Source organism: Demequina mangrovi (assembly GCF_000759715.1).
GTDB lineage: Bacteria > Actinomycetota > Actinomycetes > Actinomycetales > Demequinaceae > Demequina > Demequina mangrovi.
The window spans coordinates 113496-223048 of record NZ_BBLU01000002.1; the positions used below are offsets into that span (position 1 = coordinate 113496).

Here is a 109553-nt window from a genome sequence, read left to right on the forward strand (position 1 = left end):
CGACGGCGCCGATCCAGATGAGCAGCAGCACCGCGATGACGACCGCCTGCGTCGACTTCACCACGCCCTTGCGGCTCGCGAGCATCGTGCCGGAGGTGAAGACGGACAGCACCTTGAGCGGACGCGCCGCCGGGATGATCACGGCGATGACGTCGAGCGGATGCGAGATCAGCCAGCGGAACCGCTGCTTGTGCAGCGCGACGCGGATGATGAGATCGACCAGGAAGACGAGCCAGATCAGGCCCTGCACGGTGAGGAGCGTCGCGCGGACGCTTCCCGGGAGGTACTCGCGGAAGGCGATCCTCGCGGACCACACCACGAGGAACACGAAGGCGAGCACCGCCATCGTCCCGTCGGCGCGCTTGGCGAAGGCCTCGTACCGCGAGCCCTTGCGGAGCCCGCCCTCGCTCTCCTCGAGCTCGAACGCCACGATGTTCTCCCCTCGTCCGCCTGCCGGGTGCGGTTCCGAGGCTAGCGCGCCGCACCGGAGAACCTGGGCGGAGGCACGTCGAGGGGCTAGTCTGCGAGGGACAACAGCGCATCTCCGGGGGGATCATGAGCGTCGAGCCGCAGACAGTCGAGTCCACCGCCGGCGCACCAGCGCACGGCCGCGCCGGGGTGCTCGTCACCGCGGGCCTCGCCGCCGCCGGGATCGCGGGCGTGGTGGTGATGATGGTCACGCAGCCGTCCGACGGCGCGGACGCGACCATCACCGCGCTGTTCGATCCCGCCGGGGTCGACCGGCAGGGGACGCTGCTCGACAGCGTCGGATCGACGGTGGATCGCGTCAACGACGACGGCTGGATCGTGACGCTCGACGAGGGCGACCTCGCCACGATCACCGCCGAGATGCTCGATCCCGCGGACTACACGAGCGTCGCCGAGGTGTGGGCCAGCGCGCTTGTCGCCGATGCGACCGATGCCTCGGCGGAGACGCGGGACGGGATGGGCCTGAGCGAGGACATGCCGGCCGTCGCCACCATCGAGTGCGTGGCCCCGGAGACCTCGCCGCTCGAGGCGGACGCGGAGGCGAGCGTGCTCGCCGCGGACTGCGCTCGCGTCGCGGTCGCGGCCTTCGAGCCGTACGCCGATCTCTACGGCCCGACGCTTCCCGTGAGCATCGACGCCTGGACCACCCTGCGCACGGACTCCAGCCAGGCGCTCGACTTCGAGCTGGGCGTGCCGACCGTCGATCGCGACGCGGCGCCTCTCCGAGTCATCGACCCGGTCCGGACCAGCGACCTGTACCTCTACGCGGACCTCGCGGACCTCGCCGCGCGGTAGTGGGCCCTGCCGGACTCGAACCGACGACACCTGCGGTGTAAACGCAGTGCTCTAACCAGCTGAGCTAAGGGCCCGCCGGACCATTGTGGCAGGTGCGACGCGCCCGCTCGGACGCATCAGGGCCGCAGCACAGCGATCATCAGCGCGGCGGCACCGGCGAGCGCCCAGCTCACGAGAGACCCGACCAGGAACTCCTCCGCGGTGGAGCCCCTGCCCCGGTCGCCCGAGATCTCCGGGAAGCGGCCGATGCCCTTCGCCGCCATGAGGCCGACGATCACGCCCTCCGCACCCACGAGCGCGAGTCCGACGATGAGCCAGCGTTCGAGCGGCCCGATGATGCGTCCGCCGCGCAGATGCGAGCCGGCAGGCTCGGGCATGGGCTCGTCGTCCTCAGGCAGGGCCTTGGCGCGCTCGAGCACGTCGCGCACCACCTCGTTCGCGGTGCGCGACAGCAGCACCGCGGCGCCGAGGCCCGCGATCACGGCCGCCGCGCCGTCGGGGCCGCCGTCGGCGAGGAGCAGCAGCCCGGCCGCGATGACGAGCGCGCCCATCGCGACGCCGGCGTCGGTGCGCCACCTCAGCACCAGCCAGCCCGCGGAGCCGACGCCGAGCGCGACCGCGCCCCACGCCCCCACGGCATCCGAGACGCCCGCGGCCACGAGCACGATGACGAGCCACGTCGCCGTCGCGACGAGCCGGGTCCTGGCGTACGACCACCAGCCGAGCACCTCGACGCCCGCGACCATCGCCACCAGGATCGCCGCGGTCATCGTGCGCCCTCGGGCAGCGCCTCGAGCGCCTCACGCAGCGCGACCGCACCGGACCGGTGCGCGGCCTGCGACACCGCCGCCTGGCTGATCGACTCGCGCGCGGCGATGTCGGACTGCCGCTCACCCTCGAGGAGGCTCGCGGCGATGCGCCTCTCGCGCGCCTTCATGCGGCTGAGGACGTGATCGCGGAGCAGGAGCACGGAAGCGGCCATGCCCGCATCGTCCCCCGGACCACCGACACACCAGGCGCGAACCGCCGACTCCCCCGCATCCTCGCGGCGATGCGCCTCGTCGATCGCGTCGCGCGCGCGCCACCAGGCGCTGCCGTCGGAGATGTCGCCCTCGACCTCGACCACCTCGCCGAGGCCGATACCGGCCCGCACCTCGACCTCCTCGGGCAGGGTGAGGGCGGCGAGCGTGGTGACGCGGATGGCGTCGGCGAGGCTCGCGTAGACGCCCTGGAACTCGTCGCCGACGGTCGCGCGGAGCGATCCGATCACCCCGGCGCCCTGCTCGGCGCGCGCGAAGCAGTCGACCACCGCTGACTGCGCCGCCGCGCGGTCGGCGAGCGCGCGTGAGCGCACGATGTCCACGATCACGGCGGCAACATGATCCATGCGTTCCACGCTATCACTTATATCGATCACGTATAAGGTTTTTCGCGGCGCTGCCGCCGCATTCCGGGGGCGCATGCCCGCGGGTACGCCTATGCGAACGAGATATGAGCCGAATCGCGCCTTCGCCGCTGTCGCTGCCGCTGCCACTGCCTGCGCAGCGTCTACTGGGCGTACCCACAGAGGAGAACACCCCGATCGCGCTGCTCAACCGCCCAGTTGAGGTAGCGAGGCGAGCGCGACTGCGACGCGGGTCAGTCCAGCAGGTCCGCGACCGCGCCGCGGTACTCGGCGACGTCGCGCGCCTCCCCCTCGGGGTTGACGATGGCCCAGCGGACCGCTCCCGAGGCGTCCACGAGGAACGAGCCGCGGCCGGCCAGCCCCTTGTGCGGGTTGAAGACGCCGTACTGACGCGACACCTCGCCGTGGGGCCAGAAGTCGGACAGCAGGTCCGCCTTGTACGAGTGCGTGTCGGCCCAGGCCTTGAGCGTGTAGACCGAGTCGCAGCTGACGACGATGACGCGCAGGCCGTCGCGCGTGAGCAGGTCCTCGGCCGCACGCAGCTCGATGAGCTCGTTGGTGCAGGTGTCGGAGAACGCGAACGGCACGAAGACGAGCAGGTATGCCGAGCCGAGGAGATCCTCGGAGGTGACGGCGCGACCGTGCGTATCGGTCATGCGGAACGCCGGGGCCTGATGGCCGACCAGCGGGTGGGTCACTTGGAGCGCCCCTTCTCGACGAGGTAGGTCGCCGTCCAACGGGTGCCGATGACGAAGGTGGACGTCGCGTGCAGGCCCGCGACCGAGGCCGCCTCCTGCACCTCGCGCGGCTGCACGTGACCGGACTGGCCCGCCTTCGGGGTGCACAGGCACACCGCGCAGCCGTCGTCGAGCAGGGTCTGCGCGTCCATGAGGAGATCCGCGAGGTCGTCCTCGCCCTCACGGAACCAGACGACCACGCCGTCGGTGACGTCGCCGTAGTCCTCGTCGACGAGGTCCTCTCCTGTCGCCGCCTCGACCGCGGTGCGGAACTCCGCGTCCGTGTCGGAGTCGTAGCCGTATTCCTGGATGATCTGGCCGGGCTTGAGCCCGAGCCGCGCGACAACGGCGTCGACCGCCCTCGCGTCCTCCTGAGTCGCCACGGTGGCGGGACCCCCTTCGTCGGTCTCACGTGCGCCGGATGGCACGCCTGGCGTCCACAGTAGAGGCACCGCGCGTCGGGGTGCAATCGTCCGCGCCGAGGGTGGTGCAGGGGCCGTGCGCACCACTGTGCGGGTGACAGTAACCTGGTGGGTGGTAACAATGTGGAGCGCGCCGGCGTACACGCCTGTCGCGAGCTCCATTCATCCGGCGCGCCACCGCGCGCCTGACAGGAAGGTCACCTGTGGCACATCACGGCGAGGTTGACAAGGACCCGGGCGAGACCCAGGAGTGGCTCGAGTCCCTGGACGGCCTGATCGAGGACGGCGGCGAGAGCCGCGCCGAGTACATCGTGGACCAGCTGGTCGAGCACGCGGCCAAGAAGCAGCTGAGCGTCCCGCTGAGCCTCAACACGCCCTACGTCAACACGATCCACGCGGACGACGAGCCGGAGTTCCCCGGCGACGAGGAGCTCGAGCGCCGCTACCGCGGCTGGATCCGCTGGAACGCCGCGGTCATGGTGACGCGCGCGCAGGCCGGCGGCAAGGGCATCGGCGGCCACATCTCCTCGTACGCGTCGGTCGCGACCCTGTACGAGGTGGGCCTCAACCACTTCTTCAAGGGCAAGGACCACCCCAGCGGCGGCGACCAGGTGTACTACCAGGGCCACGCGGCCCCCGGCGTGTACGCCCGCGGCTTCGTCGAGGGGCGCTTCGGCGAGGAGGACCTCGACTCGTTCCGCCAGGAGAAGTCCGGCGAGGGCCGCGGCCTGTCGTCGTACCCGCACCCGCGCCTCATGGAGGACGTGTGGGAGTTCCCCACCGTCTCGATGGGCCTGGGCCCGGCCTCCGCGATCTACCAGGCGTGGACCAACCGCTACCTGCACCTGCGCGGCATGAAGGACACGTCCGAGCAGCACGTGTGGGCGTTCCTCGGCGACGGCGAGATGGACGAGCCGGAGAGCCGCGGCATGCTGCAGCTCGCGGCGAACCAGAAGCTCGACAACCTCACCTTCGTGGTCAACTGCAACCTGCAGCGCCTCGACGGCCCGGTGCGAGGCAACGGCAAGATCATCCAGGAGCTCGAGGCCTTCTTCCGCGGCGCGGGCTGGAACGTCATCAAGGTCGTCTGGGGCCGCGGGTGGGACCCGCTGCTCCAGCGCGACGACGACGGCGCCCTCGTCAACCTCATGAACACCGTCCCCGACGGCGACTTCCAGACCTTCCGTGCCGAGTCCGGCGCGTTCATCCGCGACCAGTTCTTCGGCGGCGACCCGCGCGCCAAGGAGCTCGTCAAGGACATGACCGACGACGAGATCTGGGCTCTCAAGCGCGGTGGCCACGACTACCGCAAGCTCTACGCGGCGTACGCGAAGGCGACCACCGAGAAGAACGGCAAGCCCACGGTCATCCTCGCGAAGACCGTCAAGGGCTACGGCCTCGGCTCGAACTTCGCGGCGCGCAACTCGACGCACCAGATGAAGAAGCTCGCTGCCGCGGACCTCAAGGTCCTGCGCGACACCTTCGACATCCCGTTCACGGACGAGCAGCTCGAGGCGGACCCGTACCACCCGCCGTACTACCACCCCGGCTTCGACGACCCGGCGATCCAGTACATGCTCGACCGTCGCAAGCAGCTCGGCGGCTTCGTGCCCGAGCGTCGCGGCGACCGCAAGGAGATCGCGCTGCCCGACCCCGAGGCGTACGACCTTCTCGCCAAGGGCTCCGGCAAGCAGGAGGTCGCGACGACCATGGCGCTCGTGCGCCTGTTCAAGGACCTCGTCCGTGACAAGGAGTTCGGTCACCGCCTGGTGCCGATCATCCCCGACGAGGCGCGCACGTTCGGCCTCGACTCGATCTTCCCCAGCGCGAAGATCTTCAACACGGGCGGCCAGAACTACCTGCCGGTGGACCGCGAGCTCATGCTCTCCTACAAGGAGTCCGAGTCCGGCCAGATCATGCACACGGGCATCAACGAGGCCGGCTCCGCCGCCGCGTTCCAGGCCGTGGGCACGTCCTACGCCACGCACGGCGAGCCGCTGATCCCGTTCTACATCTTCTACTCGATGTTCGGATTCCAGCGCACGGGCGACCAGTTCTGGGCGGCGGGCGACCAGCTCACGCGCGGCTTCATCGTCGGCGCCACGGCCGGCCGCACCACGCTCGCGGGCGAGGGCCTGCAGCACGGCGACGGCCACTCCCCGATCCTCGCCGGCACCAACACGGCGATCGTCCAGTACGACGCGGCGTACGGCTACGAGCTGCGCCACATCGTCAAGGACGCCATCGACCGCTGGTACGGCCCCGACACGGGTCGCGACCGCGACGTCATGTACTACCTCACCGTGTACAACGAGCCGTACGTGCAGCCGGCCGAGCCGGAGGGCGTCGACGTCGAGGGCATCCTCAAGGGCATCCACCGCGTGTCGACCGCACCCGAGGGCCCCGGCCCCGAGGCGCAGATCCTCGCGTCGGGCGTCGCGGTGCCGTGGGCGTACGAGGCGCAGCAGCTGCTGCTCCAGGACTACGGCGTGCGCGCGGCCATCTGGTCGGTGACCTCGTGGAACGAGCTGCGTCGCGACGCGCTCGACGCGGAGCGCCAGGCCTTCCTGTTCCCCGAGCAGGGCATCCGCACCCCGTACCTCACGCAGAAGCTCCAGGGCGCGGCGGGTCCGTTCGTCGCGACCTCGGACTACGACCACCTGGTCCCCGACCAGGTCCGCGCGTGGGTCCCGGGCGAGTTCGCGACCCTCGGTGCGGACGGCTTCGGCTTCTCCGACACCCGTGCGGCCGCGCGTCGCTTCTTCAACATCGACGGCGCGTCCACCGCGGTGCGCGTGCTCCAGATGCTCGAGCGTCGTGGCGAGGTGCCCGCGGGCACCTACGCGGCGGCGATCCAGCGCTACGAGCTGCACGACCCCCGCAAGGGCACCACGGGCGGTGGCGGCGGCGACGCCTAAACGGAGCTGACCGGCTTGGGGCCGGAGCCCTCGTCCTCGGACGCGGGCTCCGGCCCTTCGTCGTCTGCGGGCGCGTCCCCGGACTCGTCGGCGGCGGCGTCCGGCTCATCCTCGGCGGCCGGCTCCGCCTCGGCGTCCTCGGGGACGATGCGCTCCTCGTCCTCGGCGGCGGGCTCGCCCTCCGCATCGGTGAGATCGGCATCGGGCTGCTCCTCGGCCGCCGCCTCCCCCGTCTCGTCCTCGGGCTCCTCGTCGAGCGCGGCCTCGTCCTCACCGAGCGCCGCCTCCTCGTCGCCCGGCATCTCGTCCTCGCCGGGCTGCTCCTCGTCGGCAGGCGGCTCCTCGTCGTTCGCGAGCTCGTCCTCAGACGGCGGCTCCTCGTCGCTCGCGAGATCCTCCTCGGGCACAGGCTCCGGCGCGGACTCGGGCACCTGCTCAGCGTCGCCCGGCGCGTCGAGCACCATCGTCTCCGCGGCCGCATCGTCGGAGGCGGTGCTCATGGCGGCGGGCGCGGCAGCGGCTGCTCCCCCGCCGCGCGAACCGCGGGCCGTGTCGTCGCCAGCGGTCTCCGCAACATCGTCCACGGGGATCTCCCGCGTGGGCGGGGTGGTCGTGGGCGGCGCGCTGATCTCCTCGGCGGCGACAACGGGCTGACCGCTGCCGGGCGTCCACGCGGGCGCCGGCGCCACGTGCTCGACCGGGGCGCCCTCGGGCTCGTCGAGCGCGGCGAGCTCGGCCGCGGTGAGCGGTACGGCGCCCGCCTCGCTCCCGTCGGTCGCAGGCGCGTTCCGAGCGCGCCTGAACGACCGCCACACCGCGATGGCGCCCCAGCCGATGAGCACCGCGAGCAAGCCGAGCGCGGCCCACAGGATGACGAGCGTGTTGGTCGCGAAGGCGCCGGCGGGCGCGACCGCGACGTAGCCCTCGACCAGGCAGGTCACCGAACCGCCGGACATGCGTCCGTACGCGTGATAGACGCCGGTGGGCTCGAGCCAGGTGCGGTCGGCGATCCAGTCGGCGCCCGCGGCGACGTCCACGTCACCGGAGATCGCGGTGCCCTCGGGTGCGCCCGGGCTCGACACCGTGCGGACGGGGATCGCGAAGCCGCCCACCATGACGCCGGCGACGCGCTCCGCCACCGCGACGGGCGTCTCCGAGGTCGCGCTCCACGTCACGACCGCATCGGACGGCACGTCGAGCGGCGTGAGCGCCGCGGTGCTGCTCGGCGTGTACGTCGTCCCGTCGACCGTCGCCTCGAGCGTGCAGCCGTCCGAGATCGAGCCGTGCCGGACCAGCTCCGGGATCCCCGCGAGCGCGACGCCCCCCAGCAGGGCGGACACCACGACCACCGCCGTGTAGCGGGCGCGGGCCGCCGCGGGCACCCGCGTGAGCAGGAGCGTCACGAGGTAGGTGGTGATGGCCAGCGTCCCGAAGAGCACGGTGCGGCCGGGGTCGATCGCGGCGAGCTGCCACAGCAGCCCCACCACGACCAGCCCGAGCAGCAGCCCGAGCACCATCCCCAGCAACGGTCGCGGACGTGGCTTCATCTCTCCTCCTGACGGCTCGCCTGAGGCAGACGCTACCGGGCACATGTCGGACAAGCGCGACGACTCTCGGAAGCCTCCCATTTCCGACACTCCGAACGGAGCGGGTCCCGGTTCGTCGGCGTGCCGCGCCCAGCGCCGCGTCGCGCGCGGCGTGTCGCGGCGAACTCCGTTGGCAGTGTCGGAAGGGGGCGGTTGTGCGGGCCCCACAAGCGCATTGTGGGGTTCCCACAACGGCGCACTACGCTGGCCCCCATGGTCAGCCCCGACATGCGCGCCGAGACGCTGCGCCGCCTCCGCGCCGGCACCGGTCGGCTCGCCACCATCGCGCTCAAGAAGCTCGACGCGGACTACCCGTGGTTCCGCGAGCTGCCCGCGCAGGAGCGGTCCTGGGTCGGCTCCGTGGCGCAGGCGGGCATCGCGTCCTTCGTCGCGTACTTCGCGGACCCGCAGGCGGGCCACCGCGGCACCCTCGAGATGTTCGCCTCCGCGCCGCCGGAGCTCACCCGCTCGATCTCGCTGCAGCACACGCTCACCATCGTGCGCACGTTCGTGTCGATCGTCGAGAGCCACTCGGACGAGTTCGCGGCCCCCGGCTCGGAGGCCAACCTGCGCGAGTCGATCCTGAGGTACTCGCGCGAGATCGCCTTCTCCGCCGCGGAGGTCTACGCGCGCGCCGCCGAGTCGCGCGGCGCGTGGGACGCGCGCCTCGAGGCGCTCGTGGTCGACGCCCTGGTGCGCGGCGAGGTCGACGACGACCTCCCCTCGCGCGCCGCCGCGCTCGGCTGGAAGCCGGGCCCCACGCTCATCATGGTCGGACGCACGGACGGACCGCTGGGCGAGGTCCAGTCCGCGGAGCTCCGCCGCACCATCCGCCGCGCGGCGCACGGCGCCCTCGTCGGAATCCACGGCGAGGACCTCGTGGTCATCGCCCGGACCGACGGCGCGCTCGAGGAGCTCTCCGACGTCCTCTTGCCCAGCTTCGGGCCCGGACCCGTGGTGGTCGGCCCGCCCGCCATCACGCTGATCGAGGTGGCCCGGGGCACCCGCGCCGCGATCCACGGCGCCGCGGCCGCGCCAGCATGGGCGCTCGCGCCCCGTCCCGTCAGCGCGGACGACCTCCTCCCCGAGCGGGTCCTCGTCGGGGACGCCGCGGCGAGCGAGCGGCTCATCGCGGTGGCCTACGACCCGATCGCCGCCGCCGGGGGCTCGCTCCAGGAGACCGTGGCGACCTTCCTCGAGTGCGGCCGCTCGCTCGAGCTCGCGAGCCGGACGATGTTCGTGCACGCCAACACCGTCCGGTACCGGTTGCGCAAGGTGGCCGAGCTCACCGGCTGGGACGTGCTCTCGACCCGCGACGCGCACGTGCTCCAGATGGCGTTCGCGCTCGGACGGCTCCGCGACGCCGCCGCGGCACCTTTGTAGGCTTCCTACAAGAAGATGGGCCCGAATCGGTACCTCGATGCCTCTGAGGGCCCTGCGATCTGCGGCAGGCTATAACCCGTGATCGCCATTCTCTGCCCCGGCCAGGGTGCCCAGGCCCCGGGGATGCTCGCCCCGTGGCTCGAGCTTCCCGAGGTCGCCGCATCGCTCTCCGCCCTCTCGGACGCCGCCGGCGTGGACGTGGTCCGCCACGGCACGCAGTCCGACGCCGACACGATCCGCGACACCGCGGTCGCGCAGCCGCTGCTGGTCGCGACCGCGATCGCCACCGGTCGGGCGCTCCTGGGCGACTCCGCCCCCGCGGTCGCCGCCGGCCACTCCGTCGGCGAGCTCGGCGCGGCCGCCCTCGCGGGCGTGCTCTCCGACGCCGACGCGATGCGCCTCGTCGCGGTGCGCGGCGCGGCGATGGCGGCGGCTGCGGCCGCCAGCGAGGCGACCTCGATGGCCGCGATCCTCGGCGGCGACGCCGGCGACGTGGCCGCCGCGCTCGAGTCGCACGGCCTGACGCCCGCGAACGTCAACGGCGCCGGCCAGGTGGTCGCCGCCGGCACCAAGGCCGCGATCGACGCGCTGGTCGCCGAGCCCCCGGCCCGCGCCCGCGTGATCGAGCTCCAGGTCGCCGGTGCGTTCCACACCACGTTCATGGTCCCCGCCGTGGCCGACCTCCACGCCGCCGCCGCGACCGTCGCCCCGGCGAACCCGCGCGGCGTGCTGCTCTCGAACGCCGACGGCGCCCCGGTGGCCGACGGCGAGGACGCCCTCGCGCGCATCGTCCGCCAGGTCGCCAACCCCGTCCGCTGGGACCTCTGCATGGAGGCGATGCTGCAGCTCGGCGTCACCGGCCTCATCGAGGTCGCGCCCGGCGGCGTCCTCACCGGCCTCGCCAAGCGCGCGATGAAGGGCGTCCCCGCGGTCGCCCTCAAGACGCCCGACGATCTCGCCGCCGCCCGCGACCTTCTGGAGAACGCCGCATGACCGCCCTCACCGTCCGCCGCGGCCCCGAGTTCACGCGCATCCTCGGCCTCGGCGTCGCCCGCGGCGAGAACGCCGTGCCCAACGAGGACCTCATCGCACCCATCGACTCGTCCGACGAGTGGATCCGGAAGATGACGGGCATCGTCACCCGCGTGCGCGCCGACAAGGACACGAGCGTCATCGACCTCTCGGAGCGGGCCGCGCGCGACGCGATCGCGCAGGCGGGCATCGAGCCGTCCGAGATCGACGCGGTGATCCTCTCCACGATCTCCTTCCCGCACATCACCCCCGGCGGCGCGCCCGTGCTCGCCGACCGTCTCGGTGCCACGCCAGCCGCGGCCTACGACATCTCCGCCGCGTGCGCCGGCTACTGCTACGGCGTGGGCCAGGCCGATGCGCTGGTGCGCTCGGGCGCCGCCCGTAACGTGCTCGTCGTCGGCGCGGAGAAGCTCTCCGACTTCGTCGACCCGGCCGACCGCTCGATCTCGTACCTGCTCGGCGACGCCGCGGGCGCGGTGGTCATCGGCGGCTCGGACACCGCGGGCATCGGCCCCACCGTGTGGGGCTCGGACGGCGGCGGCGCGGAGCTGATCCGCCAGACCGACTCGTGGCTCGACATCCGCGACAACCGCGACCTGCCCTTCCCGACGCTGCGCCAGGAGGGCCCGAGCGTCTTCAAGTGGGCGTCCTTCAAGATGGCGCCCGTCGCGCTCCAGGCGATCGAGGCCGCGGGGGTCACGCCGGACGACATCGACGTGTTCATCCCGCACCAGGCGAACATCCGCATCATCGACCAGATGGTCAAGCAGATCGGGCTGCCGGAGCACGTCACCGTCGCGAAGGACATCGTCGACTCGGGCAACACCTCCGCCGCCTCCATCCCGCTCGCCACCGAGCGCGTGCTGCGGGACGGCGACGCGAAGAGCGGCGACCTCGCCCTCCAGATCGGATTCGGCGCGGGCCTCGTCTACGCCGCCCAGGTGGTGGTCCTCCCGTAGCCGAGGGGGCCCCGCGTAAAGTTCACAATCGTTCACCACGAACACGGCGCCCAGGCGCCGCACATCCCCAACGAAGGAGCAGCAATGGCACTGTCCAAGGATGAGGTCCTCACCGGTCTGGCCGAGATCGTCAACGAGGAGACGGACATCGACGTCGCCGAGGTGACCCTCGAGAAGTCGTTCACCGACGACCTCGACATCGACTCGCTGTCGATGATGACCATCGTCACGCTCGCGGAGGAGAAGTTCGACGTCCGCATCCCCGACGAGAAGGTCAAGGACCTCGTCACCGTCGGCGACGCCGTCGACTACATCGCGAGCGCGTAAGCCTCCTCGCCTCCGTCCACACCCCATCTCACCCTCGGGAGATCAGCCCATGAACGTCGTCGTCACCGGACTCGGCACCACCTCGCCCCTCGGCGGGGATGTCGCGAGCACCTGGGAGGCCGCGCTCGCCGGCCGTTCCGGCGTGCGCACCCTGGAGAACGACTGGGCCGAGCAGTACGGCGTGCCCGTGACCTTCGCGGGTCAGCTCGCCGTGCGCCCCGACGAGGTCCTCTCACGCCCCGAGACCAAGCGCATGGACCCGTCCGCCCAGATGGCGATCGTGGCCGCGCGCGAGGCCTGGGCCGATGCGGGCACCCCCGACGTCGACTCTGAGCGCCTGGGCAGCGTCGTGTCGTCGGGCATCGGCGGCGTGTGGACCCTGCTGACGGCATGGGACACGGTGAAGGAGCGGGGCGCCTCGCGCGTCCTGCCCCTCACCGTGCCCATGCTCATGCCCAACTCCCCCACGGCCTACGTCTCGCTCGAGTTCAAGGCCCGCGCGGGCGCCCACGCCCCCGTCTCCGCATGCGCCTCCGGCGCCGAGGCGATCGGCATGGGCTTCGAGATGATCCAGTCCGGCCGCGCCGACGTGGTGATCTGCGGCGGCACCGAGGCCGCGATCCACCCGCTGCCCATCTCCGCCTTCGCCTCGATGCAGGCGCTGTCCAAGCGCAACGACGACCCTGCGGGCGCCTCGCGCCCCTACGACGTCAGCCGCGACGGCTTCGTGCTCGGCGAGGGCGCCGGCGTGGTGGTCCTCGAGTCCGAGGAGCACGCCAAGGCGCGCGGCGCGCGCATCTACGCGAGCGTGCTGGGCCTCGGCATGACGGCCGATGCGCACCACATCGCCGCGCCCGAGCCCAACGGCGCGGGTCAGACCAGGGCCATGGAGCTCGCGCTCGAGCGCGCGGGCCTCACCACTGCGGACGTCGCGCACGTCAACGCGCACGCCACCTCCACCCCGGTGGGCGACATGATCGAGGCGCGCGGCATCCGCTCGCTGCTCGGCTCGCACGCGGACCAGGTGCTGCTGTCCGCCACGAAGTCGATGACCGGCCACCTGCTGGGCGGCGCGGGCGCGCTCGAGTCCGTCTTCACCATCAAGGCGCTCGAGACCCGCACCGCTCCCCCGACCATCAACGTCACCGAGCCCGACCCGGAGCTCGAGGTCGACCTGGTCCGCGACACGCCGCGCGCGCTGCCCGAGGGGCAGATCGCCGCGATCAACAACTCGTTCGGCTTCGGCGGCCATAACGTCGCGCTGGTCTTCGGCGCCTGATCGGGGTTACGTTCGGGGCGTGAGACGCCCCTTGCTCGCGGGCCTGTCCGCCCTTCTGGTCCTCGCCGTCGGCTCGTGCGCCGACGGCGAGGCGTCCGCACCCTCCTCCCCCGCATCGTCGACGGCGGCCGAGGCGCAGGCGGACGCGCTCGATCCGGCGACCGCGCTCGAGCCCTACGCGCTCCTCTACGAGGAGATCGACGCGGATCTCGCGGCGCAGGCCGCGGCGGTCGACGCGTCCGTGTACCTCGCCGCTCCCCTGCTCACCGCGGGACCTCAGGCGGTGATCGAGCTCGGCGGCGACCTCCGCCCGCGCGCGGTGGTCGACGCCTCCGGGGCGAGCCTCGCGGCGCTCTCCGCGTCCGACGATGCGCTCGTCGGCATGAGCAGGGCGTGCCTGGCCGAGAGCGGCGGCTACGGCTTCTGCAGCCGGATCGCGACCCTCGACGCCGCCGGGGCGGACGTCGACGTGTCGACCGAGGATCTCGACCTCGACTTCCACACCGTCACGCTCGACGCGGACGGAGGCGGCTTCTGGGCGGACCGCTACGTCCCTGTCACTTGCGAGGACGGCATCGGTCCGTGCGAGGTCCCCACCGAGGACGGACCGCTCGAGCGCATCCTCGACTGCGACGTGGTGCACGTCCGCGACGGAGAGCCGGTCTGGGAGTGGTCGGCGCTCGATCACCTCGGCGAGGCGATGCTCGAGGACGCCACCACCACGCTCGTGTACAACCCCGACGACCCGTTCCACTGCAACTCGATCCAGCCGGACGATGCGGGGACCACGGTCTACGTCTCGATGCGGCACCTCAGCTCGGTCATGGCGATCGACGTCGCGAGCGGCGAGGTCCTGTGGACCTTCGGCGAGAACAGCACCGATGAGGCGCTCGAGGTCGCCGACCCGGACGGGCTGCTGGGCGACCGACCGGTGCTGAGCGGCCAGCACGACTTCCGGTGGCTCGGCGGCGACCGCTTCTCGGTGTTCGACAACAGCTCCGAGGGCGCCGGCGTCGCCCGTGCGGTGATCTTCACGGTCGCGGGCGGCACGGCGACCGTCGACGCCGTGATCGAGGACCCGCAGGGGCGCGGGTCACGATGCACGGGCTCCGCGCGTCCCCTGGACGCCGCCGAGACGTTCTGGGCCGTGTCCTGGGGCTGCAGCGAGTCCGGCGTGTCCGTGATGACAGCGGACGGCCGGGAGGTCGCGCGCGTCACCGTCGACTTCGACGCGGCGGTCGAGCGCGACCTCCTCACCGACGTCGCCGCGGAGCAGCCCGATCTCGGGCACACCGTGAGCTACCAGGCCGTGGTCGGTCCGCGCGGGCTGCTCGGCTGACCTGCGGCGGACTCAGGTCAGGCGATGCCCTGCTCGAGGCGCGCGAGCGCGGCGTCGATCACGTCGACCAGCTCGTCGTCCGAGTGCTGCGCCCACCACACCGAGGCCGCGAGGATGCAGCCCGTGACGGCCTGGCCGGCGGCGCGCGCCTCGACCCCGTTCTCATCGAGCATCCCGTCCCGCGACAGCTGATGCGCGAGGCCCGCCGTCATCACGCCGAGACCCCTCACGCCCGCGGCGAAGACCTCGTCGGACTCGCCGATGATCCGGAAGCGCACGCGGTCGAGGTCGGACCCCGACGGGCGCTCGGTGAGGACCTGCCGCAGCGCGCTGCGCAGCCCCGCCATGCCGGGCCCCGTGGCCTCGTGCGCGAGCAGGTCCTCGAGCCGGCCGTACGCGACGAAGAAGTCGTGCCAGACCAGGTCCGCCTTGTTGGCGAAATGGCGGAACAGCGTGCGTCGGGAGACGCCGCTGCGCGCCGCGACGTCGTCCATCGACACCCCGGCGTAGCCGCGCTCGGCGAACAGTGCTGCGGCCTCGAGGCCGATCTTCTCCGGGTCGGCGATCTGCGGGCGTCCCGGTCGACGATGCTCACTCACATCGCCCACCCTAGCGTGCAGCGTTATCTCTGCTCAGGTGGCGGTGGGCGTGGCCTGATGGAACTGCAGCCGCCACCGGTCCGTCCGCACCCAGATCGAGGAGCGCAGCGCGGCGCCGCGGGAGCCGTGCTCGGGCGTCGACGTGTAACGCACCTGAGCGACGTCCGGTGCGAGCTCGACGACCTCGAGGCGGCCCAGCGGCAGGTGGACGTCGATCGCCACCGGCGCCAGCCCGACCGAGTCCTCGCGGCTCCAGACACGGCCCGACTGTCCGATCTCGAGGAAGCCCGGCGCGAGGATCGCCTCCATGTAGGCACGGTCGAACCGCGTCTCCGGACGCCACATCGACTCCTCCAGCGCCTGGAGGGTCAGCTCGTCCATGTGATCGAGCGGCACGGCTCAGCCCACGCGGTGCAGCCAGCGCACGGGCGCGCCGTGACCGGCGTACCGGAACGGCTCGAGCTCCTCGTCCCACGCGGTCCCGAGCGCGAGGTCCATCGTGCGCCGCACGTCCGCGAGGTTGTCGGCGTTGTCGAGCGCCGCGCGGATCCGGTCCTCGGGCACCACGGTGTTGCCGTGCGAGTCGATCACGGCGTGGAAGATGCCGAGGGACGGGGTGTGCGACCATCGCGCGCCGTCGGATCCGAAGGACGGCTCCTCGGTCACCTCGTAGCGGACGTGCTCCCAGCCGCGCAGCGCGGAGGCGAGACGTGCACCGGTGCCCTGCTGGCCCTGCCACGACACCTCGGAGCGGAGCAGACCCGAGCCCGCGGGCTGATCGGTCCAGTCGAAGGAGGCGCGCGAACCCAGCACTCCCTGCGCCGCCCATTCGATGTGCGGAGTCATCGCTCGGGTCGCGGAGTGCACAAAAAGGACACCACGGGTGATTGCAGCCATGTCCCTTTCCTTCCTGTGAGGTGCGTCTTCCCCTACGACCTCGCTGGAAACCGGTCCATGACACCGGGTGTGCCTTGATTCTGCCTCAGGTCCGCGCCGAGCGCCAGCGACTCGCCACCGAATGTCGGACCCGTGTGCGAAGGTGGCCGCATGACCGCCAGCGATCACGTCGTCACGGTCGCCGCGCTGCGCGAGGCCGAGCGGCGCACCATGCTCACCGTCCCCGAGGACGCGCTCATGGACCGCGCCGCCGCCGCGGTGGCCGATGCCGCCGCGGAGCTCGCGGCCGCGCGCGGACTCCCGCTCGACGGCCTCCGCGTGTGCGTGGTCGCCGGCTCGGGGAGCAACGGCGGGGATGCGCTGCTCGCGGGCGCGCTGCTGTCGCGCCGCGGCGCCCGGGTGGTGGCCGTGGTGACGGCCGACCGCGCCCACGAGCGCGGCGTCCGGCTGCTCGAGGAGGCCGCGGGCGAGGGCGCCGTCTCGGGCGTCGCGTTCCCCCTCGGACGCGAGCGGGTGCTCGACTCCCAGCTGGTGATCGACGGCTTCGCGGGGATCGGCGGGCGCCTCGGACTGCCAGACGACGCGTGGTCGATCCTCGGCCGCGCCGTCGACGCCGGCCTCCCGATCGTCGCGGTCGACGTGCCGTCGGGCCTCGCCGCCGACTCGGGCGAGCTCCCACCCGCGCAGGACGATGCGCCGGGCCGTCACGTGGTGGCCGACGTCACCGTCACCTTCACCGCGCTCAAGCGCTGCCTGGTGGAGCAGCCCGCCGCACGCGCCGCTGGGCGCGTGGTGCTGGCCGACGTCGGGGTCGAGCTCGACTCCTGATCAGCGGGCGGACTCGAGCGACTCGCGGAGCTCGCGCATCGCCTGGCGGCGCACGTCCTTGCGCAGGCGGTCGAGGTAGAGCTTGCCGTCGAGGTGGTCGACCTCGTGGTTGATGAGGCGGGCCCAGATCTCCTCGCCGTCGATCTCCACCTTGTCGCCGTTGAGGTCGGTGCCCACGGCGCGCGCGTACGCCGGACGCTCGCAGGCGTACCAGAGGCCCGGCACCGAGAGGCAGCCCTCCTCGCCGAGCTCCTGGAAGTCCTCGCTCACCTCGATGATCTCGGGGTTGATGATGTAGCCGATGTCGCCGTCGATGTTCCACGAGAACGCGCGGAGCCCCACGCCGATCTGGTTGGCGGCGAGCCCGGCCCGGCCGTCGTGGTCGACGGTCTCGAGCAGGTCCTCGATGAGCTGTCGCACCCGGTCGTCGATCTCGGTGATCGGGTCGCAGGGCGTACGGAGGACGGGGTCGCCGATGACTCGGATGTCGCGCATTGCCATGGCGCTATCCTCCCACGGCCCGGGCGCCGGCGTATCGTCGGAATATGACCCTCGAGACCGCGAGACTCCTGCTACGCCCGTTCACCACGGACGATGCCGCGGATGTCCACGTCTACGCCTCGGACCCGGCGGTCTGCCGGTTCACCGACTGGGGGCCCAACAGCACCGAGGACACGGACGCCTGGATCGAGGTGGCCGCGGACGCCGGGTCGCCCGCGCATTGGGCCATCACGCTCAAGGAGGACACCGTGGGATCGGCGGGCCGGATCCCGGCGGGGACCGTGGTCGGCGGCGTGGGCGTCTACGGCGAGGACCGCGGTCCGCTCGACGCGACGCCGGACATCCGTGAGCTCGGCTGGGTGGTGCGGCGGGACCTCTGGGGTCGCGGGATCGCGACCGAGGCCGTGCACGCGGTCATCGAGGCGTTGCGCGAGGACGATGCGCTGGAGCAGGTCCACGCGCGCTGCCGACCCGAGCACAAGGCCTCGGCGAAGGTCATGGCGCACCTGGGGCTGGCCCTGGACCGGCGGGTCGAGAACGACATCGAGCGCGACGGCCGCTGGATGCACTCCGACCTCTACGTGCTCACCCTGACGCGGTGACGCCGATGCGCGTATGGGAGCGCGACGACGTCGCCTCCGCGTGGCCCGTCCCCGGCGCGGCCGACGACAAGTACTCGCGCGGCGTGGTCGGCGCGATCGCCGGGTCCGAGGCGTACCCCGGCGCGGCGGCGCTCGTGGTGTCGGGAGCGATCCGCGCGGGCGCGGGCATGGTCCGGTACGTCGGCCCCGAGCGCGCGCAGGACCTGGTGCTCGCGCATCGTCCCGAGGCCGTGGTCCACCACCCCGTCGACGTGGCCGAGCGGGTGCCGCGGGCGCAGGCGTGGATCGTGGGCTCGGGCGTCGCGGACTACCCCGAGCAGGACGCGGCGATCGGCGCCGTGATCGCGGAGTCCGCGCCGATGGTGGTGGACGCGGGGGCGCTCGCCACCGTCGCGCGCGCGAGGGCCGCCGGGGCGCGCGCGATCGGCGCCGAGCGCGTGCTGCTCACCCCGCATGTCGGCGAGCTGGTGCGCACGCTCGACGCGCTCCGCCACGACGCGACCGCGGCGGACGTCGAGCACGATCGCGTGGGCCACGCGCGGCTGCTCGCGGAGACCGCGCGGGCGACGGTGCTGCTCAAGGGCGCGGTCACGCTCGTCGTCTCCCCCGGCGGCGGCGCGATCGAGCTTCCCCTCGCGCCGCCGTGGCTCGCGACCGCCGGAGCCGGGGACGTGCTCGCGGGGATCGCGGGAGCGCTGCTGGCCTCCGGGCTGCCGGCGGACGTGGCGGGCGCGTGCGCGGCCTGGGTCCACGCGCGCGCGGCCGAGCGCGCGTCGGGCGGAGGCCCGGTCGCCGCGCTCGACGTCGCCGCGGCCGTGCCTGCCGTGGTCGCGGACCTCTTCGCGCACTGAGCCCGTCAAGGGCGGTCAGTCCAGGGCGCCCCCGCCCGGCATCGTCACCATGAGCACCGCGAGCACGGTGAAGGCCGCGAGCACGAGGATCACGGCGACGATCGCGAAGCCGGTGACGGCCTTCTCCGACGCGGCGACCCGTGGCAGCACCAGCCGCGTGAGCCCCGCGACCAGGGCGCACGGCGCGACGATCGCGATGGCGACGAAGAGGGCCGCATCGGGCTCCCCTGTCGCAACGAGGACCGCGCCGGCGGGGACCAGGCCGAGCAGCCCTCCCATCGTGGCGAAGGACGCCACCGCACGCCGCCGCGAGAGCTCGCGGGTGCGCACGTGGACCCAACGGCCGATCGTGTGCGCCACCAGCCCGATCCCCGCGGCGATGATGAGCATGTGCGCGACGAGCACGGCCGCCTCGATGTCGTCGATCGCGCGCGGCAGCCCCGCGGCGCCGCCGGCGCCCGCCTCCCAGACCTGAGCGCCCGCGTAGGCGAGCACCGTCGCGATCACCGAGTAGAGCGGGATGTCGACCGCGGTCGCGATCCACGCGGCGACGAACGGATCGCGCGGTGCCGCCGCGGCGGGCGTCCGCGTCATGCGACCGTCCGGAGGCTGAACGAGGCGACCGTGTCCGGCGCGAGCGACTCCGCCTTGAGCACCGCCTTCTTCACGGGCAGCACGAAGGTCCGCCGCTCCTTCGACGGGAAGATGCTGGTGCGCCACGTGGTCGCACCGACGGTGACCTCGACCTTGACCGCGCCGAACCCGCGCCTCGGGCCGTGCTGCGCATCCTCGATCTCGTCGGCGATGTCGAAGGGGAGGTCGACGAAGATCCAGGTCTCGGTGCGCGCGTCCCACGGGTAGAGGGTCGCGTCGAACTCGTAGGCGGTCACCCGAGCGACGCTACTGCCGCCGCGACGATCTCCGCTACGGGCGCCGTCGCCTCGATGCGCAGCCCCGCCTCACCGCCTTCGAGCGGCTCGAGCGTCGCGAACTGCGACGCGACCAGCGCCGCCGGCATGAAGTGGCCTTCGCGGGCGGCGCACCTACGGAGCGCCTCCTCCTCGCTGAGCGACAGCTCGAGGAACGATGCACCGGGGGCGGCTGCCCGGATGCGGTCGCGGTACGCGCGTCGCAGCGCGCTGCACGCCACCACCGCTCCCCCGGACGCGGCCGCCTCGGCGAGCGCCTCGCCCACCCTGTCGAGCCATGGCCAACGGTCCTCGTCGGCGAGCGGGGTCCCGGTGGCCATCTTCGCGACGTTCGCCGGCGGGTGAAGATCGTCGCCGTCGACGAAGGGGATACCGAGCGCGGCGGCGAGCGCCGCACCGACGGTCGACTTGCCCGTCGAGGTCGGGCCCATGACGACGATCTCGACCATCCGTACCCCCTCGATGAGCGCTGCCGGAGGACCTGCGTTTCCAGCGCGTTAAATCTTCGCATTTCGGACACGCGGCGTCGCATGCCGGAACTACCATGCCCTCCAGGGGATCCCGGAACGCCCCGCGCCGCGCCGCGATCCCGGGATCAGGGGGAAAGGATCCGCGCATGGGGAGACCCGCGTGGGTGACGATGCCGCGCACCGGCGCGCGGCGCATGGGGGCGCTCGCCCTCGCGACGATCATCGTGGCGCTCGCGCTCAGCACGCTCGTCCTGCCCGGCGCCGCGGCGGCGCCGCCCGCGGGAACGGCGGAAGCCGCCGAGGAGTACCCGGCTCCCCCGCCCGCGGCGGTCCGTCTCCTCTGGGCCTTCTCCCTGTCGGGTGCGGACGGCGCCGACCTGGCGGGCGGCACGCTGCACCGAGGCGACAGCCTCACTGTGGCGGCGACAGGGCTGCCTCCGGGCGCACGGGTCGAGGTCGAGCTCCACTCGACGCCGCTGCCCATGGGCGCGACCACCGTGGCCGCCGACGGCGGGCTCACCCTCGTCGCGGTGGTGCCCGAGGCCGCGGAGGCGGGGGCCCATGAGGTGGTGGCGACGCTGACGGGGGACGGAATCGAGCCGTCGACCGCGACTGCGGCCGTCACCATCGCGGAGGCGCTCCCCGCGATCGCGCCGGCGCCCATCCTCGTCGAGGTGCTGGACGCGGCCCCGCTGCCGACGCCCGAGCCGAGCGCGTCCCCGGCGGCCGAGGCGCCACCGGCCCCGGCCGCCGCACCCGACCCGGTGGCGGCACCCGAGCCTGAGGCCGTGGCCGTGGCCGAACCGGAGCCCGCGGACGGCTACCCGTGGCTCGCGCCGACCATCCCCACGCTCGGCGATCTCGAGCTCTCCCCGCTGCGCATCGCAGCCGCCTTCACCCTCGCCTCGGCCTTCCTGCTGCTCGCGGGCATCCCCGCGGAGCTGCTCCAGTCGACGCTGACCGAGAACTACTCGCGCGCGTTCGGATGGCTCACCCCGAGGCGCCGCGGCGCGCGCCGCCGGTCCCGCCTCGCCCGCGCGCTGGGCCGCCCATGGATCGCGTGCGGCATCACGGTCGCGCTCGCGACGCTGATCCTGGGCCTGGGGCAGACCGGCTTCCGGTTCGGGCCCGAGGAGGCGATCACCTACGTGAGCCTGTGGCTCTCGCTCACGGTGCTCAACCTCGGCCTCAACGGCGGCCGGCTGCTCGCGGCCCGGCGCGGTGCGCGCGCGCCAGGAAGGCTCACGCCGCTGCCGGGCGCGCTCATCGTGGTCACCATCTCGGTGGTGGTCTCCGAGACCCTGCACATCGAGCCCGCGCTGCTGTTCGGCGTCGTCGTGAGCGTCCAGTACGGCCGCTCCATCTCGTCCCGGTACGAGGGACGGCTCGCGCTGCTGGGCGTGGGCACCGCCTTCGCGGTCGGCGTCCTCTCGTGGCTCGCCCTCAGCGCCCTCGAGTCGGTGTTCGCCGGATCGGACGGCGTCGCGGTGACGCTCGTCGAGGAGACCCTTGCCGGGATCGTGCTCGAGACGCTCGCGGCGCTCGTGGTGGGCCTCCTGCCGTTCACGTACCTCGACGGCAAGGCGATCCACGACTGGAGCCGGCGCGCGTGGGGCGCCGCGTACTTCGTGGCGGCCGTCGCGTTCGTGCTCATCGCGGTGCCGACCGGCAACGACTGGCAGTCGTCGCAGACCCCGCTGCTCACCTGGCTCCTCATCGTCGCGGGCTTCGGCGCGATCGCTCTCAGCGCGTGGGCCGCGTTCCGGTTCATCCCGGAGCGGAGGCCCGAGCCTTCCTCGCCGGAGGCCGACCCGACGCCGCCGGTGCCCGCCGCATCGTCCCCCGACGCGTAGGACCTCCGTCCCGGGCGGACCACCCCTCCGGGCATAGCGTGAAGGGGTGGAGGTCGCCGGCGACGTCCCCTTCCGGATCGCGCGATCGCGCCGCCGCCGGGCCTCGCGAAGGACATGCGCATGCGGCAGGTCAGGATCCACGGCCGCGGCGGCCAGGGTGTGGTCACCGCCGCGGAGATGCTCGCACGCGCCGGCTTCCTCGCCGGCCATGAGGTGCAGGCGATCCCGTCGTTCGGCTCCGAACGCACCGGCGCGCCGGTCGTGTCGTACTGCCGCTTCGACGACGCCCCCCTGAGGACACGCGAGCCCGTGCTCGCCCCCGACGTGGTGCTCGTGCAGGACCCGACGCTGCTCGCGACCGGCGGCGTGTTCGCAGGCCTGGCCCCGGGCGGACTCGTCATCGTCGACACCACCACGTCGGCGCACGAGGTCCGTGCCGCCGCGGGCGCCGAGGATGTCGAGGCGACAGTGGTGACCGTCCCCGCGACGTCGATCACGCTGCGCCATCTCGGCAGGCCCAAGCCCGCCGCCGCGATGCTCGCCGCCTACGCCGCGAGCGCGGACGACGTCACGCTCGAAGCCGTCGAACAGGTGTTCCGCGCGCGCTTCCCGGGAGCGGTGGGCGAGGCCAACGCCGCCGCCGCGCAGGAGTCGTTCGCGTTCGTGCGCGACGAGCTCACCGGCATGTCCGAGGCGGAGACCGCCGCCGCGTCCACGAGGGAGGACTGAGATGCGCGAGGTGCTCGAGGGCTCGCAGGCCGTGGCGCGGACGGTCGCACGGTGCCGGCCCGGCGTGGTCTGCGCGTACCCGATCTCCCCGCAGACGCACATCGTCGAGGCGCTGTCCGCGATGGCGCGCACGGGAGAGCTCGAGGGCTGCGAGTACGTCAACGTCGAGTCCGAGTTCTCCGCGATGTCGGTGTCCATCGGCGCCTCGGCCGCCGGCTCGCGGGCGTACACCGCGACGGCGTCGCAGGGGCTGCTCTACATGGCGGAGGCCGTCTTCAACGCCGCGGGCATGGGGCTTCCGATCGTGATGACGGTCGCGAACCGCGCGATCGGGGCGCCCATCAACATCTGGAACGACCATTCCGACGCGATGGCGTTGCGCGACGCGGGCTGGCTGCAGCTCTACGCGGCGGACAACCAGGAGGCGGCGGACCTCCACGTCATCGCGTTCGCCGCGGCGGAGGAGCTCGGCATCCCCGCGATGGTCTGCATGGACGGCTTCGTGCTCACCCACGCGACCGACGTGCTCGAGCTCGCGACCGCCGCGGAGATCGACGCCTTCCTGCCCCCGTACGCACCCGCACAGGTGCTCGACATCGACCACCCCACCACCATCGGCACCATGGCCGGACCGGAGTCCTTCACCGAGACCAAGTACCTCCAGCACCTGCGCTTCCTCGACGCCGCCGGCGTGATCGAGGCCTGGTCGGAGCGCTTCCGCGAGGCCTTCGGACGCGAGGCGGGCGGGCTGGCGGTCCGTTACGCCCCCGACACCCTCGACCGGGACCGCGAGGCGCCGCCGGCAGATGCGGGCGACGTCGTCGTCGTGGCGATGGGCTCGGTGCTGGGCACCCTCCAGGCCGCGCTCCCGGCGCTGCGCCGCGAGGGCGTGCCTGTGCGGCTCGTGGGGCTGAGCTCCTTCCGACCGTTCCCGGCGACCGCGCTGCGCGAGGCGCTGGGCGGCGCGCGGGACGTGGTGGTGATCGACCGCGCGCTCGAGCTCGGGTCGGGCGGCGTGCTCACCGGCGACGTGGGCCGGGCGCTCGCCGGCACCCGCTCGCGCGTCCGCTCGGTGGTCGCCGGGCTGGGCGGCAGGCCCATCCTCGAGGCCTCGCTCCAGGACGTGGTGCGCCGCGCGCACGCGGGCGAGCTCGAGCCGCTCGAGTTCCTCGACCTCAAGGAGGGCGGCGTCCCCGTGCCGCACCACGGCGCGACGGAGGTGCACCGATGACCACCGTCCACATCCCGTTCCTCCAGACCGGCTCGCTCGCGGTCGGCGGGCGCCTGCTCTCGGAGGACGAGCGGTCCGTGCAGTCGCACACGGACCGGCCCTCGTCGCTCACCAAGGGCCACCGCGCATGCCAGGGCTGCGCGGAGGCGCTGGCGGCCCGGTGGGTCATGGACACCGCGGTCGAGGCGTCCGGAGGCAGGCTCATCGTCGCGAACGCGACCGGCTGCCTCGAGGTGTTCTCCACCCTGTACCCCGAGAGCGCGTGGAAGCCGCCGTGGATCCACTCGGTGTTCGCCAACGCCGCCGCGGTGGCCACGGGCATCGCATCGTCCCTGCATGCGCAGGGCAAGGACGATATCCGCGTCCTCGCGCAGGGCGGCGACGGCGGCACGGTGGACATCGGCCTCGCGGCCGTCTCCGGGATGTTCGAGCGCAACGACGACGTGCTCTACGTCTGCTACGACAACCAGGGCTACATGAACACGGGGGTCCAGCGCTCGTCCGCGACTCCGGCCGCCGCCCGCACCGCGACCACCCCCGCGGTCGGGCGCGCGCCCGGTCAGGCGTGGGGGCAGGGCAAGTCGATGGTGAAGATCGCGATGGCGCATGAGATCCCCTACGTCGCGAGCGCGACCCCGGCGGACCTGCGAGATCTCGAGGCGAAGGTCCGGACGGCGATGTCGATCCACGGCGCCCGCTACCTGCACGTGCTCGTGCCGTGCCCCGTCGGGTGGGGATCAGAGTCGCGACTGTCCATCGCGCTCGCCAGGGCCGCGGTGCAGTCCGGGATCTTCCCGGTGGTCGAGGCGCGCGCGGGCGAGCTCACCGACGTGCAGCGCATCCGCGAGCGCGTCGACGTGACGGAGTACCTCGAGCCGCAGGCGCGCTTCGCCCACCTCTTCAAGCCGGGCGGCGAGGACGCCCTCGCGCGGTGGCGCGCCGTCGCGGAGGCCAACATCCGCCGCTACCACCTGCTCGGAGGCGAGTCATGAACGGTCACGATGCCCCGCCGACAGTCGGCCTGTCGACCGGCCCCGCCACCTCGCTCGCGTATCACACGGGCACCTGGCGCACCGAGCGGCCCGTCTACGTGGACCTCGCTCCCCCGTGCTCGCTCGGGTGCCCGTCGGGCGAGGACATCCGCGGCTGGCTGGGTTCCGTGCAGGAGGGCGAGCCGGGCCTGGAGAAGGCGTGGCGGCGCCTCGTCGCGGCGAACCCGCTGCCTGCGGTGATGGGGCGGATCTGCTATCACCCCTGCCAGACCGCCTGCAACCGCGCCGAGGTCGACGAGGAGGTCGGGATCAACGCGGTCGAGCGATTCCTCGGCGACACTGCGATCGAGCGCGGCTGGGCGCTGCCGGTCCCCGCCGCATCGTCCGGCAGGCGCGTGCTCGTGGTGGGCTCCGGCCCCGCCGGGCTGTCCGCCGCGTACCACCTCCACCAGCGAGGCCACGAGGTGGTGATCCGCGAGGCCGCCGCCGAGCCCGGCGGCATGCTGCGCTACGGCATCCCCGCGTACCGGCTGCCGCGCGACGTGCTCGCGGCGGAGATCCGGCGGATCGAGGACACCGGCGTGCGTATCGAGTGCGGGGCTCCGGTGACAGACCTCCGTGCCGCCGAGGCGGAGTTCCACGCGGTGGTGCTGACGATGGGCGCGGGGGTCGCGCACCACGTCGACATCCCGGCGGGCGCGGCCTCGCACATGGTCGACGCGATCGACGTGCTGCGGGACGTCGCGGAGGGCAACGCGCCCCTGGTGGGGCGCCGCGTCGCGGTGTACGGCGGCGGCAACACCGCCATGGACGCCGCGCGGACGGCGCGCAGGCTCGGGGCATCCGATGCGGTGGTCGTCTACCGGCGCACGCGCGAGCAGATGCCGGCGCACCCGACGGAGCTCGAGGAGGCCGTCGGCGAGGGGGTGCGCGTGCAGTGGCTGTCGACCATCGCGGCGGTCGAGGGGCCGCACCTCACCATCGAGCGGATGGAGCTCGACGAGGAGGGACGGCCGCACGGCACGGGCGAGTTCGAGGAGCTGGACGCGGACACCGTGATGCTCGCGGTGGGCCAGGACGCGGACCTCACGCTGCTCGAGGGGGCGGCGGACATCTCCGTCGAGGGCGGCGTGGTGCAGGTGGATCCCGCGACGCTCATGACCGGGCGCGAGGGCGTGTTCGCGGCGGGTGACGTCTCCCCCGGCTCGCGCACCGCGACGTACGCGATCGGGCGCGGTGCGAGGGCCGCCGCAGCGGTGGACGCCTACCTCGCCTCACGCGTGCTGCCGGCCGAGCCGGTCGAGCGCGAGGCCACCGCGTCCCGGCTCAACTCCTGGTACTACTCCGATGCGCCCAAGCAGCACCGGTCCGCGCTGGAGGCCGCGCGTCGCGTGACGGGCTTCGAGGAGGTGCTGTCCGGGCTCGACACCGAGCATGCGGTCTTCGAGGCGCGGCGATGCATGTCGTGCGGCTCGTGCTTCGAGTGCGACAACTGCTTCGGGATGTGCCCCGACGACGCGATCACCAAGCTGGGGCCGGGCATGCGCTACGAGATCGACTACGACTACTGCAAGGGCTGCGGCATCTGCGCCGCCGAGTGCCCGTGCGGCGCGATCGACATGATCCCCGAGGTCAGGTAGTTGCGCGCGCGAGCTCCCCTGCCGCCCATGCGCCCCGATGCTGCATAGGTGTCGGATTCCGGCCGATCCGTGCGCTCATGCAGCAGCGCGACGCATCGTCCCCGGGTACGACGAAGGCCCGCCCGGCGCGGCCCGAAGGCGCGCCCGGACGGGCCCTGCAGTCGCGAGCGACGGGTTACAGCGGGCGGATGTTGGCCGCCTGCATGCCCTTCTGGCCCTGCTCGGGGTCGAACTCGACGCGCTGGTTCTCCTCGAGGGTGCGGTAGCCCGAGGTGTTGATCGCGCTGAAGTGCGCGAAGACGTCGGCCGAGCCGTCGTCGGGAGCGATGAAGCCGAAGCCCTTCTCGGCGTTGAACCACTTGACGGTGCCAGTAGCCATGATGTGTTTCCTTACTTTCTTTGGCCGCTCAGCGGCCGGTGATGCGGCGCCGGCGATGCCGACGTGCGGGAGTACCCGGCGCCTCGACCTTACGGCCGGGCGCGGGAGTCTGGAAGAGGCGCTTCGTGCGGGGCTCGGGGCCCGCGCCAACGGACGATGCCCTCCGGGCGATCGTCCGAGCGCCAGGATGGATGCTCGGAGTCTGAACTTGCCAGTCTCGACAAGCACGAGCGTGTGCTCGCGGCGTCCAGTGTACGGCATCGGGCCCGGACATCCGACGTGGCACCGGCGCTCCCCCTCAGTCCAGGCTCGGCTGGGCCCTGCCGGGCAGGCGCGGCACCCACGTCGAGGCTCTGATCGCTCGTTCCGCCGGCGTCTCGACGTAGGTGAACAGCAGCCACGAGAGCAGCAGGCTCCCACCGAAGGCGACGACCACCCCGATGAGGACCGCCGCGAGCGTCGCACTCTCCCCCGCGAAGACCAGCTCCCCCACCACGGTCACGACGACCGCGTGGACCAGATAGAACGCGAAAGACCACTGTCCGAGGCGCACCGTCATGCCACGGCGGAACGGATGGTCGACCCCGGCGATGTCCGCCTGCGCCGTCGCGACGATCATGAGCGCGATCGGCAACGACCAGAACCGCACCGAGCCATAGCCGTCGCTCGCGGGCAACACATGAACGACCAGGTAGGAACCGAGCAGGAGGGCACCGGCGAGGGCCATCGGCACGCGCGGGAGGCCGTGACGTACCAGGAGCGCCGCGCAGATGCCGAGGACGAACTCCGGGAGGCGCGCGGGCGGGAAGACGTAGAGCGACAGGCCGCCGAAGGCGTCGGAGCCTGCGACCGCGCGCGCCGCCTCGCCGCACGCGAGCGCCGCCACGCAGGCCGCGCCAGCGATCCACCACACCTGCGCCTTCGAGCGACGGCCGATCCACACGATCAGCAGCGGGAACAGGAGGTAGAACAGCATCTCGACCGAGACGCTCCATTCGACCGCGTTGCCTCCGAAGTAGAAGCGTCGCGATGGCACCCACGCCTGGAGAAAGGTGAAGTTGCCGAGCGCCCCGGGGAGCAGCCCCAGCGCGTTGCCGGGTTGAAGGCGGCCTCCACGGTGTACGCGAGCACGGTGGTGAGCCAGCAGAGGGGGACGATGCGCGCGATGCGGCGCCGGTAGAACGTCGAGGCGGAGGTGGTCGGCTGGTGCGCCCAGGTGAGCACGAAGCCGCTGAGGACGAAGAAGAACGACACGCCCAGCGCACCCATGCCGTCGAACACCGTGCGCACACCCTCGGCGCCGGGAACGCTGAGGAACCAGTACGAGACGTGATAGGCGAACACGCCGAAGGCCGCATACCACCGCAGGCCCGTGAGCCCGTCCAACCGCTTCATGGGTCCGGAGGCTACCGAAACTCCGTTAACCAGGCATTACGCCGATATGAACACCGAGTGCGAGAACCCACCCCCGCGCGTCAGCCCGCGTCGAGCACCAGTGACCGCTCGGTCTCGCGCACGCGGCGCAGCACAGTCCACCGACGCCGCCGGGCCCATGTCGGCCCTGCAGGCGTCTACCCGTGTTCAGGCAGCCGCGGCGCCGACCAACCAGGGTCTCGGCCGATGAGCGCGGCGCGCGTGACGGCGGCGGAGCCGAATCGATCGCGAACCGCATCGAGGGCGGTGTCGATGCGCGCCCCGTCGTGCCAGTCGATCGGAAGCTCGGGCTGAACCGTGGCGGCGCTGGTCAGCTGCGCGAGCGAGACACCGATGAGGGTGACGCCTCTGTCGGAGATGTCGGGACCCGCCGCAGCGAGCAAGCGCTGGGCGACGCCGAGCACCACCTCGGTGCGATCCGTGGGCGTGGCGAGCGTGCGCGATCGGGTCGCCTTCGTGAAGTCGCCGTAGCGAAGCCTCAGCACCACGGTGGCGCACGACGATCCGCGATCGCGCAGGCGCTTCGCGAGGCCATCGACGATCTGGGTGAGGATCAGCCCGAGCTCACCCTCGGTGTACGACCGATTGCCAAGCGCGCGCTGCGAGCCGATGGACCCGTGGCGCTTGGTCGTCTCGACCGGCCGCGGGTCCCGGAGCCGGGCCAGCGCATGCAGATGCGCACCGGCCGCCTTGCCGAGCCACCGCTCGGCGGTCGCCGCCTCGAGCTCGGCCAGCTGCCCGACCGTGTAGACGCCGTTGCCGTGCAGCTTCTCCGCGGTCACCGCGCCGACGCCCCAGAGCCGTTCGACGGGGAGCGGATGAAGGAACGCCTCCTCGCGGTCCGGCCCCACCACGAGGAGCCCGTCGGGCTTGCTGACCGCGCTCGCCACCTTCGCGAGGAACTTGGTTCTCGCGACGCCCACCGAGATCGGGAGCCCGACTTCGGCACGCACGCGCTCCCGCAGGCGCATGGCGATCTCCTCGGGAGTCCCGGCAAGGCGGCGAAGCCCGCCCACCTCGAGGAACGCCTCGTCGATCGAAACTCCCTCCACGTACGGCGTGGTGTCGTGGAAGATCGCGAACACCGCTCGGCTCGCTGCGGAGTAGGCCTCCATCCGGGGAGGGACGACGATGGCGTCGGGACAGATCGCACGCGCCCGCTGCACGCCCATCGCTGTGCGCACGCCCCGGGCCTTCGCCTCGTAACTGGCGGCCACCACGACGCCGCCGCCCACGATCACGGGCCGTCCGCGGAGTGCAGGCTCGTCGCGCTGCTCGACCGACGCGTAGAACGCGTCGAGGTCGGCGTGGAGCACCGTCGCCTCGCCGCGCATCCCACACCTCCTGCCACCGCACACTCGTCAAGGAATGGTCTCACCGCCGCCTGACACCGCAGGGCTCTGCCCCAGGGTTGATCGACGTCGATCGCCACCGAGGGTGACGTCGACCAGGCGCTCCGATCGAGCACCGAGCGCTCCACGGCGGGCTTCATGGCGGTTCGGCGGCCTGGTGTCGATGAACGCGGGGCAGGCACCCACCGAGTCGACGGCCACGTGATTCACGAGTGATCCCCCGCGGTGGGCCAGGCGGGGCTCGAACCCGCGACCGATGGATTATGAGTCCACTGCTCTAACCGGCTGAGCTACTGGCCCGTGACCCCGTGAGGCCGCCGGTCAGTCTAGCGGCACCGTTCCACGCCGTTCCGTACCCAAGTTATGCCCGGATTGGTCATCGGAGCCCTCCGGCATCCGGTAGAGTATTCGAGCGCGATCCCCCGTAGCTCAATTGGCAGAGCATTCGACTGTTAATCGAAGGGTTACTGGTTCGAGTCCAGTCGGGGGAGCGATCAGGGCCGGTCCTCATCGAGGGCCGGCCCTTCTGCTTCCCGCACGCGATCCCGCGACCCGCTCAGGTGCTGAGCCCGTAGGCCCCCGGCCCCTCGCTCCCCCACGCCTTGCGGTCCGCACGCGCGTCGAGCGCATCGGCCGCCGCGTTGCGGTACGCGGTCATGACGCGCGTGTACTCGACCCGCTCCGCCCTGCTGAGGCGCGGCTCCGACGTCAGCCCCCACGCGAGCACCACCACCGCGAGGAAGAACGCCGGGATGCTCGTGAAGAGCACTCCCCAGGCGAGCGCGAGCGGCAGCGCGACCATGAGCACCGGCGAGCGCGCGTACCAGGGACGGAGCGTCCCCTCCGCGCGCATCGTGCGACGGGCGAGGCGGCGCGCGTGGCGCGACAGCGTCGCGAGTCTGAGGTCGCGGAGCTCCCGCACGGACGGCACGTCGCAGAGACGGAGCGCGTCGACATCGCGACGCGCCCGCTCCTGCATCGCGAGGGCCGCGTCCACCCTTCGGACGCTAGCAAAACGCGCCACGGACGGCTACAGCGCGCGGGGCGGCCCCTCCCGAGGAGGGACCGCCCCGCGACGATGCCTGCGGCCGTCAGAGGCTCGCGGTCTCCTCCTCGGTCGCCTTCGCGCCGGACCCCGAACCCGCGATGATGCGGTGCCGGATGCCCCCGGAGATCGCGTCCACCATGAGCGTCACCGCGATGATGACCGCGAGCGTGATGCCGATCTGCTCCCACTCACGCTGCCCGAACAGCTGCCCGAGCAGCTGCCCCACGCCGCCGGCCCCGATGATGCCGAGCACGGCGGACGCACGGATGTTGATCTCGAAGCGGTAGAGCCAGAACGCGACCACCTCGGGCAGCACCTGCGACCAGTACGCCCAACGCAGCACGGAGAGTCTGCGCGCGCCCGAGGCCCGGGCCGCCTCGACGGGGCCGGGGTCGATGCCCTCGAGCGCCTCCGCGGTGAGCTTGCCCAGCGTGCCGACCGCGCCCACGCCGAGCGCGACCGTTCCGGCCACGGGCCCGAAGCCGAAGATCGGCAGCATGATGATGATCGCGAAGACCAGCTCGGGCACGGCGCGGATGAGGTTGAGCACCGCGCGGGTGAGCTGCACCGTGACGGGACCGGCGACATTGCGCGCCGCGAGGAAGCCGAACGGGATGGAGATGAGCGCGCCGATGAGCGTGCCCACCCAGGCCATGTAGACGGACTCGAGCATCTTCTCGATGGCGAGGGTCCAGTAGCCGGACCACGGCTCCGCGAACGGGTTCTGCACCAGCCCCTCGAGCATGAGCTCGAGGTAGCGCCACCCGTCGGTGAACACCCCGGTGATCTGGCTCCACCGTGCGTTCGACAGAAAGGCCGCGCCCCCGAAGATCACCAGCAGTGCGATCCAGACGAGCGTCGCCTTCGCCTTGGACGGCTCCGCGGGCCGCGCGGTGCGGGTGGACGATGCGGTCACGGGCGGGGCGCTCACACGAACCTCCGGCGCAGGTACTGGCTCAGCTGGTCGATCAGGAGCACCACCACGAACAGCGCGACCGTGATCGCGGCGACGTTCTCATACTCGAACCGCGAGAACTGGACGTTGATGACCTGGCCGATGCCGCCACCGCCCGCGATGCCGATGACCACGGACGAGCGGATGTTGAGCTCGAAGATGTAGAGGCAGTACGAGAGGTAGTTGGGCGTGATCTGCGGCATCACGGCCCACCGGGCACGTGCCCACGTGCCGGCACCCGAGGCGTCGGCCGCCTCGAGCGGCCCACTGTCGACCGCGTCGATGGTCTCGGAGGTGAGCTTCGCCGCGATGCCGATGTTGAAGAGGATCAGCGCGAGGATGCCCGCAAGCGAGCCGATGCCCACGAGTGCCACGAAGATGAGCACGTACGCGATGTCGGGCAACGAGCGCAGCACCGAGAGGAACCAGCGCGTCGCCCGGAACAGCCCGGTGGAGCGATCCGTCACGCGCGAGGCCATGAAGGCGAAGACCAGGCCCAGGATCACGCCGACCCCGCTGGCCACGATCGCGATCGCGATGGTCTCGACCCACGCCTCCCGCACGCGCCAGACGAACGACCACTGCGGATGGAGGAACTGCTCGATCACCACCCAGCCGTTCGACCAGTTCTCGATCAGCGGTCGCAGCGAGAAGCCGAGCGAGTGCCCGGCCCACCAGGTGAAGGCCGCGGCGACGACGAGGCCGCCGATGAGCAGCCGCGACGGCCGGGGCTTGCGGGGCCGGACGACGCGCGAGGCCGGAGCGGTGGGAGCCGCAGCGCTCATGCGGTCTCGGCCAGAGTGTCGTCCGCGGTGAGCGAGCGTCCGTAGATGCGCTCGAACACCGCATCGTCCGCCTCGGCGCCGGTGCCGTCGAACACGACCTTGCCGCCGCGCATGCCGATGACCCGGTCGCCGTACTGCCGTGCGAGGTCGAGGAAGTGCAGGTTGACGAGCGTGGTGATGCCCAGCTCGCGATTGATCCGCTGCAGGTCCTTCATCACCATCTGCGCCGTGGGCGGGTCGAGCGACGCGACGGGCTCGTCCGCGAGCATCACCGACGGGTCCTGCGCGAGGGCCCGAGCGATGGCGACGCGCTGCTGCTGGCCGCCGGAGAGCTCCGAGGCGCGCGTCCACGTCTTCTCGACGATCCCGACGCGCTCGAGGGCCTGATAGCCCTTCTCCTTCTCCGCCTTGCTCCACAGACCCACGAGCGCGCGCCATGACGGGATGTCGTGGAGCTGGCCCATGATGACGTTGTTCATCACGGACGTGCGCTTCACCAGGTTGAACGACTGGAAGATCATGCCGACGCGCGAGCGGATCGCGCGCAGCTCGCGCTTGGAGGCGCCGGCGACGTCCTCGCCGTCGACGAGGAGCGCGCCCGAGGTCACGGGCACGAGGCCGTTGATGGTCCGGATGAGGGTCGACTTGCCGGCCCCGGACAGGCCGACGACCACCACGAACTCTCCGTCCGGGATGGTCAGGTTCACGCCGTCGAGGCCCACCACGCCGTTGGGGTAGCGGACCGTGACGTCCTTCAGCTCGATCATGAGGTCACTGTTCCGTGAGAGGGCTGCGCGGTGGCCGCGCCCCGCGAGGGGGCGCGACCACCGCATGGTTCAGGCTGGTGCGCCTCAGCTCTCGCCGAAGTTCGCCGCGACCTGGCGCGCCTCGTCGAGCGCGGCGGTGTCCGCCGCCTCGAGGCCCTCGATGTTGTAGACCGCGTCCAGGGCGGCGAGGCCCTCCTCGGTCTCCGCGAGCGCCATCAGCGCCGCGGTGATCTCGTCCTGCAGCGACGAGTCGAGGTCACCCGCGAGCACCACGCCGTCGTTCGGGATGTTCGACGAGTACGCGAACACGACGACCTTCTCGCCGACGTCGGGGAACTCCTCCGCGAGGTTGCCGCGCGCGTCGTTGTACGACGTGCCGACCACCGCGTCACCGTCGTAGACCGCCTGTACCGACTGCGGGTGCCCGCCCGCGAAGAACGAGCCCGTGAGGTCGACGAGCGGGTCGATGCCGAGGATGCTCTGGAGCTGGGTCGCCGGGTAGTAGTAGCCGGAGGCCGAGGACTCGTCGACGAACGCGATCTGCGACGACGGGTCGATGAGCGCGAGCGCGTCCTCGCCCTGCGGGCCGTCGTAGCCGGTGGCGCCGTTGCAGTACGAGTAGTTGATGCCCTCGTCGTCCGCCTCGGTGACGACGTCGTCGAGGCAGAAGGTGTCGGGGTCGTTGGTGAAGTACTGGGTGACGTAGCTCGAGGAGCCGTAGCGCACCGACTGGAGGACCGGCACGGCGCCGGCCTCGTCGACCGCCTGGGTCATCGCGATCGGGCCGAGGAAGCCGATGTCGGCCTGGTCGGTCTGGAGCGCGACGACGACCGCGCTGTAGCTGTCGGGCACGAAGACCTCGACCTCGACGCCGAGCTCGGCGCTCAGCAGCTCGGCGAGGACCTCGCCGTCGGTCACGAGCTGGTCGACCTCGTCCGAGGGGACGAGCGCGAGCGTGAGCTTGTCGACCGCCTCGGTGGTCTCCTCGGCCATCGCGGTCTCCTCCGGGGTGACCGACTCCTCCGCCTCAGCACCGTCGGAGCTGGAGCAGCCTGCGACGGCGAGGACGAGCCCCGCCGCGAGCGCGGTCGAGGCGAACGCACGATTCATCACAATGACACCTTTCGTGGGATGACGCCGCCCGTCCGGCGGCAGAGAACCGCGCCGACGCGGCCTTGTCCGGCACGCTAGCGACCGTGCGAACGCCCTGGTAAGCAAGTTGCCAAGAGTTTGCATCCCTGTAACACGGCGTTCACCGCGCCGTCGCAAGCGACGGCTTCGCGCCGGTTTCGCGGGCGCGTGTCAGAGCTCGCGGAGCTCGCGACGGCGGGCCTCGAGGCGGAGCATCTCCGCGAAGGCCTCCTGCGCCGCATCGGTGCCCGCCCCGGCGCGCTGCATGCGCCCGCGCAGGTCCGCGATCCGCCGGGTGAGCCAGTTGTCGAGCAGGCGCGCGAGCACCGAGCGCCCGTAGACACCCGCCTCCGCCGGCTTGTCGTGCGGCAGCGGCGTGACGGCGAGCTGCGAGACCAGCGACGCGAGGTCGGGGCCCACCTGCTCGACGACGGCCCCCACCCAGTCCGCGGTGGCATCGGCCGGACCGCCTGCCGCGGCGATCGCGTCGAACACCTGCGCGTACTGCGCCGTGACGAACGCCTCTCGCGAGAGCTCGCCGTAGATCGCGAAGGCCTGCGCCTCCTCGACGATCGCCCGAGGCGCCTGCAGCAGCACGCCGAGCGACAGCGCCTCGGCGCGCACCACGGGATCGCGCGGGTTGGGCCGCGCGGCGCTCACCGTGACGATCTGCCCGGTCTCAGGATCCATCGGCGGAGGACCGTCATCGTACGGCGGCGGCGCCTGCTGCGGCGCGGGCGCACCGCCGCCGTGCGCGCGACCGGGGGACGATGCCCCGCTCCCCCGCGACCCGGCCTGGGACACCGCACGCAGCACGTCGGCCGGCTCCATGCCCAGCCAGCCCGCGAGCCGCCTGCCGTACTCGGGGCGGATCGCGCGGTCGCGGATCTGCGCGACGATCGGCGCCGCCGTGCGCAGCGCGGCCACACGCCCCTCGGGGGTCTCGAGGTCGTGCGCCGCGAGCGAGGCCTTGATGACGAACTCGAACAGCGGGACGCGACGCTCCATGAGGCGCTTCACCGCATCGTCCCCGTCGCGCTGACGGATGTCGCACGGGTCCATGCCCTCGGGGTCGACCGCGACGAAGGTCTGCGCGAGGAACTGCTGATCGAGCGCGAAGGACTTGAGCGCGGCGTTCTGCCCGGCCTCGTCGCCGTCGAACGTGAAGACCACCTTGGCGCCGTGCGAGCCGACCTTGAGCTGGGTCTGACCCGTGTCGCCCATGAGCCGGCGCACCACCTTGACGTGGTCCTCGCCGAAGGCCGTGCCGCAGGTCGCGACGGCGTTGGTGACGCCCGCGAGGTGGCAGGCCATGACATCGGTGTAGCCCTCGACCACCACGGTGGTGCGCTCGCTGCGGATCGCGCCCTTGGCGAGGTCCAGGCCGTAGAGCACGTGGCTCTTCTTGTAGATCTGGGTCTCGGGGGTGTTGAGGTACTTGGGGCCCTGGTCGTCCTCGTGCAGGCGGCGCGCGCCGAAGCCGATGACGTCTCCGGTCACCTCCCGGATGGGCCACACGAGCCGTCCGCGGAAGCGGTCGTAGACGCCGCGCTGACCCTCGGAGACCAGGCCGGACGCCTTGAGCTCCGGCTCGGTGAAGCCGCTCTTGCGCAGGTGATCCGTGAGGTGCGACCAGCCCTGCGGGGCGTAGCCGCAGCCGAAGTGCTCGGCCGCCTCGCGATCGAAGCCGCGCTCGCGCAGGAAGTCGCGGGCGATGCGCGCCTCGGGCGTCGCGAGCTGCGCACGGAAGTACTCCGCGGCGACGCGGTGCGCCTCGAGCAGGCGCCTGCGCATGCTCGCGCCGGACTCGGACGAGCGGCGGCCTCCCGCCTCGTAGCGCAGCGTCACGCCCGCGCGCTCGGCCAGGTACTCGACCGCCTCGGCGAACGGCAGGCCGTCCATCCGCATGACGAACTCGATGACGTCGCCGCCCTCGCCGCAGCCGAAGCAGTGCCAGCGGCCGGCCGCCGGACGGACGTGGAACGAGGGGGAACGCTCGTCGTGGAAGGGGCACAGTCCCTTGAGCGATCCGACGCCGGCGGACTTGAGGGAGACGTGCTGCCCGATGATGTCCTCGATCGGGGCCCGCTCGCGGACCGCCGCGATGTCGTCCCTGTTGATCGTCCCAGCCACGCGCACAGACTACTCGGGGGCGGGGACGATGCCGCGCATCGTCCCCGCTTGTCGCGAGCCTGTCACCGGGTGGCGCTAGGCTTGACGCGCACCCTGAGAAAGGACCCTGTTGTGAGAGTGGACGCATTCCTCGCCGATTCGGCCGAGGTCGTGCAGAACAAGATCTACGCGCTGGGCGCGGGGTGGAACATCATCTTCGTGAACGGCTTCCCGGCCGTGCACCGCCGCCTCGCGGTGGGTGCCATCGTCCACGTGCCGTTCACCGCGACGAACCAGACGCACCAGTTCGAGCTCAAGCTCCTCACCGAGGACGGCGTGGAGTACCCGATCGGCATCCGTCCCGACGCCGAGGGCAAGCCCGCCCCCGTCCGCGCGATGGGTGGCGAGTTCACGGTGGGCCGACCGGCGCACCTGGTCGACGGCGACGAGCAGGTCGCCAGCTTCGCGTTCACCATCGACGGACTGCGCTTCGACAAGCCCCGCCTCTTCTCGTGGGTCATCAGCGTGGACGGCGAGGAGATGACCCGCCTGCCGATGCGCGTGCAGCAGGCGGCTCCGCGCGCCTAGTGGCCGTCTACACCGGGGTCGTCTTCCCCCTGGTGCTCGTGGTGTGCGCCGCGCTCGCTCTGGCGGGCGCGGCCACGCTCGCGTTCCCCAGACTTCACCGCGCCGTGCAGTGGGCCGTCCCGGTCACCATCGGCGCGGTCGCGCTCCAGGCCGTGACCGTCATCGTGCTCCTGTTCTCCGGCGCGGACGTCGACCTCATCCTCACGCTCGGGTACCTCATCGCCTCCGTGGCGCTGCTCGCGCTGCTCGGGATCGGCCGGTTGGGCACCCCTGAGGCCGCCGCCGCGGATCCCGATCCGAACCGACCCGTCCTGTCCCCCGTGCAGATCGCGCGCGTAGACGCCGCGTCCGCGCTCATCGTCGCCGTCGCGATCGCGGTCGTGTCGTGGCGCATCCTCGTCATCTTGGAGTCCGGAGCATGAACTACGTCGCGCGCATCGCGCTGATCGTCGCGTACGCGGTGCTCGCGCTCGCCGCTCTCGGCCGGTCGAGCTACCAGATCTCGACCAAGTTGGCCGAGGCGCCCGTGCCGTACCTCGTGTCCGGGGTCTCCGCGGCGCTGTACCTGGTGATCGCGATCGCGCTGTGGAAGCGGTGGGCGGGCGTCGCGCTCGTCGGCACCGCGATCGAGCTCGCGGGCGTGCTCGTGGTCGGGACCCTCGGCTACGTCGAGCCGACCTGGTGGGCCGACGAGACCGTGTGGACCGGCTACGGCTCGGCCTACGGGTGGGTGCCGCTGGTGCTCCCGATCGTCGCTCTGGTCATGCTTGTGCGGGAGCGTCGCGCCGTGCTCTCATCGAGCGAACCCGCCCCGAGCTCAGGAGACGCCCGATGACCGCAGCACCCGAGTCCCCGGAGCAGACCCGCCGCGGGCCGCTCGCGCTCGTGCTCAACCTGGTGCGCGGCATCATGATCGGCACGGCCGAGACGGTGCCGGGCGTCAGCGGCGGCACCGTCGCGCTCATGACCGGCGTCTACGAGCCGCTCCTCACCTCGGCCGGCCACCTCATCGGCGGCATCCGCCTCGGTCTGACCGACGGGCTGCGCGGTCGCGGGCTCGAGCGGGCCAAGGGCGAGCTCGCGCACGTGCGCTGGGCCATCGTGGTGCCGATCCTCGTCGGCATGGGCGTCGCGCTCGTCACCATGGCGCACGTGATGGAGGGCCTGCTCGAGGACCACCCGGAGACGATGCGCGGGCTGTTCCTCGGCCTCGTGCTCGCCTCGCTCGCGGTGCCGTTCCGCCACTCGCGCGCCTCCGCCACCCGCGACGGCCGCACGGGCTCGTGGGGTCCCCGCGAATGGGCGCTCGCCGCGGTCGCCGCGATCGTGGTCGCCGTCGTCGTGTCGCTGCCCGGCGGCAACCTCTCCCCCGAGCCGTACGTGCTGGTCCCCGCCGGCGCCCTCGCGGTGTCGGCGCTGGTGCTGCCCGGGCTTTCGGGCTCGTTCCTGCTGCTCACCATGGGCCTGTACGAGCCCACCATCGCGGCGCTCAACGACCGCGACCTCGGCTACCTCGCGCTGTTCGCGACCGGCTGCGCGATCGGCCTCGTCACCATCGTCAAGCTGCTGCAGTGGCTGCTCGAGCACCACCGCCGCATCACCCTCGTCGCGCTCACGGGCGTGATGGCGGGATCGCTGGTCGCGCTGTGGCCGTGGCAGGACGCCGACGGGGCGCGGGTCGCACCGTACGGCTCGCTCGCCGGTCCGCTCATCGCGATGGTGCTCGGTGCGGCGCTCGTCGTCGCGGTGCTCGTGGTCGAGCACCGGATGGTCGCGCGGGCCGCGGAGGCGCCCGCGGACGCGCAGGCCTGATCCGTTCGTCCCTGCTGAACGGCGTCTAGCGTCGGCGCACCACGTACCGGTGGTGCCAGTCGTACGCCGACTTGTCGGTGAGCGACGCCACCTGGTCGATGATCACGCGCTTGCGCGCCGCATCGTCCGCCGCCTCGCGGTGCATCACCGCGAAGTGAGGCTCGAGCGCGCTGTCCCCCAGCTCGATCAGCGCCCCGACCAGGTCCACGAGCCGCTCGCGCTGCTGGCGGTAGGCCGCCTTCTTCTCACGCGGCGCCATGAGGAAGTGCACGGCGATGCCCTTGAGCATGAGGATCTCGTCCGCGAGCTCCTCGGGGATGACGAGGCTCGCGTGATGGCGGGTGTGCGGACCGTCGCCGTAGGCCTCGCGGGTCGCCTCGGCGACCGTGCCCACCACGCGTCCGATGAGCTGGCTGCTCATGTCCTTGAGGGTCGCGAGGGCGCGGTGGGAGCCGTCGTACTCGTCCATCCACCACGGCTGCGCGTGGAGGCGCTCGAGCGCGGCGAGCAGCGCGTCGGGCTCTCCCCTGCCGTACCACTCGCGGGCGTGGTCGGCGATCTCGCGGGCCCTGCCCGGGTCGCGGAGCACCCCGAGCGAGACGGTGTGGTGGACCACGGAGTCCTCGACGTCGTGCACCGAGTACGCGATGTCGTCCGCGAGGTCCATCACCTGCGCCTCGAAGCTCTGACCGCGGTCGGGCGCACCTTCACGCAGCCAGTGGAAGACCGGGAGATCGTCCTCGTAGACGCCGAACTTGCGGGTCGGGCGGCCGTCGGGACGGGTCGGGGTGGCGTCCTCGGTCCAGGGGTACTTCACGCTCGCGTCGAGCACCGCGCGGGTGAGGTTGAGGCCCACGCTCTCCCCCGTCTCCGGGTGGAAGGACTTGGGCTCGAGCCGCACGAGGAGGCGCAGCGTCTGGGCGTTGCCCTCGAAGCCGCCGATGTCGGTCGACACCTCGTCGAGGGCGCGCTCGCCGTTGTGCCCGAAGGGCGGGTGGCCGAGATCGTGCGCGAGGCACGCCGCGTCGACCACGTCGGGGTCGCATCCGAGCACCTTGCCGAGGCTGCGGCCCACCTGGGCGACCTCGAGCGTGTGCGTGAGGCGGGTGCGCACGAAGTCGCCCGTGCCGGCGCCCAGCACCTGGGTCTTGGCGCCGAGCCTGCGCAGCGCGCTCGAGTGGACGATGCGCGCACGGTCGCGTTCGAACGGCGTGCGCTGCGCCTGCTTGGGGGGCTCCTGGACGTAGCGCTGCACGTCCGCTGCGGCGTAGCCGTCGGGAAAAGCGCTCACATGTCGACTCTAGCGGGCACGATGCGGTGCGTTGGGACCGTCGGGGCTCCTACCTGCGGCAGTCGAGGTGCATCTGGACCAGGCCGTCGCCGTAGCGCGTCACGCTCAGCACCGTGAGCTCCGCGGTGCGGGGAGTGCCCGCGAACAGCGGGACGCCGCCGCCGAGCACCGTCGGGACGAGCGTGACGATGAGGTCGTCGAGCAGTCCGGCCGCGAGCGTCTCGCGGACCATGGTGCCGCCGTCGATGTAGATGTCGCGCCCGGCGCCGACCTCCTTCGCCTGCGCGATGATCTCCGTGAGGGTGCCGTGGGTCGCGGCGACGGTCGGGAGCGGGTGCGCGAGCGGTCGGTGCGTGGCGATGAGCATGGGGATCTCGCCGTACGGCCAGTCGTCGAACCCCTCGACGATGTCGTACGTGCGCCGTCCCATGACGATCACGCCGATCTGATCGAGGAAGTCCGCGAACACGAGCGCGTCCTCCGGCGCCTCCGACCAGGGCGGGGCTGCAACCGGGGCGGCGCCGCGAGGTCGCGGCTCGAGCCAGTCGAGGCTGTCGTCCGGACCCGCGACGAAGCCGTCGAGGGACATCGCGAGAAACGCGCGCACCTTGGCCATGCGGTCACGGTAGCGCCGGGTGGGGCGGTTGGCGCGTCGACCGTCCGCACGGCCGCATGGGTGGCTGTCCCGGCGGCGTTCGCGGTGGCCCTGCCCACGCCCTTCGCGGGGCCTTCCCGTGGCCGTTCGCGAGGCTTCCCGCCACCCGTCGCGGGGCTTTCCGCCGCCCGCCACCGGACCTTCCCACCGCCCACCCCGTCGGCGATGTCCCCAGGTCGGAAACTGGTGTCGATTTCCACAGGTACCAGGGGCGATATCCGGGGTTGAGTGTCAGACCCGGGTGGTTGACTGGTGGTCATGGAGATCGGTGAGGCTGCAGCGGCGGTGGAGCGGGCATTGGACGTGCTCGTGCCCGCTGAGCCTGGCGTGCTGGCGGGGCTGAGCGAGGCCGATGTCGCCGCCCGGCAGGCCGCGTGGGCGCGGATCCGGCGGCTCGTGGACGTGCGGGGAGCGTTGTTGGCCGGTGCGGTCGCACAGCGCTCCGACGGCGCCGGCGGTGGGATGGCGCGCCGGCATGGGCATCGCAACGCGGTCGGGATGGTCGCGCAGACCACCGGCAGCTCGGCGAAGGACGCACGTGACCTCATCGCCGCCGGCGAGCTCCTCTCTGGGGGCGATGCACCGGCCGAGTCGGGTGCGATGGCGGGGGTCATACCTGCGCCGCGGTGGTCGCAGGTCGCGGCCGCCCTGCGTGCGGGCACCCTGTCGGCGGCGCAGGCGGCCTTGCTGAAGGACACCCTCGACCGCCTCGACGGCGCCGACGAGACCCTCGAAGCACGACTCGTGGCGAAAGCTCAGCGGCTAGCGCTTGCCGATCTGCGCAAGGCCTGCCTCGACGTGACCGCACGGTGGGACCTCGACCGATGGGAGGCGCGGGAGAAGCGTCAACGCGCCGACAGGTACGTGAGCGTGTCGGAGCGGGCGGACGGGATGGTCGCGCTCAACGGAGTCGTGGATCCTGCGTCGGGGGCGGTCATCAAGACCTGGCTCGACGCGCAAGTCAGGGACGCGTTCGCCCGGCGTCGCAACGAAGGCCTCGGGCCGGCCGAGCCCGGCGAGGCCGGACGGATCCGCGCCGACGCGCTCGTCGGACTGGCCCGCCACGGGATGCGCTGCGACGAGCCTGGCTCAGGAGTGTCGACCCAGGTGGTCGTGCGCGTCGATGAGCCTGGACTGCGGACCGGACTCGGACTGGGGTCGTGCGATGCGGTCTCGACTCCGATGAGCGCGGGCCAGCTGCGACGGATGGCCGTCGACGCGAAGATCCTCCCCGTCGTCCTTGGTGCGGGGTCGCAAGCCCTGGATGTGGGCTACGCGCGCAGGTACTTCACCCCGGCGCAGAGGATCGCGTTGGCCGAGAGGGACGGCGGCTGCGCCTTCTGCCACGCGCCCGTGTCCTGGTGCGACGCGCACCACATCCAAGAATGGAGCCGCGGCGGGCCTTCGAACCTCGCCAACGGGGTGCTGCTGTGCACCCGCTGTCATCACCGCATCCACGACGACGGCTGGACCGTCAAAGCCACCACCACCGAGGTGTGGTTCACCCCGCCCAGAACCATCGACCCGAAACAGACACCCCGACAAGGCGGACGAGCAGCCCTCCACGTCGACATCGGGCGGACGGGGCCGGAGCGAGCACGAACACACGAACGCGAACCGGCACACGAACCGGCGCCAGGACAACCCCGCGACCACCGCGAACCCATCCCCGTCTGACCACCCCGCACCGAAGGCGCCACCCACCCGGTGAGCGCCGCACGGGTGTGCGCGCCGGACGCGCGGAAAGCCGAGTCAGCCGCCGGAGACGCTCAACTCGGCCTCGCGCAGACGCATCTCCAGGTCCGGCGTGATGTCCTGCGTGTCGAGCCAGCCCTCCGGGCACGCCGGCACCCGCGCCGAGCCCTGACGACCGCGCGGCCCCTCCGCCTCGGAACCGGGGTACGGCGAGTCGAGGTCGAGCGTGTCGAGGATCCCCCGCAGCTCGGCGAGCGTGGTCACCAGGCCGAGCGACCGACGGACCTCGCCGCCCACCGGGTAGCCCTTGAGGTACCAGGACATGTGCTTGCGGATCTCGCGCATCGCCTTGTCCTCGTCGTCGCCGAAGTGCGCGACCATGAGCTGGCCGTGCCGGTAGATCGCGTCCGCGACCTCCCGCAGGCCGGGCTGCACCCGCTCGGGGCGCCCCTCGAAGGCCGCCTGGAGGTCGGCGAAGAGCCACGGCCGGCCCATGCAACCGCGTCCGACGACCACGCCGTCGCAACCGGTCTGCTCGACCATGCGGACCGCGTCCTCGGCCTCCCAGATGTCGCCGTTGCCCAGCACCGGGATCGACGTCACGGTCCCCTTGAGACGCGCGATCGACTCCCAGTCCGCGGTGCCGCTGTAGTACTCGGCGGCCGTGCGCGCATGCAGCGCGACTGCGGCCACCCCCTCCCGCTCCGCGGTCTTGCCCGCATCGAGATAGGTGAGGTGATCGTCGTCGACGCCCTTGCGCATCTTCACGGTCACGGGGATGTCGAACTTCGACGCCTCCCGCACGGCCGCGCGCACGATGTCGCGGAACAGGTCGCGCTTCCACGGCAGCACCGCTCCCCCGCCCTTGCGCGTCACCTTGGGCACCGGGCAGCCGAAGTTCATGTCGATGTGATCCGCGCGGTCCTCCTCGCAGATCATCTTCACCGCCGCGCCGATGGTCGCCGGATCCACGCCGTAGACCTGGACCGAGCGCGGCGTCTCGTCGGGATCGTGCGCGATGATGCGGAGCGACTCCGGAGTGCGCTCCACGAGCGCGCGCGACGTCACCATCTCCGCCACGTAGAGGCCACCGCCATGCTCGCGGCACAGGCGGCGGAAGGCGGCGTTGGTGATGCCGGCCATCGGCGCGAGGATCACGGGCGTGTCCACCTCGAGCGGACCGATGCGCAGCGGCGGGAGCAGGCGGGTGGTCGGGGTCATGGCGTCCATTGTCTCAGGACTCGGACGGGACCCAGCAGGTCGCGCGCCTCACCCCGCTACCGGGGCGAGCGGCCGCGGGCGCCTCAGCAGAGACGCCCCGCGCGTCGGCAGGCGCACTCGCGCCCGGGCCGCTGAGGGAAAGCCCGGGCGCGAGGCGCCGCGGCGCAGCGACCAGGCGCGCAGCCGCGACGGTCAATGAGGGACGGTGGCATTCGCCCGTGTCCCCCCAGAGGATGCGATCGCACCCCTGAATGCCCGCCAAGACAAGCGTGGGGCCAGCACATATGGCACGTCAAGAGGAACGGGGCAAATCAGTGGAAATCATCACGATTCGGTCACATCCCGGGACGAATCGGCCGAAGTGACCTCGACGGCCGCTCGGCCCGATACCGTGCCGGGTTCCGCATCGTCCGGCCCGGTACCCGGCGCATCGTCCGACTCCTCCCCGCCGAGCCCGACCACGAGCGCCGCGATGGCCGTCGTGAGGGGCACCGCGAGCACCAGGCCGATCGACCCCACGAGCGTCCGGACCACCTCGCCCGCGATCTCCGACGAGGTGATCGCGGTCGACGCCGGGTCGCTGTAGATCGAGATGAGCATGATGAGCGGCAGCGACGCACCGACGTACGCGAAGGCGATCGTGTAGACGGTCGAGGCGATGTGATCGCGGCCGATGCGCATGCCGCGGCGGAACAGCTGCCACGGCCCGAGGTCCGCGCGTGCCGCGCCGAGCTCCCACACGGCCGAGGCCTGCGTGATGGTGACGTCGTTGAGGACGCCGAGCCCCGCGAGCATGAGCCCGCACAACGCGAGGCCGCTGAGCGAGATGTCGCCGTCGAGGTACGCGAGGTTGATCTGCGCCTCGTCCGGCACTCCGGGGATCTGAGCCGCCCGGACCGCCCAGGTGCCGAGGATCGCCGTGACGAAGAGGCCGGCGATGGTGCCCAGATAGGCGGTCGTCGTGCGGGCGTTGGGGCCGTGCGCGACGTAGAGCAGCACGAACAGCGCGCCCGCCGACGTCACGAGGCCCACGAGCGCGGGGCTCGCCCCGTCGAACAGCGCGGGCACCGTGTACAACGCGACGATGCCGAAGGCCGCGACCAGGCCGAGCAGCGCGCCCAGCCCTCGCCACCACGCCACCGCGAGCACCAGCACCACGTAGACGATGAGCAGAGCGAGGATCGGCGAGCCGCGCTCGAAGTCCGAGAAGATCACCGGCTGCGCGGGATCGACCTCGACCACCCGCACCGCGTCGCCCGGACCGAGCTCGAGCGACGGGATGCCGGTCGGCGACATCGCTCGCTCGCCCTCGTCACCGGGCGTGGTGATCTCGACGGTGTAGCCGCCGGTCTCCTCGTCGACCGAGACCACCTCGGCGTCGAGCCGCCGGGCGTCCTCGTACAGCAGGCTCTCGGAGCCCAGGGTGTCCCACGTCGACGGCCAGGTGGCCACCGCGCCCACGAGCACGGCGCCCAGGACGCCGAGCACGAGCGCCCAGAGCAGGCGCGTCGTCGCCGCGGACGCCCGGGGCGGGCGCTCGGAGTGCGAGTGCCCCGCCCCCACCGTCAGGCCCCGATGAGGCGCTGCGCGAGGTAGCCGCTCACCTGCGAGAGCGCGACGCGCTCCTGCTGCATGGTGTCGCGGTCACGGATGGTGACGGCCTGGTCGTCCAGGGTGTCGAAGTCGATGGTGATGCAGTACGGCGTGCCCACCTCGTCCTGACGGCGGTAGCGCTTGCCGATCGACTGGGTGACGTCCACGTCGATGTTCCACGCGCCGCGGAGCTCCTTCGCGAGGCTCTCGGCGGTCGGGACCAGGTCCGCGGACTTCGACAGCGGCAGCACCGCGGCCTTGACGGGCGCGAGGCGGTGGTCGAGGCGCAGGACGGTGCGGGTCTCGGTGCCGCCCTTCGCGGTGGGCACCTCCTCCTCGGTGTAGGCCTCGACCAGGAAGGCCATGAGCGAGCGCGAGAGGCCCGCGGCAGGCTCGATCACGTACGGCACGAAGCGCTCGTTGGTCGCGGGGTCGAGGTACGAGAGGTCCTTACCGGAGTGCTTCGCGTGCGTCGACAGGTCGAAGTCGGTGCGGTTCGCGATGCCCTCGAGCTCGCCCCACTCCGAGCCCTGGAAGCCGAAGCGGTACTCGATGTCCGTGGTGCCCTTCGAGTAGTGCGAGAGCTTCTCCTGCGGGTGCTCGTAGAGGCGCAGGTTGTCCTCGGCGATGCCCAGGTCCGTGTACCAGTCCTTGCGGGTCTGGATCCAGTGCTGGTGCCACTCCTCGTCGGTGCCGGGCACCACGAAGAACTCCATCTCCATCTGCTCGAACTCGCGGGTGCGGAAGATGAAGTTGCCGGGCGTGATCTCGTTGCGGAACGACTTGCCCACCTGCGCGATGCCGAACGGGGGCTTCTGGCGCGCGGTGCGCATGACGTTCTCGAAGTTGATGAAGATGCCCTGCGCGGTCTCGGGACGCAGGTAGTGCAGGCCGGAGTCGTCCGACGCGGCGCCGAGGTAGGTGCGCAGCAGGCCGTTGAACATCTTGGGCTCGGTCCACTGGCCGCGCGAGCCGCATGCGGCGCAGGCGATCTCGGCGAGGCCGCCCTCGGGCGCGCGACCCTTCTTCTCCTCGAACTCCTCGAGCAGGTGGTCCTCGCGGTAGCGCTTGTGGCAGGACAGGCACTCGACCAGCGGGTCGACGAAGGCCGCGATGTGGCCCGAGGCCTCCCACACCTGCGGGGGCAGGATCACGGACGAGTCGAGACCGACGATGTCGTCGCGCGAGGTGACCATCGCGCGCCACCACTGGCGCTTGATGTTCTCCTTGAGCTCGACGCCCAGCGGCCCGTAGTCCCACGCGGAGCGCGTGCCTCCGTAGATCTCGCCGCAGGGGAACACGAAGCCGCGGCGCTTCGCGAGCGAGATGGCGTTGTCGAGACGGCTGGGTGCGGCCACGTGATGCTCCTTGTGGAAGGGGGTCGGAATCGCTCGCGACAGTCTAGCGGCGCGACGCCCCCGGGACGATGCGCGTGCCGGGCGCCGTTCGACCCTTGCGGAGGACGCGCCCGGCACCCGGGACTCGGGTCCTGATTTCGACAATCATTCTCATAAGGCCTACCATGGTGCGCATGAAGAAGACCTCCGCCGCGATCGCCGCCGCCGCGGCCTCGACCCTCCTGCTCTCGGCATGCTCGACCGCCGACTCCGAGGGCGGCACCTCCGCCGACGCCACCGACGGCGCCCTCACCGTCGCGACCGCCTTCTACCCGCTCCAGTTCGTCGCCGAGCAGGTGGGCGGCGACCACGTGGTGGTCGTGTCGATGACCCCTGCCGGCGTCGAGCCCCACGACGTCGAGCTCTCCCCCGCCACCGTGCGCAAGCTCGGCACCGCGGACCTCGCGCTGTACCTCTCGGAGTTCCAGCCCGCCGTGGACGATGCGATCTCGACCACCGGCGTCGAGGCCCTCGACGCCGCCGCCGTGGTCGAGCTCCACGCGGAGTCCGGGCACGCCGACGACGAGCACACGGACGACGAGCACGCGGACGAGGACCACGCCGACGAGGACGAGCACGACCACGGCTCGTCAGACCCCCACTTCTGGCTCGACCCCGAGCTGCTCGCGGCCTACGCGGACGCCGTCGGCCAGGCCTTCGCCGCCGCCGACCCCGACAACGCGGACACCTACACCGCCAACGCCGAGGCGCTCCACGACTCGCTCCACGAGATCGACGAGCAGTTCGCGACCGGTCTCGCGCAGTGCGAGCGCGACACCATCGTCACCGGCCACGAGGCCTTCGGGTACCTCGCGGACCGCTACGACCTCCACCAGGAGGGCATCGCCGGACTGGACCCTGAGAGCGAGCCCTCGCCCGCCCGCATCCTCGAGATCAAGGACATCATCGCCGAGACCGGCGCCACGACGATCTTCACCGAGGACGAGGTGAGCGCCTCCGTCGCCGAGGCGCTGGCCTCCGACGTCGGCGTCGAGACCAGCGTGCTGAGCCCGGTCGAGACCGTCGCCGACGGCGAGGACTACATTTCTGTCATGACCGCCAACCTTGCGACGCTGGAGGGTGCGCTCGGCTGTGAGTGATCCGTCCTTCACCACGGACGTCCCGCCCTCGCTGGTCGAGGCGCGGGACGTCCGCGTCTCCCTGCAGGGCACGGAGATCCTCCACGGCGTCTCGATGACCGCGAGCCCCGGCGAGGTGGTCGCCCTCATGGGCGGCAACGGCTCGGGCAAGTCCACCTTCGTGCGTTCGATCGTCGGCGCCGTGCCCACCACGTCCGGAGCGATCGACCTGTTCGGGACCCCCGCCTCGCCGCAGGCGCGCGCCCGGCTCGGCTACGTCCCGCAGCGCATCACGGCCGCCGGCGGCGTCTCCGCCACCGCGCTCGAGGTGGTGACCTCGGGGCTGCTCGGCAGCCGCGAGCGCGACGGCCGCGTGGGGTCGCGCCTGCGCGGTCTCGTCCCGCCGCGCGACGCCAAGGCACGGGCACGCGCCGCGCTCGCCTCGATGGGGGTCGAGGACCTCGCCAAGCGCGACGTGTCCCGCCTCTCGGGCGGCCAGCAGCAGCGCGTGCTCATCGCGCGGGCGCTGGTCCGCAAGCCTCGGCTGCTCATCCTCGACGAGCCCATGGCCGGCGTCGACCTCGAGTCCCAGGTCGCCTTCTCGCACACGCTCGGCCACCTCAAGGAGGACGGCGTCGGGATCGTCGTCGTGCTCCATGAGCTCGGTGCCCTCGGCCGTCACATCGACCGCGCGGTGGTGCTCGAGCACGGCTGCGTCACGTACGACGGCGTGCCGCCCAAGGACCTCGGCGTCCACGCCCTGCCCGGCCACGACCACGACCACCCCCACGCCGATCCGCCCGTCCGCGACGGCTCCTCGCTCGGACTGGAGGCGCCGTGACCCTGCTTCAGGAGCCGCTGATCCAGCGGATGCTCATCGTCGGCCTGCTCGTCGGCATGGCCGCCCCGGTCATGGGCACCTACCTCGTCCAGCGCCGCATGGCGCTGCTCGGCGACGGCATCGGCCACGTCGCCCTCGCGGGTGTCGCCGCCGGCTGGCTCGCCGGCGCGGCCTTCGACCTCGCGCGGCAGGACGCGTTGGCGATCCCGGGAGCCGTGCTCTTCGCGATCATCGGCGCCGTCGTGATCGAGCGGATGCGTTCGCGCGGCACCGCCGCCGACATCGTCATGGCGATCCTCTTCTACGGAGGCATCGCGAGCGGCGTGCTGCTCATCGGGCTCGCCGGCGGCTCGAACGCCAACCTGCTCGGCTACCTCTTCGGCTCGATCTCGACCGTGACCTGGGCCGATGTGTGGATGAGCGTCGGGCTCGCCGCGCTGATCCTCGTCGTCGGGCTCGGGCTCCGCGCCGCGCTGTTCTCCGTCACGCACGATCAGGAGTTCGCGCGCTCGACCGGACTGCCCGTGGATGCGCTCAACATGGTGGTCGCGGTGCTCGCCGCCGTCACCATCACCGTCGCGATGCGCGTGGTCGGCGTGCTGCTGGTGAGCGCGCTCATGATCGTGCCTGTCGCGATCGCGCAGCTGCTCACCCGGTCCTTCTCCCGCACCATGCACCTCGCGATGGGGCTGGGCGCCGCGCTCACGCTCACCGGCATCTGGATCACCGTGTTCCAGGACATCCAGCCCGGCTCGCTCATCGTGGTGCTCGGCGTGGTGCTGTACGTCGTCGTGGCCGCGGTCACGACCTTGCTGAAAGGGGTGCGCCGATGACGCCCACCACCCCCCTGCCCCGCATGACCCGCCAGCGCCGCGAGATCCTGGACGTGCTCGACACGCGTGACTTCCGCTCCGCCCAGCAATGGCACGAGCGCCTGCGCGCCGAGGGCTCGACCGTCGGCCTCGCCACGGTGTACCGCGGCCTCCAGGCCCTCGCCGACCAGGGCGAGGTCGACGCGGTCGTCTCGGAGTCCGGCGAGACCCTCTACCGCCGCTGCGAGGCCGGCGAGGAGCACCACCACCACCTCCGGTGCCGCGTGTGCGGCAAGGCCGTCGAGATCGACGTGCCGGAGTTCGAGGACTTCGCGCACCGGATCGCCGCGCAGCACAGCTACGTGGAGATCAGCCACACCATCGAGCTCACCGGGGTCTGCCCGGACTGCGCCGCGGCGGACAAGGGCTGATGCCCGGCATCCCCGACTTCGTCATGGACGGCCCGTGGTGGTGGCTGTTCGTCGCGCTCGTCTGCATCGTCTTCTTCCGGACCCAGGCGACCTACTGGATCGCCCGGTGGGCGCGCGCCGGGGCCGATGCCGTCGCCGACCGCGCCGAGGCGCAGCACAGCAAGCGCGCCCGCATCGCGCGGCGATTCAGCGGCCCCGCGATGGTCAAGGCTCAGGCCTTCACCGAGCGCTGGGGCTGGATCGCCATCCCGCTGTCCTTCCTCACGGTCGGCATCCAGTCCCTGGTCAACGGCGGCGCCGGCTACGCGCGCATGCACTGGGGGCGCTACACGCTCGCGATGATCCCCGGCTGCCTCATGTGGGCCACGGCCTACCTGGTGGTCGGCTACTCGGCCTTCAAGGCGTTCACGATGTCGCCGTGGGCGCTCGGAGTGTCCGCTCTCCTGGTCGCTGCCGTCATCGTGGTGCTCGTCGTGCGGCGACGTCGCGCGCGCGAGGACGTTGCTCCCGAGCGCCAGGCGCCCGCCGCATCGTCCCCCGTCGAGGGCGCCTGAAAGCCGGCGTCAGGCCGCGCCGAAGCGCCGGTTGCGCCGCGCGTACTCCTCGATCGCGGCCCACAGGTGCGTGCGGTCCACGTCGGGCCACAGCGTGTCGCTGAAGACGTACTCCGCGTAGGCGGCCTGCCAAGGGAGGAAGTTCGACGAGCGCTGCTCGCCGGAGGACCGCCAGAACAGGTCGACGTCGGGCATGTCGGGCTCGTCGAGGTGCGCCGCGAGGGTCTTCTCGGTCACCTTGGACGGGTCGAGCTCCCCCGCCGCGACCTTGAGCGCGATGGCCTTCGCCGCATCGGCGATCTCCGCGCGGCCGCCGTAGTTCACGCACATCGTGAGGGTGAGCGTGGTGTTGTCCTGCGTGAGCTCCTCGGCCTTCTCGAGCTCCGTGATGACGGACTTCCACAGCTTGGGGCGGCGGCCGGCCCAGCGCACGCGCACGCCCCACGAGTGCATCTCGTCGCGGCGGCGGCGGATCACGTCGCGGTTGAACCCCATGAGGAAGCGCACCTCCTCGGGGCTGCGCTTCCAGTTCTCGGTGCTGAAGGCGTACGCGCTGATGTGCGTGACGCCGATCTCGATCGCACCCGCCACCACGTCGAGCAGCGAGGCCTCGCCGCGCTCGTGCCCCGCGGTGCGCGGCAGCCCGCGCTCCTTCGCCCAGCGGCCATTGCCGTCCATCACCACGGCCACGTGCTTGGGCACCGCCTCGGGCGGCAGGGCGGGCGGGGTCGCGCCGGAGGCGTGCGGGAAGGGGCGGGAGACCATGCGCACAGGCTAGCGGGGGGACGATGCGCCGGGCGCCCCGGGCGCCGCTACTCCCCCAGGCTGTCGGAGACCACGGAGAGCGTCGCCTCGCGGGCGCCCCGGCCGCGCGGACCGCGACGCACCACGAGCGCCTCGACCAGCGCCTCGATCACCAGCGCGAAGGCGGCGCGCGAGGTCTGCAGCAGCTCGTCCTGGAACGAGTCCGTCACCGGCGGCACCACGAGCGCGGTGGTCGCACGCGAGACCAGGGGCGCGCGGGCGAAGGCCGTGAGCGCGAGCACCCTGGCGCCCGCGGCGCGCGCCGCATCGGCCGCGTGCAGCGAGGCCGCGTTCGCACCCGAGCCCGAGATGACGAACAGCACGTCCTCCGCACCCAGGTGACGGGCCGCGATGTGCTGCGCGAGCGAGTCCGAGAGGAACTCCGCGGGACGGCCCGCGCTCGTGAGGCGCATCGCGACATCGTGCCCGAGCGGCGCGGACAGGCCGCTCGCCGCGATGACCAGGCGCGGGGCCTCGTCGAGCGCGGCGACGAACGCCTCGACCACGTCCTCGGTCAGCGCCGCCGCGGTGTGCGGCAGCGCGCGGGCGAAGCGGTCGACCGCGGCCTGGACCACGCCCAGGCTGCCCTCGGCGACCTCGGGGACCGCCGCCGCGAACGCGCGCTCCCGTGCGAGGGCGACGCGCAGCTGGGGATAGCCCTCGTAGCCGAGGGTCTGGGCGGTGCGGACCACCGAGGCGCGCCCGACGCCCACGGCGTCCGCGAGCTCCTGCGCGGTGAGGTCCACCGCGCGCTCGCCATCGGCCGCGATCGCCTCCGCGACCTTGCGCTCGCCGCGGGCGAGGGACGGCACCAGGGCCGCGATCCTCACGGTCGGCGGTGCGTCAGGAGCTCCGTTCCACGCCACGTGCCTTGGCCCCCTCCATGATCCGCCGTCGGATCGCGCCCGAGATCGCGTCGATGGACATCGTCACCACGATCACCACGATGATGAGCACGCCGACGGTGTCCCACTGCCGATGCTGAGTGTAGGTCGTGAGCATGTCGCCGATGCCGCCCACGCCGATGAGTCCGAGGATGGCGGACGTGCGGACGTTGATCTCGAAGCGGTAGAGCGCGAGGGACGCGAGCTCGGGCGAGACCACGGGCCACAGCCCCCAGCGGACCGTCTCGGACAGCCCGCCGCCGCTCGCGCGCACCGCCTCGACCACGCCGCCCGGCGCGGACTCGATGGTCTCGTAGGTCCACTTCGCGTGCGTGCCGATGCCGCCGATCGCCAGCGCGAGCGCGCCGGTGAAGGGCGTGAGGCCGGTGACCGTGAGGATGATGATCGCGATCACCACCTCGGGCACCGCGCGGATCACCGCGAACAACCCCCGGAGCGGCAGGCGGAGCCACAGCGGGCCGACGCCCTCCGCGGCGGGGATCCCGAGCAGCGTCGACAGCACCACGCCGAGCAGCGCGCCCAGCCAGGCCATCGACACCGAGCGCCACGTCTGGAGCAGCGCCTCGGGCAGCATCGACCAGTCGGGGTCGGAGAACATGAGCGTGCCGTAGTGCACCAGGTCGCCCGGGAGCTCGCGGAGCTCCTCCCAGTCGATGTCGAGGCCGGCGAAGGCCCCGAGCACCACCGCCGCGACGGTCCACGAGGCGACCTTGACGGCGAGGCGACGAGGCTTGGGCGGCGCCGCGGGGGCACGGACGGCGAGCGCGGTCATCGCAGCCTCTTTCTCAGCACGTTCGACGCGAGCTCGATGAGCACCACGACGATGAGGATCTCGAGCACGATGGTCGACAGCGCGTCGTAGCGGTAGAAGCCGCGCATCTCGTCGATGAGGCGGCCGATGCCGCCCGCGCCCACGAGACCGAGGATCGCCGAGATACGGACGTTGAGCTCGAGCGAGTACATCACCTGCGAGACGTACGCCGGCCAGGTCTGCGGCAGCGCCGTGAGGCGGTTGATCTGGCTCTGCGTCCCGCCGGCCGCGCGGCCCGCCTCCATGTATGCCGCGTCGGCCGAGTCGATGGCCTCCGAGACCAGCTTGACCACGATGCCGATGTCGAACAGCACGAGCGTGATGACGCCCGGCAGCGCGCCCACGCCGACCATCGCCACGAGGATGGTCGCGTAGACGAGGTCGGGCACGGCGCGGATGACGTTGAGCACGAAGCGCACCGCCGCGCGGAACGGGGCGTTCGGGTTGGTGGGGCGCGCGGCCCACAGCGACAGCGGGATCGCGAGCGCGGCGGAGATCGCCGCGCCCACCACCGCCATCTGCAGCGTCTCGAGCAGCGGCTGCCACGTGCGCGGCAGCACCGAGAGGTCGGGCGTGAGCATCTTCCCGATGCGGTCCGCGCCGTTGGTCCAGTTCTTCGCGATCGCGCCGAGGTCGATCTCGACGCCGCCCAGCGCGGGCGTCGCGGTGAGCGCGGTCAGCACCGCGAGCACCGCGACGATGCCGAGCGTGCGCGGCCACGTCCGCGGCTTCGGCGGCACCTGGGGTGCCGCTTTCGCGACGGACGATGCGGGGGCCTGGGTCATGCCGTTCACTCCCCCAGGCGGTCGCGGGCCTGGACGGGACGGCCGTAGATCGCCTCGAAGTCCGCGTCCGTGGCGGAGGCCGCGGGGCCGTCGTAGACCACCTCGCCGGCGCGCAGGCCGATCATCCGGGTGGTGTACTGCCGCGCGAGGTCCATGAGGTGGAGGTTGACCAGCACCGTGAGGCCGCGGGATGCGTTGATCGCGGCGAGGTCCGCCATGACGGAATGCGCGGTGGGCGGGTCGAGGCTCGCCACGGGCTCGTCCGCGAGCATGACGGCGGGCTCCTGGCTCAGCGCCCGCGCGATCGCGACACGCTGCTTCTGTCCGCCGGACAGCGCGCCGGCCCGGTGCCAGACCTTCTCGAGCATGCCGACGGAGTCGAGCGACCGCATCACCATGGCGCGGTCGGCCTCCGTGGCGAGCCCGAGCGTCGTCCGCCACGTCGGCATGTGCGAGAAGCGGCCGACCAGCGCGTTGTGGAACACGCTCGCGCGGTCGGCGAGGTTGAAGCCCTGGAAGATCATCCCGATGTCGCCTCGCGCGTGGCGCAGCGCGCGGCCGCGCAGCTCGCTGACGGCGTGCGGCCCGACGCGGACGCTGCCGGAGGTGGGTGCGACCAGTCCGTTGATGGTGCGGATCATCGTGGACTTGCCCGAGCCGGACAGCCCCACCACCGCGACCATCTCGCCGGCGCCGACGGTCAGCGAGACGTTCTTCAGTGCGACGACGCCGTTCGGGTAGCGGACCGTGACGTCGTCGAGCTCGACGGGCCACGGCCCGGAGGCCGAGGGCATGTCGCCCTCGGCCTCCGGCCGCGTGGTGAGGTCGTTCATCACTCTCCGCTGAAGCGGGCGTTGACCTGGCGGGCGAGGTCGATGGCGGAGGCGTCCGCCGGCACCCAGTCGGTCTGGCCGAAGATGTTGCTCAGCGTGTCGGGGTCGACCTCCGAGTAGCCGTCGAGCAGCGCCGTGATCTCGTCGCGCAGGTCCGCGGAGAGCTCGTCCGAGAGGACCACGCCGCCGTTGGGGTACATCTCCGACAGGCCGACGACCACGATGGTCTCGGCGAGGTCAGGGACCTCCTCGGCGGAGATCGACGAGCGCGCGTCCCAGTAGGAGAAGCCGACCTCGGCGTCGCCGTTGTAGACGGCCATGATGAGCGTGTCGTTGCCGGTGACCGGGACCTGCTCGAGGTCGTCGATGCTCATGCCGAGCTCCTCGAGCATGAGCACGGGCAGCTGGTAGCCGGCGGGCGACGTGGTGTTGCCGAACGCGACCTTGGTGCCGGCCTCGATGTTGCTCAGCGCGTCGACCGCGACCGGGCCGACGCCGGTGTTCTCCTCGGCCGAGGCGACGCCGTTGCAGTAGAGGAACTCGGTGCCCGAGGCGGCGTAGGTCGCCATGACCGGCTCGTCCTCGCAGTACTTGTCCGCGTTCGCGATGTTGACGAAGAACTGCGAGGCGTACGAGGACGCGCCGTAGCGGACGTCCTGCAGCACCGCGTGCGCGCCGTAGAGGTCCTCGGCGGCCGCGAGCGAGCCCGCGTCCGCGATCGCGATCTGTGCCTGGCCGGAGCCGATGGCCTCGACAGCGGCCTGGTAGTCCTTGGTGACGACGCCCTCGACGGTGATGCCGAGCTCCTCGGACAGGTAGTCGGTGAGCGGCTCGACCGAGGTGATGAGGTCGTCGACCTGCTCGTTCGGGATCAGCGCGAGGGTGATCTCGGTGGGGCGGTCGGCGCCCTCGGCGGCATCCGCCGACGAGGACGAGGAGGTGTCGGCGTCGGCGCTGCAGCCGGCGAGCGCGACGAGGGCCGAGGCGGCGAGGCCTGCGGAGACGAGCGAGGTGCGCATGTCAGACGTGCCTTTCATTGGGGTGGGACGTGCTCTGGGATGGGACGTGCTCAGGGGTGGGCCGTGCCGGACGGCACGCTCCCGATGGACGCCGTGCCGGCCGCCCACGCTTCGATCGCCGGGTACAGGAGCTCGAGCCGCTCCTCGGCGAAGGTGACCTGGTGCGCGCCGGTCGAGGCCGCGGCGCCCACGAGCGCCGTCGCGGCCCCGCGCTCGCGCGCCGGTGCCAGGTCGAACTCATCGATGTCGCCGACGGACAGCACGGGACCGCGGGCCAGCGCCTCGTCGATCGCCGCGGCCAGGCCGACGGGCTTGCGCGCCGAGCAGACGATGCGCGAGAACACGCCGTCCGCCCCGAGCGCGACGAGCGCCTCGGGGATGCGGGTCTCGGGCGCGTTGGTGACGAGCACCAGGTCCGCGTGCTCGCGCAGGCGGCGCAGGAAGTCGCCGAGCCCAGGGGCGGGCTCGATGGGCGCGGCGTCCGTGGCGAGCAGCTCGCGGCTGGCGAGGTAGCCCGCGGACATCGCGTCGGAGCCGATGCCGAGGTAGTCGGCGGCGGTCGCGACCGCGTGGTACGCGTCGCGGTAGAGGCCGGGCTCGGCGACCATGCGCGCCCGCTCGACCGCGGCCGCTTCCACGAATCCCGCGACCCGGGCGACCTCGTCGACGCATCTCACGTAGGCGTCGAGCGGTCCCTCACCGAGCGCGAGGGTCCCGTCGAAGTCGAAGATCACGGTCCGTGGCACAGGGTTCCTCCGGTCGGCTCGTCCAGCGCATCGTCCGGCTGGACGATGCGTCCAAAGTAGCGGACGCAAATGGACGGAACGGCCACGAGCAGGTGAACATCCTGTTAAATATCGCCGTGATGCGCGGGCGCGCGCGGGCAGGGCCGCCGCGCGGCCGAGCGACGCAGGCCCCGATCAGGACCGGTCGACGTGCCCCAGGCTGCGCACCTTGCGCTCGAGGTGGAACTGCGCGTAGGCGGCGATGAGCCCGGCCGCGTCGCGACGATGCCGCACCTCGGAGGCGTCCGCGACGGACCAGTCGCCCGAGAGAAGCGCCTCGAGCAGCGAGAACGTCTCCGGCGCAGGAGCCGCCGCCCCCGGGGGCCGGCAGGTCTCGCACACCGCGCCTCCCCCGCCGACCACGAAGGCCCGGTGCGGTCCGGGGCGGCCGCAGCTCGCGCAGTCCGAGAAGCTCGGCTCGTAGCCGGCGAGCGCCATCGACCGCAGCAGGAAGCTGTCGAGCACCAGGCTCGCATCGTGCTCGCGACGGCTGAGCGCCCCCAGAGCGCCGTGCAGCAGACGGTACTGGCCCCAGGCAGGCTCGCGCTCGTGGTCGACCAGCTTGTCCGCGGTCTCCACCATGGCGGTCGCGGCCGTGAAGAGCGCATAGTCCTCGGCGATGCGCCGCGCATACGGCTCCTTGGTCTCGACCTGGCTCACCACGTCGAGGTTGCGGCCCTCGTACAGCTGCACGTCGACGAGCATGAACGGCTCCATGCGCGAGCCGATGCGGCTCGAGGTGCGGCGCACGCCCTTCGCGACGGCGCGCACCTTGCCGTGCCGCCGCGTGAGCATCGTGACGATGCGGTCGGCCTCGCCCAGCTTGTGGGTGCGGAGGACGATGGCGTCGTCACGGTAGAGGGGCACGGTCCATTGTCCCGCGCGTCAGGCGCCTTCCTCGCGCAGGGCGCGCGCGAGCCCGTCCAGCAGCAGGTCGAGCCCGTAGTCGAACGAGTCCCCGAAGTTGAAGTCGGGCCGCATCGCATGCTCCATCGCGAACCGGGTCATCATCGGATACGCGCCCGGATCGAAGGCCGCGGCGATCTCCTCCGCCAGCTCCGCGTCCGCCTCGCCGCTCTGGACGGCGAGGTTCGCCTCCTGCATCGCGAAGCCGTAGACGAAGCTGTCGAGCACCGCGTAGGCGTGCGCGACGAGCGGCAGCGGCATGCCGGCGCGGTCGAGAGTGGCCAGCACGGCCTCGTGATGGGCCAGGAGCTCCGGGCCCGGGTGGTGACGGGACTCGAGCAGCGGCACCGACCACTGGTGGCGCGCCAGCACCTCACGCGCGGAGCGGCAGCGCACCCGCAGAGCGTCCCGCCACTCGAGCTCCACCGGCGGCTTCTCGATCTCCGAGAAGACGATGTCGACCATGCCGTCGAGCAGCACCTCCTTGCCCGCCACGTGGTGGTAGATCGACATCGGCTTGGTGCCGACGTGATCCGCGAGCGCCCGGATGGTGAGCGCCTCGATCCCGTCCCGGTCCGCGATCTCCACGGCAGCGGCCAGCACGCGCTCGCGTGACAGCCGCGGCTTTCGACCGTCTTCCCTGGTAGTAGGCATTTTCTGCTCCAACCCTTGCGTGTCGTACTAAGTACGTCTAGGGTCGAGCATAGCAAGTCGTACTAAGTACGAACGCTTACGACACGGGGAGAGAACCATGACCGCCAGCACCACCGCCCAGGCCGCAGCCGCCGCCTCGGCCGCCACCATCGCCGCCGCCGCATCCACGGGAGACACCATGACCGCGACCGAGAGCACCGCCACCATGCGCGCCGCCGTCCAGCGTCGCTACGGCGGTCCCGAGCACCTGCACGTCGACACCGTCGAGGCGCCCACGCCCGGTCCGGGCGAGGTCCTCATCGAGGTCCGCGCCGGCGGCGTGGACCGCGGCGTCTGGCACCTCATGACGGGCCGCCCGCTGCTCATCCGCGTCATCGGCTTCGGCTTCCGCCGCCCGGGTCAGCCCATCGCCGGCGAGGACGTCTCCGGCGTGGTGATCGGCATCGGCGCCGGGGTGACGCGCTTCTCCCTCGGCGACGAGGTGCTCGGCGCCGCGACCGGCTCGTACGCCGAGCACGCGATCGCCAAGGAGGACCGGCTGGTCCGCAAGCCCGCGTCGCTGAGCTTCGAGGAGGCCGCCGCCGTCCCCGTCTCGGGCGTCGCCGCCCTCCGCACCGTCGAGCGCGCGGGCATCCAGGAGGGCCAGCGCGTCCTCGTCCTCGGAGCCTCGGGCGGCGTGGGCTCGTACGCCCTCCAGCTCGCCGTGGCCGCCGGCGCGACGGTGACCGGAGTCGCGAGCGCCGCGAAGGCGGACCTGGTCCGCGACCTCGGCGCCACCGACGTGATCGACTACCGCAGCACGGATGTGACCTCGCTGGACGCCGAGTACGACGTGATCATCGACACCGGCGGCCTCACGCCGCTGCGTCGCCTGCGCCGCATCCTGTCCCCCACGGGCACGCTCGTGATCGTGGGCGGCGAGGGCGGCGACTCGATCACGGGCGGCTCGACCCGGGCGCTCTTCGCCCCGCTCGCCTCGCTCTTCACGCGCCAGACGCTGTCCGGGCTGATGTCCGTCACCGCCGCGGAGCCGCTCGAGAAGCTGGTCGCGCGCATCGTCGCCGGGGACGTCCGCCCCGCGCTCACCCGCACCTACGCCCTCGCCGACGCGAGCACGGCGATCGCCGACCTCGCCGCGGGACGCATCGCCGGCAAGGCCGTCGTCCGAGTCCGCGACGCCGGCTGAGCGCGTCCCGACCGCATCGTCCCGACAGGAGATCCCCTGATGAACGTCCCCACCGACCTCTCGCCCCGGTCAGCCGCGCGCCTCGCCGGCCTCGGCTACATCGCCATCGTGCTCCTCGCCATGGGAGCGAACTTCCTGGTCCGCAACCAGCTCGTCGTCCTCGACGACCCGGCGGCGACCATGGCCAACATCGCCGAGAACGAGACCACGTTCCGCTTCGGCATCGCGGGCTTCGCCGCGATCGCGATGATCGACATCGGCATCGCGTGGGCGCTCCACGTCCTGCTGCGCCGCACGGGCGAGCGCCGCTCGCTGCTCGCCGCCTGGCTCCGCCTCGCCTACACGGTCGCGTTCATCCCCGCGATCACGTTCATGTACCTCGCCCTCCAGCTCGCGGTCGGCGGCGACATCGTCGCCGGCCTCGACGCGGGCCAGCGCGAGGCCTGGACCGGGCTCGCGATGGAGGCCTTCGACATCACCTGGCTGCTCGCTCTCGTGGCGTTCGGCCTGCACCTGGCGGTCCTCGGCCGCATCCTGGTCGCCTCGCACATCGGGCCCCGTGCGCTCGGCTACGGCCTGGGCATCGCGGGCGCCGCCTACGTGGCGGACACCGTCGCCCACCTCCTGCTCGCCAACTACGCCGACTTCGGCGGGGCGTTCCTCGCGATCGTCGCGACCGCGTCGATCGTCACGGAGGTGTGGTTCACCGTCTGGCTCCTCACCCGCGCACCGCGCGCGGTGGAGGTCCTCCCCGGCCGGGAGCCGGACCTGGTCGCGGCCTGAGCCGCGCCCGCGCCGCCCCGTCGCACCCACCCGGGTGCGGCGGGGCTTCGTGCGTCGAGGCTTCGTGCGGTAGGCGCGCGTCAGCCGGTCTCGGCGGACGCGGGCTCGCTGAAGACGAGCACCTCGAGCGCGGCGCCGCCGAGAGCCTCGGACACCTCGTCCTCGCTCGGATCGTCGGAGATCGCGCCGACCACGGTCGCGGGGTCCTCGAGCGCGACCACCGCGGACACGATCGCCCCGTCCTCGGTGTCGCCGACGAGGATCGCGCGGCACGCGCTCGCCTCGGTGTCCGAGAGCGTGTCCTCCCAGCACAGGGCCGTGCTGATGTCCTCGCCGCTCTCGTTCTCGGACAGCAGCAGCGCGAGGACCGCATCGGCGGTCTCGACGTAGGAGCCGTCGCGCGCGCCGGACCAGCACTCCACCGCGGCACCCTCGCCCGCCTGCTCCTCGATGCCGGCGAGCTGGACCGTGTCGTCGCACGCGACCGTCGCGAGGCCCAGCCCCGAGAGGTCCGGCAGCGCGGTGTCGGGGACCGACGTGCCGCAGCCGGCGAGCGCCGCCGCGAGCCCGAGGGCCCCGACGGCGGCCGCCGCGCGCCTCAACGGCCCTCGCGGTTGACGGCGGAGATGATGGCCTTGAGCGTGGCGGTGGTGATCGACGGGTCGATGCCGACGCCCCACAGGATCTCGTCGTCGATCTGGCACTCGACGTACGCGGCCGCGACCGCGTCCCCTCCCCCGCTCATCGCGTGCTCGTGGTAGTCGAGCACCTCGACCTTGACCCCGCGCATGCCGAGCGCGGCGACGAAGGCCGCGACCGGGCCGTTGCCTGAGCCCTCGACCGTCACGGCCTCGCCGCTGTCGGTGATGTCGGCCGCGAGCGTGTCGGGACCCGCGTCCGAGGACGTCGCGCGCGTGCCGATCAGCGAGAAGCGGCCCCACTTGCGCTCGGGGTCCATCGCGGGAAGGTACTCGTCCTCGAAGATGCGCCACAGGCGGTCCGCGGTCATCTCGACGCCGGAGGCGTCGGCCTCGCGCTGGACCACGCGGGAGAACTCGATCTGGAGACGGCGCGGCAGGTCGAGATTGCGCTCCGTCTTGAGCAGGTACGCGACGCCGCCCTTGCCAGACTGCGAGTTGACGCGGATGACCGCCTCGTAGGAGCGGCCCACGTCCTTGGGGTCGATAGGCAGGTACGGGACCGCCCACAGGAGGTCGTCGACGCCGACGCCCTGCTTGTCGGCCTTCGCGGACATGGCCTCGAGGCCCTTCTTGATCGCGTCCTGGTGCGAGCCCGAGAACGCGGTGAAGACCAGGTCGCCGCCCCACGGGTGGCGCGGATGCACGTCGAGCTGGTTGCAGTACTCGACCGTGCGACGGATCGCGTCGATGTCCGAGAAGTCGATCTCCGGGTCGATGCCCTGGCTGAACAGGTTCATCCCCAGCGTCACCAGATCGACGTTGCCGGTGCGCTCTCCGTTGCCGAAGAGGCAGCCCTCGATGCGATCGGCGCCGGCCATGTAGCCGAGCTCCGCGGCAGCGATGGCCGTGCCCCGGTCGTTGTGCGGGTGCAGCGACAGGACCACGCTCTCGCGGTACGCGAGGTTGCGGCTCATCCACTCGATCGAGTCGGCGTACACGTTGGGCGTCGCCATCTCGACCGTGGCGGGCAGGTTGATGATGACCTTGCGATCGGGCGTGGGCTTCCAGACGTCGAGCACGGCGTTGCAGACGCGGACCGCGTACGCGAGCTCGGTGCCCGTGTAGGACTCGGGGCTGTACTCGTAGAAGACCTTCGTGTCCGGGATGGTCTCCTCGAACTTCTGGCACAGCATCGCGCCGCGGGTCGCGATGTCGAGCACCTCGTCCTCGTCGGCGCGGAACACGACCTCGCGCTGGAGGATCGACGTCGAGTTGTAGAGGTGGACGATCGCCTGCTTGGCGCCCTTGAGCGACTCGTAGGTGCGCTCGATCAGGTGCTCGCGGGCCTGCGTCAGCACCTGGATGGTGACGTCATCGGGGATCTTCTCCTCCTCGATGAGCTGGCGCACGAAGTCGAAGTCGGTCTGGCTCGCCGACGGGAAGCCGACCTCGATCTCCTTGTAGCCCATGCGGACCAGGAGCTCGAACATGCGCATCTTGCGCTCGGCGTTCATCGGCTCGATGAGGGCCTGGTTGCCGTCGCGCAGGTCGACCGCGCACCAGCGCGGCGCCTTCTCGATGCGCGCACCGGGCCAGGTGCGGTCCGGCAGGTCCACCTGGATCTGCTCGTGGAACGGGGCGTACTTGCGGATGGGCATGGGGGACGCCGTCTGGGCGCCGCCGGTGTAGTGGCTCATGGTGATTCCTCGCTGCTTGCGCTTCCTGGGTCCTCGGTCGGCAGGCGAAGAGCCGCGACGAGGGACCGACCTGGTTAGGCCTCGTCGCGGCAGATAAGCAGCGAGCGTGCACGCATACGGCCACCATAGCGCGCCCTCGCGAGCGGTGGGCACGGCCCGCGCGCGGAACGCCCTCTTCCCGCATGCGCGTCGCCACCCCTCTCCGAGAGCGCAGCGGCCCTGTCCCGCGCGTCGGACCGCGCGGGATCCGGCGCACGCCTTGCGCGTTCGTACTAAGTACGACTACGGTAGGGGTTGCGAATGGTACTAAGTACGAGACTCACGAGGAGCACCCACATGACCGCCACCGTCCCCGCCGTCCTCACCACCGAGAGCACACCCGAGGCGCCGTCGAAGAGCGCCAACAAGGAGCACCCCTGGTGGGCCGTCCCGACGGTGCTCGGCATCGTGCTGCTCAGCAGCGGCGGGTTCGTCCTGCTGCTCGCTCAGGCGCTCAAGATCCTGTCCTCGATCGGCTGACGCGACGCCGCTCCGGCCGCCCCACAGCCGGAGCAGAAGCCAACGATCCTGCAGGCGCGCCGCTCCCGGCCCGCCTGCAGGATCGTTCTGCTCTCCATCTGTCGCCCGCGCACCGGAGCGCGGGTCACGCCAGGCCCACCTCGTCCTCCGCACGCACGCGGACGAGCACGTTGCCGCGCTTGTGCCCTCCCTCGACACGCGCGTGGGCGGCCGGCACGTCCTCGAGGTCGTAGACGCGGTCGACGACGGCGTGCAACGCGCCCGAGGCGAGCAGGTCGCGGACCTCCATGAGCTCGGCCAGCGTCTCGTCCCGGCGGGAGCGCGTGGTCGCGTACGCCCCGCCGTCCGCGAGCAGGGCGCGCGCCGCGCGCTTCCGGAGCGTTCCGACCGCGTCGAGGACGATGTCGAACCGACGCCCGAGCGCCGTCACGTCGGCGGTGGTGTAGTCGACGACCTCCTCCGCCCCGAGCCCGCGGACCAGGTCCGCGTTGCGGCCGGAACAGACCGCGGTGACCCGCGCGCCGCGGGCCTTCGCGATCTGCACCGCGTAGCTCCCGACGCTGCCGGATGCCCCGTTCACCAGCACGCGCTGCCCCTTGCCGACGCCGGCCTCGGAGAGAAGGTGCAGTGCGGTCATCGCCCCGACCGGCACCGGCGCCGCCTCCGCGAAGGACGCCTCGCCGGGGATCTCGACGATCATCCCCTCGGCCGGTACGGCGAGCAGCTCGGCGTGCGCGCCGTGCGCGGTGCCCGAGGTCGTGCCCATCACCCGCGACCCGGGTGCGAACCCGAGCGCCTCATCGCCGACCGCGACGACGACGCCCGCGAAGTCATGGCCGAGGACCTTCTTGGGCCTCTCGCCGAAGGCCCGGATGACGAGCCCCGGCATCTTGCGCAGGACCACGTCGCCGCGGGTGACCGAGGTGGCGTGCACCCGCACCAGGACCTCGTCGGAGGCCGGGACCGGCACAGGCACCTCTCGCACCTCGAGCCCCGCGGCCGAGCCCGGGCGCCTCGTGACGACCGCCCGCATCGTCCCGCCCACCGCCGTGCGCTGCCCGCCGCGGCCGGTCACAGCGCACCGCCGGCGGACTCGGACGCGCGACGCGTCCATGCGTCGGTGTCGACGCCCTTGATCAGCAGCCACAGCGCGAAGACCAGCTCGCCCGGGATGGCGAGCACCATCACCACGATCTCGAGCGGGCCCGCGAGCCCGGGGGCGATGAGGACGCCGAAGCTCTGAAGGAGGTATCCGACTCCGGCCAGCGCGAGCAGCACGCCCGGCAGCCTCGGGATGAAGCCCGATCGGTACGCGAGCCACCCGGTGATCATCAGCGACAGGGCGAAGAAAAGGCCCCACACCAGGATGATCGAGTCGTTGGCCTCCTGGAAGAACAGCGCGAGGGCGTCGAGCTGATCGGGCGGGTACGCGGCGAGGTAGCCGGCGCCTCCGAGCGCGACCAGCGTCGCGATGCTGGTGAAGACGTTGCCCGCGGCCATCACGACCCCCTCGGACACCCGCGCGAGCGCCCCGGCGAAGGACCCTGCGCGGCTGACGGGGCGGAACAGGCCGTAGAGCACCGCGGCGAGCCCGATCTCGATGAGGAAGATGGACGCCTCCCCCGCCATCCCGAGGCGGAACAGACCCTCGCTGCCGCGGATGGCCTCCGCGGTCGCGGTCGCGTCGTCCGGCACCACGAGGGAGCTCCGGAGCCCCGTGGACAGCGGGTAGAGGATGAAGATCGCGAGGTACAGCACCCCGGCGATCCGGGTGAGGCGGCGGAGCCTGGTGGCCGTGCCGCTGGCGGGCTTCTCGATGGTCTGCGTCGTTGACATGATTCCTCCCCTGTGCGGCGCATGGGCTGCGCGCCGCGGTTCCTGTGTTGCGTTGTCACGCACGGCGGGCCGCCGCGCGCGTCTGGGTGATGCGGGCCGCGGCGGCGGCGATCTCGCCTGCCACCAGCGCGGCGATGAGGACGTTCGCGGTCCAGAAGGTTTGCGCTCCGGTCACGATGAGGGCGATCGCGACGACCGCCCCGGCGGCGAGGATCGTCATGGACGGGCTGCGACCGACAGACGCCGTGGCGGCGGCTGCCACCGGCGCGCCGGTGGCCCGGCAAGCCGTCGCGGCTCGGCCCGTCGCGGCGATGACGGCGTGCGCCGCCGCGAGCAGCGCCACCGTCGCGACGGCCGCCCCGACCGCGGCATCCGCGTACGCGGCGCCGTCGACGCCGCTGTCCCGGATCCGGCCCGCCACCGCGACGAGGTAGCCGCCGTACGCGAGCGCGAGGGCCCCGATGACGGCCCACGCGCTCTTCTCGCTGAAGCTCATGATGTCCTCCCCTGCCGTCCCTGCGACGGCACGGCCAACGTATGAAGGCGGCACCGGCCCGGTCTTGCGCATCTCGGCCGACTTCTTGACATCTGCGGCCACCGGCGAGGTACCTGGGGTCTTCCGACCGCCGAAAGGCGCGGACTACCCTGCTGGCACGGGCGGGGAGGTGCGGATGAGCGTCGTGGGCGGGCCGGTGATCCGGCGCATCGTCGACGCGTCGCGCGGTCCCGAGCGCACGGAGTCGCTCCTCGAGAGCGTGGGGCTCGCCCCCACCGCGGCGCCGCTCGACGCGGCCAAGGAGGCCGTCGACTCGGAGGCCTACTACGACCTCCTCGAGCGGGTGACGGCGCACGGCGACGATGACCTGCCGTTGCGCTACGCCTCGCTCCTGCGTCCCGACGACCTCGGGGCGCTCGGCCTCGGACTCAAGACAGCGCCGACGGCGCAGGGCGCGCTGCAGCGCCTCGTCCGCTACATCCTGGTGCTGAGCGACACGCTCGAGTACGAGCTGCGACGAGGCGAGCGCCCGACGCTCGTCATGTCACGGCCCAGCCATCGGCGCGGCGCGCAGCTCGCCAACGAGTGCGCCCTCGCGGCGGTGGTGTCGGTGCTGCGAGGGATCACCGGCGTGCACCTCGCACCCGAGAGCGTGACGTTCCGCCACGCGGGGCCCGCCTCGGTCGCGGATCACGAGGCCTTCTTCGGTTGCCCCGTCCGCTTCGACGGCGAGGCGAACGCGATCGCGTTCGCGCCCGCGGCGCTGCGCACCCCCACGACGCACGCCGACGAGGGGCTCTCGGCCTACCTGCTCGCCGAGCTCGACCAGCTCAAGCGCACGACCGAGGACCAGTCGCTCGAATCACGGATCTACGCCGCGGTGACCGACGCCCTTCCCGACGGCGTGCCGCGCCGCGCACAGGTCGCGCTGCGCCTCGGGATGAGCGAGCGGACCCTGCATCGGCGCCTCGCCGAGGAGGAGCTGTCGTTCCGAAGCATCGCCCGCGCCGCGCAGCTCGACGCCGCCGAGGCGCTCCTCACCCAGACCCCGAGCTCCCTGGGCGAGATCGCCTTCCTCACCGGGTTCTCCGACCAGAGCGCGTTCTCACGGGCGTTCAAGGCGCACACGGGCCTCACGCCGATGGCCTACCGCAGCTCGCGCGATTCCCCATGAAGCATGTGACTCATGGGGTGCGAGGGGACGATGCGGCGGCCTCCCTGGCCTCAGCAGCACCACGGTTCACCTGTGTCATGGGGAATCGATGGCGGGTCAGAAGCCGAGGCGCCCCAGCTGCTTGGGGTCGCGCTGCCAGTCCTTCGCGACCTTGACGTGCAGGTCGAGGTAGACCTTCCGGCCCAGCAGGTGCTCGATCCCGGCCCGCGCCGTCGCGCCGACCTCCTTGAGCCGCGAGCCGCCCTTGCCGATGATGATGCCCTTCTGCGAGTCGCGCTCCACGAACACGTGCGCGCGGATCTCCAGCACCGGTCGGTGCGCGTCCTCGGAGTCGGGCTCGACCATCTCCTCGATCACCACGGCGATCGAGTGCGGGAGCTCGTCCCGGACGCCCTCGAGCGCGGCCTCGCGGATGAGCTCCGCGACCCGGACGTCCTCGGGCTCGTCCGTGAGGTGGCCCTCGGGGTAGAGCGGCGGCCCCACGGGCAGGCGGGCGGCGAGCACGTCGAGCAGCACGTCGACCTGGATGTCCTTGACCGAGCTCACCGGCACGATCTCCGCCCAGTCCCCCAGCTGCGACACGTCGAGCAGGTGCTCGGCCACGCGCTCGCGCGGCACCTTGTCCACCTTGGTGACGATCGCCACCACGGGCGCGCGCGTCTCGGCGAGCTCGCGCGCGATCCACTTGTCGCCCGGGCCCACCTTCTCGTCGGCCGGCAGGCAGAAGCCGATGACGTCGACCTCGGCGAGCGTCTCGCGCACGAGGTCGTTGAGCCGCTCCCCCAGCAGCGTGCGGGGACGATGCAGCCCGGGGGTGTCGACGATGCACAACTGCGCGTCGTCGCGGTTGACGATCCCGCGGATCGCGCGGCGCGTGGTCTGCGGCCGCGACGACATGATCGCGACCTTCTCCCCCACGAGGGCGTTCATCAGGGTCGACTTGCCCGCGTTGGGGCGTCCCACGAAGGCCGCGAAGCCCGACCGGTGCTCACTCATCGTCGTCATCCTTCCGTCCGCGCCTGCGCGGCACGGTCTCGTGCTCGCCCGTGCCGGCATCGGCCTCGGGCGAGCGCGTCGCTATCACGGACACCAGCGTGCGCCTGCGTCCCTCGGCGCGCTCGGCGAGCAGCTCGATCCCGTGCACGGTCACCCGCGAGCCGGGGATCGGCACCTTCCCGAGCGCCTTCGCGAGCAGGCCCGCGACGGTCTCCACGTCCTCGTCGTCGATCTCGACGTCGAACAGCTCCGCGAGCTCGTCCAGCCCGCACCGCGCGGGCACCCGATAGCGCCCCTCGCCCAGGTCCTCGATCTCGGGCGTCGAGCGGTCGTGCTCGTCGACCACCTCGCCGACGATCTCCTCGAGCGCGTCCTCGATGGTGACCACGCCCGCGACGCCGCCGAACTCGTCGACCACCACGGCCATGTGGAACACCTCGTCCTGCATGCGGCGCAGGAGGTCGTCCGCCGGGACGGACTCGGGGATGAACTCGGGCTCGCGCACCAGGGAGTCGATGGGCTCCTCGAGCCGCGCCGGGTGGTCCCACGTCGCCCGCACCACGTCCTTGAGGTACAGGACGCCGACGATGTCGTCGACGCCGTCGCGGATCACGGGCACGCGCGAGAAGCCCGAGCGCATGAACAGCACCATCGCCTTGCGCGCCGGTGTGCCCGCCTGGATGGTGACCATGTCGGTGCGCGGCACCATGACCTCGCGCGTGAGCGTGTCGCCGAGGCTGACCACCGAGCGCAGGAGCTCCGCGTCCTCCTCCTCGAGCGCGTCGCCGGCCTGCTCGACCAGGTCCTCGGGCTCCGACAGCTCACGGATGCGCAGCTGCGGCACCACCGCGCGGATGGGGGTGGTGAGGCGCACGAGGCTCCACGACAGCGGCGCGAGCGCGCGCACCGCGGCCTCGGGGGCGCGGCGCGCCGCCGCGCGCGGCCAGGCGCGCACGATGACGAGCGAGAAGAACCCCGCCACCGCCCACGCGAAGATCAGCGTGACCTCGCGCTCCCAGCCGGCGGCGTCGCCGATCTCGAGCGCGAGCGCGGTCCACGCCACCAGCGCGACGGCCTCCAGCACCGCGTAGCCCACCGACACGGCGTTGTCCGCGTGATCGGGCAGCGCCGCAAGACGTGCCGCACGGGTCGGCCGCCCGTCGGGCCGGAGCTGCTCCGCGATGCGGCGCTCGTCCGCGTAGGGGATCTGCTCGAAGGCCGCGACGAGCGCGTGCAGCACCGCCGCCCCCGCGAGGCCCGCCGCGAGGACGACGACCAGCAGGGTGATCGCGGTCGACGTCATCGGTTCGCGAGGAAGGTGAGGAGCAGGTTGCGCTGGAGCGCGAACATCTCCTTCTCCTCCTCCGGCTCGACGTGGTCGTACCCGAGGAGGTGCAGGATCCCGTGAGTGGTGAGGAGCAGCATCTCCTCCTCGGCCGAGTGGCCCGCGGTGGCGGCCTGGCGCGCCGCGACCGACGGGCACACCACGATGTCGCCCAGCAGGCCCGGGGGTGTCGGCTCGTCGGGGGTGCCCGGGCGCAGCTCGTCCATGGGGAAGCTCAGCACGTCGGTGGCGCCGGGCTCGTCCATCCACTGGAGGTGGAGCTGCTCCATCGCCTCCTCGTCGACGAACATGATCGCGAGCTCCGCGCCGTCCGCGACGTGCATCTCGCCGAGCACGTAGCGCGCGAGCTCCGCGAACTCGACCTCGTCGACCGTCGCGTCGGTCTCGTTGTTGACCTCGATCATCGCTGCTCCTCCCGCTCGAAGCGGCGTCGCTGCCCCGTCGGGCGCGGGCCGCGCGCCGCGTCGCTCTCGTCGTTCTTGGCGTACGCGGTGATGATGTCGCTCACCAGGCGGTGGCGCACCACGTCGTCGGCGTTGAGGTGGCAGAACGCGATGTCCTCGACCCCGGAGAGGATCTCGGAGGCCGCGCGCAGGCCCGACCGGGTGCCGCCGGGGAGGTCCACCTGCGTGACGTCGCCCGTCACCACCATCGTGGTGCCGAAGCCCAGGCGGGTGAGGAACATCTTCATCTGCTCGCGTGTGGTGTTCTGCGCCTCGTCGAGGATGACGAACGCGTCGTTGAGCGTGCGGCCGCGCATGTAGGCCAGCGGCGCCACCTCGATGGTCCCCGCCTCCATGAGCTTGGGGATCGACTCGGGGTCCACCATGTCGTGCAGCGCGTCGTAGAGCGGCCGCAGGTACGGGTCGATCTTCTCGCTGAGCGATCCGGGCAGGAAGCCGAGCCGCTCGCCCGCCTCGACCGCGGGGCGCGTGAGGACGATGCGGTTGACCCGCTTGCTCTGCAGCGCCGCGACGGCCTGCGCCATCGCGAGGTACGTCTTGCCGGTGCCCGCGGGGCCGATGCCGAACGTGATGGTGTGGGACTCGATCGCATGCACGTACGCGGCCTGGCCCTGGGTCTTGGGGCGGATGGTGCGGCCGCGGGTCGACAGGATCGACCGGCTCAGCACGCCCGCGGGACGCTCCGCGGTCGCGGTGGACGATGCGCCGGCACCGTCCCCGGCCGCGCTCGCCGAGGCGCCGGTCGCGCGCAGCATCCGCACGGACTCGCGGGCCACGTCCGGCGTCAGCGGCACGCCCGCGCCGAGCACGTCGCGCAGCTCCTCGACCGCGCCCGTCGCCGCGGCCACGTCGTCCTCGTCGCCCGTGAGCGTGATGCGGTTGCCGCGCACCAGGATGTCGACCGCGGGGAACGCCTTCTCCACCTCGCGCAGCACGCCGTCGCCGGAGCCCAGCAGCTCGGGCATGCGCACCGCGTCGTCGACCACGACCACCCGGGTGACGCTCACGCGGGGTCCCAGCCGAGGGTCGCGCCGCCGAGCACGTGGCCGTGCACGTGGAAGACCGTCTGCCCGGCCTTCTCACCGGTGTTGAAGATGAGGCGGTACTCGCCGTCGCACTCGGCGTCCGCGATCTGCTGGGCCACGACTGCCATCTCCGCGAGCACCTCGGGGATCTCGCGCGCCGCGGCGGCGACGTTCGGCACGTGCGTGCGCGGGGCCACGAGGACGTGGACGGGGGCCTTGGGCGAGATGTCGCGGAACGCGACGACGTTGTCCGTCTCGACGACCCTCGTCGACGGGATCTCCCCCGCGATGATCTTGCAGAAGATGCAGTCCGTGGTGCTCATCCCCCTAGCGTAGTGACCGCTCGGGGACCCGGGTGGCCTCAGGAGGCCGCGCCCGGACGGGACCAGTGCCCCCGCAGCGCGCCGAGCGCGGCAAGAGCCGCGGGGCCCGCCGAGGAGGCGCGCAGCACGTGCGGGCCGAGCACCACCGCGATGGCGCCGGCCGCGGTCAGGGCGTCGAGCTCCGCGTCGGAGATGCCACCCTCGGGCCCCACGATCATCCACACCGGCTGGTCGGGGTCCGCCCATGCGAGGTCGGCGAGCGCCGCGGTCGCGGCCTCATGCAGCACGAGCACGCGCGCGCCGGCGTCGACCGCCTCGCGCACGCGCGCCGCGAGCTGCTTGGTGGTCGCCGCATCGTCCACGGACGGGACGAGCGCGCGACGGCTCTGCTTGGCCGCCGCGAGGGCGAGCGAGGACCACTTCTCGCGACCCTTGGCCGCCTTGGGTCCGCGCCACTGCACGATCGCGCGGTCGGACGCCCACGGGACGATGCGGGTGACGCCCAGCTCCACCGCCGCCTCGACCGCCTGCTCGTCGCGGCCGCCCTTGGCGAGCGCCTGGACCAGCGTGCTGTCGGGATCGAGGTCGCGGCTCACGGCCTCGATCCTGACCTCCATCCACCGATCGCCCGAGGCGACGAGCACGCCGCTCGCGCGAGCGCCCGCGCCGTCGACCACGTCGATGCGCTCGCCCGCCTGACGGCGCTGGACCGTGACGGCGTGGCGCGCCTCGTCGCCCTCGACGCGGAGCACGCCGCCGGCCGCCGCGGTCGCGGCGGCCGGGTCGACGAACACCGGGGCGGTCACCCCTAGCGGCCCTTGAACGCGTCCTTGAGGCGCGAGAACACGCCGCCGCCGAGCGGGGCGAGACGTGCCTCGGGAGCCTCCTCGCCGCGCAGCGCGGCGAGCTGCCGCAGCAGCTCCTCCTGCTCCTCGGTGAGCTCGGTCGGGGTCACCACGTCGAGGTGCACGAAGAGGTCGCCGCGCCCCTGGCGCTGCAGGCGCCCCACGCCGAGGCCCTTGAGCCTCACCGTCGAGCCCGCGTGCGTGCCGGGGCGGACGTCGACCTCCTGCTGACCGTCGAAGGTCTCGACGGAGAGCACCGTGCCGAGCGCGGCCGCGGTCATCGGCACCTCGAGGGTGCAGTGCAGGTCGGAGCCGCGGCGCTCGAACACCGCGTGCGCCCGTTCGCGGATCTCGATGTAGAGGTCGCCCTTCTGCCCGCCCGCGACGCCGGCGTCGCCGACGCCGGTCATGCGGATGCGGGTGCCGGTCTCGACGCCCGCCGGGATGTCGACGCTCACCGTGTGCCGCGCGTGCGTGCGGCCCTGGCCCGAGCACTCGGTGCACGGGGTCTCGATGGTCGAGCCGTAGCCGCCGCAGGTCGGGCACGGCGCCGTGGTCATGACGTTGCCCAGCAGCGAGCGCGCGACGCGCTGCACCGAGCCCGAGCCGTTGCACTGGCGGCAGCCGGTGGGCTGGGTGCCCGGGGCGCAGCACGAGCCGTGGCACGTCGAGCAGACGTCCGCGAGGTCCACCTGGATCTCGCGGGTGACGCCGAACACGGCCTCCTCGAGCGTGATCTCCGTGTGCACGAGCGTGTCGCCGCCGCGCTGCGTGCGCGTCGCCGGGCCCCGCTGCTGCTGCCCGAACGGACCCGCGCCGCCGCCGAAGAACGTCTCGAAGATGTCCTCGAAGCCGAAGCCCTGCGGGCCGCCGGCGCCGCCGGAGGCCGAGCGCGGGTCGACGCCGCGGTCGTACTGCGCGCGCTTGTCGGCGTTGCCGAGCACGTCGTACGCGGCCGCGACCTCCTTGAAGCGCTCCTCGCCCTCCGCCCCCGCGACATCGGGGTGCAGCTCGCGCGCGAGCTTGCGATACGCCTTCTTGATCTCGGCCTCGGAGGCGTCCCGGGAGACGCCGAGCGTGCCGTAGTAGTCCTTCACCTAGAGCTCCACCACTTTCGACAGATAGCGGGCGACGGCACGCACGGCGGCCATCGTCCCTGGGTAATCCATGCGGGTCGGCCCGAGCGCGCCCACGAGGGACGCGGCGTCACGGCCGTACGCCGCGGCGACGATCGACGTGCGCGACAGCGCCTCGTGATGCGTCTCGGCGCCGATGCGGACGGTGACATCGTCCCCCTCGGCCGCCATCTCATGCAACAGCCTGAGGAGCACCACCTGCTCCTCGAGCGCGTCGAGCACCGGGGCGATCGTCGTCGCCTCGAGGCCCGAGCCTGCACGTGCGAGGTTCGACGCCCCCGCGAAGACCACGCGCTCGACGGTGCCGCCGCGCGTCGCGGCCACCACCACATCGGCCACGGCGCCGGCCCACGGTACCTGGTCCGGGGCCTGCGCCCACAACGTCAGCGCGGCCTCGAGCCGCGCGCCGCTGAGCCCGTGCGCGGTCGCGTTGACCTCGCGCACCGCCCTCTCGAACGCATCGTCCGACGTCGCCTCGCCGAGCGCGATGCTCTGCTGCTCGACCCGCGCGTCCGCGGAGACCACCACCACGAGGGCGTGCTCGGCGCCCATGCGCACGATCTCGATGCGCCGCACCGAGGACTCGCGCAGCGACGGGTACTGCACCACCGCGACCTGGCGGGTGAGCTGGCTGAGCAGGCGCACCGAGCGCTCGACCACGTCGTTGAGGTCGACCGCGTCGGACAGGAAGGTGCCGATGGCGCGACGATGCGCGTCCGAGAGGGCGGAGGCCGCGAGCTGATCCACGAACGAGCGGTAGCCCTTGTCCGTGGGGATGCGGCCGGCGGAGGTGTAGGGCTGCGCGATGAGCCCCTCCTCCTCGAGGATCGCCATGTCGTTGCGGATCGTCGCCGACGAGACGCCCAGCTCGCGCTGCTCGGCGAGCGCCTTGGAGCCCACGGGCTCGTGGGTGGCGACGTATCCCTCCACGATCGCGTGGAGCACGGCGCGACGACGTTCCTCGCTCACGGTCCCTCCTGGCACTCGGGCTCGATGAGTGCTAATCGTATCGCGGTGCGCGGACGCCCCCGCCGAGCCCACGGCGCGCCCTTGGGAATCCGCTCCGGGACCTGGGCGTTACGAGGCATGTCTCACTACGATCGAAGCAGGGGCCGCACCAGCCGCGGCCCGCATCGACCTCCACGAAAGGACGTGCCATGACCGAGAACCCGACTCCCCCGGCCTCCCCGAGCGGCGCCTCGAGCGATACGACGCTCGCCACCGTCGCGCACGCGACCGTGTTCACCGGCTTCCTCGTCCCGCTCATCCTGTGGCTCATCGGACGCGACCGGAACCCGTTCATCGACACCGAGGGCAAGGAGGCGCTGAACTTCGGCATCCTCGTCACCATCGGCTACCTCGCGGCCAGCATCCTCGGCCAGATCGGGCTCGGCTTCTTCGGCTGGCTGCTCAACCTCGCGGTGTTCGTCATCGCGCTCGTCTTCGGCATCCAGGGCGCGATGGCGGCGAGCAAGGGCCAGGGCTACCGCTACCCGTTCACGCTGCGCCTCGTCTCGTAGGGGTCCTCCCCCGATCAAGATCAGGGCCCCGCTCCCCCTCCGGGTGGATGCGGGGCCCTCGTCGTACCTGGGAGCCTGGGGACATGAACGACACGACCTCACCCCAGACGCCCGAAGGCGGCACCCAGGTCCCGCCGCAGCAGCCCTCCGCGGGGCCCACGCCGCCGCCCTACGCTCCGCCCGCGCCGATGCTCGAGTCCCAGGCCCGCACCATCGCGATGCTCGTCCACATCCTCGCCGCGGCAGCGCTCATCCTCTCCGCCGGCACGCTCGCCTTCGTGGTGCCGCTGGTGATGTGGCTCATCTACCGCGAGCGCAGCGCGCTCATCGACTTCCACGGCAGGCAGAACCTCAACCTGCAGCTCACCTCGCTCGTGGTGTTCGCCGGAGGGATCCTCATCGGCGTCTTCACCCTCGGTGTCGGCCTCATCTTCACCGTGCCGCTCATGATCGTCTACGCGATCTACGTGATCGTCATCTCGATCATCGCGGGCGTCCGGGCGAACCGCGGCGAGTACTTCCCGATCCCGGTGACCATCCCGTTCATCCGCTGACGGCGGAGCGCAGCGCGCGCTTCACCACCGTCGCGAACACCGCGGACCCCTCGTCGTCGGGGTGGATCCCATCGGGGCCGAGGAGCCCGGGATCCGCCTCGACGGCGCGCTGCCAGTCGGCGAGCACCACGTTGTCGTGGCGCTTCGCGGCGGCGCGGACCTGCTTCTGCGAGCCGGCCATCCACGAGCGGTCGCCGTACGGCGTGACCAGCACCACGGTCCGGTCGCCGACCACGCGCAGCAGCCGGTCCATCTCCTCGGGCGTCACAGCTCCGTTGGTCCCGAGCGCGACCACCACGTAGGGGCGCAGGCGATCCTTACGCGCGAGCTGGGCGATGCGGTCGACGCCGACCGCGAACTGGCGCCCGACCTCGGCGTCCACCGCCACGCCCGGCAGCGCCTCCGCGAGCGCCGGAGCCGAGCCGAGCGTCACCGAGTCGCCGACCACCGTGATCTCCTTGCCCGCCGGCACCTTGCGGGGCGCGGGCGCCTCGTCCTCGGACGGGCCGTGGGCTGCCTCCTCGGCCGCCTCCTCGACCGTCTCCACGTCACGGATCGGGCCGTCCGCCTCGACCGCGCGGACCTCGCTCGCCGCCGACACGCTGCCGGTCTCATCACGCGCGCCGCCGGCCCGCGGCGGGAGCGGCTGCTCGACGGCCCCGCCGGTCGCGAACGGCCCACCGAACCAGGGCGCGGTGCCCTCGCCCGCTTCGCCTGCCTCGTCCGCCTCGAACGCCTCAGGCTCGGACACCGCGGCTTCGTACGCGACGGAGGCCGAGACGACGCTCGCGCCCGCCTCGAGCCGGCTCTCGAGCGCGGTCTGATGAGGCGCGGACGCCACCGCCGAGGTCGACAGCGCCACGGTCGCGGCGGCCGCGCCGCCCGCGAGCGCCGCGCGCCGCGCACGCGTGGCGTCGATCCCGCGGCCCTGCGCGACCTCGGGGCGCAGCCAGGCCTCGAGGGCGCGGAACGCCCCACGGAAGCCGAGGCGCCGCACGGGCGCCTCGATCCAGCGGTAGGACGCGGCCGCGATCGCGACGGTCGCCGCCGCGGTGAGAACGACGGCGAGCGGCGACGCCGAGGAGGGCGGACCCTGATCCACGGCCGCGGCGACGATGACGAGCAGCGGCCAGTGCCACAGGTAGATCCCGTAAGAACGGTCGCCGATCCAGCGCAGCGGCGCCGCGTCGAGCCGGCGTCCGACGCCCGGCACCGCGAGCACCGTCCCGATCACCGCGGCCGCGGCCACCGAGGCCGCGAGCAGCCCGCCGCGGTACGTCCACGGAGCGTCCCAGGGCATGAGAAGCGCGAGCGCCGCGATCACGGCCGCGCCTGCCGCACCCGCGCCGAGCGCCGCGGTGCGGGTCGCGCCCGTGGGCCTGCGCGCCTGGCCGCCACGCCACGCGAACGCGAGGGCGGCGCCGAGCATGAGCCCGAACGCATGGGTGTCGGTGCCCATGTAGGCGCGCGTCGGGTCGGCGCCGGCGGCGGCGAACGCCATCGCCACCGCCGAGCAGGCGGCGAGCAGCGCGGCCGCCCAGGCCGCCCGGCGCGCGGCGACGCCCCACGCGAGCACACCCATGACGACGAGCGGCCACAGCAGGTAGAACTGCTCCTCGACCGCGAGCGACCACAGATTCTCGAAGAGGCGCGGCGTCGCCGAGGTCGCGTACCCCTGGCCGAGCGCGACCGTCACCCAGTTGCTGGTGAACGTCGCCGCCGCTCCGAGCTGCACGCCGACTCCGACCAGGAGATCGCCCCAGAGGGATCCGGCCGCGGGCTGGCCGCGCACCTGCAGCACGGTGATCGCGAGCCCGACCAGCGCGGTGGTGCCCACCACCGTGAGCACGAGCGCCGGGCCCAGGCGCCGGAGGCGATGCATCCAGAACGTCCGCAGGGACAGGCGGCCGCGCGCGGCGTGCTCGCGCAGCAGGATCGTGGTGATGAGGAAGCCCGAGAGCACGAAGAACATGTCGACGCCGATGAAGCCGCCCGGCAGCGCGGCAGGCACGAGGTGGAAGCCCACCGCGAGGATGACGGCGATCGCACGCAGACCGTCGAGCCCGGCGATGCGGCGGGGTCCTGCGTCCGTCCGCTGCTCGGGGCGCGCGAGGGCGCGCACAGGTGTCTGAGTGCTGATGATCGTGCCGGCGGCCGGACGGGCCGCCGCTCCTGTCGGGGATGAGGGCACTTCAGGATACGAGCGTTTCCTGCACCCATTGACACGGCTCGCCCGCGTGGCGGGCGCACCCGGGCACGGACCTGGGACGTCGCTACGTGAGGCTGCGCACCACGAGGTCGGCGAGCAGCCGTCCGCGGCGCGTGAGCCGCAGGGTGCCGCGCAGCGCCGCGGCGCCGTCGACCAGCTCGTCGGCGATGAGCCGCGAGACCGCCTCGGCGCGGCCCTCGACGCTCTCGACCGGCACTCCGTCGCGCAGCCGCAGCCGCAGCATGACCTCCTCGAGCCGGAGGTCTTCGGCGCTGAGCTCCTCGCCATCGGCCTCGGGGCTCTCCCCCGCCGCGAGCCTCGCCGCGTACGCGCGCGGGTGCTTGACGTTCCACCAGCGGCGCGCGGCGACCTCCTCGCCGTCGACGACGTGCGGACCCAGGTACGAGTGCGCGCCGGGGCCGATGCCCCACCAGTCCTGGCTGCGCCAGTACGCGAGGTTGTGCCGGCAGCGGTCGCCGGGCTCGCGCGCCCAGTTCGACACCTCATACCAGGAGTAGCCCGCCTGGGTCAGCAGGGTGTCGGCGAGCTCGTACATGTCCGCCTGGACGTCCGGATCGGTGGCCGCGACCTCGCCGCGGCGGAGCTGCGCCCCCATGCGGGTGCCGGGCTCGATGACGAGCGCGTACGCGCTGACGTGGTCGGGCTCGAGCGCGATCACCGCCTCGAGGCTCGCGCGCCAGTCGGCGAGCGACTCGCCGGGCGTGCCGTAGATGAGGTCGAGGCTCACCTTGAGACCCGCGTCCCGCGCCCACGTGACGGCGCGCTCGACGTTGGCCGGGTTGTGGGTGCGGTCGAGCGTCGCGAGCACATGAGGCACGGCCGACTGCATCCCGAAGCTCACGCGCGTGAAGCCCGCGCGGGCGAGCGCGTGCAGCGACTCCCGCGTGACCGAGTCGGGGTTCGCCTCGGTGGTGACCTCCGCGTCGGCGCTCAGGCCCCAGGTCCCGCGCACCCCGTCGAGGAGCGCGATGAGCGCGGCCGAGTCGAGCATCGTCGGCGTGCCGCCGCCGAAGAACACGGTCCGGACGCTGCGCGCGTCGCCCCGCATCGTGCCGCGCGCGAGCGCAAGCTCCTGCAGCGCCGCCTCGACGTAGCCCTCACGGGTCGCGCCCTCGACCTCGCCCGGAGCGTAGGTGTTGAAGTCGCAGTAGCCGCAGCGCACGGCGCAGAAGGGGACGTGGATGTAGACGCCCAGGTCCCTCATCCCAGCACTGTTGGCCATAACGCCATCATGCCTGGTCTGCGCCGATTCCGCCGCCTCGGACGGAGGCATGCTACTTCTTCTTGCCCTTGTCCGAGCCGTCGTCGGAGGTGGACAGCGCCGCGATGAACGCCTCGGGCGGCACCTCGACCGAGCCGATGTTCTTCATGCGCTTCTTTCCGGCCTTCTGCTTCTCGAGCAGCTTGCGCTTGCGCGAGATGTCTCCGCCGTAGCACTTGGCGAGCACGTCCTTGCGGATCGCACGGATGGTCTCGCGCGCGATGATGCGCGAGCCGATGGCGGCCTGGACCGGCACCTCGAACTGCTGGCGGTCGATGAGGTCCTTGAGCTTCGACACCATCGACAGGCCGTACGAGTAGGCCTTGTCCTTGTGGACCACGGCGCTGAAGGCGTCGACCTGCTCGCCCTGGAGCAGGATGTCCACCTTGACGAGGTCCGCGACCTGGTCGCCCGCGGGCTCGTAGTCGAGCGAGCCGTAGCCGCGCGTGCGCGACTTGAGCTGGTCGAAGAAGTCGAAGACCACCTCGGCGAGCGGCAGCGTGTAGTGCATCTCGACGCGGGTGTCGGACAGGTAGTTCATGGTGCCCATCTGGCCGCGACGCTCCTGGCACAGCTCCATGACGGTGCCGATGAACTCGCTCGGCACCAGGATCGAGGCCTTGACCACGGGCTCGCGGACCGCGGCGACCTTGCCGCCGGGGAACTCCGACGGGTTGGTGACGGTGTGGACCTTGCCGTCCTCCATCTCGACCTCGTAGACCACGTTGGGGGCGGTCGAGATGAGGTCGATGCCGAACTCGCGCTCGAGGCGGTCGCGGACGATCTCGAGGTGCAGCAGGCCGAGGTAGCCGCAGCGGAAGCCGAAGCCGAGCGCGACCGAGCTCTCGGGCTCGTAGACCAGCGAGGCGTCGTTGAGCTGGAGCTTGTCGAGCGCGTCGCGGAGGATCGGGAAGTCGGAGCCGTCGAGCGGGAACAGGCCCGAGTAGACCATCGGCTTGGGGTCGCGGTAGCCGCCCAGGGACTCCTCGGCGCGACGATGCGCGAGGGTGACCGTGTCACCGACCTTGGACTGGCGCACGTCCTTCACGCCCGTGATGAGGTAGCCGACCTCGCCCACGCCGAGGCCCTTGGTGGGCTTGGGCTCGGGGCTGATGACGCCGATCTCGAGCAGGTCGTGCGTCGCGAGGGTCGACATCATGGCGATCTTCTCGCGCGGCTTGAGCGAGCCGTCGACCACGCGGACGTAGGTGACCACGCCGCGGTAGGTGTCGTACACGGAGTCGAAGATCATCGCGCGGGTGGGGGCGTCCGCGTCGCCCACGGGCGCGGGGATGTCGCGCACCACGCGGTCGAGCAGCTCGGGGACGCCGGCGCCGGTCTTGCCGGAGACCCGCAGCACGTCCTCGACCTCGCAGCCGATGAGCTGCGCGAGCTCCGCGGCGTAGCGGTCCGGGTCGGCGGACGGCAGGTCGATCTTGTTGAGCACCGGGATGATGGTGAGGTCGTTCTCCATCGCGAGGTAGAGGTTCGCGAGGGTCTGCGCCTCGATGCCCTGCGCGGCGTCGACCAGCAGGATCGCGCCCTCGCATGCGGCGAGCGAGCGCGAGACCTCGTACGTGAAGTCGACGTGGCCGGGGGTGTCGATCATGTTGAGCGCGTGGGGCTCGTCGTCGACCGCCCACGGCATGCGCACGGCCTGCGACTTGATGGTGATGCCGCGCTCGCGCTCGATGTCCATGCGGTCGAGGTACTGCGCCTTCATCTGACGCGCCTCGACGACGCCGGTGAGCTGCAGCATGCGATCCGCGAGCGTCGACTTGCCGTGGTCGATGTGCGCGATGATGCAGAAGTTGCGGATGAGCGCCGGGTCGGTGGCGGCGGGCTCGATGCGGGGATCTGCAGACACGGTGATGACGGTTCCTCGGGTTTGTCGACGGGGGTGCAGGCCATTCTCCCACGACACGGACGTGAGTCGAGGCGATCGTCCGGCCTACAGCATCCCGAGAACGCGCCGATACAGTGTGAGGAGCGTCACACGGCGTGCGCGCTCCCGACATGGAGGGAGGAGCGCGGATGACGGAGTCGGAGATGTTCCGCCCCGCGTTCGACGGCTCGCCGATCGGCATGGTCGTCCTGGGACCCGACGGCGCGCTGCTCGACGTCAACGGCGCCTTCGCGCGCATCGTCGGCAGGACCGTCGCCGCGCTGCGCACCTACCGGCTGCGCGACCTCACGCACCCCGACGACATCCCGCGCGACGAGGAGCTGCGCTGGCAGCTCGACAGCGGCGAGCTGCCGTACTTCCAGGCCCAGACGCGGCTGATCCACCGCAGCGGCGACGCGGTGTGGACCCGCATGACGGTCTCCCCCGTCACGAGCGAGGACGGCGTGCAGCGCTACCTCGCGCACGTCGAGGACATCACGGAGATCCGCCGCGCGAAGGACCTGCTCGAGCGCCGCGCGCTGTACGACCACCTCACCGGCCTCGCCAACCGCACGCTGCTGCTCGACCGCCTCGAGGCCGCCCTCGAGGCGCGGCGCACCGATGCGCACACGGTCGCCTGCGTGTTCCTCGACGTCGACCACTTCAAGGTCGTCAACGACTCGCTGGGCCACGAGGCCGGCGACACCCTGCTCCAGGAGATCGCGCGGCGCATCAAGGGCGCCGTGCGGCCCGGCGACACCGTCGCGAGGCTCGGCGGCGACGAGTTCGTGGTGATCCTCGAGTCGATCCCCACCCAGGAGGCCGCCGAGGCCTTCCTCACCGTCCTCGCCGCGGACATCCAGGTGCCGTTCACCGTGAGCGGGCACGAGGTGGTGCCCACCGTCAGCGTCGGACTCGCGCTCGCGGAGCCCGAGATCAGCGCCGAGAGCCTGCTGCGCAACGCGGACACCGCGATGTACGCGGCGAAGCAGCGCGGCCGCGCCCGCGTCGAGGTCTTCACCACCGAGCTGCGCTCGCACGCGCTCAACAAGCTGTCGATCGAGGCGGAGCTGCGCACCGCGATCCGCGAGGGCGAGCTGGTGGTCCACTACCAGCCGATCGTGCGGCTCGACACCGCCGAGGTGGTGGCGTACGAGGCGCTCGTGCGATGGAACCACCCCAACCGCGGGCTGCTGCTCCCCGACGAGTTCATCGAGATCTGCGAGGAGGCGAACCTCGTCGTCCCGCTCGGCGCGTTCGTCATCACCGAGGCGTGCGAGTTCATCGCCGCACATCCGGAGTACACCGGGCGCGTCTTCGTCAACGTGTCGACGCGTCAGATCGGCTCCGCCGACCTCACCCGCGTGGTGACGGCCGCGCTCGACGCCACGGGCATCGACCCGTCGCGGCTCGGCCTCGAGATCACCGAGTCCGGCATGCTCATCGCCACCCAGGCGGCGCGCTCCGACCTCGACGGCCTCACCGCGCTCGGCATCGACCTCATCATCGACGACTTCGGGACGGGCTACTCCGCGCTGTCCTCGGTGCTGCTCAACCCCGTGTCCGGCATCAAGCTCGCGCGCGAGTTCACGCTGCGCCTAGGCGACCGCGGCACGGGCGACCGCATCTCCACCACGGTCGCGACGCTCACCCGCAGCCTGCACATGTCGGGCGTGATCGAGGGGGTCGAGTCGGAGGCCCAGCGCTCGATCGCTCGTCAGCACGGCTGGCAGCTGGGACAGGGCTTCCTCTTCGGGCACGCCCGTCCCGCCGACGAGCTCGACCTCGGCGGCCCCGCTCTCATGGCGGGCACGCACGACGGACCGGTACCGTCGGCTGGGTGAGCTCCCTCGTCGACCTGATCCGGCGCATCGTCCGTGCGATCCGATCGACGCCCCACCCCGCGGCCGGCCGCGGCGCGGCCCCCGTCGCGACCCGCTACCCCGGAGACTTCACCGGCCGCCCGCGCGTGAGCTACTCCCCGACCAAGGGAGGCGACCCCGAGCCGGGCGAGATCGTGTGGACGTGGGTGCCGTTCGAGGAGGACCACGCTCAGGGCAAGGACCGCCCCGTGCTGCTCATCGGCCGCGACGGTCGCTGGCTGCTCGCGCTCATGCTCACGAGCAAGGATCATGACCTCGACGCCGCCCAGGAGGCCCGCTGGGGGCGGTACTGGATGGACATCGGCTCCGGTCCGTGGGATTCTCGTGGTCGGCCGAGCGAGGTCCGCCTCGACCGGATCGTGCGCGTCGACCCCGCGGGGGTGCGACGCGAGGGCGCGATCCTCGACCGCAGGACGTTCGAGAAGGTGGCCGGTTCGCTCAAGGACCGCCATCCCTGATATGATGTCCGTTCGTGTGTGAGCGCGCCTGCTCGCGCCCCACCCATAAGTTTTCACCTGAACGTAGAAGGATCGCTGTGGCTAACATCAAGTCGAAGATCAAGCGCATCGGCACCAACGAGAAGTCGCGCCTGCGCAACGTTGCCGTCAAGTCGGAGCTCAAGACCAACGTGCGCAAGGTGCGCGAGGCCATCGCCGCCGGCGACAAGGCCACCGCCGAGACCGCCCTCAAGACCGCCTCCGTCAAGCTCGACAAGGCCGTGTCGAAGGGTGTCATCCACAAGAACCAGGCCGCGAACCGCAAGTCGGCGCTGGCCAAGCAGGTCGCCGCGCTCTGACGACCGCTCGTACGAACGCCCCGCATCGCGCAAGCGATCGGGGCGTTTGTGCTTTATCGGGGGTTCGTGGATAGTCTTGGAAATGTGAACCTTCACGCGGCACCGCAGCTGTGGCAGACCACCCTCCCGTCCGGTCTGCCGCCGCGCGCGCTGGTGGGGCGCCAGGGCATCTTCACCCGCGACGGCGATCCGCGCGGGCACGAGCTCCTCTACCGCGCGGAGCACCCCGCGCCGACCTCGGTCGACCGGTGGTCGGCCGAGGACCAGGACCGCGCGACCGAGCACGTGATCGCGGCGACCTTCTTCCGGCATCCCGACATCACCGCTCCCCTGCCCGCGTTCGTGAACTTCACCGGCACCTACCTGCTGTCGAGGGCCGTCGAGCGCGAGTGCGACCCGGGCCGGGTGGTGATCGAGATCGTGGAGTCCGTCGAGGTGGACGCCGCGCTGCTCGAGCGGATCGCGTCGCTCAAGGCGCAGGGCTTCGCCATCGCGATCGACGACTTCGTGGGCTCGTCGTGCCAGATGCGCCTGCTGCCGCTCGCCGACTACGTCAAGATCGACTGGCGCGACCTGCTCCGCGTGGGCGCCGGCCTCGTCGACGCCGCGCGCGCCTACGGCGCCCTGCTGGTGGCCGAGCGGGTCGAGGACGATGCGATCCTCGCGGAGTGCATCCGCCTGGGCTTCGACCTCTACCAGGGTTGGCACTTCGAGCGCGCCGTCACCTTCGATCGCGGCGACCGCGACCTCGCCCCCGCGCTCGTCTGAGCGGCGACGTCCGTCAGGACGCGAGCTCGGCGACCGTCCGCACCGCGCGCTCGAGCGCGAACCCGGGCGCGCGTGAGGCGCCCTTGATCTCCGCGTCCGCGCGCGCGACGGCCTGCACGGCGAGCGCGAGCGAGTCCGCGTCCCAGCGGCGCAGGTCGCGTCGCGCGCGCTCCTCCTGCCATGGCTGGATGCCCAGCTCCTTGAGCGTCACCCCCCTGCCGCGCGCCGCAGCGACCTTGATGAGGGTGCGGAGCTTCGAGGCGAGCGCGGCGATGAGCGGGACGGGATCCGTGCCGGTCGCGAGGGCATGCCTCACGAGGGCGATGGCGTCGGCGGTGCGTCCGGCGATCGCCGCATCGGCGACGTTGAAGCCCGTCGCGTTGACGCGCGTGCCGTAGTAGCGCGTCACGGCGGCCTCGTCGAGCGGTCCCTCGACGTCGGTCACCAGCTGCGCGCATGCCGCCGCGAGCTCCGCGACGTCCTCGCCGATCGCGTCGACGAGCGCGCGCACGGCACGCGCCTGCGCCGGCCTGCCCGCACGCTCGAACTCGCCCGTCGCGAAGTCGACGAGCTCCGCGTCCTTCCTGATCGCGGGGCACGTGTACTCGGGGGTCTTGGCCTTGCGGAGCGTGTCGAGCAGCCGCTTGCCCCGCACCCCGCCGCCGTGGACCATGACGACCACGCATTCGGGATCGGGACGCTCGACGTAGGCGAGCGCGTCCTGGAGGAAGTCGTCGTTCATCGACTCGAGCGCGTCGACCACCACGAGCCCCGGCTCCGCGAACAGCGACGGGCTGGTGGCCCCGGCGAGCCCGCCCTTCGCGTACCCCGCCGCGTCGAGCCGGGTGAGCTCGATGCCGCCGCTCTCACGCATGGCAGCGGTGATGCGCTCCACCGCGCGCGCGGCGAGGAGCTTCTCGGGCCCCGAGACCAGCACCACGGGCGCCGGCGCCGCGCGGTACCAGGTCGCCTGAGGTGCCTGCCGGGATCCCTGACGTGCTGCCATGGGCACTAGGGTGCCACGGGGCTGCGACACCGCCGGACCAGGGTGGGCGCGCCGTCGCGCGCGCCGAGCACGATGTCGCCGCACAGGTCGGTGCGCAGCACGGTCGCGCCTCCCCCGCCGTAGAGCGCGACCGTCTCGGGCGCGGGGTGACCGTGATCGTTGTCCGCGCCGACGGACACGAGCGCGACGGGTGACGCGAGCGCCTCGGCGAGCACGGAGGCCTGCGCCGCGGAGCCGTGATGCGCCACCTTCACCACGTCCGCGCCGGCGAGCCTCGGCACCCGCGCGAGCCTCAGCTGACCGTCGACCTCGAGATCCCCCAGGGCGATCATCGTGAGGCCCTCGGCATCGATACGCACCACCGTCGACGAGTCGTTGACCTCGGTGCCGTCGCGGCTGCGCGGCGTGGGCCCGGTCTGCAGCACCTCCACCCGGACGCCCCCGCCCTCCCACGCCTCCCCCGTCGCGGGGACGGCCGCGGACAGCCCCGCGACGGCCTCGAGCGTGCCGTTCGCTGGAGCCTGGGGCAGCCACACGTGCGCGATCTGCGCGACCTCGCGCACCTCGCGGAGACCGCCGGTGTGGTCGGCATGCTCGTGCGAGAGCACCAGGAGGTCGATCCGGTCGACGCCGAGACGCTCGAGGCAGCGCGCCGCGGCGTCGCCCGGCGGACCGACGTCGATCATCGCCGTCGCGCCGTCGGAGCGGACGAGGATCGCGTCGCCCTGCCCCACGTCGCACACCACGACGGTCCAGCCGTCGATCGCACCGCCCCATCGTTCGGGGATCCAGCGCGGCGGCGCATGCAGCAGCACCGTGGCGAGCATGGCCGCGGCGGCGGCGAGCCGCCAGCGCCGCCCGGCGAGACGTGCGGCGCCCACGGTCGCGGCGAGGACGCATGCACCGAGCAGGACCCCGCGGACCCCGGTCGCCGACCCTGCCTCGCCTCCGGGGGCCGCGGTGAAGGCGCGGGCCGCGATCACCACGGGCCACGCGCACCACGCCGCGCCATGTGCGAGAAGCGCGGCGACCGCGGGCGCGGGACCCGCGAGCACCAGCCCGGCCACGCCGAGCAGGGTCACGGGCACCGCGAACGGCGTTGCGACGGCGTTCGCCGCGACCGCCCAGGGCCCGACCTCGGCGTCGATGAGCGCGAGGATCGGCAGGCACGCCGCCTGCGCCGCGAGCGTGAGCGCGGCGACGTCGGCCAAGGGTGCGCGCACCACGCGCCGGAGGCGGGCGGAGAGCGCGGGGGCGAGCTGCGCGATGGCCGCGACGGAGGCGACGGACAGCGCGAGCCCGGCGTCGGTGGCGAGCTCCGGCCGCATCAGCAGCAGCACGATCACGGCGGCGGCCAGCGCCGGCATCGGCTGACCGCGCCGCCCCGCCACGAGCGCTCCGGCGGCGACGCCGGCCATCACGAGCGCCCGCAGCACGGACCCTCCCCCGCTGACGGTCGCCGCGAAGGCGACGCAGCCCGCCAGCGTGAGCCCGGCGACCACGACGGGCGAGGCCCGCGCGCGGCGCAGCACCGCGCCCAGGCCGGCGGCGAGGATCGCGAAGTGCGCGCCCGAGACCGCGGTGAGATGCGCGAGACCCGCGCCGCGGAGCTGTGCGACCAGCTCCTCCGGCATGCCCGCGGTGTCGCCGAGGACCATCCCGGCGACCACCGGAGCCGTCCGCGTCCCCACGCCGTCGAGGACGGCCTCGAAGTCCGACCTCGCGCGCGCCACCGCCGCCCGCCACCCGCGGGGCGGCGAGGCCCGTGCCCAGGACGCGTCCAGCAGCGCGTCGACCGTGCCGCCGGTCGCCGAGGTCAGGGTGCCGCGGACCGTCATCTCGGCGCCGAGGCCGGACTCCGCCGCACCGTCGACGACCACCACCACGGTGCCGCGACCGCGCCGCCAGGCCCCGCCCGGCTCGCTCCACCGCGCGATCTCGAGGCGCACCGCGGCGCGCGGCTCGCCACGACGCACCTCGAGCGCGCGCGACCGGCTCACCGCGCCCTCCACCTCGACGACCTCGCCGAGATGCGCGGGGATCCACGCGCGGGCCTGGACGGCCTGCGTCGCGACGATCCCGCTCGCCGACGCCGCGACCGCGGCGAGCGCGAGAACCGGCGCGATCGACGCGCGCGTACGCGGTGCCGCCGCCGCGGCCAGCCCGACGACGCCCCAGGCCGCCGCCATCGCCACGGCCGCGCGGACGTCCGCGTTCCACGCCGTGAGCGCGACGGACCACACCGCGAGCGCCGCGGGCACGAGGCGCAGGTCGCCCCACCCCGGGATCACGTGGTGGCCACCTCCTCGAGGGACGCGACCACCGCGGGACCGACCCCGGAGACGCGCGCGAGGTCCTCGAGCGTGAGGAACGGGCCGTGGGCCTCGCGGTCGGCGACGATGCGCGCGGCCAGCACCGGGCCGATCCCGGGCAGGGCCTCGAGCGCCGCGGCGTCGGCGCTGTTGAGGTTGACGCGCGCGCCCGCCGCGGCACCTGCGGCTGCAGCCCCGGCGCCCCCGCCCGTGGCTCCCTCCTCCACCACGGCGCCCACGATGATGTGCTCGCCATCCACGACGGGGCGCGCGAGGTTCACGGAGGACTCGTCCGCCTTGCGACCGAGACCGCCTGCCGCCAGCACCGCGTCCACGACGCGGGCGTCGGAGGGCACCGTCACCAGCCCCGGCTCCGCCACGGCACCGCTCACGTGCACCACCACGGTCGCCGCCCTCGCGTCGGACCCCGTCGGCGTCGCCGACTCCCCCGGCGACGCGCTCGCCTCCCCCACCAGCGGCGCGGCGGGCTCCCCGCGCAGCCCCCACCACGCCACCGCCGCGAGCAGCGCGATCGCCGCGATCGCGCTCAGCGCCGTGCGGGGGTCGAGCCGCCAGCGCGTCGCACGCGGCTCAGGCGGGTCGCTGCCGTGCCCGGCCGCGTACGCCCGCGCGGCGGCTTCGCGCACGCCGACCGTCCAGCGGGTGCGCACGTCCTCGGAGGGGTCCATGGCGGGGACGCTAGGGACCGCGACGCGGCCGCTCGCAGGTCCTCGGCGGCCCTGGGGAGGCAGGGGCCCGGGGCCCGGCCCGGGGACATCACCGCCCGACCCCCGCTGAACCGCGCCTCACCCGCGCCCGACTCGCGCCCCAGCGACGCCTGACCCGAGCCTCACCCGGGAAGGTCGGCCACCACCGCGGCGAGCGTCCCCGGTCCCGCATGGGCCGCGAGCACCGCGCTCACGTCGCCCGTCACCACGGGCCCGGCCTCCGGATGCCGCTGCTCGATCTCGGCCGCGACCTCGTCGACGAGCGCGCCGGCGCCCACGCCCATGACCGCGACGGCCGGGTGCGCGCATCGCGCCACCGCCTCGTCGACCGTCGCGTGCAGCGCGGCGCGTGCCCGCCCGAGGCTCCGCGCCCGCGAGGCGACGATCACCTCGCCGTCGACCACCTCGAGCACGGGCCGGATGCCGAGCACGCGCCCCACGGTCGCGACCGCGGGACCGATGCGTCCGCCGCGACGCAGATGATCGAGGGTCTCGACATAGAACACGCAGCGCGCGGTGCCGGCGACGGTCCGCGCCGCATCGGCCGCGCCGTCGACCGTGGCGCCCGCGCGCGCGGCCTGGGCGGCCGCGATGACCGCGAACCCCATCGCCATCGCGACGGTGCGCGTGTCGACCACCTCGACCCGGACCCCCGCGCGCTCGGCCGCGGCACGCGCCGCGTCGCACGTCCCCGAGAGCGTCGCGGAGAGGGTGAGGAGCACGACGCCCTCGGCGCCGTCCGCGACGGCGCCGGCGATCGCCGCGTCGAGCGCGTCCGGCGAGGGCTGGGAGGTCGAGAGATCGTCGCCGGCGCGCAGGCGCGCCACCACCTCGTCCGGACCGATGTCCACGCCCTCGGCCCACGACTCCTCGGCCGCGGTGACCTGCAGCGGCACGATGCGGATCCCCCACCGCGCGGCGAGCTCGGCCGGGAGGGAGGCCGCGGAGTCGGCGATGACGGCGACGGTCATGGGCACACCCTAGCGACAGCCACCCGTGACGACGAGGGGCGGACCCGCGCGATGCGGATCCGCCCCTCGCCTAGGGCGGCGGTCAGGCCGTGACGATGTTGACCAGGCGCGGCGCCTTGACGATCACCGTGCGGATGCCCTTGTCACCGATGGCGCGCTTGGCACCGTCGGTGGCGAGGGCCAGCTCGCGCAGCTCGTCCTGGCCGATGCCGGGGGCTACCTCGAGGCGGTCGCGCACCTTGCCCATCACCTGGACGATGCACGTGACGGTCTCCTCGACCAGCAGCGACTCGTCGACCGCCGGGTAGGTCGCGAGCGCGACGTCCTCGTGACCGAGCATCGCCCACATGTCCTCGGCCACGTACGGCGCGAACAGGCTCAGCAGAATGGAGACGACCTCGGCGGCCTCGCGGACCGCGGGGTCGGACGCGCCGGCACCGCTGTCGATGACCTTGCGGGTCGCGTTGACCAGCTCCATGGTGCGGGCGACCACCACGTTGAACTTGAAGCCCTCGACCAACTCCTGGGAGTCGTGCAGCGTCCGGTGCGTGATCGCGCGCAGCGCCTGGTCGCCGGTCGCGGGGTCGACCCCCGGCTCGGACTCTACGTCGCGGGCGAGGCGCCACGCGCGGGCGAGGAACTTGGCCGAACCCGCGGGCGAGACGTCCGCCCAGTCGATGTCGTCCTCCGGCGGGCCCGCGAAGGCCATGGTGAGGCGGACGGCGTCGACGCCGAACTCGTCGAGCTGCTCGGACAGGCGCACCAGGTTGCCGCGCGACTTCGACATCGCGGAGCCGTCCATCTGCACCATGCCCTGGTTGAGCAGCGCGGAGAACGGCTCGTCGAAGTCGAGCATCCCCATGTCGCGCAGCGCCTTGGTGAAGAAGCGCGAGTACAGCAGGTGAAGGATCGCGTGGGTGACGCCGCCGACGTACTGGTCGACGGGCGCCCAGCGCTTCGCGTCGAGCACATCGAACGGGCCGTCGGTCTTGGCCGGGTCGAGGTAGCGCAGGAAGTACCAGGACGAGTCCACGAAGGTGTCCATCGTGTCGGTGTCGCGCAGGGCCGCGCCGCCGCACGACGGGCACGTCGTGTTGACCCAGTCCGTCGCCGCCGCGAGCGGCGACTGGCCCTTGGGCTTGAGGTCCAGCCCCTCGGCGGCGGGCAGCTGCACGGGCAGCTGGTCGTCGGGGACGGGGACCTCGCCGCAGGCCTCGCAGTGGACGATCGGGATGGGCGTGCCCCAATACCTCTGCCGCGAGATCAGCCAGTCGCGCAGGCGGTAGTTGGTCGCGGCGTCGCCGGTGCCGGCCGCGGACAGCTCCTCGGTGATGGCGGCGATGGCCTCGGCCTTCGCCATGCCGTTGAGCGAGCCCGAGTTGACGAGCGTGCCATCGCCCGCGGCGGCGATGCCGGTCTCGGCCGGGTCGCCGTAGGCCTGCCCGTTCTCGTCGGTGCAGTCGAGGACCACGCGGACCGGGAGGTCCATCGCGCGGGCGAAGTCGAGGTCGCGCTGGTCGTGCGCGGGCACCGCCATGATCGCGCCGTGGCCGTAGTCCGCGAGGACGTAGTCGGAGGCCCAGATGGGCAGGCGCTCGCCGTTGACGGGGTTGATGCCGTAGCGCTGCAGGAAGACGCCCGTCTTGGGACGGTCGGTCGCGAGGCGGTCGATCTCGTTCTCGCCCTTGACCTTCTCGACGTACGTCGCGAACTCGGCCTGCGTCGCATCGTCCGCACCCGTCGCCAGCTCGGCGGCCAGGTCGGAGTCTGCCGCGACGACCATGAAGGTCGCGCCGTGGAGGGTGTCGGGACGGGTCGTGTAGATGGTGATCGGCTCGTCGCGGCCCTCGATCTCGAAGGTCACGTCGGCGCCCGTGGAGCGGCCGATCCAGTTGCGCTGCATCGCGATGACCTTGTCGGGCCAGCTGCCGCGGAGCGTCTCGAGCCCGTCGAGCAGCTCGTCCGCGTACTCCGTGACCTTGAAATACCACTGGTTGAGCTTCTTCTTGGTGACCGGGGTGTCGCAGCGCTCGCACAGGCCGCCCACGACCTGCTCGTTCGCGAGCACCGTCTGGTCCTTCGGGCACCAGTTGACGTTCGAGTGCTTGCGGTACGCGAGGCCGCGCTCGAACATGCGCGTGAAGATCCACTGGTTCCAGCGGTAGTAGTCCGGGCGGTGCGTCATCAGCACGCGGTCCCAGTCGAACGAGCACGCGTAGCGCTTCATCGAGGTGAGCTGCTGCGCGATGTTGTCCTCGGTCCAGCCCGCGGGGTCCACGCCGCGCTTGATCGCGGCGTTCTCCGCGGGCAGGCCGAACGAGTCCCAGCCGATCGGGTGCAGGACGTTGAAGCCCTTCTGCACCCAGTGGCGCGAGATGACGTCGCCCAGCGCATACGCCTCGGCGTGACCCATGTGAAGGTCGCCGGAGGGGTACGGGAACATGTCGAGCACGTACTTGGTGGGGCGCGCATCGTTCTCGCGTCCCGAGCGGAAGGGCTGGCGCTCCTCCCACACGGGGAGCCAGCGCTCCTCGATGGCGCGGAAGTCGTAGCGGTGCTCGTCGGTCTGAGGCGTCTCGGTCACCCGAGAGATTCTACCGAGGGACGATGCACGCCCGGGCCGCGCCCTCGCGAGCCTCCCGAGGCGGCCCGGACGAGCCCTTCACGGGCGGCCGCGCAGCGTCCACGAACCATGTGAGGTTGGTCACTATGCCACCGCGGCGCCCTCCAGACGTGAGAGGAATGTGCCGATATCTCCCATACGCAGGGCTACCGTGCCCGCCGCACCGCAGGAGGCCCCCCGATGCGACCCGCAGCTCCCCCCGCACGTCGAATTCTTCCCCTCGCGAGCCTCATCGCGATCGTCACGGTCGTCGCGACCACCGTGGCCCCCGCCGCTCCGGCCGACGCCGCGACGGCGGCCGTGACCTCCGTGCTGGACCGCACCAACTCCTACCGGGCCTCCGCCGGCCTCTCCAAGCTCAAGCTCCATCCCGTCGTCAAGGACGTCGCGTTCGACTGGAGCGGCACCATGCGATCGAAGCGTTCGCTGTCGCACAACCCCCGCATCTCCATCGAGATGCCCGACGGCTCGCGCGCGAGCGGAGAGAACGTCGGATACGCCTGCGGCTACGGCAGCCTGCAGAAGAACACCAACGCGGTGATGCGCGCGTGGTTGAACTCGTCGGGCCACCGCAAGAACATCCTGGGCGACTACACGGACATCGGCATCGGCATCGCCTACGACTCCGGGCGCGATTGCGTCTGGGCCACCCAGAACTTCGGCCGCTACACGAGCAGGGCCACCGCCATCCCGGTGTACAAGTTCACGGAGGCACCGCACACGCGGATCCTCGGCACGCCCGCGGTAGGACGCACGCTCACCGGGGACCACGGCAACTGGAGCCCCAATGCGAGCTTCGCGTACCGCTGGTACCGCGACGGCGAGTTCATCACCGGAGCCACCGGACGCCGCTACACCGTGACCAAGGCCGACAAGGGCCACGACATCACGGTGCGCATCTTCGGCAAGCGTTCGGGATACAAGACGACGGTCCGGGGGGCCCGCGTGACCGTCCGCTGACCCGCCCGCGCTTTCCGGCGGCCCCCGTGGCACCATGGACGAGGAGTCGCCGACCGGGGAGGGGAGGCCATCGATGGACGATGCTCAGCCCCGCTCGCCCTCGCGGCGCCTCACCGGTCGCCTCGCCTCGACCGCGCTCGGGCTGAGCCTGGGGCTCGGCGTCACCGTGATCGGGGCCGCGCCGTCGACGGCCGCCACGGCGGACCCGTCGCCCGCACCCGAGGCCGCGGGGACGGAGGAGGCGTCGGCCGCGCCGGAGACGGCGACGCCTGCGCCGACGAGCGGCACCGCATCGGCCACGGAGCTTGAGGAGACCACGGCACCGGAACCCGCCGCCGAGCCCGCGGCCGAGCCGGAGCCGGCCGCCGAGCCGGAGGCGACGACGGAGCCCGAACCGAGCGAGACGGCGGCGCCGGAGCCCGAGCCGACCGCCGAGCCCGAGCCGAGCAGGACGACGGCGCCGGAGCCTACGTCGGAGCCGGACGCCACCACGGAGCCCGAGCCCGCGCACGAGCCCGAGCCCGATCCCGCCCCCGCGGACCAGCCCCGGTGGGAGCCCGCTCCTGCCGCACCCGAGGCATCGTCGCCGTCGGTCGTGACCGTGCCCGAGCCGACGCTCGAGCCGTACGACCCGGACCGTCTCACCGCCGTCGGCCCGTCACCGCTCGACCCGGTGCGCTTCGCCGACGTGTCGTCGACGCTGGGCGACGACCGCTACACGCCGTTCGCGGCGGACATCGCCTGGCTCGGACGCGCAGGCATCGCGGCCGGCGAGCTCGACGATGCCGGTGAGGCGCTGTTCTCCCCCGACGCGATCCTCACGCGCGGCGAGTTCATCGCCTACCTCTACCGGCTGGCCGGCTCGCCCGCGGACGAGGTCCCCGCGATCGTCCCGTTCGGCGACGCGCGCCCCTCGGACACCGCCTACTCGGCTGAGATCGCTTGGGCCGCCGCGCGCGGGATCGCGACCGGCACGTTCGAGGACGACGTCCGCGTCTTCCGGCCGGATGCCCCGCTGACGCGAGGTGCCGCGGTGCTCATGCTGCACCGCTTCGCGGGCGCCCCCGATGCGGAGGACGAGGGCCCGTACAGCGACATCGGCGACCTCTCCGTGCTGACCGACGCGTCTGCCTGGTTCGCGGACACCATCGCGGCGATCGGCTGGGAGGGCGACGACGGTCTCGAGTTCCGCGCCGGGGAGGCGCTCGAGAAGGGCGTCGTCGCCGCGCTGCTGCACCGCGCGGACGAGGCGGGCGTCACGCTGACCGTGCCCGAGAGCGGCGTCCGCATCGTCACCCCCGTCACGGTCACGGTCGACGGCGCGACCTCGCTCAACCTGCGCGCGGGCCCCTCGCTCGACGCCGACGTCCTCTCGTGGGCCGTGGACGGCACCGAGCTCGAGACCACCGGCGCGGTGACGTACGACGGCTGGGTGGAGGTGACGGCCGACGACGGCACGCGCTGGGCGTCGATCGACTACCTCGCGGTCGACTCGAGCGCGGACGAGGCCGCCGCGGCGCTAGCCGACGCCGAGACCGTCGTGGTCGCGCCGCTCGCGGGCGCGTACTCCAACGGCGAGATCCCTGCGAGCGCGCTGTGCGCGCTCCCCTGGGACGCCTCGGCCCTTCTCGAATGCACCGCCGCCGAGAACCTCGCGCTGCTCGACGAGGCGTTCCACGACCGCTTCGGCCTGCACGTCCCGGTGAGCAGCGCCTACCGCGACCTCGAAGGCCAGGTGGCGGCGCGGCAGGCGCACGGTCGCATGGCCGCGCAGCCGGGGACGTCCAACCACGGCTGGGGCGAGGCGATCGACCTCGACGGCGCCGCGCTGCCCGGAGGCTTCGACGGCGAGGCGTACGCATGGCTGCTGTCGCAGGGACCGGCCTACGGATGGTTCCTGCCGACGTGGGCGCGGCCCGACGGCTCCAAGCCCGAGCCGTGGCACCTCGAGCACATCGCGGAGCTGTGAGCGCTACTCGACCTGCGTGACCCGCACGGAGACGTCGAGATCGGTGGTCGAGCCCGCGACCACGCCCGTGAGCGGCGGCACGTCCGTGTACTCCCGGGCACGCGCGACGATGACGTGGTGGTCGCCGACCTCGCGGTCGTTGGTGGGGTCGAAGCCGAACCAGTCCCCCGTCCACCACTCGACCCACGCGTGGGACTCGCCGGAGACGGTCTCGCCGATCTCGGCGTCGCGCTTCGGGTGGAGGTAGCCGCTGACGTAGCGCGCCGGGATCCCCACGGTGCGCAGCGCGCCGATCGCGAGGTGCGCGAAGTCCTGGCAGACGCCCGACCGCGCGTCCCAGGCATCCCGCGCCGGGGTGTGGACGGTGGTCGCGCCGGGCACGTACTTCACCTGGTCGTAGAGGTGGTCGCAGATCGCGCGCGCCGTGCCGTCGGGGTCGAGCCTGCCGGCCGCCTCCCTCGCCACCTCGGCGAGCTCCTCGGTGGGCTCCGTGACGTCGCTCAGCCCGAGGTACTCGCTCAGCAGGTCCTGGAAGCGCGGGCCCTTGAGGGTGTCCCACGAGGCGCGCTCCTCGCGTGCGGCCACGCTCGAGACCTCGACCAGGCTCGACCCGACCACGGTGAGCTCCTCGTGCTGCTGGAGCACCTCGAAGACGTGGACCTCGGCCTCCCAGTAGTCGCGGTAGGTCGACCGCCAGGTGACCGGCGAGACCTCGACCTTCGACTCGAGGACGCGCTGGCGCGGCAGCCACGCCGGGGTGAGGCGCGCCTCGTTGTAGGAGGACACGATGGGCCCCGAGTAGGTGAACGCGGTCCGATGCTCGATACGAAGGGTGCTCACAGCGCCTCCTGGCTCCACAGCACGGTCGAGGCCGGCAGGAAGTACCGGTCGCGGATGAGGTCCGATGCGGTGGCGCAGGCGCTCTGCACCTCGCGCATCTGACCGGGAAGGTCGTCGAGCACGTCGCGGACGTCGCGGTACTCGAGGTTGGTGCGCGCCCGGCCGAGCGCGAGGCGGGCGCGGTCGGACAGCGCGCGCGAGTTCGAGGCCCCCTCGATCAGCCCGAGGGTGTCCTCCGCCTTCTGGAGGTTGTACGCGATCGAGCGCGGGAACAGGTGATCCACCAGGAGGAACTCCGCCGCGCGCTCCTCGGTGACGAGCGCGCGCACCGTGCGCAGGTACGCCTCGTGCGCGCTGCAGGAGCGGAGCAGCGTGGTCCAGTTGGGTCCGGTGGTGCCCTCGAAGTGTCGCGTCATGAGGAGGCGGGCGATCATGTCGGCGCGCTCGAGCGAGCGGCCGAGCTCCATGAAGTGCCAGGCGTCGTCCCGCGAGGTGGTCGCGGAGTGCAGTCCCCACACGACCGCCGCACGCTCGCGCACCCACACGAAGTACTCGTGCGGCCGCGCCGAGGCGGTCCACCGGGGCAGCTGGTTGCGCGTCATGTTGAGCGACTCCCACACCTCGGTGGAGATCACCTCGCGCGCGCGGCGGGCGTTCTCACGTGCGGCGCCGAGCGTCCACGCGATGGAGGATGACTGCTCGGGGTCGAAGGCGAGCTTCTGCAGCACGTCGCGCCGGCTCACCGGCGCCTCGTGCTCGCAGTTCATGACGGACAGGAGGGACCCGTTGGCGCTCGGCTCGTCGACCCACGGGTCCTCGAGCAGCACGTTGAGATGGACGTCGAGCAGACGCGCGGTGTTGTCGGCCCGCTCGACGTAGCGCCCGATCCAGAACAGGGACTCGGCGATCCGGCTCAGCATGTCGGCGCTCCGTTCGTGGGGTCGACCCGCTTGGGCTCGCCCTGCTGCTGCTGCTGCTGTTGCTGCTGCTGCTGGCCGTGCTCGATGTCGTCCGGGTGCGCGGCCTGCGGCACCGCGCTGATCCCCGCGAGGTCCACCTTCGACTCCGGCGGCGGGGACGCGGGGCCCCGCTGGCGCTCGCCGCCGAGCACCCAGGTGTCCTTCGACCCGCCGCCCTGCGAGGAGTTGACGATGAGCTGGCCGCGCGCGAGCGCCACACGGGTGAGGCCGCCGGGCAGGACCCACACGTCGTCGCCGTCGTTGATCGCGAACGGGCGGAGGTCCACGTGGCGGGGCTCGAGCCCGTCGTCCGTCAGCGTCGGCACGGTGCTCAGCTGGATCACCGGCTGCGCGATCCAGCCGCGCGGGTCCTCGAGGATCCGGGCGCGCGCCTCGTCGAGCTCGCTGCGGGAGGCCTTGGGGCCGATGATGACGCCCTTGCCGCCGGCCCCGTCGACCGGCTTCACCACGAGCTCGTCGAGGCGGTCCATGACCTCCTCGCGGGCCTCGTCCTCCTCGAGCCGCCACGTGTCCACGTTGGGCAGGATCGGGTCCTCTCCCAGGTAGTAGCGCGTGAGCTCGGGCATGTAGGTGTAGATGAGCTTGTCGTCCGCGACGCCGTTGCCGATCGCGTTCGCGATGGTGACGTTGCCCAGCCGGGCCGCGTGCACGAGGCCGGGGGCGCCGAGCGCGGAGTCCGGGCGGAACGTGACGGGGTCGAGGAAGTCGTCGTCGACGCGCCGGTAGATGACGTCGACGCGGCGCCGGCCGGCGGTCGTGCGCATGTAGACGCGGCCGTTGTGCGTCTCGAGGTCGCGGCCCTCGACCAGCTCGACTCCCATGGTGCGCGCGAGCAGCGAGTGCTCGTAGTACGCGCTGTTGAAGACGCCCGGGGTGAGGACCACGATGGTCGGGTCGTCGATGTCGCCGGGCGCGCTCTTCGCGAGGGCGGCGCGCAGGCGCTGCGAGTACTCGAGCACCGGCCGCACGCCCATCGCGCCGAACATGTCGGGGAACATCTGCGACATCGCGCGGCGGTTCGAGAGGACGTAGCTCACGCCCGACGGCACGCGGACGTTGTCCTCGAGCACCCGCCAGATGCCGTGCTGGTCGCGCACCAGGTCGATGCCGGAGACGTGCGCGCGCACGCCGTTGGCGGGGTCGATCCCGGCCGCGGAGCGGTAGAAGTACTGCGACGTCGCGATGAGACGGCGCGGCACGAGCCCGTCGTTGACGCAGTGCTGCGAGCCGTAGACGTCCGCGAGGAAGGCCTCGAGCGTGCGCACCCGCTGCGCGACGCCGGGGGAGATGATGTCCCACTCCTCGGCGCCCACCACGCGCGGAACGATGTCGAGCGGGAACGGCCGCTCCTCGCCGGCGTGATCGAACGTGACTCCCTGCGCGAGGTAGGTCGAGGCGAGCGCCTCGGCGCGCGAGTAGAGGTCGTCGCCCGACATGCGGTCGATCTCGTGGTAGACCCGGCGGTACGGGTCGCGGACCCGCCCCTCGAGGTCCATGGCCTCGTCCCACGCCTGAACCGGCTGGTAGCCGGTCCACGGAGTGTGCTGATCGGCGGTCATACGCCTCACCTTAACCACGGCATGTTTCCCGCCGGTCACAATCGCGCGTCACCGGCGCGTCATCTGCGCCCCTTCACGAGGACCGTCGCCGCTGCTACGTTCTCGGCATGCCCTACCCGCGCCACCTGCTCGCTCCCGACGAGGAGATCGTCGTCGACAGCCACCCGCACTGGAAGGCGCTCGTGGGGCCCGTGGCCGCCTCGCTCGCCGGGATCGCGCTCATCGCGCTCGCGTGGTGGTGGGTCGCGTCGGTCGAGTACGCGGACGCGGTCGAGACGGGCATCGGCATCGTGGCGGGCGTGGCGGCCGCCGTGCTGATCGGCTGGCTCGCGGTCGCGCCGTTCATCCGCTGGTCGACCACGCACTTCGTCATCACGGACAGGCGCGTGATCTTCCGCACCGGCGTGCTCACCAAGTCGGGCATCGACATCCCGCTCGCGCGGGTCAACACGGTGCAGTTCCGTCACGGGCTGATCGATCGGATGTTCCGCACGGGGACGCTCATCATCGAGTCGGCCTCCGACGACCCGCTGTCCTTCGACGACATCCCGAACGTCGAGAAGGTGCACGCGCTGCTCTACGACGAGGTCTTCGAGACGCTCGAGGGCGACGAGGACCCGCGTCCCGCTCCCGCCTGAGCCCTTGTTGCGCCGCACCTGCGGCGCTAGCCTCGCATTCATGCCGCATCTGCGAATCTCGGAGGCCGCCGCGCTCCTGGGCGTGAGCGACGACACCGTCCGCCGGTGGATCGACGCGGAGTCCGTCCCCACGGTGCGCGACGCTGCCGGACGCACGCTCGTCGACGGGGTCGACGTCGCCGCGTTCGCCGCGCGCGCCGCACTTCCCGCGGACCCGACCGACGTCGCGAGGTCCGCCCGCAACCGCTTCACCGGCATCGTCACGCGCGTCCAGGCCGACGGCGTCATGGCCCAGGTGGACCTCCAGTGCGGACCGCACCGGGTGGTCTCCCTCATGAGCGCCGAGGCGGTGCGCGAGCTCGCCCTCGAGCCCGGATCCGTGGCGACCGCCGTGGTGAAGGCGACCACGGTCATCGTCGAGACGCCGGCGGCCAAGGCGTGAGGTCCGTCGTCGCCGCCGTCCTCGCGTGCGCGCTCGCGGGCTGCGCCTCGGCCGCGTCCTCGGGCCCCTCCTCGGGCGCCTCCCCCGGCGACGCGACGCTCACGGTCTTCGCCGCGGCCTCCCTCACCGGCGTGCTCGACGAGGTCGCGGACGGCTTCGAGGCCGCGCATCCCGGCGTGACCGTCGCGACCACGTACGCCGGATCCTCGGATCTCGCGGCGCAGATCCTCGAGGGGGCGCCGGCCGACGTGCTCGCCTCCGCCGACGAGGAGACGATGGCCGAGGTCGCCTCGCTCGTGGACGGCGCGCCCACGGTGTTCGCGACCAACACCCTCACCCTCGTGGTGCCGGAAGGGAATCCCGCGCGGGTCACGGACCTGGGCGATCTCGCGGATCCCGACGTCGTGAGCGTGGTGTGCGCCCCGCAGGTGCCCTGCGGAGCGGCGACCGCCGCGCTCGCGGAGCTCGAGGACGTGACGCTCTCCCCCTCCTCCGAGGAGGCGAGCGTCACCGGCGTGCTCGGCAAGGTCGCGAGCGGTCAGGCCGATGCGGGCGTCGTCTACGTCACCGACGTCGCCCGGGCCGCCGGGGTCGAGGCGGTCCCGATCGCCGGCGCCGACGCCGTGGTCAACCGCTACCCCGCCGCCGCGCTCACGGACGCGGCGGATCCCGCGCTCGCCGCCGCGCTCGTCGCGTACCTCGCGGGCGCGGAGGCCCAGGCCGTGCTCGCCGACGCAGGCTTCGGTGCGACGTGACCGGGCCCCGGTGGCTGGCGCCGCTCGCGATCGCGGGCGCGCTGCTCGTGGTCGCCCCGCTCGTCGGTCTGCTCGCGCGCGCCTCGTGGGGTGAGATGTGGGCGCTCGTGACCGCGCCGGCCTCGCTCGAGGCGCTGTGGCTGAGCCTGAGGACGGCCACCGCGGCCACCGCTCTCGTGGTCGCGCTCGGCGTCCCGCTCGGCTTCGCGCTCCATTCGCTCCACGGCCGGGTGCGCGGCGCCGTGCGCGCGGTGCTGCTCGCTCCCCTGGTGCTGCCCCCCGTGGTCGGCGGCCTTGCGCTGCTCTACGCCTTCGGTCGGCGCGGGCTCCTCGGAGGCCCGCTCGAGGAGGTGGGCGTCTCCGTCGCCTACACGACCGCGGCCGTCGTGCTCGCCCAGGCCTTCGTCGCGATGCCCTTCATGGTCGTCTCGGTCGAGTCCGCCCTCGCGACGCACGGCTCCCGCCGCGAGGCGATCGCCGCGACGCTGGGCGCCTCGCGCACGCGCATCCTGTGGCGCATCACGCTGCCCGCGCTCGGTCCGGCGCTGGCGACCGGCGCGGTGCTCGCCTTCGCCCGCGCGCTCGGCGAGTTCGGCGCGACGCTGACCTTCGCGGGCTCGCTCGCGGGCGTGACGCGCACCGCGCCGCTCGAGATCTACCTCGCGCGCGAGACCGACCCCGCCGCCGCCGTCGCGCTGTCGATCGTGCTCCTGGTCGTCGCGATCGCCGTCGTCGCGATCGCCTACCGGCCCGTCGCGGGGAGGGAGGCGCGATGAGGCTCGAGGCGCGGGTCACGGTGGCGTCGCGCGGGGTCGACGCGACGCTCATGGTCGATGCGGGGCGCACGCTCGCGCTGCTCGGGTCCAACGGCGCGGGCAAGTCGACGGTGCTCGAGAGCCTCGCCGGCGTGGTGAGGCCGGACCGCGCACGCATCGTGCTGGACGGCCGCATCCTCGCCGGACCCGACCGACGCCGCTCCGTCCCGGCACGCGACCGCGGCATCGTCCTCCTGTCGCAGGACGATGCGCTGTTCCCCATGAGCGTGCTCGACAACGTCGCGTTCGGTCCGCGCTCGGCCGGGCGGCGCGACGCCGCCGAGGCGGCTCGCGGCTGGCTCGACCGGGTGGGATGCGCGGACCTCGCGGACCGGCGCCCGGCGCAGCTCTCGGGCGGGCAGGCGCGCCGCGTCGCGATCGCGCGTGCGCTCGCCGCCGAGCCGCGCGTGCTGCTGCTCGACGAGCCGTTCGCGGGGCTCGACGTCGAGGCGGCGTCCAGCGTCAGGGCGCTCGTGCGCGAGCTGCTCGACGGCGTCACCGCGATCGTCACCACGCACGACGCGCTCGACGCGCATGCCCTCGCGGACGACGCCGCCGTGATGGAGGCCGGCCAGGTGGTCGAGGCCGGAGCCGCCGCCGACGTGCTTTCGCGCCCCCGCTCGCGCTTCGCGGCCCGGATGGCGGGGCGCGTGCTCATCCAGGGGACGATGCGCGGCGGGAGGCTCGTGGTCGACGGCGGCTCCTCGATCCCCGTCACCGGCGGTCCGGGCGCGGGCGCGTGGGCGGCCATCGCGGTGCCGCCCACGGCGATCGAGCTCGCGCTCGACTCCCCCGTGTCCGCGGGCGACCGCGCGTGGGTGATCGAGGAGGTGGTCGCGCTCGAGCCGCGCGGCGACCACGTCCGGGTGCACGGCGCGATCGCCGCCGCGGACACCGATCCCGAGACCGCGGTGACGCTCGAGCGGGGCGCGCGGGTGTGGTGCGGCGTGCCGCGCGGACTCCCGGCGTACGCCCTCACATGACCCGGGCGGGCGCGGTCAGCACGCCGCAACGGCGCCGAAACAGCAGGTTCGTATACTGACGGCATGTCCCCCGCTCTCGACGGCCTGCAGGTCGCGGTGGTGACGGTCTCGGACCGTTCGGCCGCCGGCGCGCGCGCGGACGCGACCGGGCCGATGCTCGCGGACCGGCTCGCCGCCGCAGGAGCGGCCGTCGCCGCGACCGTGGTGCCTGACGAGGCCGGCGAGATCCGCCGCGCGATCGAGGCCGCGGTGGCCTCCGGCGCTCGTGCGGTCGTCACGACCGGCGGCACCGGCATCGGCCCTCGCGACGTCACGCCCGAGGCGACCGCTCCCCTGCTCGCCCGGTCGCTGCCCGGCATCCCCGAGCTGCTGCGCCAGCGCGATGCGCACCTCACCTCAGCCGTGGCGCTGTCGCGCGGCCTCGCGGGGGTGACGGACGGGTCGCCGGCGGCGCTCATCGTCAACCTCCCGGGATCCGTGCGCGCGGTCGAGTCCGCGCTCGCGGTGCTCCCCGAGCTCATCGCGCACGCCGTCGCGCAGCTCGACGGGGGCGACCATTGATCGCGCTCACCGCCGTGTCCGATGCGCCCCTCTCGCTCTCCGCGCATGTCGACGCCGTCTCGGGGCCGCGGGCCGGCGCGATCGCGACCTTCCTCGGCACGGTGCGCGACCACGACCCCTCGGTCGAGGGCGAGGTGGTCGCGCTCGACTACTCGGCGCATCCGTCCGCGGGCGAGGTCCTCGCCTCCCTCGCGGCGCGCCACGACGCCGACGGGCTCGTCATCGCCGTCACCCACCGCATCGGCCACCTGGCCGTGGGCGAGGCCGCGATCGTCGCGGCCGTGTCGGCGGCGCATCGTCGCGAGGCGCTCGACACCGTGTCCGCGCTGGTCGAGACCGTGAAGGCCGAGCTGCCCGTGTGGAAGCGCGAGATCCTCGCGGACGGCTCGCACACGTGGGTGGGTGTGGTGTGACGGCGGGGCTCGTCGACCGCTTCGGGCGCGTGCACCGCGACCTGCGGATCTCGCTCACGGACCGCTGCTCGCTGCGCTGCACCTACTGCATGCCGGCCGACGGCGTGCCGTGGCTCGCCTCGTCGACCCTGCTGTCGACCGACGAGCTGGTGCGGCTCGCGCGCGTGGCCGTCGGGCTGGGCGTGCGCGAGGTGAGGCTCACCGGCGGCGAGCCGCTGCTGCGGCCGGACGCGGTCGACGTGGTCGCGGCCCTCGCCGCGCTCGAGACCCCGGACGGCCCGCTCGACCTGTCGCTCACCACCAACGCGCTGCGGCTCCCCGCGCTCGCCGCACCGCTGCGCGATGCGGGGCTCGCGCGGGTCAACATCTCTCTCGACACGCTCCAGCGCGCGCGCTTCCTCGAGCTCACGCGGCGCGATCGGCTCGCCGACACGCTCGCCGGCATCGAGGCGGCGCGGGCCGTCGGCTTCGCGCCGGTGAAGCTCAACGCGCTCATCATGCGCGGGGTCAACGAGGACGAGATCGCGGACCTCGTGTCCTTCGCCGTCGAGCGCGGGCTCGAGATGCGCTTCATCGAGCACATGCCGCTCGACGGGGGCCACACATGGCGGCGGGAGGAGATGGTCACCGGCGAGGAGATCCTCGCCGCCGTGGCCGAGCGCTTCGACCTCGAGGCGCTGGGGCACGACGGCGCGGCACCCGCCTCGCTCTTCCGCATCGCGGGGACCTCCGCGACCGTCGGCGTGATCGCGTCCGTGACGCGGGCCTTCTGCGACCGCTGCGACCGCGTCCGCCTCACCGCCGACGGGCAGTTCCGCAACTGCCTCTTCGCGCACGACGAGTCGGATCTCCGGACGCTGCTGCGTTCCGGGGCCGACGATGCGCGGCTGGCCGAGGCGATGCAGGCGTGCGTCGCGCTCAAGAGGCCCGGGCACGGGATCGACGACCCCACCTTCGTGCAGCCGGTGCGGCCGATGAGCGCGATCGGGGGCTGAGCCTCCGGTGCGGCGGGCGCTCAGGCCGGCGCGACCGGCTGCCTGAGGATGGTGCGGAGCCTCTCCGGCGCGACCTTCCGGAAGTCGCTGAGGTAGATCTCGTGGTGGCGGCCGCCCATGCGGAGCCCCTGCTCCTCGATCTGCGTGTGCATGCGCTCCAGCAGCGGTCCCTCGTCGTCGAAGGACCCGAGGTGGAGCGTCTGGAGGCATCGTCCCTCCGCGAGGGTCTCGACCCGGACGTCGCCCAGCCGGGCCGGGGGCGTCTTCGCCCCGGCCGCCTCGATGGCCTGCTCGATCAGCGCATCGTCCACCCAGTCCGGCTGCATGATCATGAGCGTCCAGTCCCACGCGGACTTGTCGCGACGGGTGGTGAAGAGCGCAGGGTCGTCGGCGGTCCACAGCCCCTCAAGGGGCATGACGACGTAGTCGCGTCCCCGCTCCTTCTTGGAGGCGAACTTGGCCTTGTAGGCGACCGGGAACAGCGCCTCGATCGCCTCGGCGAAGGCGGGGCTGGAGTTCGGATCGCCGTGGCCGTCGAGCATGAGGTAGCGCGCTGGAGGGACCTCGAGCTCGCGGATCACGTCCTTGCGCGCGGCGTACGCGTCGAGGGTCTTCTTGAGGTCGACCTTGTCGGACATGGCGGCACCTCCCGGGACCGAGTCTCGCACGGTCCCGGGAGGTGCCGGGTCTGGGGACGCCCGGGCGTGCCAGGCGTCGTCGCGGGGGCTGCTGTCAGGCGTCGACGGAGTGGCGCGCGCCCACCTGGAAGTCGTCGGCGTCGGCGAACATCTCGGCGACGGTGAGCGGCTTCCGGCCGGTGACGATCTGGAAGTCGAGCGAGCAGGTGGCCATCTTGCCGAGGCGGATCGCCTCCCCGAACGTCACCATGCCCTCGGAGGAGAACGGCGCCTCGGAGTCCTCGAGGAAGTCGCCGTCGGTGGTGCGCGGCACGCCCATGGCGTCGAAGACCTCGTACTGCTGCTCGTCGGTGAGGCTGTGGAACGGGATGTCGTTGCCGGTGGCGGCGTTGCCGGCCGCGCACAGCTGCGCCATCGTCATCGCCTCGGCGCCGTTGATGTTGAGCGCGAGGTGGTGGAGGTAAGGGTTGGCGAGCACGTGCGCCGCCGCGCGCGCAGTCCTTGCGCGAGATGAAGGCCATGAGGCCGTCGCCGGCGTTGTTGGCCATCGCGCCCATCGGGACGGAGCCGAAGTAGGCGGTGATCATCGCCTCGGCGTACTGCGAGTTGCGCAGGAAGACGTAGTCGAGGTCGGTCGACTGGATGTAGGCCTCGGTCCAGGCGTGGTCGATCTTCTCGATGCTGGGGTTCTCGGGGTCGGTCGCGTTGACCAGCGACGTGTAGACCACCTGGCGCACGTTCGCGGCGACGCAGGCGTCGACGGCGTTCTTGTGCGCGGCGCGACGCTTGGGGCCGACGAACGGCATCGAGATGACGAGGACCTTGTCGGCGCCCTGGAAGGCGTCGGCGAGGCCGGCCGGGTCGTTGAAGTTGGTGACGGCGGTCTCGATGCCCGCGGCCTCGTACTCGGCGAGGGCCTCGGGCGTGGGCGCGGTGACCTTGATGCGGTCCGCGGGGACCAGCTCCTTGAGGACGGTGGCGGCGTATCCGCCGAAGTTCCCATCGACGCCGCAGACGACAAGCCTTCCCATGATGACCTCCATCAGTCATGTGCTCCCGATGTTGACACCTGTCTATTTGCGCTGGCTGGTCCGATGGTCCCGGGCGGCGCGACGAAGGCCCGCCGGGCACGAGCGCCGTTCGCGACGCTCCGAGGACCTGTGCCCGAGCGAGCCGGAACCCCGCGTGCGGGGTCAGGAGACGTGGACCTGACCTGCGTACGTCAGGTGGTACGCGGGCCCGGTCCAGGTGCCGTGGCCGTGAACGTCGGCGAGCTCTCCGCCCCCGTCGATGATGGTCCAGGTGCCCGTCCAGGTCGCCCCGTCGGCAGGTCCGCAGTTGGTCGAGGTCATCTTGCCCACGAACCTCATGGTCAGGGTGCCGCTCTGATCCATGACGTCGCCGGTGAAGTAGATGTCACCCTTGACGTTGATGTCGACGACGTCCGGCGCCTTCCGGTGGCAGATGAGGGAGAAGGTGTCGTACGACCATCCCTCGAACGTGCCGGTGAACTGGCCGTCCTCGGCCGCGGCGATGAACGTGTTGTTCCCCGCGGTCCTGGGCACCACGGAGCCGGGGATCACCTGGTACTCCCAGGTGCCCGCCGCGTCCTCCGGCGGGCCCGCCATGGCCGGCGAGGCACCCACGATGAGCGCGGCCGCGACCAGCGGCAGCGCAAGCAGCTTCTTCATGATCGGTCCTCCGTTGAGTTGGGGTGTGAAGGGTTCTTGCGATCCGCATCACCCCCTCTCGGCGGCCCGTAGTGCACCGTCAATTCTACGCCCGTCGGGGTTCCCGCACCCTTCCGCGCGCTCCCCCCGGGGGTGATGTCCCCAGGCCTGAAACCGGTGTGGATTTCCACATTTACCTGGAACGATATCCGGGCTTGGGTGTCAGACCCGGGTGGTCGACTGGTGGTCATGGAGATCTCAGAGAGTGAAGAGGCGCGGGCACGGGCGCGCTCAGTGCTCACCCTCGCCACGCACGTCGCGCGCGTGGAAGTCCAGGATCTGGTCGATCGTCTCAGCGCGATGGGTCTCCATCGCGATCTCGCGCGTGCCGAGGCGCACGCCGCCCTCGACGAAGTTGTGCGAGCCGGTGATCGCCGCACGCGCGCCATCGTCCCGGAAGAAGACGATCGCCTTCGCGTGGAGGTAACGCTGCCTCGTGTACATCGTCCGGTGCCCGGTCCACAGCATCGAGGAGGCGATGAGCGCGCGATTCGCCGGGCTCGCGTTGCGGGGAGGGTTGAACCACAGCTCGTTCTCGCGTTCGCTGATGACCTTGCCGAGCTCTCCTGTCGGGCAGTACTGGGACACCAGCAGCACCCGGTCCGCGCGTCGGGCGAGCGACAGCGCTCGCCGGTAGATGATCGAGTCACCGGGGATGCCGCCGTCGACCAGCACCCGATCGCTGCCGTACCGGTACTCGAACGACTCGTGCCCGCGCTCATGCGCGTTCATGTGCTGGATCTGGTGGTACACCGCCTCAAGGTCATCGGCGAGCCTCGCATCGGCGATGTAGAGCATGAAGTCGGCGTTCTCGACGCCCTTGCGATCCAGGTTCACGCCGCCGAACGCGTAGGCCGCATCGTCCACCACGCAGAACTTCGTGTGCGTCCGGCCTCGCCACGGCAGCCCCTTCTCCCGCCCCAGCCAGGAGAAGCGGACACCTTCGCGGATGAGCTTCGAGGCCAGGCTGTCGGAGGTGCGCCACGCCTTGGTGCGATAGCCGGTGGGGAGGAACGTGCCGGCGGCGTCCGCATAGGTGAAGACGTCGGCGGCGACCGACACCTCGACCCCGCGCCTCGCCGCCCAGACGAGCGCGTCGAGGAGATCGTCGGTGCGGTGATCGTGCGCGATGGTCAGCGTCGTCAGCAGCACGCGCCGCTTGGCGTCGTGGATCCGGCGGGTCGCATCGGCGACGTAGTCCTCACCCCGGAGAAGCTGAGGCTGCGCGAGGCTCCCGCGGCGGCCCTGGAAGTGCTCGCCGTGTGCAGGTGCCGGTGCACTGGACACAGAATCACGCTTTCTTGCTGTGCCTCCAGTCTAGGGAGGCGCGCCGAGCGATGGCGATGTGTGCGCGCCGAGGACCTCGGTGAGGACTCCCCCGCTGCGAGGCGCTGTGAACACGCGAGCAGCCGCCAGCCCACGCGGCGCTCGCGGCACGCCTGGCGCGACCCCGGGCCGCGAACACCTCGAAGGGTGTCCCGAGGACCTGCAGTCCCGAGAGTCGCGTCGCTGCGTGCTCAGTCGAAGTGGATCCGGCCGGCGTAGTCGAGGTCGAAGCTCGGCCCCGTCCACGTGCCTTGGCCGTGCAGGTCGGCGAGGTCGCCCTCGTCTCCGACGACGGTCCAGGTGCCGTTCCAGATGGCGTCGCTCGGATCGCACGTGGTCGATGTCTGCTTGCCGACGAACTTCATCGTCATGGTCCCGTCCCGGCCTTCGACGCTGCCGGTGAAGTCGATCGTGCCGCGCACCCAGTTATTGAACATGCCGGTGCGCATCTCGTGGCAGATGACGACGAACTCGTCGTCGGACTCGCCGTCGAAGGTGCCCGTGAAGTACGAGTGCTCCGTACCGTAGGCGAACGTGGTGTTCCCGGCGTACCGGAAATCGATCCCGGTGACGCCGTACGTCCACTCGCCTTCGGCGTCGGACGGCGGTCCTGCCATCGCAGGCGGGGCGGCGACGATGAGCGCGGCCGCGACCAGCGGCAGCGCGAGTAGCTTCTTCATGATCGGTCCTCCGTTGAGTTGGGGTGTGAAGGGTTCTTGCGATCCGCATCACCCCCTCTCGGGCGCCCGTCATGCACCGTCAATTCTACGCTCGTGGGAGTGCGGGCACCGTTCCGGACGCGCGCTCGGGTGGTGATGTCCCCAGGCTGGAAACTGGTGTCGATTTCCAAAGGTACCAGGGACGATATCCGGGGTTGAGTGTCAGACCCGGGTGGTTGACTGATGGTCATGGAGATCGGTGAGGCTGCGGCGGCGGTGGAGCGAGCATTGGACGTGCTCGTGCCTGCTGGGCCTGGCGCGTTGGCGGGGCTGAGCGAGGCCGATGTCGCCGCCCGGCAGGCGGCCTGGGCGCGGATCCGACGCCTGGTGGACGTGCGCGGAGCGTTGCTGGCCGGCGCGGTCGCCAAGCGTTCTGATGGTGCCGGGGGTGGGATGGCGCGCCGGCACGGGCATCGCAACGCGGTCGGGATGGTCGCGCAGACCACCGGCGGGTCTTCGAAGGAGGCCCGTGATCTCATCGCCGCAGGCGAGCTGCTCTCTGGGGACGATGCGTCGGCCGGACCCGGCGCGGCGGAAGGGGCCGCGCCTGCAGTGCGGTGGGCGCAGGTCGCGGCCGCACTGCGGTCCGGGGTGTTGTCGGCGGCGCAGGCGGCGCTGCTCAAGGACACCCTGGACCGATTGGACGGCGCCGACGAGCGACTTGAAGCACGGCTGGTGGCGAAAGCACAGCAGCTGCCGCTGGCCGATCTGCGCAAGGCCTGCCTCGACGTGACCGCCCGCTGGGATGTGGACCGGTGGCAGGCGCGGGAGAAGCGTCAACGCGCCGACAGGTACGTGAGCGTGTCGGAGCGGGCGGACGGGATGGTCGCGCTCAACGGAGTCGTGGATCCTGCGTCGGGGGCGGTCATCAAGACCTGGCTCGACGCGCAAGTCAGGGACGCGTTCGCCCGGCGTCGCAACGAAGGCCTCGGGCCGGCCGAGCCCGGCGAGGCCGGACGGATCCGCGCCGACGCGCTGGTCGACCTCGCCCGCCACGGGATGCGCTGCGAGGCCCCCGGCAGCGGTGTGTCGACCCAGGTTGTCGTGCGCGTCGATGAGCCGGGACTGCGCACCGGGCTCGGGCTCGGGTCGTGCGACGCGATCTCTACACCCATGAGCGCCGGACAGCTGCGCCGGATGGCCGTCGACGCGAAGCTCCTGCCCGTCGTGCTCGGGTCTGGTTCACAGGCCCTGGACGTCGGCTACGCCCGGAGGTACTTCACGCCGGCGCAGAGGATCGCGCTGGCCGAGAGGGACGGCGGGTGCGCCTTCTGCCATGCGCCCGTGTCCTGGTGCGACGCCCACCACATCCAAGAATGGAGCCGCGGCGGGCCTTCGAACCTCGCCAACGGGGTGCTGTTGTGCACCAGGTGTCATCACCGCATCCACGATGACGGCTGGACCGTCAAAGCCACCCCCACCGAGGTGTGGTTCACCCCGCCCCGCACCATCGACCCGACCCGCACCCCCCGACAAGGCGGCAAAGCGGCCCTGCACGTCGACATCGGACGCGAAGACCCGCCGCGAGTACGAACACAGGAACGCGAACCCACACACGAACCGGCCCCCGGACAACCCCGCGACCACCGCGAACCCATACCCGTCTGACCACCCCGCCCCAACGGCGCCACCCACACGGTGAGCGCCGCACCGGCGCGCGCGGCGGCGGGGAGATCAGGCGTCAGCCGCAGTGAGCAGCGCCGTCAGCCGCCCGCGAAGGGCGGCAGCACGTCGACAAGGTCGCCCGGCGCCAGCGCCGCCTCGTCGGACAGCCGCTCCCCCGCCCGCAGCAGCGCGCACTGCGCGATGACGCGCGGCGCCTCCGCCCCGCGGCCCGCTAGCTCCTCGCGCAGGCTCGCGACCGAGCCGGTCGAGGTGGTGAGCTCGTTCGCGCCGACGGCCTCCGCGGCCGCGGCGAACAGCCGCACCACGATCACTCGGCGACCCAGCTCGCCGCGAGGCCCGAGGCGGTGCCGCACTCGGAGGCGATGTCGTCTCCA

115 protein-coding genes, 3 tRNA genes and 1 pseudogene (2 of these 119 cut by a window edge) are annotated in these 109553 nt (G+C 72.4%); 48 read left to right on the forward strand and 71 right to left on the reverse strand.

Annotated features, from left to right (window positions below; all coding sequences use genetic code 11):
- On the reverse strand, positions 1–430 hold the 5' portion of the coding sequence (locus TR42_RS02350) for a potassium channel family protein (protein WP_052405513.1). Its footprint begins 410 nt before the window's first position; only the first 430 of its 840 coding nucleotides appear in the window; it begins with the start codon at positions 428–430; the stop codon falls past the left edge of the window.
- Positions 431–555: 125 nt separating this feature from the next.
- On the opposite strand from TR42_RS02350, the gene TR42_RS02355 reads away from it, so the two are divergent.
- On the forward strand, positions 556–1284 hold the full coding sequence (locus TR42_RS02355) for a hypothetical protein (protein ID WP_042212691.1): 729 nt from the start codon (positions 556–558) through the stop codon (positions 1282–1284).
- On the opposite strand, the gene TR42_RS02360 is transcribed toward TR42_RS02355, so the two are convergent.
- From TR42_RS02360 to TR42_RS02380, 5 genes are all read right to left on the reverse strand, one after another.
- A tRNA-Val gene (locus tag TR42_RS02360) sits at positions 1285–1358 on the reverse strand.
- Positions 1359–1400: 42 nt separating this feature from the next.
- Positions 1401–2054, reverse strand: coding sequence for a hypothetical protein (locus TR42_RS14020; RefSeq protein ID WP_052405514.1), 654 nt, complete (start codon positions 2052–2054; stop codon positions 1401–1403).
- Positions 2051–2671 carry a SatD family protein gene (locus TR42_RS02370; RefSeq protein WP_042212693.1) on the reverse strand — a complete coding sequence of 207 codons (621 nt, stop codon included), beginning with the start codon at positions 2669–2671 and terminating at the stop codon, positions 2051–2053. Before TR42_RS02370 ends, TR42_RS14020 begins: the two co-directional genes overlap by 4 nt.
- 251 nt (positions 2672–2922) lie before the next feature.
- Positions 2923–3387, reverse strand: a complete 465-nt coding sequence (locus TR42_RS02375) for a redoxin domain-containing protein (RefSeq protein WP_074789103.1) — start codon at positions 3385–3387, stop codon at positions 2923–2925.
- Complete coding sequence (locus TR42_RS02380) at positions 3384–3809, reverse strand: DUF3052 domain-containing protein (RefSeq protein ID WP_042212694.1); 426 nt, start codon at positions 3807–3809, stop codon at positions 3384–3386. The genes TR42_RS02375 and TR42_RS02380 overlap by 4 nt, the downstream gene beginning before the upstream one ends.
- Before the next feature lie 242 nt (positions 3810–4051).
- On the opposite strand from TR42_RS02380, the gene aceE reads away from it, so the two are divergent.
- Positions 4052–6766: a pyruvate dehydrogenase (acetyl-transferring), homodimeric type gene (aceE, locus tag TR42_RS02385; protein ID WP_236623299.1), complete on the forward strand. Its 2715-nt coding sequence runs from the start codon at positions 4052–4054 to the stop codon at positions 6764–6766.
- On the opposite strand, the gene TR42_RS14950 is transcribed toward aceE, so the two are convergent.
- Entirely contained in the window at positions 6763–8313 is a 1551-nt protein-coding gene (locus TR42_RS14950; RefSeq protein WP_161786610.1) for a hypothetical protein, read from the reverse strand. The genes aceE and TR42_RS14950 overlap by 4 nt on opposite strands.
- Positions 8314–8565: 252 nt before the next feature.
- Between TR42_RS14950 and TR42_RS02395 the strand changes: the two genes are divergently transcribed.
- The 6 genes from TR42_RS02395 (at position 8566) to TR42_RS02420 (ending at position 14671) form a co-directional block, all read left to right on the forward strand.
- Positions 8566–9735 carry a PucR family transcriptional regulator gene (locus TR42_RS02395; RefSeq protein WP_042212699.1) on the forward strand — a complete coding sequence of 390 codons (1170 nt, stop codon included), beginning with the start codon at positions 8566–8568 and terminating at the stop codon, positions 9733–9735.
- Between the two features lie 78 nt (positions 9736–9813).
- Positions 9814–10728 (forward strand): ACP S-malonyltransferase, encoded by a 915-nt coding sequence (locus tag TR42_RS02400; RefSeq protein ID WP_042212701.1) that lies wholly within the window; start codon positions 9814–9816, stop codon positions 10726–10728.
- Positions 10725–11726 carry a beta-ketoacyl-ACP synthase III gene (locus tag TR42_RS02405; protein WP_042212703.1) on the forward strand — a complete coding sequence of 334 codons (1002 nt, stop codon included), beginning with the start codon at positions 10725–10727 and terminating at the stop codon, positions 11724–11726. Before TR42_RS02400 ends, TR42_RS02405 begins: the two co-directional genes overlap by 4 nt.
- Positions 11727–11810: 84 nt before the next feature.
- On the forward strand, positions 11811–12053 hold the full coding sequence (locus tag TR42_RS02410; protein WP_042212704.1) for an acyl carrier protein: 243 nt from the start codon (positions 11811–11813) through the stop codon (positions 12051–12053).
- A gap of 49 nt (positions 12054–12102) precedes the next feature.
- Entirely contained in the window at positions 12103–13332 is a 1230-nt protein-coding gene (fabF, locus tag TR42_RS02415) for a beta-ketoacyl-ACP synthase II (RefSeq protein ID WP_042212707.1), read from the forward strand.
- Positions 13333–13351: 19 nt separating this feature from the next.
- Entirely contained in the window at positions 13352–14671 is a 1320-nt protein-coding gene (locus TR42_RS02420; RefSeq protein ID WP_143058870.1) for an arylsulfotransferase family protein, read from the forward strand.
- Positions 14672–14688: 17 nt separating this feature from the next.
- Here TR42_RS02420 and TR42_RS02425 read toward each other — a convergent pair whose 3' ends face one another.
- From TR42_RS02425 to TR42_RS02435, 3 genes are read right to left on the reverse strand one after another with little or no spacing between them, the layout of a single operon-like run.
- On the reverse strand, positions 14689–15270 hold the full coding sequence (locus TR42_RS02425) for a TetR family transcriptional regulator (protein ID WP_042212710.1): 582 nt from the start codon (positions 15268–15270) through the stop codon (positions 14689–14691).
- A gap of 33 nt (positions 15271–15303) precedes the next feature.
- On the reverse strand, positions 15304–15651 hold the full coding sequence (locus TR42_RS02430) for a nuclear transport factor 2 family protein (RefSeq protein WP_052405515.1): 348 nt from the start codon (positions 15649–15651) through the stop codon (positions 15304–15306).
- Positions 15652–15669: 18 nt separating this feature from the next.
- A complete protein-coding gene (locus TR42_RS02435) occupies positions 15670–16167 on the reverse strand; it encodes a DUF3145 domain-containing protein (RefSeq protein ID WP_042212713.1) in 498 nt (165 codons plus the stop codon).
- 150 nt (positions 16168–16317) lie between these two features.
- On the opposite strand from TR42_RS02435, the gene TR42_RS02440 reads away from it, so the two are divergent.
- The gene (locus tag TR42_RS02440; RefSeq protein WP_052405516.1) at positions 16318–16995 is read left to right on the forward strand and encodes an NAD(P)H-hydrate epimerase; all 678 of its coding nucleotides are present in this window, start codon (positions 16318–16320) and stop codon (positions 16993–16995) included.
- Here TR42_RS02440 and def read toward each other — a convergent pair whose 3' ends face one another.
- Complete coding sequence (gene def / locus TR42_RS02445) at positions 16996–17496, reverse strand: peptide deformylase (RefSeq protein ID WP_042212714.1); 501 nt, start codon at positions 17494–17496, stop codon at positions 16996–16998. It lies immediately after the preceding gene.
- A gap of 44 nt (positions 17497–17540) precedes the next feature.
- Here def and TR42_RS02450 point away from each other — a divergent pair, with 44 nt between their 5' ends.
- The gene (locus TR42_RS02450; protein WP_052405517.1) at positions 17541–18098 is read left to right on the forward strand and encodes a GNAT family N-acetyltransferase; all 558 of its coding nucleotides are present in this window, start codon (positions 17541–17543) and stop codon (positions 18096–18098) included.
- Positions 18099–18103: 5 nt separating this feature from the next.
- Positions 18104–18949: an ADP-dependent NAD(P)H-hydrate dehydratase gene (locus tag TR42_RS02455; protein WP_236623324.1), complete on the forward strand. Its 846-nt coding sequence runs from the start codon at positions 18104–18106 to the stop codon at positions 18947–18949.
- A 15-nt stretch (positions 18950–18964) separates the two neighbouring features.
- On the opposite strand, the gene TR42_RS02460 is transcribed toward TR42_RS02455, so the two are convergent.
- The 3 genes from TR42_RS02460 to TR42_RS02470 are packed head-to-tail and all read right to left on the reverse strand — an operon-like array spanning position 18965 to position 20327.
- Positions 18965–19543 (reverse strand): hypothetical protein, encoded by a 579-nt coding sequence (locus TR42_RS02460; RefSeq protein ID WP_042212717.1) that lies wholly within the window; start codon positions 19541–19543, stop codon positions 18965–18967.
- Positions 19540–19839: a DUF1905 domain-containing protein gene (locus TR42_RS02465; protein WP_042212721.1), complete on the reverse strand. Its 300-nt coding sequence runs from the start codon at positions 19837–19839 to the stop codon at positions 19540–19542. The genes TR42_RS02460 and TR42_RS02465 overlap by 4 nt, the downstream gene beginning before the upstream one ends.
- Complete coding sequence (locus TR42_RS02470; protein ID WP_042212723.1) at positions 19836–20327, reverse strand: gluconokinase; 492 nt, start codon at positions 20325–20327, stop codon at positions 19836–19838. Before TR42_RS02470 ends, TR42_RS02465 begins: the two co-directional genes overlap by 4 nt.
- Before the next feature lie 167 nt (positions 20328–20494).
- Here TR42_RS02470 and TR42_RS02475 point away from each other — a divergent pair, with 167 nt between their 5' ends.
- The 5 genes from TR42_RS02475 to TR42_RS02495 all read left to right on the forward strand — a co-directional run bounded on the left by TR42_RS02475 (position 20495) and on the right by TR42_RS02495 (position 26793).
- Complete coding sequence (locus tag TR42_RS02475) at positions 20495–22201, forward strand: hypothetical protein (protein ID WP_042212725.1); 1707 nt, start codon at positions 20495–20497, stop codon at positions 22199–22201.
- Between the two features lie 120 nt (positions 22202–22321).
- Complete coding sequence (locus TR42_RS02480) at positions 22322–22930, forward strand: 2-oxoacid:acceptor oxidoreductase family protein (RefSeq protein WP_042212727.1); 609 nt, start codon at positions 22322–22324, stop codon at positions 22928–22930.
- Between the two features lies 1 nt (position 22931).
- Positions 22932–24161 carry a transketolase C-terminal domain-containing protein gene (locus TR42_RS02485; RefSeq protein WP_042212728.1) on the forward strand — a complete coding sequence of 410 codons (1230 nt, stop codon included), beginning with the start codon at positions 22932–22934 and terminating at the stop codon, positions 24159–24161.
- Positions 24158–25153, forward strand: coding sequence for a thiamine pyrophosphate-dependent enzyme (locus tag TR42_RS02490; protein WP_042212731.1), 996 nt, complete (start codon positions 24158–24160; stop codon positions 25151–25153). Before TR42_RS02485 ends, TR42_RS02490 begins: the two co-directional genes overlap by 4 nt.
- A complete protein-coding gene (locus TR42_RS02495; RefSeq protein ID WP_042212732.1) occupies positions 25150–26793 on the forward strand; it encodes an NAD(P)-binding protein in 1644 nt (547 codons plus the stop codon). Before TR42_RS02490 ends, TR42_RS02495 begins: the two co-directional genes overlap by 4 nt.
- Positions 26794–26968: 175 nt before the next feature.
- On the opposite strand, the gene TR42_RS02500 is transcribed toward TR42_RS02495, so the two are convergent.
- The 5 genes from TR42_RS02500 to TR42_RS02515 all read right to left on the reverse strand — a co-directional run bounded on the left by TR42_RS02500 (position 26969) and on the right by TR42_RS02515 (position 30258).
- Complete coding sequence (locus TR42_RS02500; RefSeq protein WP_042212734.1) at positions 26969–27172, reverse strand: cold-shock protein; 204 nt, start codon at positions 27170–27172, stop codon at positions 26969–26971.
- Between the two features lie 298 nt (positions 27173–27470).
- Complete coding sequence (locus TR42_RS14510) at positions 27471–28208, reverse strand: acyltransferase family protein (protein WP_074789106.1); 738 nt, start codon at positions 28206–28208, stop codon at positions 27471–27473.
- On the reverse strand, positions 28118–28567 hold the full coding sequence (locus tag TR42_RS15380; RefSeq protein WP_052405520.1) for an acyltransferase family protein: 450 nt from the start codon (positions 28565–28567) through the stop codon (positions 28118–28120). The genes TR42_RS14510 and TR42_RS15380 overlap by 91 nt, the downstream gene beginning before the upstream one ends.
- Before the next feature lie 176 nt (positions 28568–28743).
- The gene (gene dinB / locus TR42_RS02510; RefSeq protein WP_042212736.1) at positions 28744–29940 is read right to left on the reverse strand and encodes a DNA polymerase IV; all 1197 of its coding nucleotides are present in this window, start codon (positions 29938–29940) and stop codon (positions 28744–28746) included.
- A 244-nt stretch (positions 29941–30184) separates the two neighbouring features.
- Positions 30185–30258, reverse strand: a tRNA-Ile gene (locus tag TR42_RS02515).
- Positions 30259–30376: 118 nt separating this feature from the next.
- On the opposite strand from TR42_RS02515, the gene TR42_RS02520 reads away from it, so the two are divergent.
- A tRNA-Asn gene (locus tag TR42_RS02520) sits at positions 30377–30449 on the forward strand.
- 65 nt (positions 30450–30514) lie between these two features.
- Here TR42_RS02520 and TR42_RS02525 read toward each other — a convergent pair.
- From TR42_RS02525 to dnaG, 6 genes are all read right to left on the reverse strand, one after another.
- Positions 30515–30955, reverse strand: coding sequence for a hypothetical protein (locus TR42_RS02525; protein WP_042212738.1), 441 nt, complete (start codon positions 30953–30955; stop codon positions 30515–30517).
- Between the two features lie 94 nt (positions 30956–31049).
- Positions 31050–31937 carry a phosphonate ABC transporter, permease protein PhnE gene (gene phnE / locus TR42_RS02530; RefSeq protein WP_052405521.1) on the reverse strand — a complete coding sequence of 296 codons (888 nt, stop codon included), beginning with the start codon at positions 31935–31937 and terminating at the stop codon, positions 31050–31052.
- A complete protein-coding gene (gene phnE / locus TR42_RS02535) occupies positions 31934–32746 on the reverse strand; it encodes a phosphonate ABC transporter, permease protein PhnE (RefSeq protein ID WP_052405522.1) in 813 nt (270 codons plus the stop codon). The genes phnE (TR42_RS02530) and phnE (TR42_RS02535) overlap by 4 nt, the downstream gene beginning before the upstream one ends.
- Complete coding sequence (gene phnC, locus TR42_RS02540; RefSeq protein ID WP_081953125.1) at positions 32743–33513, reverse strand: phosphonate ABC transporter ATP-binding protein; 771 nt, start codon at positions 33511–33513, stop codon at positions 32743–32745. The genes phnE (TR42_RS02535) and phnC (TR42_RS02540) overlap by 4 nt, the downstream gene beginning before the upstream one ends.
- Positions 33514–33597: 84 nt before the next feature.
- Entirely contained in the window at positions 33598–34623 is a 1026-nt protein-coding gene (gene phnD, locus TR42_RS02545; RefSeq protein WP_042212742.1) for a phosphate/phosphite/phosphonate ABC transporter substrate-binding protein, read from the reverse strand.
- 192 nt (positions 34624–34815) lie between these two features.
- Complete coding sequence (gene dnaG / locus TR42_RS02550) at positions 34816–36777, reverse strand: DNA primase (protein ID WP_042212981.1); 1962 nt, start codon at positions 36775–36777, stop codon at positions 34816–34818.
- 111 nt (positions 36778–36888) lie between these two features.
- Between dnaG and TR42_RS02555 the strand changes: the two genes are divergently transcribed.
- Genes TR42_RS02555 through TR42_RS02570 form a run of 4 tightly spaced genes read left to right on the forward strand, consistent with a single transcriptional unit; the run spans position 36889 to position 39156 of the window.
- Positions 36889–37344 carry a DUF6941 family protein gene (locus TR42_RS02555; protein WP_143058872.1) on the forward strand — a complete coding sequence of 152 codons (456 nt, stop codon included), beginning with the start codon at positions 36889–36891 and terminating at the stop codon, positions 37342–37344.
- Positions 37344–37766: a hypothetical protein gene (locus TR42_RS02560; RefSeq protein ID WP_042212746.1), complete on the forward strand. Its 423-nt coding sequence runs from the start codon at positions 37344–37346 to the stop codon at positions 37764–37766. The genes TR42_RS02555 and TR42_RS02560 overlap by 1 nt, the downstream gene beginning before the upstream one ends.
- Positions 37763–38179 (forward strand): hypothetical protein, encoded by a 417-nt coding sequence (locus TR42_RS02565; RefSeq protein WP_042212749.1) that lies wholly within the window; start codon positions 37763–37765, stop codon positions 38177–38179. Before TR42_RS02560 ends, TR42_RS02565 begins: the two co-directional genes overlap by 4 nt.
- A complete protein-coding gene (locus tag TR42_RS02570) occupies positions 38176–39156 on the forward strand; it encodes a DUF368 domain-containing protein (protein ID WP_042212751.1) in 981 nt (326 codons plus the stop codon). The genes TR42_RS02565 and TR42_RS02570 overlap by 4 nt, the downstream gene beginning before the upstream one ends.
- Before the next feature lie 25 nt (positions 39157–39181).
- Here TR42_RS02570 and TR42_RS02575 read toward each other — a convergent pair whose 3' ends face one another.
- Together TR42_RS02575 and TR42_RS02580 are read right to left on the reverse strand one after the other, a co-directional pair.
- Positions 39182–40447: a deoxyguanosinetriphosphate triphosphohydrolase gene (locus tag TR42_RS02575; protein WP_042212753.1), complete on the reverse strand. Its 1266-nt coding sequence runs from the start codon at positions 40445–40447 to the stop codon at positions 39182–39184.
- A gap of 49 nt (positions 40448–40496) precedes the next feature.
- Positions 40497–41063, reverse strand: coding sequence for a dihydrofolate reductase family protein (locus TR42_RS02580; protein WP_042212755.1), 567 nt, complete (start codon positions 41061–41063; stop codon positions 40497–40499).
- A gap of 297 nt (positions 41064–41360) precedes the next feature.
- On the opposite strand from TR42_RS02580, the gene TR42_RS14035 reads away from it, so the two are divergent.
- On the forward strand, positions 41361–42779 hold the full coding sequence (locus TR42_RS14035) for an HNH endonuclease signature motif containing protein (protein WP_052405523.1): 1419 nt from the start codon (positions 41361–41363) through the stop codon (positions 42777–42779).
- A 75-nt stretch (positions 42780–42854) separates the two neighbouring features.
- Here the strand turns inward: TR42_RS14035 and dusB are convergent, their stop codons facing one another.
- The 3 genes from dusB to TR42_RS02600 form a co-directional block, all read right to left on the reverse strand.
- A complete protein-coding gene (gene dusB / locus TR42_RS02590) occupies positions 42855–44018 on the reverse strand; it encodes a tRNA dihydrouridine synthase DusB (RefSeq protein WP_236623300.1) in 1164 nt (387 codons plus the stop codon).
- Between the two features lie 324 nt (positions 44019–44342).
- The gene (locus tag TR42_RS02595; protein ID WP_052405524.1) at positions 44343–45581 is read right to left on the reverse strand and encodes a YibE/F family protein; all 1239 of its coding nucleotides are present in this window, start codon (positions 45579–45581) and stop codon (positions 44343–44345) included.
- A gap of 2 nt (positions 45582–45583) precedes the next feature.
- Positions 45584–46969, reverse strand: a complete 1386-nt coding sequence (locus tag TR42_RS02600) for a glycine--tRNA ligase (protein WP_042212759.1) — start codon at positions 46967–46969, stop codon at positions 45584–45586.
- A gap of 173 nt (positions 46970–47142) precedes the next feature.
- Here TR42_RS02600 and TR42_RS02605 point away from each other — a divergent pair, with 173 nt between their 5' ends.
- From TR42_RS02605 to TR42_RS02625, 5 genes are read left to right on the forward strand one after another with little or no spacing between them, the layout of a single operon-like run.
- Positions 47143–48108 (forward strand): metal ABC transporter substrate-binding protein, encoded by a 966-nt coding sequence (locus TR42_RS02605; protein WP_143058873.1) that lies wholly within the window; start codon positions 47143–47145, stop codon positions 48106–48108.
- A complete protein-coding gene (locus tag TR42_RS02610) occupies positions 48101–48928 on the forward strand; it encodes a metal ABC transporter ATP-binding protein (RefSeq protein ID WP_236623301.1) in 828 nt (275 codons plus the stop codon). Before TR42_RS02605 ends, TR42_RS02610 begins: the two co-directional genes overlap by 8 nt.
- A 29-nt stretch (positions 48929–48957) precedes the next feature.
- Positions 48958–49761 carry a metal ABC transporter permease gene (locus TR42_RS02615; RefSeq protein WP_042212986.1) on the forward strand — a complete coding sequence of 268 codons (804 nt, stop codon included), beginning with the start codon at positions 48958–48960 and terminating at the stop codon, positions 49759–49761.
- On the forward strand, positions 49758–50171 hold the full coding sequence (locus tag TR42_RS02620; protein ID WP_042212766.1) for a Fur family transcriptional regulator: 414 nt from the start codon (positions 49758–49760) through the stop codon (positions 50169–50171). Before TR42_RS02615 ends, TR42_RS02620 begins: the two co-directional genes overlap by 4 nt.
- On the forward strand, positions 50171–50725 hold the full coding sequence (locus TR42_RS02625; protein WP_042212768.1) for a DedA family protein: 555 nt from the start codon (positions 50171–50173) through the stop codon (positions 50723–50725). The genes TR42_RS02620 and TR42_RS02625 overlap by 1 nt, the downstream gene beginning before the upstream one ends.
- A 9-nt stretch (positions 50726–50734) precedes the next feature.
- Here the strand turns inward: TR42_RS02625 and TR42_RS02630 are convergent, their stop codons facing one another.
- The 9 genes from TR42_RS02630 to TR42_RS02670 all read right to left on the reverse strand — a co-directional run bounded on the left by TR42_RS02630 (position 50735) and on the right by TR42_RS02670 (position 58176).
- Positions 50735–51490, reverse strand: a complete 756-nt coding sequence (locus tag TR42_RS02630; protein WP_042212770.1) for an isoprenyl transferase — start codon at positions 51488–51490, stop codon at positions 50735–50737.
- Positions 51491–51537: 47 nt separating this feature from the next.
- Positions 51538–52359, reverse strand: a complete 822-nt coding sequence (locus tag TR42_RS02635; RefSeq protein WP_201770764.1) for a MurR/RpiR family transcriptional regulator — start codon at positions 52357–52359, stop codon at positions 51538–51540.
- A gap of 13 nt (positions 52360–52372) precedes the next feature.
- Positions 52373–53206 (reverse strand): phosphonate ABC transporter, permease protein PhnE, encoded by an 834-nt coding sequence (phnE, locus tag TR42_RS02640; protein ID WP_042212775.1) that lies wholly within the window; start codon positions 53204–53206, stop codon positions 52373–52375.
- On the reverse strand, positions 53203–54030 hold the full coding sequence (gene phnE, locus TR42_RS02645) for a phosphonate ABC transporter, permease protein PhnE (RefSeq protein WP_042212987.1): 828 nt from the start codon (positions 54028–54030) through the stop codon (positions 53203–53205). Before phnE (TR42_RS02645) ends, phnE (TR42_RS02640) begins: the two co-directional genes overlap by 4 nt.
- 5 nt (positions 54031–54035) lie before the next feature.
- Positions 54036–54863 (reverse strand): phosphonate ABC transporter ATP-binding protein, encoded by an 828-nt coding sequence (gene phnC / locus TR42_RS02650; RefSeq protein ID WP_042212777.1) that lies wholly within the window; start codon positions 54861–54863, stop codon positions 54036–54038.
- A complete protein-coding gene (locus TR42_RS02655) occupies positions 54863–55882 on the reverse strand; it encodes a phosphate/phosphite/phosphonate ABC transporter substrate-binding protein (RefSeq protein ID WP_042212779.1) in 1020 nt (339 codons plus the stop codon). The genes phnC (TR42_RS02650) and TR42_RS02655 overlap by 1 nt, the downstream gene beginning before the upstream one ends.
- A 50-nt stretch (positions 55883–55932) precedes the next feature.
- Entirely contained in the window at positions 55933–56628 is a 696-nt protein-coding gene (locus TR42_RS14705; RefSeq protein WP_042212781.1) for an HAD family hydrolase, read from the reverse strand.
- 174 nt (positions 56629–56802) lie between these two features.
- A complete protein-coding gene (gene recO / locus TR42_RS02665; protein ID WP_042212783.1) occupies positions 56803–57534 on the reverse strand; it encodes a DNA repair protein RecO in 732 nt (243 codons plus the stop codon).
- 18 nt (positions 57535–57552) lie between these two features.
- On the reverse strand, positions 57553–58176 hold the full coding sequence (locus TR42_RS02670; RefSeq protein ID WP_236623302.1) for a TetR/AcrR family transcriptional regulator: 624 nt from the start codon (positions 58174–58176) through the stop codon (positions 57553–57555).
- A 148-nt stretch (positions 58177–58324) separates the two neighbouring features.
- Here TR42_RS02670 and TR42_RS02675 point away from each other — a divergent pair, with 148 nt between their 5' ends.
- Entirely contained in the window at positions 58325–59413 is a 1089-nt protein-coding gene (locus TR42_RS02675) for an NAD(P)-dependent alcohol dehydrogenase (RefSeq protein WP_236623303.1), read from the forward strand.
- Between the two features lie 39 nt (positions 59414–59452).
- Positions 59453–60196: a DUF4386 domain-containing protein gene (locus TR42_RS02680; protein ID WP_042212787.1), complete on the forward strand. Its 744-nt coding sequence runs from the start codon at positions 59453–59455 to the stop codon at positions 60194–60196.
- Between the two features lie 80 nt (positions 60197–60276).
- Here TR42_RS02680 and TR42_RS02685 read toward each other — a convergent pair whose 3' ends face one another.
- Complete coding sequence (locus tag TR42_RS02685; protein WP_042212789.1) at positions 60277–60798, reverse strand: hypothetical protein; 522 nt, start codon at positions 60796–60798, stop codon at positions 60277–60279.
- Positions 60795–62534: a 2-isopropylmalate synthase gene (gene leuA / locus TR42_RS02690; protein ID WP_042212791.1), complete on the reverse strand. Its 1740-nt coding sequence runs from the start codon at positions 62532–62534 to the stop codon at positions 60795–60797. The genes TR42_RS02685 and leuA overlap by 4 nt, the downstream gene beginning before the upstream one ends.
- A 336-nt stretch (positions 62535–62870) precedes the next feature.
- On the opposite strand from leuA, the gene TR42_RS02695 reads away from it, so the two are divergent.
- The gene (locus TR42_RS02695; RefSeq protein ID WP_042212793.1) at positions 62871–63053 is read left to right on the forward strand and encodes a hypothetical protein; all 183 of its coding nucleotides are present in this window, start codon (positions 62871–62873) and stop codon (positions 63051–63053) included.
- Between the two features lie 124 nt (positions 63054–63177).
- Here the strand turns inward: TR42_RS02695 and TR42_RS02700 are convergent, their stop codons facing one another.
- The 3 genes from TR42_RS02700 to TR42_RS02710 form a co-directional block, all read right to left on the reverse strand.
- A complete protein-coding gene (locus TR42_RS02700; protein ID WP_201770765.1) occupies positions 63178–64029 on the reverse strand; it encodes an NAD(P)-dependent alcohol dehydrogenase in 852 nt (283 codons plus the stop codon).
- A 95-nt stretch (positions 64030–64124) separates the two neighbouring features.
- A complete protein-coding gene (locus TR42_RS02705; protein WP_042212795.1) occupies positions 64125–64889 on the reverse strand; it encodes a DUF4386 domain-containing protein in 765 nt (254 codons plus the stop codon).
- Between the two features lie 55 nt (positions 64890–64944).
- Positions 64945–65385 carry a hypothetical protein gene (locus TR42_RS02710; RefSeq protein ID WP_042212796.1) on the reverse strand — a complete coding sequence of 147 codons (441 nt, stop codon included), beginning with the start codon at positions 65383–65385 and terminating at the stop codon, positions 64945–64947.
- Between the two features lie 175 nt (positions 65386–65560).
- Here TR42_RS02710 and TR42_RS02715 point away from each other — a divergent pair, with 175 nt between their 5' ends.
- Positions 65561–66559, forward strand: a complete 999-nt coding sequence (locus tag TR42_RS02715) for an AraC family transcriptional regulator (protein WP_042212798.1) — start codon at positions 65561–65563, stop codon at positions 66557–66559.
- A gap of 96 nt (positions 66560–66655) precedes the next feature.
- On the opposite strand, the gene era is transcribed toward TR42_RS02715, so the two are convergent.
- From era to hrcA, 8 genes are read right to left on the reverse strand one after another with little or no spacing between them, the layout of a single operon-like run.
- Positions 66656–67555, reverse strand: a complete 900-nt coding sequence (gene era, locus TR42_RS02720) for a GTPase Era (RefSeq protein WP_042212800.1) — start codon at positions 67553–67555, stop codon at positions 66656–66658.
- Positions 67548–68858: a hemolysin family protein gene (locus TR42_RS02725; RefSeq protein WP_052405527.1), complete on the reverse strand. Its 1311-nt coding sequence runs from the start codon at positions 68856–68858 to the stop codon at positions 67548–67550. Before TR42_RS02725 ends, era begins: the two co-directional genes overlap by 8 nt.
- Positions 68855–69304, reverse strand: coding sequence for an rRNA maturation RNase YbeY (ybeY, locus tag TR42_RS02730; RefSeq protein ID WP_042212801.1), 450 nt, complete (start codon positions 69302–69304; stop codon positions 68855–68857). Before ybeY ends, TR42_RS02725 begins: the two co-directional genes overlap by 4 nt.
- On the reverse strand, positions 69301–70329 hold the full coding sequence (locus tag TR42_RS02735) for a PhoH family protein (protein WP_081953145.1): 1029 nt from the start codon (positions 70327–70329) through the stop codon (positions 69301–69303). The genes ybeY and TR42_RS02735 overlap by 4 nt, the downstream gene beginning before the upstream one ends.
- Positions 70330–70367: 38 nt before the next feature.
- Positions 70368–70712, reverse strand: coding sequence for a histidine triad nucleotide-binding protein (locus TR42_RS02740; RefSeq protein WP_042212805.1), 345 nt, complete (start codon positions 70710–70712; stop codon positions 70368–70370).
- Between the two features lie 38 nt (positions 70713–70750).
- On the reverse strand, positions 70751–71518 hold the full coding sequence (locus TR42_RS02745; RefSeq protein WP_042212807.1) for a 16S rRNA (uracil(1498)-N(3))-methyltransferase: 768 nt from the start codon (positions 71516–71518) through the stop codon (positions 70751–70753).
- A 2-nt stretch (positions 71519–71520) separates the two neighbouring features.
- Positions 71521–72654 (reverse strand): molecular chaperone DnaJ, encoded by a 1134-nt coding sequence (gene dnaJ, locus TR42_RS02750; protein WP_042212809.1) that lies wholly within the window; start codon positions 72652–72654, stop codon positions 71521–71523.
- On the reverse strand, positions 72655–73662 hold the full coding sequence (gene hrcA, locus TR42_RS02755; RefSeq protein WP_042212811.1) for a heat-inducible transcriptional repressor HrcA: 1008 nt from the start codon (positions 73660–73662) through the stop codon (positions 72655–72657). It lies immediately after the preceding gene.
- Positions 73663–73850: 188 nt separating this feature from the next.
- Here hrcA and TR42_RS02760 point away from each other — a divergent pair, with 188 nt between their 5' ends.
- Positions 73851–74213, forward strand: a complete 363-nt coding sequence (locus TR42_RS02760; RefSeq protein ID WP_042212812.1) for a DUF4870 domain-containing protein — start codon at positions 73851–73853, stop codon at positions 74211–74213.
- 83 nt (positions 74214–74296) lie between these two features.
- Positions 74297–74767, forward strand: coding sequence for a DUF4870 domain-containing protein (locus tag TR42_RS02765; protein WP_042212814.1), 471 nt, complete (start codon positions 74297–74299; stop codon positions 74765–74767).
- On the opposite strand, the gene TR42_RS02770 is transcribed toward TR42_RS02765, so the two are convergent.
- The 3 genes from TR42_RS02770 to lepA all read right to left on the reverse strand — a co-directional run bounded on the left by TR42_RS02770 (position 74757) and on the right by lepA (position 80125).
- On the reverse strand, positions 74757–76889 hold the full coding sequence (locus TR42_RS02770; RefSeq protein ID WP_042212816.1) for an acyltransferase family protein: 2133 nt from the start codon (positions 76887–76889) through the stop codon (positions 74757–74759). The two genes, TR42_RS02765 and TR42_RS02770, sit on opposite strands and share 11 nt — an antisense overlap.
- 151 nt (positions 76890–77040) lie before the next feature.
- On the reverse strand, positions 77041–78219 hold the full coding sequence (hemW, locus tag TR42_RS02775) for a radical SAM family heme chaperone HemW (RefSeq protein WP_236623305.1): 1179 nt from the start codon (positions 78217–78219) through the stop codon (positions 77041–77043).
- 52 nt (positions 78220–78271) lie between these two features.
- Entirely contained in the window at positions 78272–80125 is a 1854-nt protein-coding gene (lepA, locus tag TR42_RS02780) for a translation elongation factor 4 (protein WP_236623307.1), read from the reverse strand.
- 167 nt (positions 80126–80292) lie between these two features.
- Here lepA and TR42_RS02785 point away from each other — a divergent pair, with 167 nt between their 5' ends.
- The 4 genes from TR42_RS02785 to TR42_RS02800 all read left to right on the forward strand — a co-directional run bounded on the left by TR42_RS02785 (position 80293) and on the right by TR42_RS02800 (position 83590).
- Positions 80293–81987: a putative bifunctional diguanylate cyclase/phosphodiesterase gene (locus TR42_RS02785; protein WP_052405528.1), complete on the forward strand. Its 1695-nt coding sequence runs from the start codon at positions 80293–80295 to the stop codon at positions 81985–81987.
- On the forward strand, positions 81984–82484 hold the full coding sequence (locus tag TR42_RS02790) for a type II toxin-antitoxin system PemK/MazF family toxin (protein ID WP_042212819.1): 501 nt from the start codon (positions 81984–81986) through the stop codon (positions 82482–82484). The genes TR42_RS02785 and TR42_RS02790 overlap by 4 nt, the downstream gene beginning before the upstream one ends.
- Before the next feature lie 77 nt (positions 82485–82561).
- Positions 82562–82822: a 30S ribosomal protein S20 gene (rpsT, locus tag TR42_RS02795; protein WP_042212820.1), complete on the forward strand. Its 261-nt coding sequence runs from the start codon at positions 82562–82564 to the stop codon at positions 82820–82822.
- An 84-nt stretch (positions 82823–82906) separates the two neighbouring features.
- Entirely contained in the window at positions 82907–83590 is a 684-nt protein-coding gene (locus TR42_RS02800) for an EAL domain-containing protein (protein WP_052405529.1), read from the forward strand.
- 13 nt (positions 83591–83603) lie between these two features.
- Here TR42_RS02800 and holA read toward each other — a convergent pair whose 3' ends face one another.
- From holA to leuS, 5 genes are all read right to left on the reverse strand, one after another.
- Positions 83604–84596: a DNA polymerase III subunit delta gene (gene holA / locus TR42_RS02805; RefSeq protein WP_042212822.1), complete on the reverse strand. Its 993-nt coding sequence runs from the start codon at positions 84594–84596 to the stop codon at positions 83604–83606.
- A gap of 5 nt (positions 84597–84601) precedes the next feature.
- Positions 84602–86887: a ComEC/Rec2 family competence protein gene (locus tag TR42_RS02810; protein ID WP_052405530.1), complete on the reverse strand. Its 2286-nt coding sequence runs from the start codon at positions 86885–86887 to the stop codon at positions 84602–84604.
- Positions 86884–87597, reverse strand: coding sequence for a ComEA family DNA-binding protein (locus TR42_RS15270; RefSeq protein ID WP_052405531.1), 714 nt, complete (start codon positions 87595–87597; stop codon positions 86884–86886). Before TR42_RS15270 ends, TR42_RS02810 begins: the two co-directional genes overlap by 4 nt.
- A gap of 161 nt (positions 87598–87758) precedes the next feature.
- Positions 87759–88607: a DegV family protein gene (locus TR42_RS02820; protein ID WP_042212824.1), complete on the reverse strand. Its 849-nt coding sequence runs from the start codon at positions 88605–88607 to the stop codon at positions 87759–87761.
- 82 nt (positions 88608–88689) lie between these two features.
- Positions 88690–91200: a leucine--tRNA ligase gene (gene leuS, locus TR42_RS02825; protein ID WP_201770768.1), complete on the reverse strand. Its 2511-nt coding sequence runs from the start codon at positions 91198–91200 to the stop codon at positions 88690–88692.
- A gap of 210 nt (positions 91201–91410) precedes the next feature.
- On the opposite strand from leuS, the gene TR42_RS14040 reads away from it, so the two are divergent.
- A complete protein-coding gene (locus tag TR42_RS14040) occupies positions 91411–92190 on the forward strand; it encodes a CAP domain-containing protein (protein ID WP_052405532.1) in 780 nt (259 codons plus the stop codon).
- A gap of 73 nt (positions 92191–92263) precedes the next feature.
- Complete coding sequence (locus tag TR42_RS14045; RefSeq protein ID WP_052405533.1) at positions 92264–94159, forward strand: SH3 domain-containing protein; 1896 nt, start codon at positions 92264–92266, stop codon at positions 94157–94159.
- Between the two features lie 3 nt (positions 94160–94162).
- Here the strand turns inward: TR42_RS14045 and TR42_RS02840 are convergent, their stop codons facing one another.
- From TR42_RS02840 to TR42_RS02850, 3 genes are read right to left on the reverse strand one after another with little or no spacing between them, the layout of a single operon-like run.
- The gene (locus TR42_RS02840; protein ID WP_042212827.1) at positions 94163–94999 is read right to left on the reverse strand and encodes a transglutaminase family protein; all 837 of its coding nucleotides are present in this window, start codon (positions 94997–94999) and stop codon (positions 94163–94165) included.
- Positions 94996–95919 carry an alpha-E domain-containing protein gene (locus TR42_RS02845; protein ID WP_042212829.1) on the reverse strand — a complete coding sequence of 308 codons (924 nt, stop codon included), beginning with the start codon at positions 95917–95919 and terminating at the stop codon, positions 94996–94998. Before TR42_RS02845 ends, TR42_RS02840 begins: the two co-directional genes overlap by 4 nt.
- Positions 95913–97475, reverse strand: coding sequence for a circularly permuted type 2 ATP-grasp protein (locus TR42_RS02850; protein ID WP_236623326.1), 1563 nt, complete (start codon positions 97473–97475; stop codon positions 95913–95915). Before TR42_RS02850 ends, TR42_RS02845 begins: the two co-directional genes overlap by 7 nt.
- Before the next feature lie 170 nt (positions 97476–97645).
- Between TR42_RS02850 and TR42_RS02855 the strand changes: the two genes are divergently transcribed.
- The 8 genes from TR42_RS02855 to moaA all read left to right on the forward strand — a co-directional run bounded on the left by TR42_RS02855 (position 97646) and on the right by moaA (position 103140).
- A complete protein-coding gene (locus tag TR42_RS02855) occupies positions 97646–98176 on the forward strand; it encodes a PH domain-containing protein (RefSeq protein WP_042212832.1) in 531 nt (176 codons plus the stop codon).
- Positions 98177–98216: 40 nt separating this feature from the next.
- On the forward strand, positions 98217–98618 hold the full coding sequence (locus tag TR42_RS02860; protein ID WP_042212834.1) for a TOBE domain-containing protein: 402 nt from the start codon (positions 98217–98219) through the stop codon (positions 98616–98618).
- On the forward strand, positions 98615–99373 hold the full coding sequence (gene modA, locus TR42_RS02865) for a molybdate ABC transporter substrate-binding protein (RefSeq protein ID WP_042212835.1): 759 nt from the start codon (positions 98615–98617) through the stop codon (positions 99371–99373). Before TR42_RS02860 ends, modA begins: the two co-directional genes overlap by 4 nt.
- Positions 99370–100149, forward strand: coding sequence for an ABC transporter permease (locus TR42_RS02870; RefSeq protein ID WP_042212837.1), 780 nt, complete (start codon positions 99370–99372; stop codon positions 100147–100149). The genes modA and TR42_RS02870 overlap by 4 nt, the downstream gene beginning before the upstream one ends.
- On the forward strand, positions 100146–101171 hold the full coding sequence (locus TR42_RS02875) for a sulfate/molybdate ABC transporter ATP-binding protein (protein ID WP_042212839.1): 1026 nt from the start codon (positions 100146–100148) through the stop codon (positions 101169–101171). Before TR42_RS02870 ends, TR42_RS02875 begins: the two co-directional genes overlap by 4 nt.
- Before the next feature lie 63 nt (positions 101172–101234).
- Complete coding sequence (locus TR42_RS02880; protein ID WP_042212840.1) at positions 101235–101732, forward strand: MogA/MoaB family molybdenum cofactor biosynthesis protein; 498 nt, start codon at positions 101235–101237, stop codon at positions 101730–101732.
- A 14-nt stretch (positions 101733–101746) separates the two neighbouring features.
- Entirely contained in the window at positions 101747–102145 is a 399-nt protein-coding gene (locus TR42_RS02885; RefSeq protein ID WP_280513570.1) for a molybdenum cofactor biosynthesis protein MoaE, read from the forward strand.
- Entirely contained in the window at positions 102142–103140 is a 999-nt protein-coding gene (moaA, locus tag TR42_RS02890) for a GTP 3',8-cyclase MoaA (RefSeq protein ID WP_052405534.1), read from the forward strand. Before TR42_RS02885 ends, moaA begins: the two co-directional genes overlap by 4 nt.
- Before the next feature lie 20 nt (positions 103141–103160).
- Here the strand turns inward: moaA and TR42_RS02895 are convergent, their stop codons facing one another.
- The 6 genes and pseudogenes from TR42_RS02895 to TR42_RS14960 form a co-directional block, all read right to left on the reverse strand.
- Positions 103161–103778: a GyrI-like domain-containing protein gene (locus tag TR42_RS02895; RefSeq protein ID WP_042212845.1), complete on the reverse strand. Its 618-nt coding sequence runs from the start codon at positions 103776–103778 to the stop codon at positions 103161–103163.
- Between the two features lie 94 nt (positions 103779–103872).
- Complete coding sequence (locus TR42_RS15275; protein WP_236623309.1) at positions 103873–104256, reverse strand: Rossmann-fold NAD(P)-binding domain-containing protein; 384 nt, start codon at positions 104254–104256, stop codon at positions 103873–103875.
- Positions 104257–104320: 64 nt separating this feature from the next.
- Positions 104321–104821, reverse strand: a pseudogene (locus TR42_RS15415) (NAD(P)H-binding protein); the annotation flags it as partial.
- Positions 104822–104971: 150 nt separating this feature from the next.
- On the reverse strand, positions 104972–105469 hold the full coding sequence (locus TR42_RS02905) for a hypothetical protein (RefSeq protein ID WP_042212847.1): 498 nt from the start codon (positions 105467–105469) through the stop codon (positions 104972–104974).
- A gap of 270 nt (positions 105470–105739) precedes the next feature.
- A complete protein-coding gene (locus TR42_RS02910) occupies positions 105740–106795 on the reverse strand; it encodes a phospholipase D-like domain-containing protein (protein ID WP_042212848.1) in 1056 nt (351 codons plus the stop codon).
- A gap of 230 nt (positions 106796–107025) precedes the next feature.
- The gene (locus TR42_RS14960) at positions 107026–107514 is read right to left on the reverse strand and encodes a hypothetical protein (protein WP_042212850.1); all 489 of its coding nucleotides are present in this window, start codon (positions 107512–107514) and stop codon (positions 107026–107028) included.
- A gap of 228 nt (positions 107515–107742) precedes the next feature.
- On the opposite strand from TR42_RS14960, the gene TR42_RS14050 reads away from it, so the two are divergent.
- Entirely contained in the window at positions 107743–109161 is a 1419-nt protein-coding gene (locus tag TR42_RS14050) for an HNH endonuclease signature motif containing protein (protein WP_074789115.1), read from the forward strand.
- A 95-nt stretch (positions 109162–109256) separates the two neighbouring features.
- On the opposite strand, the gene TR42_RS02925 is transcribed toward TR42_RS14050, so the two are convergent.
- Together TR42_RS02925 and TR42_RS02930 are read right to left on the reverse strand one after the other, a co-directional pair.
- Positions 109257–109484: a MoaD/ThiS family protein gene (locus tag TR42_RS02925; protein WP_236623311.1), complete on the reverse strand. Its 228-nt coding sequence runs from the start codon at positions 109482–109484 to the stop codon at positions 109257–109259.
- A 2-nt stretch (positions 109485–109486) separates the two neighbouring features.
- A protein-coding gene (locus tag TR42_RS02930) for a DUF6457 domain-containing protein (protein ID WP_042212853.1) crosses the window boundary here: on the reverse strand, positions 109487–109553 show its final stretch. It continues 185 nt past the right edge of the window; the window shows 67 of its 252 coding nt (coding positions 186–252); its start codon lies beyond the right edge, outside the window — the gene reads right to left on this strand; its stop codon occupies positions 109487–109489.

What these genes read in the sequence shown, in the direction of transcription:
- TR42_RS02475 (WP_042212725.1), top strand. Translation starts at nt 20,495, where the DNA reads ATGGGGAGACCCGCGTGGGTGACGATGCCGCGCACCGGCGCGCGGCGC.
- TR42_RS02355 (WP_042212691.1), top strand. Translation starts at nt 556, where the DNA reads ATGAGCGTCGAGCCGCAGACAGTCGAGTCCACCGCCGGCGCACCAGCG.
- TR42_RS02480 (WP_042212727.1), top strand. Translation starts at nt 22,322, where the DNA reads ATGCGGCAGGTCAGGATCCACGGCCGCGGCGGCCAGGGTGTGGTCACC.
- fabF (WP_042212707.1), top strand. Translation starts at nt 12,103, where the DNA reads ATGAACGTCGTCGTCACCGGACTCGGCACCACCTCGCCCCTCGGCGGG.
- era (WP_042212800.1), bottom strand. Translation starts at nt 67,555, where the DNA reads ATGAGTGAGCACCGGTCGGGCTTCGCGGCCTTCGTGGGACGCCCCAAC.
- TR42_RS02855 (WP_042212832.1), top strand. Translation starts at nt 97,646, where the DNA reads ATGCCCTACCCGCGCCACCTGCTCGCTCCCGACGAGGAGATCGTCGTC.
- TR42_RS02450 (WP_052405517.1), top strand. Translation starts at nt 17,541, where the DNA reads ATGACCCTCGAGACCGCGAGACTCCTGCTACGCCCGTTCACCACGGAC.
- TR42_RS14020 (WP_052405514.1), bottom strand. Translation starts at nt 2,054, where the DNA reads ATGACCGCGGCGATCCTGGTGGCGATGGTCGCGGGCGTCGAGGTGCTC.
- TR42_RS02905 (WP_042212847.1), bottom strand. Translation starts at nt 105,469, where the DNA reads ATGAAGAAGCTGCTTGCGCTGCCGCTGGTCGCGGCCGCGCTCATCGTG.
- TR42_RS02565 (WP_042212749.1), top strand. Translation starts at nt 37,763, where the DNA reads ATGAACTACGTCGCGCGCATCGCGCTGATCGTCGCGTACGCGGTGCTC.
- hemW (WP_236623305.1), bottom strand. Translation starts at nt 78,219, where the DNA reads ATGGCCAACAGTGCTGGGATGAGGGACCTGGGCGTCTACATCCACGTC.
- TR42_RS14960 (WP_042212850.1), bottom strand. Translation starts at nt 107,514, where the DNA reads ATGAAGAAGCTACTCGCGCTGCCGCTGGTCGCGGCCGCGCTCATCGTC.
- TR42_RS02675 (WP_236623303.1), top strand. Translation starts at nt 58,325, where the DNA reads ATGACCGCCAGCACCACCGCCCAGGCCGCAGCCGCCGCCTCGGCCGCC.
- TR42_RS02760 (WP_042212812.1), top strand. Translation starts at nt 73,851, where the DNA reads ATGACCGAGAACCCGACTCCCCCGGCCTCCCCGAGCGGCGCCTCGAGC.
- TR42_RS02680 (WP_042212787.1), top strand. Translation starts at nt 59,453, where the DNA reads ATGAACGTCCCCACCGACCTCTCGCCCCGGTCAGCCGCGCGCCTCGCC.
- holA (WP_042212822.1), bottom strand. Translation starts at nt 84,596, where the DNA reads ATGGCAGCACGTCAGGGATCCCGGCAGGCACCTCAGGCGACCTGGTAC.
- TR42_RS02615 (WP_042212986.1), top strand. Translation starts at nt 48,958, where the DNA reads ATGCTCATCGTCGGCCTGCTCGTCGGCATGGCCGCCCCGGTCATGGGC.
- TR42_RS02410 (WP_042212704.1), top strand. Translation starts at nt 11,811, where the DNA reads ATGGCACTGTCCAAGGATGAGGTCCTCACCGGTCTGGCCGAGATCGTC.
- TR42_RS02455 (WP_236623324.1), top strand. Translation starts at nt 18,104, where the DNA reads ATGCGCGTATGGGAGCGCGACGACGTCGCCTCCGCGTGGCCCGTCCCC.
- TR42_RS02655 (WP_042212779.1), bottom strand. Translation starts at nt 55,882, where the DNA reads ATGCGCACCTCGCTCGTCTCCGCAGGCCTCGCCGCCTCGGCCCTCGTC.
- dinB (WP_042212736.1), bottom strand. Translation starts at nt 29,940, where the DNA reads ATGCGCGGCGAGGCGACGGTGCTCCACGCCGACCTCGACGCGTTCTAC.
- TR42_RS02850 (WP_236623326.1), bottom strand. Translation starts at nt 97,475, where the DNA reads ATGGACCTCGAGGGGCGGGTCCGCGACCCGTACCGCCGGGTCTACCAC.
- TR42_RS02875 (WP_042212839.1), top strand. Translation starts at nt 100,146, where the DNA reads ATGAGGCTCGAGGCGCGGGTCACGGTGGCGTCGCGCGGGGTCGACGCG.
- TR42_RS02370 (WP_042212693.1), bottom strand. Translation starts at nt 2,671, where the DNA reads ATGGATCATGTTGCCGCCGTGATCGTGGACATCGTGCGCTCACGCGCG.
- phnE (WP_052405522.1), bottom strand. Translation starts at nt 32,746, where the DNA reads ATGAGCGCTGCGGCTCCCACCGCTCCGGCCTCGCGCGTCGTCCGGCCC.
- TR42_RS02470 (WP_042212723.1), bottom strand. Translation starts at nt 20,327, where the DNA reads ATGGTCGAGATCGTCGTCATGGGCCCGACCTCGACGGGCAAGTCGACC.
- TR42_RS14040 (WP_052405532.1), top strand. Translation starts at nt 91,411, where the DNA reads ATGCGACCCGCAGCTCCCCCCGCACGTCGAATTCTTCCCCTCGCGAGC.
- TR42_RS14045 (WP_052405533.1), top strand. Translation starts at nt 92,264, where the DNA reads ATGGACGATGCTCAGCCCCGCTCGCCCTCGCGGCGCCTCACCGGTCGC.
- TR42_RS02435 (WP_042212713.1), bottom strand. Translation starts at nt 16,167, where the DNA reads ATGGCTGCAATCACCCGTGGTGTCCTTTTTGTGCACTCCGCGACCCGA.
- TR42_RS02765 (WP_042212814.1), top strand. Translation starts at nt 74,297, where the DNA reads ATGAACGACACGACCTCACCCCAGACGCCCGAAGGCGGCACCCAGGTC.
- TR42_RS02845 (WP_042212829.1), bottom strand. Translation starts at nt 95,919, where the DNA reads ATGCTGAGCCGGATCGCCGAGTCCCTGTTCTGGATCGGGCGCTACGTC.
- phnD (WP_042212742.1), bottom strand. Translation starts at nt 34,623, where the DNA reads ATGAATCGTGCGTTCGCCTCGACCGCGCTCGCGGCGGGGCTCGTCCTC.
- TR42_RS02570 (WP_042212751.1), top strand. Translation starts at nt 38,176, where the DNA reads ATGACCGCAGCACCCGAGTCCCCGGAGCAGACCCGCCGCGGGCCGCTC.
- TR42_RS02580 (WP_042212755.1), bottom strand. Translation starts at nt 41,063, where the DNA reads ATGGCCAAGGTGCGCGCGTTTCTCGCGATGTCCCTCGACGGCTTCGTC.
- TR42_RS02620 (WP_042212766.1), top strand. Translation starts at nt 49,758, where the DNA reads ATGACGCCCACCACCCCCCTGCCCCGCATGACCCGCCAGCGCCGCGAG.
- TR42_RS02395 (WP_042212699.1), top strand. Translation starts at nt 8,566, where the DNA reads ATGGTCAGCCCCGACATGCGCGCCGAGACGCTGCGCCGCCTCCGCGCC.
- TR42_RS02820 (WP_042212824.1), bottom strand. Translation starts at nt 88,607, where the DNA reads ATGACCGTCGCCGTCATCGCCGACTCCGCGGCCTCCCTCCCGGCCGAG.
- leuA (WP_042212791.1), bottom strand. Translation starts at nt 62,534, where the DNA reads ATGAGCCACTACACCGGCGGCGCCCAGACGGCGTCCCCCATGCCCATC.
- TR42_RS02740 (WP_042212805.1), bottom strand. Translation starts at nt 70,712, where the DNA reads ATGAGCACCACGGACTGCATCTTCTGCAAGATCATCGCGGGGGAGATC.
- TR42_RS02710 (WP_042212796.1), bottom strand. Translation starts at nt 65,385, where the DNA reads ATGAGCTTCAGCGAGAAGAGCGCGTGGGCCGTCATCGGGGCCCTCGCG.
- TR42_RS02860 (WP_042212834.1), top strand. Translation starts at nt 98,217, where the DNA reads ATGCCGCATCTGCGAATCTCGGAGGCCGCCGCGCTCCTGGGCGTGAGC.
- TR42_RS02725 (WP_052405527.1), bottom strand. Translation starts at nt 68,858, where the DNA reads ATGACGTCGACCGCGATCACCCTGCTGGTCGTCGTCCTCGCGGCGGGC.
- phnC (WP_081953125.1), bottom strand. Translation starts at nt 33,513, where the DNA reads ATGATCGAGCTGAAGGACGTCACGGTCCGCTACCCCAACGGCGTGGTG.
- TR42_RS02485 (WP_042212728.1), top strand. Translation starts at nt 22,932, where the DNA reads ATGCGCGAGGTGCTCGAGGGCTCGCAGGCCGTGGCGCGGACGGTCGCA.
- dusB (WP_236623300.1), bottom strand. Translation starts at nt 44,018, where the DNA reads ATGACCCCGACCACCCGCCTGCTCCCGCCGCTGCGCATCGGTCCGCTC.
- TR42_RS02440 (WP_052405516.1), top strand. Translation starts at nt 16,318, where the DNA reads ATGACCGCCAGCGATCACGTCGTCACGGTCGCCGCGCTGCGCGAGGCC.
- TR42_RS02895 (WP_042212845.1), bottom strand. Translation starts at nt 103,778, where the DNA reads ATGTCCGACAAGGTCGACCTCAAGAAGACCCTCGACGCGTACGCCGCG.
- TR42_RS02735 (WP_081953145.1), bottom strand. Translation starts at nt 70,329, where the DNA reads ATGCCCGAGCTGCTGGGCTCCGGCGACGGCGTGCTGCGCGAGGTGGAG.
- phnE (WP_042212775.1), bottom strand. Translation starts at nt 53,206, where the DNA reads ATGACCGCGCTCGCCGTCCGTGCCCCCGCGGCGCCGCCCAAGCCTCGT.
- TR42_RS02625 (WP_042212768.1), top strand. Translation starts at nt 50,171, where the DNA reads ATGCCCGGCATCCCCGACTTCGTCATGGACGGCCCGTGGTGGTGGCTG.
- TR42_RS02405 (WP_042212703.1), top strand. Translation starts at nt 10,725, where the DNA reads ATGACCGCCCTCACCGTCCGCCGCGGCCCCGAGTTCACGCGCATCCTC.
- TR42_RS02460 (WP_042212717.1), bottom strand. Translation starts at nt 19,543, where the DNA reads ATGACGCGGACGCCCGCCGCGGCGGCACCGCGCGATCCGTTCGTCGCC.
- TR42_RS02605 (WP_143058873.1), top strand. Translation starts at nt 47,143, where the DNA reads ATGAAGAAGACCTCCGCCGCGATCGCCGCCGCCGCGGCCTCGACCCTC.
- phnE (WP_042212987.1), bottom strand. Translation starts at nt 54,030, where the DNA reads ATGACCCAGGCCCCCGCATCGTCCGTCGCGAAAGCGGCACCCCAGGTG.
- TR42_RS02500 (WP_042212734.1), bottom strand. Translation starts at nt 27,172, where the DNA reads ATGGCTACTGGCACCGTCAAGTGGTTCAACGCCGAGAAGGGCTTCGGC.
- ybeY (WP_042212801.1), bottom strand. Translation starts at nt 69,304, where the DNA reads ATGATCGAGGTCAACAACGAGACCGACGCGACGGTCGACGAGGTCGAG.
- TR42_RS02715 (WP_042212798.1), top strand. Translation starts at nt 65,561, where the DNA reads ATGAGCGTCGTGGGCGGGCCGGTGATCCGGCGCATCGTCGACGCGTCG.
- TR42_RS02430 (WP_052405515.1), bottom strand. Translation starts at nt 15,651, where the DNA reads ATGGACGAGCTGACCCTCCAGGCGCTGGAGGAGTCGATGTGGCGTCCG.
- TR42_RS02495 (WP_042212732.1), top strand. Translation starts at nt 25,150, where the DNA reads ATGAACGGTCACGATGCCCCGCCGACAGTCGGCCTGTCGACCGGCCCC.
- TR42_RS02630 (WP_042212770.1), bottom strand. Translation starts at nt 51,490, where the DNA reads ATGGTCTCCCGCCCCTTCCCGCACGCCTCCGGCGCGACCCCGCCCGCC.
- TR42_RS14050 (WP_074789115.1), top strand. Translation starts at nt 107,743, where the DNA reads ATGGAGATCGGTGAGGCTGCGGCGGCGGTGGAGCGAGCATTGGACGTG.
- TR42_RS14035 (WP_052405523.1), top strand. Translation starts at nt 41,361, where the DNA reads ATGGAGATCGGTGAGGCTGCAGCGGCGGTGGAGCGGGCATTGGACGTG.
- TR42_RS02705 (WP_042212795.1), bottom strand. Translation starts at nt 64,889, where the DNA reads ATGTCAACGACGCAGACCATCGAGAAGCCCGCCAGCGGCACGGCCACC.
- TR42_RS02880 (WP_042212840.1), top strand. Translation starts at nt 101,235, where the DNA reads ATGTCCCCCGCTCTCGACGGCCTGCAGGTCGCGGTGGTGACGGTCTCG.
- TR42_RS14950 (WP_161786610.1), bottom strand. Translation starts at nt 8,313, where the DNA reads ATGAAGCCACGTCCGCGACCGTTGCTGGGGATGGTGCTCGGGCTGCTG.
- phnC (WP_042212777.1), bottom strand. Translation starts at nt 54,863, where the DNA reads ATGAACGACCTCACCACGCGGCCGGAGGCCGAGGGCGACATGCCCTCG.
- def (WP_042212714.1), bottom strand. Translation starts at nt 17,496, where the DNA reads ATGGCAATGCGCGACATCCGAGTCATCGGCGACCCCGTCCTCCGTACG.
- TR42_RS02785 (WP_052405528.1), top strand. Translation starts at nt 80,293, where the DNA reads ATGACGGAGTCGGAGATGTTCCGCCCCGCGTTCGACGGCTCGCCGATC.
- TR42_RS15380 (WP_052405520.1), bottom strand. Translation starts at nt 28,567, where the DNA reads ATGAAGCGGTTGGACGGGCTCACGGGCCTGCGGTGGTATGCGGCCTTC.
- TR42_RS02695 (WP_042212793.1), top strand. Translation starts at nt 62,871, where the DNA reads ATGACCGCCACCGTCCCCGCCGTCCTCACCACCGAGAGCACACCCGAG.
- TR42_RS02490 (WP_042212731.1), top strand. Translation starts at nt 24,158, where the DNA reads ATGACCACCGTCCACATCCCGTTCCTCCAGACCGGCTCGCTCGCGGTC.
- TR42_RS15270 (WP_052405531.1), bottom strand. Translation starts at nt 87,597, where the DNA reads ATGGACCCCTCCGAGGACGTGCGCACCCGCTGGACGGTCGGCGTGCGC.